The 115,343-nt window shown below is 62.6% G+C and carries 99 protein-coding genes, 1 pseudogene and 1 riboswitch (1 of these 101 running past the window's edge); of the genes and pseudogenes, 46 read left to right on the top strand and 54 right to left on the bottom strand.

Translation table 11 applies throughout. The features are described from left to right. Both AC5WEY_RS21500 and drmB read left to right on the top strand, forming a co-directional pair. Nucleotides 1–302 carry the 3' portion of a helicase-related protein gene (locus AC5WEY_RS21500; RefSeq protein WP_495647456.1) on the top strand. It extends 2,764 nt beyond the left edge of the window, so the window shows 302 of its 3,066 coding nt (coding positions 2,765–3,066); its start codon lies beyond the left edge, outside the window; its stop codon occupies nucleotides 300–302. Beyond that, the gene (gene drmB / locus AC5WEY_RS21495) at nucleotides 299–2,011 is read left to right on the top strand and encodes a DrmB family protein (RefSeq protein WP_495647455.1); all 1,713 of its coding nucleotides are present in this window, start codon (nucleotides 299–301) and stop codon (nucleotides 2,009–2,011) included. The genes AC5WEY_RS21500 and drmB overlap by 4 nt, the downstream gene beginning before the upstream one ends. A 7-nt stretch (nucleotides 2,012–2,018) precedes the next feature. Here the strand turns inward: drmB and AC5WEY_RS21490 are convergent, their stop codons facing one another. Both AC5WEY_RS21490 and AC5WEY_RS21485 read right to left on the bottom strand, forming a co-directional pair. Next, nucleotides 2,019–2,510, bottom strand: coding sequence for a hypothetical protein (locus AC5WEY_RS21490; protein ID WP_495647454.1), 492 nt, complete (start codon nucleotides 2,508–2,510; stop codon nucleotides 2,019–2,021). After that, nucleotides 2,507–3,409: a ParA family protein gene (locus AC5WEY_RS21485; protein ID WP_495647453.1), complete on the bottom strand. Its 903-nt coding sequence runs from the start codon at nucleotides 3,407–3,409 to the stop codon at nucleotides 2,507–2,509. The genes AC5WEY_RS21490 and AC5WEY_RS21485 overlap by 4 nt, the downstream gene beginning before the upstream one ends. Before the next feature lie 138 nt (nucleotides 3,410–3,547). On the opposite strand from AC5WEY_RS21485, the gene AC5WEY_RS21480 reads away from it, so the two are divergent. The 5 genes from AC5WEY_RS21480 (at nucleotide 3,548) to AC5WEY_RS21460 (ending at nucleotide 21,136) form a co-directional block, all read left to right on the top strand. Beyond that, nucleotides 3,548–4,690 carry a DNA cytosine methyltransferase gene (locus AC5WEY_RS21480; RefSeq protein WP_495647452.1) on the top strand — a complete coding sequence of 381 codons (1,143 nt, stop codon included), beginning with the start codon at nucleotides 3,548–3,550 and terminating at the stop codon, nucleotides 4,688–4,690. A gap of 124 nt (nucleotides 4,691–4,814) precedes the next feature. Beyond that, nucleotides 4,815–7,760 (top strand): helicase-related protein, encoded by a 2,946-nt coding sequence (locus AC5WEY_RS21475; RefSeq protein ID WP_495647451.1) that lies wholly within the window; start codon nucleotides 4,815–4,817, stop codon nucleotides 7,758–7,760. Further along, nucleotides 7,757–12,487 carry an Eco57I restriction-modification methylase domain-containing protein gene (locus AC5WEY_RS21470; RefSeq protein WP_495647450.1) on the top strand — a complete coding sequence of 1,577 codons (4,731 nt, stop codon included), beginning with the start codon at nucleotides 7,757–7,759 and terminating at the stop codon, nucleotides 12,485–12,487. The genes AC5WEY_RS21475 and AC5WEY_RS21470 overlap by 4 nt, the downstream gene beginning before the upstream one ends. Continuing rightward, nucleotides 12,487–18,870, top strand: coding sequence for a DEAD/DEAH box helicase (locus AC5WEY_RS21465; protein ID WP_495647449.1), 6,384 nt, complete (start codon nucleotides 12,487–12,489; stop codon nucleotides 18,868–18,870). The genes AC5WEY_RS21470 and AC5WEY_RS21465 overlap by 1 nt, the downstream gene beginning before the upstream one ends. 40 nt (nucleotides 18,871–18,910) lie before the next feature. Beyond that, on the top strand, nucleotides 18,911–21,136 hold the full coding sequence (locus AC5WEY_RS21460) for a 3'-5' exonuclease (RefSeq protein WP_495647448.1): 2,226 nt from the start codon (nucleotides 18,911–18,913) through the stop codon (nucleotides 21,134–21,136). 210 nt (nucleotides 21,137–21,346) lie between these two features. Here AC5WEY_RS21460 and AC5WEY_RS21455 read toward each other — a convergent pair whose 3' ends face one another. Further along, nucleotides 21,347–22,384, bottom strand: coding sequence for a hypothetical protein (locus tag AC5WEY_RS21455; protein ID WP_495647447.1), 1,038 nt, complete (start codon nucleotides 22,382–22,384; stop codon nucleotides 21,347–21,349). Between the two features lie 313 nt (nucleotides 22,385–22,697). Here AC5WEY_RS21455 and AC5WEY_RS21450 point away from each other — a divergent pair, with 313 nt between their 5' ends. Continuing rightward, nucleotides 22,698–23,078 (top strand): cupin domain-containing protein, encoded by a 381-nt coding sequence (locus tag AC5WEY_RS21450; RefSeq protein ID WP_495647446.1) that lies wholly within the window; start codon nucleotides 22,698–22,700, stop codon nucleotides 23,076–23,078. A gap of 33 nt (nucleotides 23,079–23,111) precedes the next feature. On the opposite strand, the gene AC5WEY_RS21445 is transcribed toward AC5WEY_RS21450, so the two are convergent. The 7 genes from AC5WEY_RS21445 to AC5WEY_RS21415 form a co-directional block, all read right to left on the bottom strand. Next, entirely contained in the window at nucleotides 23,112–23,933 is an 822-nt protein-coding gene (locus tag AC5WEY_RS21445; RefSeq protein WP_495647445.1) for an ABC transporter permease, read from the bottom strand. Beyond that, entirely contained in the window at nucleotides 23,933–24,757 is an 825-nt protein-coding gene (locus tag AC5WEY_RS21440) for an ABC transporter permease (protein WP_495647444.1), read from the bottom strand. Before AC5WEY_RS21440 ends, AC5WEY_RS21445 begins: the two co-directional genes overlap by 1 nt. Continuing rightward, nucleotides 24,754–25,518 (bottom strand): ABC transporter ATP-binding protein, encoded by a 765-nt coding sequence (locus AC5WEY_RS21435; protein ID WP_051365403.1) that lies wholly within the window; start codon nucleotides 25,516–25,518, stop codon nucleotides 24,754–24,756. The genes AC5WEY_RS21440 and AC5WEY_RS21435 overlap by 4 nt, the downstream gene beginning before the upstream one ends. A 76-nt stretch (nucleotides 25,519–25,594) precedes the next feature. After that, a complete protein-coding gene (locus AC5WEY_RS21430) occupies nucleotides 25,595–26,584 on the bottom strand; it encodes an ABC transporter substrate-binding protein (protein ID WP_495647443.1) in 990 nt (329 codons plus the stop codon). 202 nt (nucleotides 26,585–26,786) lie between these two features. Next, nucleotides 26,787–28,046, bottom strand: a complete 1,260-nt coding sequence (locus AC5WEY_RS21425) for an amidase (protein ID WP_495647442.1) — start codon at nucleotides 28,044–28,046, stop codon at nucleotides 26,787–26,789. Continuing rightward, complete coding sequence (locus tag AC5WEY_RS21420; protein WP_495647441.1) at nucleotides 27,992–29,809, bottom strand: hydantoinase B/oxoprolinase family protein; 1,818 nt, start codon at nucleotides 29,807–29,809, stop codon at nucleotides 27,992–27,994. The genes AC5WEY_RS21425 and AC5WEY_RS21420 overlap by 55 nt, the downstream gene beginning before the upstream one ends. Further along, nucleotides 29,806–31,887 carry a hydantoinase/oxoprolinase family protein gene (locus tag AC5WEY_RS21415; RefSeq protein WP_495647440.1) on the bottom strand — a complete coding sequence of 694 codons (2,082 nt, stop codon included), beginning with the start codon at nucleotides 31,885–31,887 and terminating at the stop codon, nucleotides 29,806–29,808. Before AC5WEY_RS21415 ends, AC5WEY_RS21420 begins: the two co-directional genes overlap by 4 nt. Nucleotides 31,888–32,192: 305 nt before the next feature. Here AC5WEY_RS21415 and AC5WEY_RS21410 point away from each other — a divergent pair, with 305 nt between their 5' ends. The 6 genes from AC5WEY_RS21410 to AC5WEY_RS21385 all read left to right on the top strand — a co-directional run bounded on the left by AC5WEY_RS21410 (nucleotide 32,193) and on the right by AC5WEY_RS21385 (nucleotide 38,239). Further along, nucleotides 32,193–32,927 carry a FadR/GntR family transcriptional regulator gene (locus AC5WEY_RS21410; protein WP_222059271.1) on the top strand — a complete coding sequence of 245 codons (735 nt, stop codon included), beginning with the start codon at nucleotides 32,193–32,195 and terminating at the stop codon, nucleotides 32,925–32,927. Between the two features lie 131 nt (nucleotides 32,928–33,058). Further along, a complete protein-coding gene (locus AC5WEY_RS21405) occupies nucleotides 33,059–33,607 on the top strand; it encodes a MaoC family dehydratase (protein ID WP_032368993.1) in 549 nt (182 codons plus the stop codon). Beyond that, nucleotides 33,604–34,821 (top strand): CaiB/BaiF CoA transferase family protein, encoded by a 1,218-nt coding sequence (locus AC5WEY_RS21400; RefSeq protein ID WP_283549586.1) that lies wholly within the window; start codon nucleotides 33,604–33,606, stop codon nucleotides 34,819–34,821. Before AC5WEY_RS21405 ends, AC5WEY_RS21400 begins: the two co-directional genes overlap by 4 nt. After that, a complete protein-coding gene (locus AC5WEY_RS21395; RefSeq protein WP_495647439.1) occupies nucleotides 34,818–36,188 on the top strand; it encodes an MmgE/PrpD family protein in 1,371 nt (456 codons plus the stop codon). Before AC5WEY_RS21400 ends, AC5WEY_RS21395 begins: the two co-directional genes overlap by 4 nt. Nucleotides 36,189–36,212: 24 nt before the next feature. Beyond that, the gene (locus tag AC5WEY_RS21390) at nucleotides 36,213–37,376 is read left to right on the top strand and encodes an acyl-CoA dehydrogenase family protein (protein WP_495647438.1); all 1,164 of its coding nucleotides are present in this window, start codon (nucleotides 36,213–36,215) and stop codon (nucleotides 37,374–37,376) included. Beyond that, a complete protein-coding gene (locus tag AC5WEY_RS21385; RefSeq protein ID WP_495647437.1) occupies nucleotides 37,373–38,239 on the top strand; it encodes an HpcH/HpaI aldolase/citrate lyase family protein in 867 nt (288 codons plus the stop codon). The genes AC5WEY_RS21390 and AC5WEY_RS21385 overlap by 4 nt, the downstream gene beginning before the upstream one ends. 227 nt (nucleotides 38,240–38,466) lie before the next feature. Here AC5WEY_RS21385 and AC5WEY_RS21380 read toward each other — a convergent pair whose 3' ends face one another. Continuing rightward, nucleotides 38,467–39,120: a hypothetical protein gene (locus tag AC5WEY_RS21380; protein WP_495647436.1), complete on the bottom strand. Its 654-nt coding sequence runs from the start codon at nucleotides 39,118–39,120 to the stop codon at nucleotides 38,467–38,469. A 102-nt stretch (nucleotides 39,121–39,222) separates the two neighbouring features. Continuing rightward, nucleotides 39,223–39,600: a DUF6941 family protein gene (locus tag AC5WEY_RS21375; protein ID WP_495647435.1), complete on the bottom strand. Its 378-nt coding sequence runs from the start codon at nucleotides 39,598–39,600 to the stop codon at nucleotides 39,223–39,225. Between the two features lie 326 nt (nucleotides 39,601–39,926). Between AC5WEY_RS21375 and AC5WEY_RS21370 the strand changes: the two genes are divergently transcribed. Beyond that, entirely contained in the window at nucleotides 39,927–40,256 is a 330-nt protein-coding gene (locus AC5WEY_RS21370; RefSeq protein WP_495647434.1) for an ArsR/SmtB family transcription factor, read from the top strand. Next, nucleotides 40,256–40,948, top strand: a complete 693-nt coding sequence (locus AC5WEY_RS21365; RefSeq protein WP_495647433.1) for a cation efflux transmembrane domain-containing protein — start codon at nucleotides 40,256–40,258, stop codon at nucleotides 40,946–40,948. The genes AC5WEY_RS21370 and AC5WEY_RS21365 overlap by 1 nt, the downstream gene beginning before the upstream one ends. On the opposite strand, the gene AC5WEY_RS21360 is transcribed toward AC5WEY_RS21365, so the two are convergent. Next, nucleotides 40,898–41,704 carry a carbonic anhydrase gene (locus tag AC5WEY_RS21360; RefSeq protein ID WP_495647432.1) on the bottom strand — a complete coding sequence of 269 codons (807 nt, stop codon included), beginning with the start codon at nucleotides 41,702–41,704 and terminating at the stop codon, nucleotides 40,898–40,900. The genes AC5WEY_RS21365 and AC5WEY_RS21360 overlap by 51 nt on opposite strands. A gap of 46 nt (nucleotides 41,705–41,750) precedes the next feature. After that, nucleotides 41,751–41,870, top strand: a riboswitch (SAM riboswitch). 28 nt (nucleotides 41,871–41,898) lie between these two features. Here AC5WEY_RS21360 and AC5WEY_RS21355 point away from each other — a divergent pair. The 6 genes and pseudogenes from AC5WEY_RS21355 to AC5WEY_RS21330 form a co-directional block, all read left to right on the top strand. Then, complete coding sequence (locus tag AC5WEY_RS21355; protein ID WP_495647431.1) at nucleotides 41,899–42,327, top strand: mandelate racemase/muconate lactonizing protein; 429 nt, start codon at nucleotides 41,899–41,901, stop codon at nucleotides 42,325–42,327. Between the two features lie 72 nt (nucleotides 42,328–42,399). Further along, entirely contained in the window at nucleotides 42,400–42,834 is a 435-nt protein-coding gene (locus AC5WEY_RS21350) for an SseB family protein (protein WP_495647430.1), read from the top strand. Continuing rightward, nucleotides 42,717–43,007 (top strand): hypothetical protein, encoded by a 291-nt coding sequence (locus AC5WEY_RS21345; protein ID WP_495647429.1) that lies wholly within the window; start codon nucleotides 42,717–42,719, stop codon nucleotides 43,005–43,007. Before AC5WEY_RS21350 ends, AC5WEY_RS21345 begins: the two co-directional genes overlap by 118 nt. After that, on the top strand, nucleotides 43,004–43,732 hold the full coding sequence (locus AC5WEY_RS21340) for a hypothetical protein (protein ID WP_495647428.1): 729 nt from the start codon (nucleotides 43,004–43,006) through the stop codon (nucleotides 43,730–43,732). The genes AC5WEY_RS21345 and AC5WEY_RS21340 overlap by 4 nt, the downstream gene beginning before the upstream one ends. After that, complete coding sequence (locus AC5WEY_RS21335) at nucleotides 43,719–44,498, top strand: hypothetical protein (protein ID WP_495647427.1); 780 nt, start codon at nucleotides 43,719–43,721, stop codon at nucleotides 44,496–44,498. Before AC5WEY_RS21340 ends, AC5WEY_RS21335 begins: the two co-directional genes overlap by 14 nt. A 195-nt stretch (nucleotides 44,499–44,693) precedes the next feature. Further along, nucleotides 44,694–44,805, top strand: a pseudogene (locus AC5WEY_RS21330) (TerD family protein); the annotation flags it as partial. A 17-nt stretch (nucleotides 44,806–44,822) separates the two neighbouring features. Here AC5WEY_RS21330 and AC5WEY_RS21325 read toward each other — a convergent pair. Genes AC5WEY_RS21325 through AC5WEY_RS21275 form a run of 11 tightly spaced genes read right to left on the bottom strand, consistent with a single transcriptional unit; the run spans nucleotide 44,823 to nucleotide 55,428 of the window. Then, on the bottom strand, nucleotides 44,823–45,926 hold the full coding sequence (locus AC5WEY_RS21325; protein ID WP_495647426.1) for an alcohol dehydrogenase catalytic domain-containing protein: 1,104 nt from the start codon (nucleotides 45,924–45,926) through the stop codon (nucleotides 44,823–44,825). Between the two features lie 10 nt (nucleotides 45,927–45,936). Then, nucleotides 45,937–46,896: an ROK family protein gene (locus tag AC5WEY_RS21320; protein ID WP_495647425.1), complete on the bottom strand. Its 960-nt coding sequence runs from the start codon at nucleotides 46,894–46,896 to the stop codon at nucleotides 45,937–45,939. After that, nucleotides 46,893–47,591: an HAD-IA family hydrolase gene (locus AC5WEY_RS21315; RefSeq protein ID WP_495647424.1), complete on the bottom strand. Its 699-nt coding sequence runs from the start codon at nucleotides 47,589–47,591 to the stop codon at nucleotides 46,893–46,895. The genes AC5WEY_RS21320 and AC5WEY_RS21315 overlap by 4 nt, the downstream gene beginning before the upstream one ends. Further along, nucleotides 47,588–48,475: a TIGR03619 family F420-dependent LLM class oxidoreductase gene (locus AC5WEY_RS21310; protein ID WP_495647423.1), complete on the bottom strand. Its 888-nt coding sequence runs from the start codon at nucleotides 48,473–48,475 to the stop codon at nucleotides 47,588–47,590. Before AC5WEY_RS21310 ends, AC5WEY_RS21315 begins: the two co-directional genes overlap by 4 nt. Further along, on the bottom strand, nucleotides 48,472–49,269 hold the full coding sequence (locus tag AC5WEY_RS21305) for a VOC family protein (protein WP_495647422.1): 798 nt from the start codon (nucleotides 49,267–49,269) through the stop codon (nucleotides 48,472–48,474). Before AC5WEY_RS21305 ends, AC5WEY_RS21310 begins: the two co-directional genes overlap by 4 nt. Continuing rightward, nucleotides 49,266–50,165, bottom strand: coding sequence for an NADP-dependent oxidoreductase (locus AC5WEY_RS21300; RefSeq protein WP_495647421.1), 900 nt, complete (start codon nucleotides 50,163–50,165; stop codon nucleotides 49,266–49,268). The genes AC5WEY_RS21305 and AC5WEY_RS21300 overlap by 4 nt, the downstream gene beginning before the upstream one ends. Then, nucleotides 50,162–50,980, bottom strand: coding sequence for an SDR family NAD(P)-dependent oxidoreductase (locus AC5WEY_RS21295; RefSeq protein WP_495647420.1), 819 nt, complete (start codon nucleotides 50,978–50,980; stop codon nucleotides 50,162–50,164). The genes AC5WEY_RS21300 and AC5WEY_RS21295 overlap by 4 nt, the downstream gene beginning before the upstream one ends. Then, nucleotides 50,973–51,956: a zinc-dependent alcohol dehydrogenase gene (locus tag AC5WEY_RS21290; RefSeq protein WP_495647419.1), complete on the bottom strand. Its 984-nt coding sequence runs from the start codon at nucleotides 51,954–51,956 to the stop codon at nucleotides 50,973–50,975. Before AC5WEY_RS21290 ends, AC5WEY_RS21295 begins: the two co-directional genes overlap by 8 nt. A gap of 8 nt (nucleotides 51,957–51,964) precedes the next feature. Then, nucleotides 51,965–53,155, bottom strand: coding sequence for an MFS transporter (locus AC5WEY_RS21285; protein ID WP_495647418.1), 1,191 nt, complete (start codon nucleotides 53,153–53,155; stop codon nucleotides 51,965–51,967). A gap of 3 nt (nucleotides 53,156–53,158) precedes the next feature. Beyond that, on the bottom strand, nucleotides 53,159–54,196 hold the full coding sequence (locus AC5WEY_RS21280) for a 3-oxoacyl-ACP synthase III family protein (protein WP_495647417.1): 1,038 nt from the start codon (nucleotides 54,194–54,196) through the stop codon (nucleotides 53,159–53,161). Then, nucleotides 54,193–55,428, bottom strand: coding sequence for a sedoheptulose 7-phosphate cyclase (locus AC5WEY_RS21275; RefSeq protein WP_495647416.1), 1,236 nt, complete (start codon nucleotides 55,426–55,428; stop codon nucleotides 54,193–54,195). The genes AC5WEY_RS21280 and AC5WEY_RS21275 overlap by 4 nt, the downstream gene beginning before the upstream one ends. Before the next feature lie 169 nt (nucleotides 55,429–55,597). Between AC5WEY_RS21275 and AC5WEY_RS21270 the strand changes: the two genes are divergently transcribed. After that, nucleotides 55,598–56,212 (top strand): TetR/AcrR family transcriptional regulator, encoded by a 615-nt coding sequence (locus AC5WEY_RS21270; RefSeq protein ID WP_495647415.1) that lies wholly within the window; start codon nucleotides 55,598–55,600, stop codon nucleotides 56,210–56,212. Nucleotides 56,213–56,260: 48 nt separating this feature from the next. Here the strand turns inward: AC5WEY_RS21270 and AC5WEY_RS21265 are convergent, their stop codons facing one another. The 5 genes from AC5WEY_RS21265 to AC5WEY_RS21245 form a co-directional block, all read right to left on the bottom strand. Further along, complete coding sequence (locus tag AC5WEY_RS21265; RefSeq protein ID WP_495647414.1) at nucleotides 56,261–57,886, bottom strand: long-chain fatty acid--CoA ligase; 1,626 nt, start codon at nucleotides 57,884–57,886, stop codon at nucleotides 56,261–56,263. 67 nt (nucleotides 57,887–57,953) lie between these two features. After that, a complete protein-coding gene (locus tag AC5WEY_RS21260; protein ID WP_495647413.1) occupies nucleotides 57,954–59,033 on the bottom strand; it encodes an alpha/beta hydrolase in 1,080 nt (359 codons plus the stop codon). A gap of 13 nt (nucleotides 59,034–59,046) precedes the next feature. Then, the gene (locus AC5WEY_RS21255) at nucleotides 59,047–59,871 is read right to left on the bottom strand and encodes an acyl-CoA thioesterase (protein WP_495647412.1); all 825 of its coding nucleotides are present in this window, start codon (nucleotides 59,869–59,871) and stop codon (nucleotides 59,047–59,049) included. Nucleotides 59,872–59,893: 22 nt separating this feature from the next. Then, on the bottom strand, nucleotides 59,894–61,183 hold the full coding sequence (locus AC5WEY_RS21250; RefSeq protein ID WP_495647411.1) for an MFS transporter: 1,290 nt from the start codon (nucleotides 61,181–61,183) through the stop codon (nucleotides 59,894–59,896). A gap of 81 nt (nucleotides 61,184–61,264) precedes the next feature. After that, a complete protein-coding gene (locus AC5WEY_RS21245; RefSeq protein WP_495647410.1) occupies nucleotides 61,265–62,311 on the bottom strand; it encodes an SDR family oxidoreductase in 1,047 nt (348 codons plus the stop codon). 167 nt (nucleotides 62,312–62,478) lie between these two features. Between AC5WEY_RS21245 and AC5WEY_RS21240 the strand changes: the two genes are divergently transcribed. Further along, on the top strand, nucleotides 62,479–62,721 hold the full coding sequence (locus AC5WEY_RS21240) for an ArsR/SmtB family transcription factor (protein WP_495647560.1): 243 nt from the start codon (nucleotides 62,479–62,481) through the stop codon (nucleotides 62,719–62,721). Here AC5WEY_RS21240 and AC5WEY_RS21235 read toward each other — a convergent pair. Continuing rightward, complete coding sequence (locus AC5WEY_RS21235) at nucleotides 62,705–64,186, bottom strand: SAM-dependent methyltransferase (protein ID WP_495647409.1); 1,482 nt, start codon at nucleotides 64,184–64,186, stop codon at nucleotides 62,705–62,707. The genes AC5WEY_RS21240 and AC5WEY_RS21235 overlap by 17 nt on opposite strands. Nucleotides 64,187–64,302: 116 nt before the next feature. Between AC5WEY_RS21235 and AC5WEY_RS21230 the strand changes: the two genes are divergently transcribed. The 3 genes from AC5WEY_RS21230 to AC5WEY_RS21220 are packed head-to-tail and all read left to right on the top strand — an operon-like array spanning nucleotide 64,303 to nucleotide 66,874. Beyond that, complete coding sequence (locus AC5WEY_RS21230) at nucleotides 64,303–64,806, top strand: hypothetical protein (RefSeq protein ID WP_495647408.1); 504 nt, start codon at nucleotides 64,303–64,305, stop codon at nucleotides 64,804–64,806. A gap of 17 nt (nucleotides 64,807–64,823) precedes the next feature. After that, nucleotides 64,824–65,603, top strand: a complete 780-nt coding sequence (locus tag AC5WEY_RS21225; RefSeq protein ID WP_495647407.1) for a hypothetical protein — start codon at nucleotides 64,824–64,826, stop codon at nucleotides 65,601–65,603. 59 nt (nucleotides 65,604–65,662) lie between these two features. Next, nucleotides 65,663–66,874: a Fic family protein gene (locus AC5WEY_RS21220; RefSeq protein ID WP_495647406.1), complete on the top strand. Its 1,212-nt coding sequence runs from the start codon at nucleotides 65,663–65,665 to the stop codon at nucleotides 66,872–66,874. Between the two features lie 18 nt (nucleotides 66,875–66,892). On the opposite strand, the gene AC5WEY_RS21215 is transcribed toward AC5WEY_RS21220, so the two are convergent. After that, on the bottom strand, nucleotides 66,893–68,140 hold the full coding sequence (locus tag AC5WEY_RS21215) for a TetR/AcrR family transcriptional regulator (RefSeq protein WP_495647405.1): 1,248 nt from the start codon (nucleotides 68,138–68,140) through the stop codon (nucleotides 66,893–66,895). Nucleotides 68,141–68,313: 173 nt separating this feature from the next. Here AC5WEY_RS21215 and AC5WEY_RS21210 point away from each other — a divergent pair, with 173 nt between their 5' ends. Continuing rightward, the gene (locus AC5WEY_RS21210; protein WP_495647404.1) at nucleotides 68,314–68,574 is read left to right on the top strand and encodes a LuxR C-terminal-related transcriptional regulator; all 261 of its coding nucleotides are present in this window, start codon (nucleotides 68,314–68,316) and stop codon (nucleotides 68,572–68,574) included. Nucleotides 68,575–68,578: 4 nt separating this feature from the next. Here AC5WEY_RS21210 and AC5WEY_RS21205 read toward each other — a convergent pair whose 3' ends face one another. After that, entirely contained in the window at nucleotides 68,579–69,232 is a 654-nt protein-coding gene (locus tag AC5WEY_RS21205) for a DedA family protein (RefSeq protein WP_495647403.1), read from the bottom strand. An 87-nt stretch (nucleotides 69,233–69,319) separates the two neighbouring features. Between AC5WEY_RS21205 and AC5WEY_RS21200 the strand changes: the two genes are divergently transcribed. Beyond that, on the top strand, nucleotides 69,320–70,348 hold the full coding sequence (locus AC5WEY_RS21200) for an SMP-30/gluconolactonase/LRE family protein (RefSeq protein WP_495647402.1): 1,029 nt from the start codon (nucleotides 69,320–69,322) through the stop codon (nucleotides 70,346–70,348). 114 nt (nucleotides 70,349–70,462) lie between these two features. Then, entirely contained in the window at nucleotides 70,463–71,020 is a 558-nt protein-coding gene (locus AC5WEY_RS21195; protein WP_495647401.1) for a hypothetical protein, read from the top strand. A 60-nt stretch (nucleotides 71,021–71,080) separates the two neighbouring features. Here the strand turns inward: AC5WEY_RS21195 and AC5WEY_RS21190 are convergent, their stop codons facing one another. After that, nucleotides 71,081–71,566: an SRPBCC family protein gene (locus tag AC5WEY_RS21190; protein ID WP_495647400.1), complete on the bottom strand. Its 486-nt coding sequence runs from the start codon at nucleotides 71,564–71,566 to the stop codon at nucleotides 71,081–71,083. A 4-nt stretch (nucleotides 71,567–71,570) separates the two neighbouring features. After that, on the bottom strand, nucleotides 71,571–71,912 hold the full coding sequence (locus tag AC5WEY_RS21185; protein ID WP_495647399.1) for an ArsR/SmtB family transcription factor: 342 nt from the start codon (nucleotides 71,910–71,912) through the stop codon (nucleotides 71,571–71,573). A gap of 108 nt (nucleotides 71,913–72,020) precedes the next feature. On the opposite strand from AC5WEY_RS21185, the gene AC5WEY_RS21180 reads away from it, so the two are divergent. From AC5WEY_RS21180 to AC5WEY_RS21170, 3 genes are all read left to right on the top strand, one after another. Then, nucleotides 72,021–72,710, top strand: coding sequence for a DUF998 domain-containing protein (locus tag AC5WEY_RS21180; protein ID WP_495647398.1), 690 nt, complete (start codon nucleotides 72,021–72,023; stop codon nucleotides 72,708–72,710). 64 nt (nucleotides 72,711–72,774) lie between these two features. Further along, nucleotides 72,775–73,347: a DUF3558 domain-containing protein gene (locus AC5WEY_RS21175; protein ID WP_495647397.1), complete on the top strand. Its 573-nt coding sequence runs from the start codon at nucleotides 72,775–72,777 to the stop codon at nucleotides 73,345–73,347. Between the two features lie 13 nt (nucleotides 73,348–73,360). Beyond that, nucleotides 73,361–73,756, top strand: coding sequence for a hypothetical protein (locus AC5WEY_RS21170; protein WP_495647396.1), 396 nt, complete (start codon nucleotides 73,361–73,363; stop codon nucleotides 73,754–73,756). Between the two features lie 60 nt (nucleotides 73,757–73,816). Here AC5WEY_RS21170 and AC5WEY_RS21165 read toward each other — a convergent pair whose 3' ends face one another. Then, the gene (locus AC5WEY_RS21165; protein ID WP_495647395.1) at nucleotides 73,817–75,190 is read right to left on the bottom strand and encodes a dicarboxylate/amino acid:cation symporter; all 1,374 of its coding nucleotides are present in this window, start codon (nucleotides 75,188–75,190) and stop codon (nucleotides 73,817–73,819) included. Nucleotides 75,191–75,508: 318 nt separating this feature from the next. Between AC5WEY_RS21165 and AC5WEY_RS21160 the strand changes: the two genes are divergently transcribed. Beyond that, nucleotides 75,509–76,177, top strand: coding sequence for a SanA/YdcF family protein (locus tag AC5WEY_RS21160; RefSeq protein ID WP_495647394.1), 669 nt, complete (start codon nucleotides 75,509–75,511; stop codon nucleotides 76,175–76,177). Nucleotides 76,178–76,294: 117 nt separating this feature from the next. Then, a complete protein-coding gene (locus AC5WEY_RS21155) occupies nucleotides 76,295–77,890 on the top strand; it encodes an ABC-F family ATP-binding cassette domain-containing protein (protein WP_495647393.1) in 1,596 nt (531 codons plus the stop codon). A 9-nt stretch (nucleotides 77,891–77,899) separates the two neighbouring features. Here the strand turns inward: AC5WEY_RS21155 and AC5WEY_RS21150 are convergent, their stop codons facing one another. From AC5WEY_RS21150 to AC5WEY_RS21115, 8 genes are all read right to left on the bottom strand, one after another. Beyond that, nucleotides 77,900–79,516: an AMP-binding protein gene (locus AC5WEY_RS21150; protein WP_495647392.1), complete on the bottom strand. Its 1,617-nt coding sequence runs from the start codon at nucleotides 79,514–79,516 to the stop codon at nucleotides 77,900–77,902. A 20-nt stretch (nucleotides 79,517–79,536) separates the two neighbouring features. Further along, the gene (locus tag AC5WEY_RS21145; protein ID WP_495647391.1) at nucleotides 79,537–80,838 is read right to left on the bottom strand and encodes a DUF2786 domain-containing protein; all 1,302 of its coding nucleotides are present in this window, start codon (nucleotides 80,836–80,838) and stop codon (nucleotides 79,537–79,539) included. Between the two features lie 90 nt (nucleotides 80,839–80,928). Further along, complete coding sequence (locus tag AC5WEY_RS21140) at nucleotides 80,929–81,513, bottom strand: serine hydrolase (RefSeq protein ID WP_495647390.1); 585 nt, start codon at nucleotides 81,511–81,513, stop codon at nucleotides 80,929–80,931. A gap of 409 nt (nucleotides 81,514–81,922) precedes the next feature. Further along, nucleotides 81,923–83,521, bottom strand: a complete 1,599-nt coding sequence (locus tag AC5WEY_RS21135) for an FAD-dependent oxidoreductase (protein WP_495647389.1) — start codon at nucleotides 83,519–83,521, stop codon at nucleotides 81,923–81,925. Between the two features lie 61 nt (nucleotides 83,522–83,582). Beyond that, entirely contained in the window at nucleotides 83,583–84,602 is a 1,020-nt protein-coding gene (locus AC5WEY_RS21130; RefSeq protein ID WP_495647388.1) for an AurF N-oxygenase family protein, read from the bottom strand. Nucleotides 84,603–84,694: 92 nt separating this feature from the next. Continuing rightward, entirely contained in the window at nucleotides 84,695–85,999 is a 1,305-nt protein-coding gene (locus AC5WEY_RS21125) for a T3SS (YopN, CesT) and YbjN peptide-binding chaperone 1 (RefSeq protein WP_495647387.1), read from the bottom strand. Nucleotides 86,000–86,090: 91 nt separating this feature from the next. Then, entirely contained in the window at nucleotides 86,091–87,260 is a 1,170-nt protein-coding gene (locus AC5WEY_RS21120) for a hypothetical protein (protein ID WP_495647386.1), read from the bottom strand. 47 nt (nucleotides 87,261–87,307) lie between these two features. Next, nucleotides 87,308–87,982 carry an NUDIX hydrolase gene (locus AC5WEY_RS21115; RefSeq protein WP_495647385.1) on the bottom strand — a complete coding sequence of 225 codons (675 nt, stop codon included), beginning with the start codon at nucleotides 87,980–87,982 and terminating at the stop codon, nucleotides 87,308–87,310. 61 nt (nucleotides 87,983–88,043) lie between these two features. On the opposite strand from AC5WEY_RS21115, the gene AC5WEY_RS21110 reads away from it, so the two are divergent. Further along, nucleotides 88,044–88,970 (top strand): ADP-ribosylglycohydrolase family protein, encoded by a 927-nt coding sequence (locus tag AC5WEY_RS21110; RefSeq protein ID WP_495647384.1) that lies wholly within the window; start codon nucleotides 88,044–88,046, stop codon nucleotides 88,968–88,970. Continuing rightward, the gene (locus AC5WEY_RS21105; protein ID WP_495647383.1) at nucleotides 88,967–89,476 is read left to right on the top strand and encodes an O-acetyl-ADP-ribose deacetylase; all 510 of its coding nucleotides are present in this window, start codon (nucleotides 88,967–88,969) and stop codon (nucleotides 89,474–89,476) included. Before AC5WEY_RS21110 ends, AC5WEY_RS21105 begins: the two co-directional genes overlap by 4 nt. Before the next feature lie 18 nt (nucleotides 89,477–89,494). On the opposite strand, the gene AC5WEY_RS21100 is transcribed toward AC5WEY_RS21105, so the two are convergent. After that, nucleotides 89,495–89,845 (bottom strand): VOC family protein, encoded by a 351-nt coding sequence (locus tag AC5WEY_RS21100; RefSeq protein WP_495647382.1) that lies wholly within the window; start codon nucleotides 89,843–89,845, stop codon nucleotides 89,495–89,497. A gap of 151 nt (nucleotides 89,846–89,996) precedes the next feature. On the opposite strand from AC5WEY_RS21100, the gene recC reads away from it, so the two are divergent. The 3 genes from recC to recD are packed head-to-tail and all read left to right on the top strand — an operon-like array spanning nucleotide 89,997 to nucleotide 98,484. Next, nucleotides 89,997–93,293, top strand: coding sequence for an exodeoxyribonuclease V subunit gamma (gene recC / locus AC5WEY_RS21095; protein ID WP_495647381.1), 3,297 nt, complete (start codon nucleotides 89,997–89,999; stop codon nucleotides 93,291–93,293). Further along, the gene (locus tag AC5WEY_RS21090) at nucleotides 93,290–96,625 is read left to right on the top strand and encodes a UvrD-helicase domain-containing protein (RefSeq protein ID WP_495647380.1); all 3,336 of its coding nucleotides are present in this window, start codon (nucleotides 93,290–93,292) and stop codon (nucleotides 96,623–96,625) included. The genes recC and AC5WEY_RS21090 overlap by 4 nt, the downstream gene beginning before the upstream one ends. After that, nucleotides 96,622–98,484: an exodeoxyribonuclease V subunit alpha gene (recD, locus tag AC5WEY_RS21085; protein WP_495647379.1), complete on the top strand. Its 1,863-nt coding sequence runs from the start codon at nucleotides 96,622–96,624 to the stop codon at nucleotides 98,482–98,484. The genes AC5WEY_RS21090 and recD overlap by 4 nt, the downstream gene beginning before the upstream one ends. A 6-nt stretch (nucleotides 98,485–98,490) precedes the next feature. On the opposite strand, the gene AC5WEY_RS21080 is transcribed toward recD, so the two are convergent. From AC5WEY_RS21080 to AC5WEY_RS21065, 4 genes are all read right to left on the bottom strand, one after another. Then, complete coding sequence (locus AC5WEY_RS21080) at nucleotides 98,491–99,312, bottom strand: TY-Chap domain-containing protein (protein WP_495647378.1); 822 nt, start codon at nucleotides 99,310–99,312, stop codon at nucleotides 98,491–98,493. A gap of 80 nt (nucleotides 99,313–99,392) precedes the next feature. Further along, nucleotides 99,393–100,598: a sulfite reductase subunit alpha gene (locus tag AC5WEY_RS21075; protein ID WP_495647377.1), complete on the bottom strand. Its 1,206-nt coding sequence runs from the start codon at nucleotides 100,596–100,598 to the stop codon at nucleotides 99,393–99,395. Between the two features lie 36 nt (nucleotides 100,599–100,634). Beyond that, nucleotides 100,635–102,095, bottom strand: coding sequence for a DUF2079 domain-containing protein (locus tag AC5WEY_RS21070; RefSeq protein ID WP_495647376.1), 1,461 nt, complete (start codon nucleotides 102,093–102,095; stop codon nucleotides 100,635–100,637). Nucleotides 102,096–102,145: 50 nt separating this feature from the next. Further along, the gene (locus tag AC5WEY_RS21065) at nucleotides 102,146–103,126 is read right to left on the bottom strand and encodes a GTP pyrophosphokinase (RefSeq protein ID WP_495647375.1); all 981 of its coding nucleotides are present in this window, start codon (nucleotides 103,124–103,126) and stop codon (nucleotides 102,146–102,148) included. A 91-nt stretch (nucleotides 103,127–103,217) separates the two neighbouring features. Here AC5WEY_RS21065 and AC5WEY_RS21060 point away from each other — a divergent pair, with 91 nt between their 5' ends. Next, nucleotides 103,218–104,192, top strand: coding sequence for a sigma-70 family RNA polymerase sigma factor (locus AC5WEY_RS21060; protein WP_495647374.1), 975 nt, complete (start codon nucleotides 103,218–103,220; stop codon nucleotides 104,190–104,192). A gap of 11 nt (nucleotides 104,193–104,203) precedes the next feature. Here the strand turns inward: AC5WEY_RS21060 and AC5WEY_RS21055 are convergent, their stop codons facing one another. Together AC5WEY_RS21055 and AC5WEY_RS21050 are read right to left on the bottom strand one after the other, a co-directional pair. Then, on the bottom strand, nucleotides 104,204–104,611 hold the full coding sequence (locus AC5WEY_RS21055) for a VOC family protein (RefSeq protein ID WP_495647373.1): 408 nt from the start codon (nucleotides 104,609–104,611) through the stop codon (nucleotides 104,204–104,206). 175 nt (nucleotides 104,612–104,786) lie between these two features. Then, nucleotides 104,787–105,056 (bottom strand): hypothetical protein, encoded by a 270-nt coding sequence (locus AC5WEY_RS21050; protein WP_495647372.1) that lies wholly within the window; start codon nucleotides 105,054–105,056, stop codon nucleotides 104,787–104,789. 269 nt (nucleotides 105,057–105,325) lie between these two features. Between AC5WEY_RS21050 and AC5WEY_RS21045 the strand changes: the two genes are divergently transcribed. Together AC5WEY_RS21045 and AC5WEY_RS21040 are read left to right on the top strand one after the other, a co-directional pair. Beyond that, the gene (locus AC5WEY_RS21045) at nucleotides 105,326–106,507 is read left to right on the top strand and encodes an NAD(P)/FAD-dependent oxidoreductase (RefSeq protein ID WP_495647371.1); all 1,182 of its coding nucleotides are present in this window, start codon (nucleotides 105,326–105,328) and stop codon (nucleotides 106,505–106,507) included. Nucleotides 106,508–106,568: 61 nt separating this feature from the next. After that, complete coding sequence (locus AC5WEY_RS21040) at nucleotides 106,569–107,678, top strand: hypothetical protein (protein ID WP_495647370.1); 1,110 nt, start codon at nucleotides 106,569–106,571, stop codon at nucleotides 107,676–107,678. Between the two features lie 34 nt (nucleotides 107,679–107,712). On the opposite strand, the gene AC5WEY_RS21035 is transcribed toward AC5WEY_RS21040, so the two are convergent. Genes AC5WEY_RS21035 through AC5WEY_RS21020 form a run of 4 tightly spaced genes read right to left on the bottom strand, consistent with a single transcriptional unit; the run spans nucleotide 107,713 to nucleotide 112,695 of the window. Next, on the bottom strand, nucleotides 107,713–109,152 hold the full coding sequence (locus tag AC5WEY_RS21035) for a GntP family permease (protein ID WP_495647369.1): 1,440 nt from the start codon (nucleotides 109,150–109,152) through the stop codon (nucleotides 107,713–107,715). Further along, nucleotides 109,149–109,787, bottom strand: coding sequence for a bifunctional 4-hydroxy-2-oxoglutarate aldolase/2-dehydro-3-deoxy-phosphogluconate aldolase (locus AC5WEY_RS21030; protein WP_495647368.1), 639 nt, complete (start codon nucleotides 109,785–109,787; stop codon nucleotides 109,149–109,151). Before AC5WEY_RS21030 ends, AC5WEY_RS21035 begins: the two co-directional genes overlap by 4 nt. Next, on the bottom strand, nucleotides 109,784–111,397 hold the full coding sequence (locus AC5WEY_RS21025; protein WP_495647367.1) for an N-acyl-D-amino-acid deacylase family protein: 1,614 nt from the start codon (nucleotides 111,395–111,397) through the stop codon (nucleotides 109,784–109,786). Before AC5WEY_RS21025 ends, AC5WEY_RS21030 begins: the two co-directional genes overlap by 4 nt. 14 nt (nucleotides 111,398–111,411) lie before the next feature. Continuing rightward, nucleotides 111,412–112,695 carry a type III PLP-dependent enzyme domain-containing protein gene (locus AC5WEY_RS21020; protein WP_495647366.1) on the bottom strand — a complete coding sequence of 428 codons (1,284 nt, stop codon included), beginning with the start codon at nucleotides 112,693–112,695 and terminating at the stop codon, nucleotides 111,412–111,414. Nucleotides 112,696–112,821: 126 nt separating this feature from the next. Between AC5WEY_RS21020 and AC5WEY_RS21015 the strand changes: the two genes are divergently transcribed. From AC5WEY_RS21015 to AC5WEY_RS21005, 3 genes are read left to right on the top strand one after another with little or no spacing between them, the layout of a single operon-like run. After that, nucleotides 112,822–113,844: a sugar kinase gene (locus AC5WEY_RS21015; protein ID WP_495647365.1), complete on the top strand. Its 1,023-nt coding sequence runs from the start codon at nucleotides 112,822–112,824 to the stop codon at nucleotides 113,842–113,844. Beyond that, nucleotides 113,841–114,638, top strand: coding sequence for an IclR family transcriptional regulator (locus AC5WEY_RS21010; RefSeq protein ID WP_495647364.1), 798 nt, complete (start codon nucleotides 113,841–113,843; stop codon nucleotides 114,636–114,638). The genes AC5WEY_RS21015 and AC5WEY_RS21010 overlap by 4 nt, the downstream gene beginning before the upstream one ends. Beyond that, nucleotides 114,635–115,036, top strand: a complete 402-nt coding sequence (locus AC5WEY_RS21005) for a RidA family protein (RefSeq protein WP_495647363.1) — start codon at nucleotides 114,635–114,637, stop codon at nucleotides 115,034–115,036. The genes AC5WEY_RS21010 and AC5WEY_RS21005 overlap by 4 nt, the downstream gene beginning before the upstream one ends. Nucleotides 115,037–115,343: the final 307 nt, after the last annotated feature.

Below are 115,343 nucleotides of genomic sequence, written 5' to 3'. Positions count from 1 at the left end.
TGATTACGCTTATCGAAAAGCGGGTGGAGTCGACGACGGACGGTGAGGAGACAGCGGACACGGTCGAGCAACTCGAAGAGATGTTGAAAGTCTGGATTGCAGAGGCCGGTTTGCGTGATTCGATGAGATATGAAAACCGCAAAGATTCGTCGGACACCCTCCTCGTCGAGCCTTCGTCCGCGCTGACGGACCAAGACATCGAGTACACACAGACCGAAACTCCCTGGCCCACGCTGATGAGTCTGCGAGATGTCGACGCAGAAAGTGCGCTCTACTCGATCAGAATGAGGAGTGAATCATGAGTGTTGCGAAAGCTCGGCGTACCCAGCTTCTCAGTACATACGGTGTCGGTAGCCTGTTCCCCTCTGACACAACGAGTTACATGATTGCCGGTATCCACGAGTGGAAGCCGCGCGATGCCGACACGATCACTGAACCAAGGCTTGCGCGGAGCCTGGGTGTCTCCGAACTGAAGGCACCTCCGGCAGGGTCGAAGCGCAAACGCGATATACCCGTCATCCGTTTTCCTATTACCCAGGTGTGTCCGTCCTGCCGCCGCATAGATTCCATCGGCAAGTTGTCGAATGACAAGGAAGTCAGTCGGTGCACTTGTGAGAAGCACACGGAGCTGAGTCCTTTTCGTCTGATCGTGGCATGTGCACGAGGACACATCGATGAATTCCCTTACTACCGTTGGTTGCACCAGGGGCAGGACGGCGGATCGAATCACACGATGCATCTGAGGGCGCAAGGGCGCACATCGTCTCTCGCTGACTTGGAATTGACGTGCACGTGCGGGGTGCAAGCTCGAAGTCTCGATGGTTCTGCAAGCCCGAAAGCGCTCGCGGGGTTCGGCAAGTGCGCCGGGCGGCGTCCCTGGCTGGGCCCGGACAGTACACAGAATTGCGACGAAACTCCACGAACCCTTCAGCGCGGCGCCTCGAATGTCTGGTTACCGGCCGTCAGGTCCGCCATCTCGATCCCACCATATTCTGCTGCGCTGGCCAAGTTCGTTGATCGTCACTGGGTCTCACTCGGCGATCCAGAAGCCGTGACGCCGGCACTTCTGCGGAATTTGGCTGAGCATTCCCGGAGATTCTCCGTCCAACAAATCGAAACAGAATTGGAACGACGCCGGGGCGAGGCACTGGATGATCACTTGACCGAAGAAGCTTTGCGGCGGCAGGAGTACGGGGCACTGATCGAGGGCAGAGAACAAGAGGGCCTCGACGACGATTTTGTCTGCCTTGAAAGGGACGTGCCGGTTGATCTCGAACATCTGGTCTCCGATGTACGAAAGGTGACCAGGCTCCGCGAGGTTCGAGCACTGTACGGCTTTACGCGTCTCGACGACGAAAACAGCGACGAGACCCTATGCGCTTTGTCACCTGAAAAGACCCACTGGCTGCCCGCGATCGAGGTTATCGGCGAAGGCGTTCTTCTGGCTTTTCATCGTGATGTCCTTGAAGAGTGGGCCCAAAAGAAATTTGCGGCCGAGAGATGGAGTTTGCTCAGGCGCGCCGCGGGTCCCGGCCTTACCCGCCCGGGGGAGCGGAACCTGACCGGGCTGATACGGGTAGCGCTCCACACGTTTGCTCACGTCTTGATCGACCAACTGTCGTTGTCTGCGGGGTATCCGGCGGCGTCACTTCGCGAGCGGTTGTACATCGATGACGGAGATATGGCGGGCGTGTTGATTTACACGGCGAGCTCCGATTCGGCGGGCAGCCTCGGCGGAGTTGCATCGCAGGCCGAAACTGGGCGGTTGGGCCCGGCGCTGGCTGAAGGATTGGCGAGATTGTCCTGGTGCTCGGCCGATCCCGTTTGCATCGAATCGCATGGCTCGGGAACGGACGCGCTCAACCTGGCTGCATGTCACGCGTGCGTACTACTCCCAGAAACCTCGTGTGAACTGGGCAACCGCTACCTGGACCGGGCATTGCTGTTCGGAACGCCGGACGTTGGCCATGAAGACAAAGGCCTGTTCAGCGACGCGCTCATGTCGATCTAGGCGGTGTTCAACGGAAGGCATTGTCTCGCGAGCTGGTCGAGAGCGCGCGTTCGACTATCCGTTCGCGAACCTTACTGATGGTCTTCCACTTCATCGCTCTCCTGTCCGGGTCCATTCCGTACTGGTGGATGATGTCGCGGAGCTGCTCGAGGTCGAGTCCGCCGAGTCGGGTTACGAGGCCGTCCTGCCCGTCGCTGCGCAGGATCTGGAACGGGTCGAGCACAGCCGGCGTGCGGGCGGTGCGGGTTCGGCGTGTTGGAGCCGTGGTCCCCGTCGGGGGTGTGGGGGTGTCGCTGGTGGCCTGCGCTTGAGGAGCTGTTCGAGAAGAGCTCAGGGCTGTTGCCGCAGAAGCGAACTCGGTGTTCCGAACCATCTCGTCAGCGGCGAGGCGAGCCAGCGTGAGAATGACTGTCGCGGCATTTTTGTCTCGAGCAGACAATGCGAGAAGGGATGTCTCGAAGGAGGAACGGGCGTCGGCAAGTGATTCTGGGTTGTTCATGTGTAGATCTCGACATTCGTCATCAGGTGGCTGGTCAATTCGTTCAGGGCCCCGACAGTAGCCCCGCCGCCGTATCGCTTGTTCAGGGTGCCCCAGTCGAAATAGTCAGCGGCGCTGGCGATTGCGATCGCATCGGGGATGTAGACGGGGATGACGTTCGGTGGTCGTTCCGTCAGTTCACGTTCATGAGCTGGTAGCGTGTCATAGTCGAGGACCGCATTCTGTAGGCGCTGGATGGTGTCGCGGTGCAGATTGGTGCCTTTGCGGTACTTCGTGATAATCAAGCCCAGCGCCTTGATTTTATGGCCTGTCTTGTCTGAGAACATGCGTACCCGCTTCTGAATTTGCGGAATACCGTACGTTGACAACACATCTGGGATGGTTGGGATGACATAGGCATCGGCCAGCATCAACCCATTTCGGGTGATAATCCCCATGTTCGGCGGACAATCGATCAAGATGTAGTCGTACTGATCACGAATTTTGTCCACGGCTCGCTTGAGTACGAGCACAGGCTCCAGCGAGTCCGGTTCGTCGTACTGCCACGCTGCGACCTCCTCAGATATCTCGATCATGTCCAGCGACGACGCGAGTAAGTCGATTCCTCCGAGGTTCGCCAACGGCGAGACATTCCGTTGAACCGCATCCTCGATGTCGAATGACGCCGCTTCCGAATCGAGTGCTTCCTCGAACAGCGCTTTCAGCGTGCGACCGGATTCGTTCAGCGCCTGCCACTGATCGGGACCGATCATCATTGTTGTCAAGTTTGTCTGCGGGTCAAGATCGATCAAGAGCACACGCTTACCGAAGTCGCCTGCCATGAACTCCGCCAGCGCGGCCGTCATCGTGGATTTACCGACGCCACCCTTGAGGTTGATGGTCGCAACTGCTTTGGCCATGGGGTGAGTGGGTCCTGTCGTCTGTTGTGTGTCCGGTATGGGTGATCCTGAGTCGAATGAGACTGTACGACGTTGCGGTGACGCGGATAGCTGCAGGCTCGAGGACATCGACTACCGCTTGTCGTAAGCTTCGCGTTCATGGACGACAGTCGCGACGTAGTTACCGATTTGTCATCGCACTCGGTCGTCGATCTGTTCGCGGGTCCCGGGGGCATCGATGTCGCCGCTACGTGGCTCGGTATGGAAACTCACGGTATCGAATGGGACGAGGATGCGTGCGCCACCCGTCGGCAGGCGGGTTTGGACACCACGCAGAATGACGTCCGTGAGCTCGGGCCCGCCAACTTCCCGGGTGCGACCGTCCTTGCAGGCGGCCCGCCCTGTCAGACCTTCACAGTGGCGGGATCAGGAACCGGCCGTGATTCGATCGGCGTTGTCATCGACCTGATCGAACGCGTGGTGCACGGCGAAGACATTCGAGGCGAGCTTGCGAATCTCGGTGATGACCGAACTGGTCTTGTGCTGGAGCCTCTTCGGTGGGTCAGAGATGCCTATGTCGCGGGGAACCCCTACGAGGCAGTCGTCCTGGAGCAAGTGCAGACCGTGTTGCCGGTGTGGGAGGCGATGAAGCCTGCGCTGGAGTTCTTCGGTTATCAAGTGGAGTGCAAAGTACTTCGAACCGAACAATTCGGTGTACCCCAGACTCGGCGCAGAGCGGTGTTGGTTGCAAACCGGACCGTCACGCCAATCCGCCCAAGAGAGAGCCACCAGTCGTATAGCGCAGGAATGAAACGAGGTAGCGGCACGCCGGACCTCGAGCCATGGGAGACGATGGGCAGCGCGCTGAGCAGATCAGGATGGTTCGAGGTCGTATCGAACTACGGATCGGGAGGCATCTCTACCGCACGTGGTCGGCGGACCTCGGACCAGCCTTCGGCTACCGTCACGGGCAAAGTGTCACGCAATCGCATCCTTGATCGACAAGGCGTCGAGCAAAGCCGGTTCACGCCACATGAGGCAGGTCGACTGCAAACTTTTCCAGCCGACTACCCGTGGGTCGACTCTGCGTGGGCGCAACAAGTGGGCAACGCAATGCCACCCAGGCTGGCCGTGCACGCGCTTGCCGCTGCCTTCGGGCTTGTGCCGTCGAGGTTGCAGCTCGATTCAAAGATCAGGAGCAAGTGGATGACACGTCGAGAAGACGCTTCGCCTGTCGAATTGGTGAGACCAGCTAGTTCGAACGACGTCCAGCTCGATCACGATGCTTTTGCCGCCGTGTGACCAAGCCTGGCCATTCGGAGAAGCAGTCACCGGAGTGACCTTCGAGGAACCTGCGTCGGCCTAACGAACTGACCGTTAGGGTTGTGTTCAAGTCGGCATCGAACAGGCGAGAGGACCACCGCGCGTGACATTGAGCGTTACCCCCGAGAGTTCAGGTGCAATGGACGATCGCCCGTTCAACGCCGCACCAGGGTCGATCGTCGAGGTTCGCGACGAGGAATGGTTGGTCTCCTCGGTCGAACCGACATCGGACGGCCACGTTGTCCACGTGTTGGGGCTCTCGGATCTGGTTCGCGACACCGAGGCGTCCTTCTCGACGGCGCTCGATACGGTGATTGTCGTCGATCCCACTGATGTCACGGTCGTCGCCGATACCTCCGATAAGTTTCGTAGATCGCGACTGTGGTTGGAATCCATGCTTCGCAAGACACCTGTAGCGATTGCGGATCCGAGTTTGGCCACTGCGCACCGGGCACTGGCCAGACCTCTCGAATACCAGTTCAAGGCAGTGCGTCAGGCTCTCGATCCCGACAACCTCCGACCCCGTATCCTGCTTGCTGACGCCGTCGGGTTGGGAAAAACTCTCGAGATCGGGATGATTCTCGCCGAGTTGGTGCGCCGAGGCCGTGGTGAACGAATCTTGGTCGTGACACCCAAGCACGTGCTCGAGCAGATGCAGATGGAGCTGTGGACTCGTTTCGCGCTGCCGTTCGTCCGTCTCGATTCGGCTGGCATTCAACGGATTCGGCAAATTCTACCTGCCACCCGGAACCCGTTCACCTATTACAAGCGGGTCATCATCTCGATCGACACTCTCAAAAGCGACCGCTACCTGAACCACCTCCGTAAGCAGCAGTGGGATGCGGTCGTCATCGACGAGTCGCACAACGTCACCAATGTTGCGGCGCAGAACAATCGACTCGCACGCCTGCTTGCCTCGCGAACCGATGCTTTGATTCTGGCGTCGGCGACACCGCACAACGGTCGCGCGGAATCGTTTGCCGAGCTCATTCGCATGCTCGATCCGAGCGCGGTATCCCCCTCGGGCGAGCTCGACACCGAACAAGTGAAGAAGCTGGTGATTCGGCGACATCGGCACCATCCCGATGTAGCCAGCGAGGTCGGCGACGCGTGGGCGGAACGTCAGCCGCCGCGAAACATCACGGTACCGGCGTCGGCGAGTGAGGATGCGGTGGCCCGTGAACTAGAAGATGTGTGGCTCTGGCCCGAGCAGGGCCGGTCGGCGTACTCGGGATCGACACGGTTGTTCCCATGGGTGCTCGCAAAGGCGTACCTCTCCTCGCCCGATGCGCTGACACAGTCGATAACCGAGCGCCGCAAGCGGTTGGATCCCGATGACCTCGACGCAGCGCGGGAGATCAGCGCCCTAGATCATCTCGATGAGTTGGTCCAAGCAACCCCGCTGCGCAAGTCGGCCAAGTACATTGCTCTGCTCGACTACCTGGCCGAGATCGGAGTGAAGCGCAACGGCAATACTCGCGTCGTCGTGTTCGCCGAGCGAGTTGCAACACTCAAGGCTCTCGCACAGGCGTTGTCGGCCGACTTGAAGATGACGCTCACCGATGGAAGTGATTTGGGGAACGTCACTGTGCTGCACGGCGGGCTCAGCGATACTGAGCAGCAGGACATTGTCGAATCGTTCAAGCTCGAATCCTCGCCGATCCGTATTTTGGTGACCGGTGATGTTGCGTCGGAAGGCGTCAACCTTCACTCTCAGTGTCACGACATGGTGCACTACGACATTCCGTGGAGCCTCATCCGCATCGAGCAGCGCAATGGTCGCATCGACCGCTACGGTCAGCGACACCGTCCTCGGATCGTGACGCTTCTCCTCACTCCATCGACCACTCACTTTGCCGGTGACCTCAGGGTGTTGACGCGATTGGTGGAGCGAGAACACGAGGCACACAAGGCCTTGGGCGAGTCCTCGTCGCTCATGGGCACTTACGACGTTGCCGCCGAGGAAGAGGCAATTCGCAAGGTGCTTGCCGGCGAAAAAAGCCTGGAGTCGGTGGTGAGATCTGTGGATCAAGTCGTGTCAGGTGGGGGACTCGACGGCCTGCTTGCACAACTCGGCCTTGGCGATGGATCGGTAGCGGCAGACGAGGAAGCCACGCCCGCGCCGACTCCAAGCTTCGTAGAATCCGCGGACGTGTACCCGTCCGAGTTCGCGTATCTCTCCGACGCTTTGGAAGAGTTCATCGAAACACCGAGGCAACCGGCACCGAACGGGGTGTCATGGAAAGTTCATGAGGCGCAGTCGATTGCGAGCCTCACGCCACCGCGCGACCTGAAGCAGCGACTCCAAGTGCTGCCGCAGTCCTATCTTCGTGCTCGGTCCGTCACCGATACGTACAAACTTGCGCTCACCCCGCTGCGAGGAGAGGAGGAGCTCCGGTCCGCACGTGCGGGGGAGTCCACCTCAACGTGGCCCGAGGCTCACTTTCTCGCTCCACTGCATCCCATTCTGGACTGGGCGGCGGATCGATCCCTCGCTGACCTCGGGCGCCGGCAGATCTTTGCGGTGCGTGGATCGGTGGCCGACACGACTGTGCTGGTGCAGGTTACGCAGACCAACTCTCGAGGTCAGGTGGTTGCCGCCTCGTATTACACAGTGTCGTTTCCGGATCTGAGTAACCCGAGTTTCAACTTCGCGCTCCCGCACAATGGATCCTCGGACGCTATAGCCGCCCTTGGCCTCGGAGATATCAATCGAGGTGACTTGGGCGACGTCGCCCCACTGCTCCTCGTAGTGGCCGCTGCGGTCCGCGCAGCGGATTCTGCAGCAGAGCAGCAGGCAGCCGCTATCCGCGACGAAACCGAGTCCCGCATTCGAACGTGGACCTTGCGCGCCGAGCGGTGGACTCACGAAGCCAACGCTCTGACTCAACGCGATGAATTACGACAGCGAACTGAACGCGTCATGCATGAGCGTGACGCTGCAGCGGCTATGAACCCGGACCGTCGTCTGATCCGTCCACTTCTGGTGGCGGTTCCAGTCGAACTCGACCTACAGGCCGCAAGCACGATGAGGGAGATCGATCAGTGAGCATCGCGTCCGACGCGCTGATAGTCGGTGAAGACTTCATCAGCGAGCACTACTTCACCACCGATGCCACATCCCAGTCGTTCAATGCCCGGGTACTCGAACGGCGCAAGCAGTGGGAGACCGACAAAGCCAATAATCAACCCACTGCGCGTTCGCTTTTTACGGCGCAACGTGGAGATCTGACACGGAAATTCCTGGACCTTGCCGAGGTGGCAGACCAGCAGGCGCTCGAGTCGCTGTATGCAAACCTTCGGACGATATTCGGATTCGGGGGTCTGCGTTGGGAGTTCGCTCGCCTAGGTGCAACTGACAGTGAGGGCGGTCCGGCACTCGCAGTACGCGCTCGCGGTCTCACGGGCCCGGCGCCACTGGTCATCGTGGAAGGTGCCGCGGAGCTCAGCGTCGAACAGCTGTTGTCGAAAGACGAAAAGACACTGCGAAGCACATTCCGGAGCGGAGAAGATGACGCGCCGGGGGAGTCGCTCCAGTCCGTCGCACAACTGCTGTCCCATTTCGCAACGCTGGAGGATGGGCCGCAGTTCATGCTGGTGCTTGCCGGCTCGACGGCACTCATCACTGAGCGAAGCCGATGGCTGGAGGGACGCTACCTCGCGGTCGATCTGCAACTCGTGTGCGAACGCAACGACGATAAGCGGGGTGGTGAAACCGATCGAGCACTGACCTGTGTGTCGGCAGAGTCGCTTGCCCCGGACGCCGAGGGCAACATCTGGTGGACCACTGTCATCGACGAGTCCGCCAAGCACACGGTGGGGGTGTCCAAGGACCTTCGCGAGGGTGTACGACTGTCGATCGAACTCATCGCTAACGACGTCGTTACCCGCCGACGCGATGGAAAACTAGACCCGCTGCCGGACTCCCAGGCGCAGACCCTTGCGGCGCAGTCATTGCGCTACCTCTATCGGATCCTCTTTTTGCTGTACGCAGAAGCTCGTCCCGAACTCGGCGTCTTACCCACGGGTGAACAAACCTATGAGCGCGGTTACAGCCTCGACCGTCTCCGCGAGCTACTCCTCGTTGAGTTGGTCACGCCGCGAGCCGAGGACGGCACGCACTTCTACGATTCGCTGCACGTGCTGTGCCAGTGGGTGGACAGCGGCCACAACGGCTCCTCTGATGATTCGACGCGAGCCCAGGGCTTGACGTTCCGGAACCTCAAAGCCGACCTCTTCCTCCCGGCCGCAACATCCTTGATCGACGAGGTCAAGCTCAGCAACTCGGCTGTGCAGAAGGTGCTGCGCCATCTGCTGCTCAGCAAGGAGTCTCGAGGACGCGACCGCGGGTTCATCTCCTACGCTGATCTCGGTATCAATCAGCTCGGTGCCGTGTACGAGGGGTTGATGAGCTACACGGGCTTCTTCGCAAAAGACACCCTGTACGAGGTGGCGAAGAACGGTGACTCGTCGAAGGGATCCTGGGTCGTCCCGGAGGGTCGAACCAAGGGAATCGCGGAAGCTGATTTCGTCGCGGTGAAAAATGATCTCACCGGCGAACCTGTCAAAGTGCGACACGAACTGGGCGCGTTCGTCTATCGGCTGGCCGGCCGTGAGCGTCAACAGTCGGCGTCCTACTACACACCCGAAGTGCTGACAAAATTTACTGTCGGGCAAGCTCTCGCGGAACTTCTCGATCAAGACGGGTCGACGACTACTGCAGACGAGATCCTCGGTCTTACGGTCTGCGAGCCTGCGCTGGGTTCGGGTGCGTTCGCGATCGAGGCTGTGCGTCAGCTTGCGGATCAGTATCTGACACGACGCCAACGTGAGCTGGGTGAGCGAGTTGAGCCCGAGGATTATCCAGTCGAGCTGCAACGGGTGAAGGCATATATTGCTTTGCATCAAGTGTACGGAGTGGACCTCAACGCCACGGCTGTCGAGTTTGCCGAGATCTCGCTGTGGCTCGACACTATGGCGAAAGATCTTGATGCTCCATGGTTTGGTCTCCACCTACGTCGAGGCAATTCGCTCATTGGCGCACGGCGCGCACTCATTCCGAGTGGGCAATTGACGTCCCGTAACTGGCTGGACGCCACCCCGGTCGATATCCGGTTTGCGGACAGTGCGCCCGGACAGCCGATCACCGGCGTTAAGAACGGAATTCACCACTTTCTGCTCCCCACCAGCGGTTGGGGCTCATCGGTAGACGCACGCGAAGCCCGAGAGCTCGCGCCGGAAGCCCTCGCTGATCTCAAGACGTGGCGCAGGGAACTCAAGACGAACCCGACCGCTGAGCAGCTGCGCAAGCTCAAAGAACTCGCAGGCAGAGTCGAGACTCTGTGGCTATTGGCATCCAAGAGGCTTGAGCTCGCCGAGCGCGAGATCCGCAGGACGATACCCGTGTGGGGTCGCGACCTGGAGGTTGTCGAGACCGCCGTGAGTCGCGACGAAATCGAGCAGTCACTCGCCAACCCCGACGGTGCGTACAGGCGGCTCCGTCGACTGATGGACGCTTGGTGTGCGCTCTGGTTTTGGCCCCTGGTGGACGACGACGTATCCGTGCACGGCGATCTCGTGGTACCGCCTACTCTCGATCAGTGGATCGACACCATGAGCAGGTTGCTGGGCTCGCCGGTTGCGAAATCTGCGCGTGAGAAGAAAGACGGACAGCTCAATTTGTTCGCCATTTCGACCTGGGATGAACTCGAAGTCACAGAGTCCAACGAGCTCGTCTTCGCGCAGGTTGCGAAAATTGATGCCCTGAAGACCGAGTGGCCTTGGTTGCTTGTTGCTGAGCGGGTTGCCAAGCGGCAGGGGTTTTTTCATTGGGAGCTTGAGTTTGCCCCTGTGTTCGCAGGGGGCGGCTTCGATTTGCAGGTCGGGAATCCGCCGTGGGTCAGGCCGGATTTCGACGAGACAGCGGCCTTGGGCGAATTTGATGCAACGTTCGCACTTGAGACCAAGATCTCGACCGCTCGGGCAGTGGAACTGAGGGCAGCCGTGTTGGGCTCGAATGACGCTGTCGCGTTCTATCTCGATCAGGTTACTGCCCTGGTAGCAGTGCGAGAGTATGTATCGGACTCTCGATTTTTCCCACACCTCAAGGGTTTGAGGCCAGATCTCTATCGTTGTTTTATGGAACAGACTTGGCGTAACAGTTCCAGCGCCGGAATTGTAACTCTGATTCATCCGGAATCGCACTTCACTGATGAAAAGGCCGGACTGCTCCGGCAAGCCGCCTATGGTCGACTGCGGCGTCATTGGCAATTCGTAAACGAACTGGCGCTGTACGAGATACATAACCTCGTTACATTTGGGGTGCATGTTTACGGCGCAATTCGTGAGCCTAGTTTCTTGTCGGCTACATCGCTTTATCATCCGGATACCGTCGATAGATCACTCGTCCATGAGGGAGCAGGAGCGGAACCTGGCCTGAAGGATCCCGATGGAAACTGGGATCTTCGTCCGCACCGCGATCGCATCATCGAAGTCGACGATGGTGTTCTGAGGTCGTGGAAGGATGTGCTGGAAGCGCCGGAGGTGCCTGTTCGGCAGTCCCGAATGGTTTATACCGTCAACCGTTCAGCTGCAGAGGCCTTGGCGAAGTTATCTCTCAACCCCCGTATCGGTGGCCTCAAGCCGGGCTATTCTCTCGGATGGGATGAAGGTGCCGATTTCACTAAAGGCCGTTTTGTGAAGAATTGGGGGCACCCCGAAGGATGGTCATCGGTTATCCTACAAGGCCCGCATATTCATGTCGGTAATCCATTCTTTAAATCGCCTAATGAGTCGATGGCTAGTAATCGTGATTGGTCGAGCGTGGATCTTGAAGCGCTCGCGCCGGACGCGATCCCAGCTACGTCATACAAACCTGTCGGGAGCCGGACGAGATACGACGCTGCGTACACGTCATGGGAGGTGACGGGTGAGGATGGGGTATTGAAAACGGTGCGTGCGCGGGACTGCTATCGGGTAGCTTGGCGAAGGATGGCGGCAAACACGGGTGAGCGAACGCTAATACCTGCAGTGATACCACCCGGTGCCGCTCACGTTGACGGAATTTCTGCCCTTGCGATGCCACTACACGCAAACTCCGAACTGGCGGCTGTCGTGGGTATTTTGTCGTCGCTAATTGGGGACTTTGCAATTCGATCTGCTCCGAAGAATGATATTCGTGGTGCATGGATCGGAAGGCTTCCCTATGTCCTAGATGCACGTTTGCGTGTAGCAATAGCGCTCCGGGCGCTGCGGCTCAACGTTCTAACAAATTCATATTCCCTGCTCTGGGAATCAAGCTTCGACTACGTGGCAATGTCTGATGGGTGGGCTGGAGGATTGGTGCATTCACGCCGCGAACCCTTGGATGGTTTGGATAGAATTTGGACGCCTCGGACCCCTCTTCGTGTCGCAGCTGACCGCCGTCAAGCGCTCGTCGAGATTGATGCCCTTGTTGCGCTGGGACTCGGGTTAACGGCGGACGAATTATGCACCATCTACCGCACGCAGTTTCCGGTGCTCTACGGATACGACCGCAAGACGTACCTTTACGACATCAACGGGCGACTTGTACCGAACGAGGTACTGAGCGTTTGGCGCCGCAAGGGAGACTCGATCAACGAGGAGGAGCGCACCGCCACCAACCCGTCGGGCAATACCTACAGCTATGAGCTGCCGTTTCTGTTCTTGGATCGAGAAGCAGACATGCGTGAAGCGTATGCAGAATTTGAGCGGCGGCTGGGCATTCAAGGCGGAACACCGATGGAGACACACTGATGGCGTCCGAGCTTCTGCCCCTCGCTCAAGCCGAGCGGATCACCGCCAGCTTGCTGGACTACCTCGGTACCACCTTTGCTCTCGCTGACCCGGACGCCCGTCGTGCCCTCGATACTTTTCTTGAGCATCCGACCACCGGAATGTTCCGAGGGCCTTACCTGCGTCTCCGGATGCCGTTCCGACCAGCTGAACCCGGCTGGCGGGAGTCGTTGGAGTGGGTCGGCGGTCTGACACCCTACGGCCACCAGGCCGCGGCATTCGAGCGACTCAGCAGCGCCAATCTCGGACCGGACAAGCTGCGGCCGCTACCGACGCTCGTCACTACGGGCACCGGATCGGGAAAAACTGAAGCATTCCTCTACCCGATTCTCGATCACGTTCTTCGTTCAAAGCGACAGGGCGTCACAGGTACCAAGGCAATCATCCTGTACCCGATGAATGCTCTCGCCAACGACCAGGCGCAACGCCTCGCCGCCCTGATCACGCAACACAAGGAGCTCGGTGGTATCACCGCTGCGCTCTACACCGGTGAAAAAGGTTCGAGCAGAACAATTGTGAGCAGTGACGGACTCATTACCGACCGCGACGTAATTCGTAGCGTTGCGCCGGATGTTCTACTCACCAACTACAAGATGCTCGACCAACTACTCCTACGGCATGCCGATGCCGACTTGTGGCGTCAGAGCGCAACCAGCCTGCAGTATCTGGTTCTGGACGAGTTTCATACATATGACGGTGCTCAGGGCACCGATGTGTCTATGCTCCTTCGCCGCTTGGGAATGACGCTGAAGAGCCATTGGTCTGAGGATGAGCCGGACGTATCGTCCGAGGAGTGGTCCCGCCCGCTGGGCCGAGTTACACCAGTTGCTACGTCGGCGACACTCGGTGATGGTAATGATCCGTCGACGATGCTCGAATTTGCGCGCACGGTGTTCGGCGATGAATTCAGTGATGACGCTGTGGTTACCGAATCCCGCGAGACTCTGTCTGAGTGGGCCGCGGGCGCGGAATCGAGGCTCGCCGGCCTCGAGATCCGCCCGGCCGCAATCGACGAGGATCGGGTTCTGCGGCTCGCGGCCGCCTCACCCGATGACGATAATGATCCCACCGAGGTTGCACGCGCGGTACTTAGTGCGTTGTTCACCCACCCTGAAAGTTTGACCGACAATCAGATCGATGTAGCGAGTCTGGATCTGGTCAAGGCACATCCGGTCTTCAGCCGTTTGATCCGACGTTGTGAAGCCGCTGTTGCCATTGGCGAGCTGGCAGACCCGGAACTGTTTGCCGGTAACGTCGTCGCTGCGTCAGCTGATCTTTCTCGCGTCGATCCGCACATTCTTGCCAACGCGCTTCGCTCGCTAGTGACCACCTTGAGCCACGTCCGTGCCGTGTCCGGTCGCACCGCGCCGTCCGTGGACGTACACCTGTGGATACGAGAACTCACCCGGCTCGATCGTGCTGCATCCGGTGCGCCCCACTTCGCTTGGGGTGATGACGGTCTGGTCGTAGACGATGCGGACGCAGATGGACCGACGGCACCTTTCCTGCCGGCGTTGTACTGTCGGCACTGCAACAGGTCGGGCTGGGGCGTCTTGCTGGCTCCCACCGGTTCGGACCTCGACGTGGACGACACCACTATCCGTCGCCGGAAGCTAGGAGACGACGACAGATTCCGGGCACTGATTCACGCCCCTTCTGAGGGAGACGAGGTCGCCGAATCGACCTCTTCGTCGACATCTTTGACCGCCAAAACTGTCACTGGTTCCGAGCTGAATTGGCTTGCGGTCGATGATCGCTGCCTCTCGTCGCAGCGTCCTGCCGAATCAGTAGTGGCGGAGGGGGGCGCGTTGCCGGTTTTGGTCAACGTCGGCGACACCGCCGGTGAAGACTCGGTGCGCGACGTCTGCCCGTCCTGCCGGCAGCGCGATGGGATTAGATTCCTGGGATCCGCGATAGCGACGATGCTGTCCGTCTCGCTGTCCACGTTGTTCGGAACACCGGGGCTGGACCCGAGGGAGAAGCGAGCGCTGGTGTTCACCGACAGCGTCCAAGACGCAGCTCACCGCGCGGGCTTTGTCCAGGCACGGTCGAGGGCGCTCACACTGCGCACGCTGATCCGGCAAGCGCTCGCCGACGGCGACATGAGCCTCGACGCACTTGCTCACAAAATGGTCACCATGGCCGGTAACGACCGCGCAAAACGTTACCGGCTACTCCCGCCTGAACTGGCAGATCGTGACGACTTTTCGAAGTTCTGGAGTACGGCACGCTTGGGGCGATCGTCGACGACATTGACCGGCTTCGTCACCCAGCGACTACAACTCGACATCGAGATGGAATTCGGCCTTCGCTCCGGCGTCGGTCGAACGTTGACGAGAACCGGCACAGCTCTCGCCGAGGTGAACATCTCGCGCGCCGTTCTCTTGTCGTGCGCCAAAGAAGTTCTCGATGGGCAGGACGTCCAGCTGACTACCGACACCATCGGCGATGCGCAGCTGATCAGGTGGGTTCGAGGGACTGTCGAGCGAATGCGGAACCGAGGCGCGATCGCCCACGAGTGGTTCGAGAAGTACCGAACCGACGACGGAAACCGGTGGTGGATCACTGGCGGTCGCAAGCGGAGTCAAGGAATGCCGGGCTTCGGTCGTGGGACATCGGCCCCGGGGTTCCCGATGCTGGGGACCACGAACCGTCGAGACAGCGATTTCGAGCCGATCGCGTCGGCTCGAGGTTGGTATGCGAGTTGGGCCGCCAAGACACTCGAGGTCACACCTGCCGAAGGCGCAGTGCTGAGTCGCCTACTGTTCGAGCGGTTGAGCCACCGCGACGTGATCGGCGAACTACCGGGTGGTGCTTTGACTCGGACGTTCCATCTATCGCCGGTATCGATAGTGGCCCGTGCAGTCGACAGCGAAGAAGCGGTTGCTTTGGTGTGCTCGCATTGCGGTGACTCCATCGTCAGCGGGCAGGAAACCATCGACCAGCTCAAGGGCGGCCCGTGCTTGACTGTCAACTGCACCGGCAAGCTGGAGCAGTCGCCAATAGCCGCGAACTTCTATCAACAGATGTACGCCGTCAACGACATCCGCCGAGTCGTTGCCCGCGAACACACCTCGCTGCTGCCGGATGAGAAAAGGTTGGAGTACGAGTCTCAGTTCAAGGAGACCAATCCGCCTCCCAACGCGCCGAATGTCCTTGTCGCCACTCCGACGCTCGAGATGGGCATCGATATCGGCGATCTGTCCGCCGTGATGCTGTCCTCACTCCCGCGGACGGTAGCGTCGTACCTCCAACGGGTGGGCCGCGCCGGCCGACTCACCGGAAATGCGTTGGCGCTGGCCTACGTCACCGCACGCGGAGATCAGTTGCCGCGGTTCGCCGATCCCCATGCCACCATCAACGGAGCGGTGCGTCCGCCCGCCACCTACCTCGACGCGGAGGAGATTCTTCGGCGCCAGTTCCTGGCATCGGTCGCCGACCGTCTTGCTCGTCAACAGAACGCACCTCATCCGAGGACGACACCGGACGCTCTGGCTGCCACTGGACCCACCACCTACCTGGGCACGCTGATCGCCGATGCCGAGAACCATTCGGCACGGTACGTCGACGAATTCGTCGCTGGTTTCTCCACCCTTGCCTCTGATGTAGCCGAGCGGTTGCGCGCTTTCACTGCGCCGCAGAGTGGTTCCGAGAGCAGTGAATTGGCATCTCGTTGCCATGCAGCGTCAGTGGAGTGGACGCACCGGGTTGAGACGTTGCAGCATCGTCTGAAGGCTGTCGAAGCTGCTATCCCAGAGTTGCTGACGGCCTTCAACAGTACGGTTGCGACCGAGGAAGACAAGGTGGCGTACCGGACCGCGCTCGCGGCGCAACGACTGGTGCGTAACCAACTCGCAGAACTCCGGTCCGAGTACTGGATCAGCGCACTCGAATCGTTCGGACTCTTCCCCAACTACACGCTGCTGGACGACTCTGTGACCCTGTCGGTATCGGTCAACTGGATTCACCCTGAGACCCAGGAGTTCGAACACACCGAGTTCGAGTTGAGCCGAGGTTCAGCTCAGGCACTGCGAGACTTCGCACCCGGATCAACCTTCTACGCAAGCGGATTCGCCATCGCTATCGATGCAGTGGACCTCGGTGCGGATGGAGACGCCGTTCGCGAGTGGGCATGCTGTCCCGAATGCGGTTTCGTCGCCGATCTCGGAGGAGGCGGGGTCGCGCCGTCGCAGTGCCCCCGGTGTGGAACTGTTGCGATCGGCGACATAGGCCAGCGGTTACCCGTTGTCGAGCTGTCGAGCGTCTCGGCTGTCATTCGTCGCGAAGAGGCATCCATCGACGACGGGCGAGAAGAGCGGCTACGTACCCCGTACACCATCATCACCGCAGCCGATATCGACCCGAAGTCGTTCACCCGGCGCTGGTTCGTGGACGGTCTCGGCTTTGGCGCAACTCACCGTCGTTCGATGACGATCCGATGGATCAATACCGGTGGGAGCCGGGGTGGTGGTTCGTCGCGGTTGCTGGCCGGCGGTGAAGTCGAATCCGCAATGTTCCGTGTGTGCTCCGAATGCGGGAAGCTCGACACTGATACTCGACGAAACTCGGCCGGCGAGCACCGACCTTGGTGCTCGTACAGAAAGGCGCTCGAAGAGTCGACTGTCTCGGTCGCACTGGCGCGCTCGTTGATCACGGAGGGCCTTGTCCTTCGGCTGCCGCCTTCGGTGACGTGGGGAGATTCTTTCGCTGTCCCCTCGCTATCTGCCGCGGTGCTACTCGGGTTGCGAGAACGGATCGGTGGAGATCCTGATCATCTGCAGATTGTTTCTGTCAGCGACCCATCTCTCAACGGGGACAACCGGCCCGGTCTCTTACTGCATGACGTAGTTCCCGGTGGAACGGGTTATCTGTCGGATCTCGCTGATCCACAAGCGATCTGGGACGTACTTCGGCTCGCACATGATGTCGTCGCTTCGTGTGAGTGCCAGTACGCCGGGAAGCTGGCCTGCGAAAAATGCTTGCTGCCCTTCGCATCGTTCCCCGATGTGAAGTTCACGTCGCGAAGTGCTGCCGTACGCCATCTACGAACTCTGTTGCTGGGTCGCGAACTGCCTAGCGACGACGAGTCACCGATCCCGGACACAATGCCATGGCCGATCACGGCCGACGAGCCTGCGTCAATCGACCACGAGTCCAATCTGGAACGTCGGTTCCGTGTGGTCTTCGCCGAAAGGCTGAAAGCTCTGGGCGCGACCATCGTGGAGAAACCAACCGATAGGGGAGTCGCTTGGGACGTCGCGCTCGGGTCGTCCAACAGGTGGAGTCTGCGGCCTCAGGAGAACATCCTGGGCAGTAAACCCGACTTCGTTCTGACATCGGCGACACCCGATGTCCCGCCAACGGCAATATTCACGGACGGTTGGCAATTCCATGCCAGCCCGGCGACGAACCGACTGGCGGACGACGCCGAGAAGCGACGCAATCTCCGCGACGGCGGATATCAGGTAGTCGCTGTCACTCACCAGGACTTGGAGGGGAACCCGTCGACGTCCACGGTTCTGAACGCGGATCACATTCCGAACCTCTTGAAGATGGCGGGCGATCAACTCGCGAAAGGCTCGATAGACCTGGTCTTTGCGACGAGCATCGACCTTCTCCTGGCGTGGATGCAGAGCCCGCAAGCCCACCCTCGTCGAAACCTTGCTCATTGGCTACCGGTCATGGCAATCATGGGGATGGGTACTTCTGCGACACGCACCGGCGGTGCGGCACCGGCAGAACTGGCACTGAGTCTCATCGACGGGAACGTCGTCGAGAAACCTGCGGGCGACACGCTCGTATGGCGTGACCAGGGCTTCGCAGTGTCGGTGCGAGTCCCAGAGGGCAAGTCACTCGGCGAGGCCGAAATTGCCATCGTCATCGACGACAATGACGCGGCACTGTCAGTGGAGACGCGCGATCAGTGGAGAGAGTGGCTTCGTTGGTCCAACCTGCTCGAACTGCGTCCACTCACCGCCGTTGTTACCACACGGCGGCACCTGAGCTCGGCGTCGATGAGCATCGCACCTGCCGATACGCCCGTTCAACCTGTTGCGGCCGATAGTGATTCATTGAGTGGACCATGGCGCGAGGTCTACGACGGGGTGATCGGCCCCGTACAGGCGTTGGTGACTGCCCTTGCAAAGTTGGGTGTTCCGGTGCCGGAGGTTGGGGAAGAAGTGTCGGGGCTGCCGGTGGAGATTTCGTGGCCAACGTTGCGCATAGCAGTCGATCCCACGCTCGACGGAACAGATCAGCAGGAATTGTCGGAGGCAGGGTGGACACTGTGTGCGGCTGATGCCGAGTCAGTAGCAGAAGCGATTCAAGCTGCGGCGTTGCGCTAGTGCTCATAGTTGACCGTTGGTTCAGGAGGAAGGCGACTCAGTGCCCCAGATTGTGATCGGTCGTGGGCTGGACAAGATCGATGGAAGTCTTCACAAAGCGACCTACGCATTCCTTGCGAAGTTGTCAGCGAACGACGACAACAAGAGTCTGCACATCGAGCCGATCAACAACTCAGCTGATTCCCGCGCGCGAACTGGCCGCGTGGACCTGTCCAACCGAGCAGTGTTGTTCAAACTTCAGGGGAGTGGACAGGAGGCGTCCTACGTCTTCATCGGAACGTTCCAGCACGACGAGGCAATCAAGATTGCTCAGACTCGCCGAATGACGATCAACCCGCGCAACGGTGTGGCTGAACTACTGCCGGTAGAGGATCTTCCGCCCGTTTTCGTCGCCCCAACGGTGACGGCTGCACGGTCGGAAGCGCTGGAGCTTCCTGACTCCCACGCCGAGAAAACGCTGCGGGAAAGGGAATTCACGGTAGAGCATCTGGCCGATCTAGGGATGGATCACGATTTTGCCGCGGGCGCATTGGATATCAACGACCCGGACGCGCTGCTCGAGTATGCCGAGTCGGCACCCGCGACCTGGCAAGGCACCGCCCTCGTGGATATCTTTACGGGTACGTCTCTGACCGACATCAAAGACAAGTACACCCTCGACACCGATACTTCGGACGAGGGCACCGATGACGACAAGCTGCTCAAGGCACTGCGGCATCCCGCCGCACAGATGGAGTTTGCCTTCATCGAGGACAACGACGAGCTTCGCGAAGCGATCGAGCGGCCGGATTTCGCGGCGTGGCGTATCTTCCTACACCCGGAACAGCGAACCTACGCGGGCCGTGACACCAACGGGCCATTCCGCCTGACGGGTGGAGCAGGAACTGGCAAGACTGTCGTCCTCCTGCATCGCGCACGTGAGCTCTATCGAAAGAACCCGGCAGCGCGAATTGTGCTCACCACCTACGGTTCAACGCTTGCCGAGAGCCTGCGATCACAATTTCGGCAACTGGATGCGTCGGTTCCTCTAACAACCGATCTGGGTCAGTCCGGCGTGTTCATCGCGGGAGTCGACTCCATCGCGACCCGCGTCCTCCACAAATACGAGCCCGCGCTCGGGGGCGAAGCCTCCGGGAACGGAGCAGTCGCACAGGTTCTCGGCCCCCGCACTGCGGAAGTCTTCAAGAGCCAGGCTCAGGATGCATGGAAGCAGGCGATCGCGACATACGGCGTCGACCTGCCAAGCGACCTCAAAGTGGACTCGTTCTTCGAAGCCGAGTACAGCCTCATCGTGCTGCCGAACCTTGTCACCACTCGCGAAGACTATCTACGTGTGAAGCGATCAGGACGAGGGGTGTCTCTGAACAGAGCGAAGCGAAACGCGGTGTGGGACGTCATCGCTGGTTACCGAGCATCCGCTGCCGCGTCGGGTTCGACTGATTACGAGGAGCGCGCCGCGATTGCCTCGACTGTGTTGCGCGACGACACGAATGATTTGGCGGACCACGTACTCGTCGACGAAGCGCAAGATCTGAGCCCAAGTAGGTTTCTGCTATTGAGAGCACTCGTACCCGAGGGCAAGAACGACCTCTTCTTTGCCGAGGACACTCACCAGCGAATCTACGGGCAGCGGGTAGTTCTCGGGCGTTACGGAATCAATATCGTGGGCCGCTCGCGGCGGCTGACGCTGAACTATCGCACTACTGAGCAGAACCTGCATTTTGCGCTGGGAATCCTCGCGGGAACTGAGTTCACGGACCTCGGGGACCAGATCGAGTCGTCGGGGGGGTACCGGTCGGCCCGTACCGGGCCGAAGCCGAACCGCCTGGAGGTATCCAACCTCACCGAGCAGTATCAGGTTGTTGCCGAGCTCGTCGAGGACTGGATCGAGGCCGGTACAGATCCGGAGTCGATCGGATTGCTCGTATCGACAAAGAAGGAAGGTCAGTCGCTTCCGCGTGCACTTGGTGAACGAAACGTGCGGGCTACCTTCGTCGATCGGGGTTCCGCCTCTGCGAAGGGAACTCCCCAGGTCATGACAATGCACCGCGCCAAGGGCATGGAGTTCGCGAAGGTAGTCCTGGTAGGAGTTGGAGAGAACTCGGTTCCTCGGTCATACATCATCGACTCCTTGCCTGAGGGGGAGCGAGAGGATGCCTTGCAGCGTGAGAGGTCACTGTTGTACGTGGCGGCTACTCGAGCGAGAGACGAGTTGGTCGTTGTGTGGACCGGCAAGGCGAGCTCGCTGTTGCCCGGCAACGACTGACACCAGATCATGCACCAGAAAACCAAAGAAGGGCAATGCAATCGTGGTTAACGCCAAACCCAACGCATGAGCACTATCCAGCGCTGCTGCAGCAGAACTGTCCGGCGTCGAATACACACTCGACGCCGGACGCAAGCTCAATCCCGGCGAACTCACCGCCCGGCAACTACCCGCGAGCGAGCGTCCGGCTCACCACTGCTAGCGACATGTTCAAGGCAGCAGCTGGGCTCGATTCCTCCATGCGGTTTCGAGCCCAGCACGTGTCGCGGGCGAGAGGTCTGCGCGCAGGAGTAGTTCGGACACTCCCTTCTCCGTAAAGGGGTAGCCCACGATCTTGCCGCCTAGCATGCGTTCTCCACGCATTCTTCCTTCATCGTTTTCAGTTTGGATATCCTCGAATATCTCATCATAGGTGTCTCCGTCTATGATCGAGGCCGTGACAACTTCCGGGCAAAGCGTCAGAGGGTCGGTGCCCATCCCGAGTACAAAAACACGGATCTTCTCAAGGCTATATGCAATATTGATTGAGGCATAGGGCTCGTCCTCGAAATAAGATAGCGCAACGCCGTCCTCGCCGCTAGCTTCCGGAGTCCCCAAAAATTCTTCGGCATATTCGCGGCAGAGTGTCAGCCAGAGCGAAAGGTCGCGCTCGATCGTGGATGGGTCTTGGGCCGTCGGTTGGAAGACCCCCGACGGCGTTAGATGTAAAGAACTTCCGGCCATCGCAACTTTAGCCGAGTCCCTCGCATGCAGTAGGAAAGTCGGATCCGCGCCCAGTTTGATAGTCAATGCAGAAACGGAGAAGATCGCGATCCGGCCTTTGGTGTCAAATGGGTCGGAGAATAGTTGCCGTAAGGGAAGGTCCTTTGCTTTTGATGAATTCAAAGTTTTGATGCCATACTTGAGGTAGGCGCGGGCTAGCTCATGTGCGATCGCTTCCGTTTCATTAATCCCATCGAAGAAATTCGTTAATCCTACTGAGATCGCAGGTGGATTCGAGGAAAATTCTGCGCGTTTAAGGCGGTAGCAGGCTAGGTTGTTGAAAAGATTAGGCCGTGCTAGTGACTCAAGTGCCTCGGAGTATGTCGCGAAAGGTTCACCAGATGTGTTTTTCGGCAGTAGAGTCTTCTTAGTCTGAGACGCAAACCGGTTGGATGGGTCTTCGCTGAAGCCCGAGGTATCGTAGCTGAGACGTAACAGTTCTAATCGAAATGGGATGGCCGGTACCCATTGCGAATTCGAAAGCATGCCAGGGAAATTCGCGCTTTGATGACTAGGATAGTACTGAATTGCTAGTTTTGTGAGCTCTGCCCGTCGCGTTCCAAGTAGACGTCGCTCGTTTACGAACGCGCTTCTAGACTCGTCGCCACGCTGTGCGTGGTAGGGCTTTCGTCCATACCAGGTGGCAAGAGCCCCGGCCCCACCGGCGACCAGTGCGAGGACAAGCGCTACTACTTCCATCTCTATCCCCCGTTGTCAGTCCGATGTCGCGAGCGTAGCGCATCAACTGTCGCTGAGCTAAGGTGTGCGAGTATCTTTCCCAAGCTTCGGAGGAGTTCTGATGAGTGGTTTCGTTGCCGGTTCGCTTAGTGATGATGCTGCGCAGCTGGCCAGGAATGGATGGACTGTGGGAAGCTTTTTCGAGAAAGGATCCGAAGAAAGTGACCGATATACAGAAAGTCTAGAAGTGAAATACTGGGAGTTTGCCAGTGGGGAGGGCCAGTCTCATTCAGCAAAGCTGAGCGCAACCACGGAATGGACTTACATTATATCGGGAGAGTTGCACTCTGAGGTCGGAGACAAGCGCGTGGTGCTAGGCGCGGGCGATTACATCCTCATTCATCCAGGTGTTCCAAATAATTTGGTCGCAGAGGTGGTGAGAGATACGAAAGCTATCACTGTCAAAGCGCCAAGTGATCCAGCGGCAAAAAAGATTATCTGATTTCGCGCATTTTTCCGGCATATGCCGTCGAGTTCATCGACCTCCATACTTCGAGGTGACACGACTTTCCAACCACTGCAGGGCGATGGTGGGAGGCAGTGCCATCACCAGGATCAACACAACCGTGCCCATGATGTTTTCCATCCGCACCAGGCTGACGTTGCGCAAGAGTTCGTAACCGATGCCGCTGGACGACGAGAACATCTCGGCCAGAAGCAGTCCCAGGAACGCCAAGCCGAAGGTCATGCGCATACCGGTTGCCAGTGCCGGGAGCACCGCGGGGATGACGATCTGACGGATCAGCCGGGGCCAGCTCACCTGAAGCGATGCCGCCATCTTCAGGTGGATTCTCTGGACAGATGCTGTGGCCTCGACGGCGACGAGGAACATCGGGATGAACGCGGCGTAGAACGAGAAGCCGAAGCGACTCAATGCGCCGATCCCGAGGAACGACATAAAGATCGGGTACAGCACGATCTTCGGAATGCTGTTGATCGAGTACACGATCGGGGCGATGGTTCGGGTCCAGAACGGACTCAGTCCCAGCGTCAGGCCAAGCAGTGAACCCACGACCGTACTGGCCAGAAACGCGAGCACGAGGATGCGGAGTGAGTCATAGACGTTGACTCGAAAGTCTGGGTTGCTTAGATCTTGCACCAGAGAACGCATGGCCTCGGCAGGCGTCGGGAAGATGAGACTGTCGACCAGAACGGCCGAGACCCACCAGATCAACACCGCGAGAACGGCAACGACGACGGGAGGCAGGAACCGTCGAGCGTTGGTGCGGCTAGCGGATGAGGCGGCTTTCGGGGGAGCGGTCGGGGTGGTGGCAACTCTGTCCAAGGTGCTGCTCATCAGCGGCGCCTCCAATCGAATCGGTTGAGCGCGAGCGAGATCAGCGAGGTCGAGAGCAAAGCAATCAGCGCCACGATGAGGATCCCGGCGTACATGTCGGCGATGTCGAATCCGTCGTAGGCGATCGAGATGAAGTGGCCCAGTCCTTGGGTCGAGAGGATGAACTCACTGGCCAGCACCGAAATGACGGCGTACGAGAGCCCGAGCTTGAGCCCGGTCACGATGCTCGGCAACGCATACGGAAGCAGAACCGATCTGAAGTACTGCCACCGTGTGAGCATCAGTGTGGTGCCGAGTTTGGTGACGATCGGCGATACCGAGTTGAAGCCGGTGCGTGCGTTCAACGCGACCACACCGAACGCGAAGATGGTGGACAGAATGGCGATCGGAGCCACACCGGCACCGAACAGCACCACCATGATGGGGTAGAGCGCGAACGTCGGGACGGCGTAGTAGACGTTGAGGTACGGCTGAAATGCTCTGTCCCACAGCTCGTACCGCCACAATACGTATGCGGCGGCGACACCGAGTACGGAGCTGAGCACGAACGCGAGGACGATGATGCCGAGCGTCCGGCCCAACTCGTCGACGAGGAAGTCCGGGTCGGTCAGCAGGCTCAGCGACGTCGAGATCATATCGGTCACCGGCACGATGTCGAGCGGTGATGCAAAGAACCGTGCCGAGATGTCGATGGCCACCAGTGCCGCGACGAGGATGAGTACGGTCCAGCCCCATGCGGGGAGACCGAGTTGGGTGGAGGGGGCCGGCCGGATGTATCCGGGAACTACGGAGGCGCGGTTGCTCTCGCGCGTCGGCGCACTCATGGTTCGATGCTCATCGTCTTCTTGGCCTCGTCGCGCAGACTCGACCAAATGCGTTCGTGCAGAGCAGTAGCCGCTGGGCTTGCGAGAACGTCCTCGGAGCGCGGACGGGGCAGGTCGATGTCCATCTCGTCGATGAATCGACCGGGCCGCGCACTCATCACCAGCACACGATCGGACAGCAATACCGCTTCCTGAATGCTGTGGGTGATGAACAGGACTCCACACGTGAGCTTCTCGACGATCTTGAGCAGCTCGTAGGACATCACCAGTCGCGTCTGTTCGTCGAGAGCACCGAACGGCTCGTCCGCCAGGATGAGGTCGGGTTCCATGGACAGGCAGCGCGCGATGGCCACACGCTGGCGCATACCGCCGGACAGCTGGGTGGGGTAATGGTCGCCGAACTTGCTCAGCCCCACTGTGTTCAGCAGCTCGTCGGCGCGGGCGCGCCTCTCTTTCTTGCCGACACCTCGGACTTCGAGAGCGAACGCGACGTTGTCGCGGACGGTCCGCCAGGGCAGCGTCGCCGATTCCTGGAAGATGACCGCAGTCTTGGATCGAGGGCCGGTGAGCGGTTGCCCGTCGACCTGCACGGTGCCGCCATCGTGATCCTGGAGTCCGGCGAACACCTCGAGCAGGGTGGACTTGCCGCAGCCACTGGGACCGACGACGGAGACGAATTCTCCTCGGCCGATGGACAAGTCGATCTCATGGAGGGCGGTCACATCACCGAAGTGCCGCGAGACCGACGAGGCGACGGCGATGGCGGAGGTGGTGTCGGGGCGGGGTCGAGTCGCTGCGTGAGTCACGTCGCTACCTTCTGGTGGTGGGAAATTGCGGTCAGGAGTCGCAGTCGCCGGGAACATCGTTCTCTACTCCCGCGGCGAGGAAGTCCGGGTCGAACAGGGTGCAGAAGTTGGGTACTCGATCGCTCCCGGACGCTTCCACGCCGTCCTGGGCGGATTCGACCGACGCGGCGTCGAAGCCGCCACCCCAGGTGTCGACCGAGGATGCGCGCTCGACCACCGCGGTCGCTGACTCCACATCGAATCCGGTGTAATCCGCATAAATCTGCGCTGCCGCAACAGGATCGGCCTTGATCGACGCCACCGCCTCGGTGTAACCGGCATTGATGGCGCGCACGACGCCGGGATTACTCGCGGCGTAATCCTTGGTCGTGGTGATCGTCGACTGCAGGAACCGCGACATGTAGTCGGGGCTGCTGACGATCAGTTTGAAGTCCTCGGGTCGCTGTTCGGCGACGATGGAGGGGACGAGGGCGATATCGACGTTGCCGGCTTCGAGTAGTGCGAAGCCCTCGCCGATACCGCCGGAGGCAACCCGCTCGATCCGGCTCGGGTCGACGCCCGCAACGGAGGGAAGCAGACGCGTCAGAGCATCGGACGCCGAGTTGGGCCGGGTGTAGGCCCACCGGCGGACGTCCTCGATGGAGTTGATGTCGGGGTTGGAGGCGAGCGCGTAGAAGTTCATCGGGTACGGCCCCTGCGTTCCGCCGCCGACGATGCGCAGTTCGGAACCGGCCGCGTCCGCCTGCACGATCGACGGGTAGCTGACCTCACCGATGGGGATGTTGCCGTCGAGCAGCGTGCGCATGGTCGCGCTGCCGCCTTTGCCCGGAACGATGTTCTCCACGATCACACCGTGCTTCTCGAACAGTCCCTGCTTCTGCGCGACAAGCCAAGGGATGCTGTAGATTTCGGCCGCTGCCGAGACGGTGACATCGATCGTGACCGGATTGGCGGGGTCCGCGTCGGGGCCGGGAGCCGATCCGCACGCCACCAGCGCGCCGGATAGCGCCACTGCTGTCATGATCGAGGTGATTCGGCGTAAATGCATCTGCGTCCTCGCTTGCTGATCGGCGTGACGGTGCCGAAGTGGGAGTGTCGGCTGTCGCAGGCCCACCCGTAGTGAGACGTACGTAACAGCTGCTAACCACTTAAACATAAGATGTTTTAGGCGTCAAGGTGAGGTAAATCCGGACAAAGCCCATCGATTGACCACACGGCACGAGTTAAAGATCAGATGTATTTGGTGGCGTGGCTCGATGCCAGTCCGTTACCGACTGATAGCGCTCGCCCACGCCGAACAGCGCGCCCTCACGGTGCGCAGCAGCGGTGAGCTGCGCACCCACCGGCATGCCCGAGGACGGGTGGAACCCGACCGGCAGAGCCAGCGTCGGGCCGTCGTGCAACGACCACGGGTACGTGAATTGTCCCATCCGGCGCGAGAGGGCAACAACGTCGTCGCCCCCGTCCCTCGGGGGAACATCGACGGGCATGGCCGGGGTCAGCACCGCATCGACACTCTCGAACGTGGCGGTCATGGCCTGACGGAACCGATCGCGGCCGGCGAGTGCACGGTCACGGTCGGACTCGGAGATGCTCAGGCCGAACGCTATTCGCTCGTACGTCGCGGGCTGGAAGCGAGAAGGCTCGGTGTCGAGCCGGTGCCGATGGCGGCGAGCGAGGTCGCTGTAGACGATCGTGTAGACGATGTCCTGGGCATCGGCGGCATGCCCCAGTTCGACGGGGACGATCTCGTACCCCAGCTCGGCGAACGTGCACACCGCAGCTGCGACGGTCTGCGCGACGCCCGGATCCACGTCCGCGGTGAGGAAGACGCTGGGGACACCGATGCGTGTCACGGCTGATGGTTCGGACGGAATGGGGGACAAGACATCGAACAGAGCCTTCACCTCGGCGACCGACCTTGCCATCGGGCCGACGGTGTCGAATTGCTCGCTCACGGGGAACACGCCGTCGTTGCTGATCGATCCCCAACTGGGGCGGAGACCGGTGATCCCGCACGCCGCGGCGGGGAGGCGCACCGACCCGCCGGTGTCGGTGCCCAGGGACGCGTCGACCAACCCGGCGGCGACGGCAATCCCCGAACCGCCGCTCGATCCGCCGGGGACCCGAGCGGTATTCCACGGGTTGTACGACGGTCCTGCAGCCGAGTTCTGCGAGGTCACGCCGACGGCTAACTCGGCCATGTTCAGTTTCGCGACCACCGACCCACCTGCGTCACGTAGGCGGGTGACGACCTCGGCATCAGCGTCGGCGACGTTGTGCTCGAAGAACTCCGACGCGCAGGTGGTTTCGACGCCGTCCACGTCGATGTTGTCCTTGACGCCGATGCGCAGGCCGGACAGGGGCCCCGGGGTGTCGTTCCGGTCGTCGATCCACCGGACGACACCGCCGAAGGTCCCGTGCTCGATCAGGCTGCGCTCCGGGCGCGCAGCTCGGCCGTCGCGTCCTCGTCGACCGTCCACGAATCGGTGTTCACGACCACACCGTAGTCGCGTCGAGCATCGTCCTCGGTGAGGTACTCGTCCCAGACGTCGCTGAGCACCTGGAACGGATCACGCTCGAACGGGTTTCCGAAGCCACCGCCCGAGGGCAGTTTGATCTCGAGCGTCTCACCGGAACGAATCGTCTCCTGAGTGACCTTGGAGTACAACACTTCCTCACGATCGGTCCCGGCGTTCCTGGTGAACGAGCCGGACACGCCGTTGTGTCCGCCGAGAGCTCCGGCCGGCGGATCCGATCGGTTGTCGGCCTCGGAACCGAGGAACGTATCGGTCTCCATCAACCACTTGCGCACACTGCCGATACCGCCGCGCCACTTGCCCGGTGCGGGAGCCTCGTCGCGCAGTTCGTACCGCAACGCACGCATGGCGTGGTTGAGCTCGAGCTCCTCGATGGGGTTGTTGCGGGTGTTGGCCATCAGGGCGTCGACGGCGTCCATGCCGTCCTTGCCGTTGCGGCCACCGTAGGAGCCCTCGTTGATTTCGATGTAGACCCAATAGGATTCGCCGTCCGGCGCGATGCCGGAATAGGCGATGGCACACAGGGCGGCGGACGATCCGGCGATGGCGTGGTCCGGAAGTACCGGGGCCAGAGCCAGGTTGATCGAGTCGAAGACCCGGTTCACCTGAGAGAACCGCGCGAAGCACGACGCGGGGAAGTCCGGGTTGAAGATCGTCCCCTCCGGGGCATAAGCCTTGACCGGACGGAAGCACCCGTCGTTCTGAGGAACGAATTCCTCGGTCAGATCCTCGTCGAGCAGAATCGTGCGAATGGCGGAGACGGCCACCGGTAGAACCGAACCCTCGAACGGGACGTTGAACGCGGTGGGCACCTGGCTGTTCGAGCCGGTGAGGTCGATGAGAATGTCCTCGCCCTCGACCTGCACCCGCACGGCCACCTTGAGTGGTTCGCCGCGGTTCTTGCCGTCGTCGTCGAGGTAGCCGATCGGTGCGGTGTAGCTGCCGTCGGGAATCTCGCGAATCTTTCTGCGCAGCATGGACTCGGAGTAGTCCATCCAGCGTTCGCCCGCACTCATGACGGTGTCGAGGCCGTACTTCTGGAGCAGCTCGGTGAATCGTTTCTCGCCGATCCGTGAGCACGCGATCAACGCTTCGAGGTCGCCGCGGTTCTGCTCCGGGGTGCGGACATTGTCGAGGATGTGCTGGATCAGGTAGTCGTTGCGGACCCCGGCCTCGTAGATCTTCATCGAGTCCATCAGCTTGCCCTCGGCCCAGACGTCGACGACGTCCATGCACAGGCCGGGGAAGTTGCCGCCGACGTCGGACACATGCCCGGTACACCCGGCGAAGCCGATGTGCTCGCCCTGCCAGAAGATCGGAATGATCACGCCGTAATCGGGAGAATGCGCCGCTCCGTGGTACGGATGATTGTGCAGCACCACGTCTCCGGGCTTGTACGTTCCGGCGAGGCGACGGTTGACGCCCTTGATGTAGGCGGGAATCGAACCACAGTGCATCGGAGTCGAATCCGATTCGCACAGCTCGCGTCCGTTGATGTCGAAGATGCCCGCGCCGAGGTCCTCGGACTCTCGGATGAGCGAGGAGTACGCCATGCGGTAGAGCACCTGGGCCATCTCTTTGGCCATCGACTGGAGGGCTCCGCCGATGACGCGCAGCGTGATGGGATCGACCTCGACGTCGTTCCAGGTTCGAGTGGATTCGCCCGCCAGTGACACTCCGGTGGTGGGCATCAGCGCCTTGCTCATGCGGGGTTCCTCTCGATGATGATGTGGCCGACGGCGTCGACGGTGGCGTGCTGATTCATGCCGATGATCGTGGTGGAATCGAACTGCTCGACGATCGCAGGACCCTCGATCTCGTTGTCCGCCAACAACAACGACCGTTCGTAGACCGGGGTGTCCACCCACTGCGGCGCGGACGTCTCGTCCTGCCAGAACAGCGCCTTGGTGGTCGTCTTGATTGCGGCCGAGGAGTCGGCGGTGCCCACGGCGATGTCGGCGATCTGCACGTGGGGGACCGCACCCACACCGGTGACACGGACGTTGATCAGCTGTACGGGCTTGTCGTCGAACCGCTGTGAGTAGGTGCGTCCGTGAACGTCGTGGAATGCCTCGGCGACGGTCTTGACCCACACGTCGTCGATCTCGCCGTCCGGCGCAGCGACGCGCAACTCGTAGCCCTGGCCGACGTAACGGCAGTCGACGCTGCGTTCGAGCGAAATGTTCTCGGCCGCAACACCGTCCTTCTCGAGCTGCGCGACGGCGAGCGCGGACAGGCGCTCGACCTGCTCCTGCAGCAGTTCGATGTTCGGGTCTGCAGACGACGTCCACACCGTCGTCGGCTCCTCGTAGCGGATGTCGGTGGTGAGCAGGCCGACGGCGGAGGTGATGCCGGGGTGACCGGGCACGATCACGCGCGGAATACCGAGCTGGTCGGCGATCTGCCACGCGAACAGCGGCCCCGCTCCACCTTCGGCGATGAGTGAGAAGTCGCGCGGGTCATAGCCTTTGCGGACCGAGTGCAGGCTGATCGCCTCGGTCATGGAATGGGCGAGGATCTTGAAGATGCCCATCGCGGCGTCGTCGAGAGGGGTGTCGAGCTTGTCGGCGATGTGAGTCTGAATCGCCTCGCGTGCCAGCTCGGGCTTGACCTCCATGGTTCCGGACAGGAAGCTCTTCTCGCGCAGCCACCCCATCATCACCATGGCGTCGGTGGAGGTCGGTTCGGTGCCGCCGTGTCCGTAGCAGGCGGGTCCGGGAACTGCACCCGCACTGCGTGGTCCGACGCGGAACATGCCCCCGTCGTCGACCACGGCGATGGATCCGCCTCCGGCACCGATGGTGTCGACCTCGGCCATCGGCACCATCGCGTGATAGTCACCGATCCGGGTATCGAGCAGATGCTTCATCCGCAGCGCGCCGTCCGGGGCCACGCCGACATCCGCGGAGGTGCCACCGACATCGAGGGTGATGACGCTGGGGTAACCGGACGCTTTACCGATGGCGCAGCCACCGAGCAGGCCGGCGACCACACCGCTGGTCAGGAGTGAGACCGGGATTTCGCTGGCGCTGCGAGAGGTGACGAGTCCGCCGGCCGAGGTCATGAGGTGCACGTCTTCGCCGACCTGCGCTGCCTTGGCCTTACCGGCGAGATTCTCGATGTACTTCGAGGTCTTCGGTCCGATGAAGGCGTTGAGCGCTGCGGTCGAAAAGCGTTCGTACTCGCGGTATTGCGGGGCCACTTCGCTGGAGAGGGAGATGAAGACGCCCGGGAACTCTTCTTCGATGATGGCTCGCACGCGCTGCTCGTGGGTGGGGTTGCGGTACGCGTGCAGGAATGCGACGGCGATGGCCTGCACGCCTCGCTCACGTAGCAGTCGAACCTGTTCGCGCACAGCATCTTCGTCGAGCGGGGTCAGAATATTTCCTGCGGCATCGATACGTTCCGGGACCACCCGACGGTTGCGTCGCGGCACGAGCTGCCACTTCTGCCACGGAAGATCCTGGTAATTCGAGTAATTGAGAGGACGCTTCTTGCGCGCGATGTGCAGCAGGTCGCGGAAGCCCTCGGTGGTGATCATGCCGACGTCGCAGCCGTTGTGCTCGAGCACGATGTTGGTGGCCACGGTGGTGCCGTGGAAGAACATGTCGATTTCGGACGGGTCGATCCCGGCACGTTCGGCGAGAACCTTGATGCCGTCCATCGTGCCGATCGAGGGGTCGTGATTGGTGGACGGGGTCTTGTGCACGACGACCGTGCCGTCGTCGTCCCACAGGACGAGGTCGGTGAACGTGCCGCCGACGTCGACTCCAATGCGTTTCATGCTGCGTCCGTTCTGTCGGTGCCCGAGGGTAGCGGGAAGGCGTGCTCCGCGTGTCCTACGAAGTCGTGGGGTCACTGCTGAGGTGACATGAGTCATAGTGCTGATGATCGACGGGAAAAGCAATACCTCTGATGTATTGCGTCGGCTTTGTCCAGATATTGGCCTGGATCCGGGCCGTTGTGCGTGTTTTCTTGGTAAAAAGCGGATGTATCGAGGGTTGCGATCTCCGCATCTCGGGGCATCGGTCACGCTAAGCTCGAGCCGACCGGTCAGTAGAAACAGTCGAGCGACATCAGGGGGAAGACGTGGCCCAATCGGCTCCGCTCAAGGCGACCGCCAAGAGCGTCCCCGCGTATGCGGTTCTCGCCGGCCATCTTCGGAGCCGCATCCTCTCCGGTGAGCTGCAGCCAGGAGAGCGGCTACCCGGCGAAGCCGAGCTCACCGCCGAATTCGGCGTCGGGCGTAGCACTATTCGTGAAGCCCTCCGGTCCCTGGCCAGCCAGAATCTGATCGAGACGACCAGGGGAGTGACCGGTGGAAGCTTCGTCGCCGTCCCCAGCGTCGGACATATCAGTGAGCATCTGGAAACCGGTGTGGCTCTGATGGCCGCCGCCGAGACCGTCACCGTTGACCAGCTCATGGAAGTGCGCAACCTGATGGAAGTGCCGGCCGCGGGCATCGCTGCGTTTCGCCGCACCGACGAGCATCTCGAGCAGCTCAACGCGACGATCTTCGACCCCAATCAAGTGCAGGGGCCCGAGACTTTCGCCAAGAACCAGGAATTCCACCTCGTCTTGCTGCGCGCAGCCCACAACCCCCTGCTCGAGCTCATTACTGCACCCGTCTTCCGTGTCCTGTCCGGCCGTTTCGGCCGCGACCACGCTCCCGAGGGCTTCTGGAAATGCGTCGACAGCGACCACCGGGGACTGCTCGACGTGGTGGAGGCCGGTGACTCGATGGCCGCCATGGATCTGATGCGTAAGCATCTCGACCACCTCGGTGACTCGTACCGACAGATGGACCGACTCCGTAACCCGTAAACATCTGCTCTTTACCGAGTCGATTCACGTGAAGATTGCTGATTACCGGTTTTCTCGAACCCTTGACGCCATAAACATCTGATGTTTATGGTCTAGGTAAGGCACTCGCCAAACCGACACGAGGAGACACGGTGGCAATCCATCCGGCCGTTCTGGGGCGCTTCTTCGACGACTACACCGTGGGGGACGTCTATCAACATCCCTTCGGGCGGACGATCACGGAGACCGACAACACGTGGATCACGCTGCTGTCGCTCAACACCAACCAGAACCACTTCAACGCGCATCTGGCGTCGCAGAACCCCATCACCGATGGAAAGGTCATCGTCAACTCCGGCTTCACAGTCTCTGTGGTGCTGGGACTTTCGGTGATCGACATGAGTCAGAACGCGATCTCGAACCTCGCCTTCACCGACATCAAGATGTCCCACCCGGTCTACGCCGGCGACACCCTGTACGCCGAAAGCATCTGCACCGGCCTGCGCAAGTCCGAGTCACGCCCTTACGCCGGCATCGTCTCGATGATCACCCGCGGCCTCAATCAGGATGGCGTCGAGGTCATTTCGTGGAAGCGCTCGGTCATGGTCGCCACCCGCGACAGTGGCATCGGGCAGAACTACTTCCCCGAAGCGCAGAACGGACCGCTCGAACTTCCCCAGACTAAGGATTCCGACGCATGAGGCCACTCGAAGACGTACGCATCATTTCCCTCGAGCAGTACGGCGCAGGTCCGTTCGGTAGCTTGCACCTCGCCGACCTCGGCGCGGATGTCATCAAGATCGAGGACCCCAGCGTCGGCGGCGACGTCGGCCGCTACGTCCCGCCCTACAACGAGGGTGAGGACTCGCTGTTCTTCGAGAGCTTCAACCGCAACAAACGCTCACTCTCCCTTGACCTCTCGACGCCCAGTGGGCGAGCGGTGTTCGAGGATCTCGTTCGTACCAGCGACGCCGTCTACTCCAACCTGCGTGGTGACGTGCCGGAGAAAATCGGCATCACCTACGACCAGCTCAAGCATCTCAATCCCGCGATCGTGTGCTGCAGCCTCACCGGCTTCGGCATGACCGGCCCCCGCTCGAAGGAGCCTGGCTACGACTACATTCTGCAGGGTCTCGCCGGCTGGATGAGCGTCACCGGCGACCCGGACGGCCCGCCCACGAAATCAGGTCTGTCGCTGGTCGATTACTCCGGTGGATTCGTCGCCGCGATCTCGCTGCTGTCGGGACTGCACGCTGCTCGACGCGACGGCATCGGTGGTGACTGCGACGTCTCGCTGTACGACACGGCGATGTCGCTACTGACGTATCCCGCGACGTGGCATCTCAACGCCGGCTTCGAGCCGATCCGTACGAAGAACTCTGCTCACCCATCCCTGGTTCCGTTCCAGGCGTTCGAGGCAACGGACGGCTGGCTCATCGTCGGCTGCGCGAAGGAGAAGTTCTGGGACCGGCTCGTCGTCGCCATCGACCGGCCGGATCTCGGTGCCGATCCGCGGTTCACCAACTTCTCGCTGCGTGGCAAGCACCAGGACGTACTGCTGCCGATCCTGGAAGAGGTGTTCGCTACCAATACTGTCGAGCACTGGCTCTCCAAGCTCGGCCCGGCCGGTGTACCTACCGGGCCGATCAACGACGTGGAGCACGCTCTGACCGAACCGCACACGCTCGCACGCAATCTCGTGGTCGAGACCGAGCATCCGGTGTACAACACCGTGCGCCAGGTCGCCTCACCGGTGAACTTCGGTGCCGAGGCCAAGCAGTATCGCCGAGCGCCGCAGCGCAACGAGCACTTCGACGACATCGTGCGCGACCAACTGGGTTACGACGACGAACGCATCGCGAAACTGAAGGCGGAGGGCGCTTTCGGTACGGCGAAGGACGAGGTGCGGGCGTGACCTCGACGATTCTGGCGGAGTGGGCATCGGGTGTCACCGTCGCCGATCTGTCCGAGAACGTCCGGCACGCGGCCGCGCGGCATCTGCTCGATGGCGTCGGTAATACCGTTGCGGCTCAGCGGCTCGGCTATGGCCGACCGGGCTGGACGGTAGCCGACGCTCTCGGCGGCCCACCGGAGGCGCGGCCTCTCACCGGCACCCGAGGCCTGTCCGCGCCGGCAGCCGCTTTCGCGACCGGGGTGATGCTGCACTCTTTGGACTTCGACGATACGCATGCGGGCGCTCTGGTGCACGCGACGGCAGTATCTCTTCCTGCGGCATTCGCCGTCGGGCAGCAGGTGTCGGCGTCGGGTGCAGATGTGCTGACTGCCGCTGCCCTCGGGCTCGAAACCGCCTGTCGTCTCGGTGAAGTCAGTCCGCACGGGTTTCACGCACGGGGCGTACACGCCACGGCAGCGGTGGGCCCGTTGACGGCCGCACTCGTCGCCGGGCACCTCTCGAAGTTCGACACCGAGACGTTGGTCAACGCTCTGGGGATCGCCGGTTCGTCGAGTTCGGGACTGCTCGAGTTTCTCGATACCGACGCCGACACCAAGGCGCTGCATCCCGGATCGGCCAGCATGAACGGTGTTCTCGCCGCCCGACTCGCCGCAGCCGGTGCGACCGGCCCGTCGTCGGTTCTCGAAGGTCGACGCGGAATCTATGCTGCGTTGACCGATCGGCCAACGAACTTTGCGGCACTGACCGAGGGACTCGGCACGCGGTGGGAAGCCACCCGGATCGGCATCAAGCCGTACCCCAGTTGCCAGCTGATGCACGTGACGCTCGATGCGGTGTCGGAAGCGCTCGGCGACAATGCAGTGCAGGCCAGTGATGTCGACGACATCGAGGTCTTCGTTCACCCCGATTCGAGCCCGTTCGTCTGTGGACCGAACACCGGGGTCGCCTCACCGCGCAGTACGTACGACGGCAAGTTCGACCTCCCGTGGAGCGTGGCGGCATTACTGCACGACGGAGCCATCACCGTCTCGACCTACACCGACGAATCCATCGCGCGTAAGGACGTTCTGGTCACCGCCCGCAAGGTGCGGGTGACGAACCTCCCGTCGGAGGTTCCCGCGGCGGCCGCGTCGGGCAGGGCGGTTCTCACGCTCACCGACGGACGGGTGCTCGACGCCTCCGTCGGCGGCAGTCAAGGTTCCGCCGGGTTCCCGCTGAGCGACGACCGCCTGCTGGAGAAGTTTCTCGGCAACTGCGCAAACGACTCTCGCGCCACCGAGCTGGCCGACCGCGTCTTCGGGTTGGTCGACGAAACCGATCTGACCGCCATCCTCGACCTCGCCGCAGCCCTCGCGCCGGCGCCCTGACACTTCAATCGACAGGACATCATCATGGACTTCACGTACGACGAGCAGCAGACGGCCTTCCGTAAAGCATTGCGCACCTTCGTCGACAAGGAAATCATCCCGGTCGCGAACGAGTGGGAGAAGACGGGGCGGTACCCCACCGAGATCGTCGAGCACATGAAGGCCATGGGTCTGTTCGGCATCACGACGCCGGAGGAGTACGGCGGCCTCGACCTCGACAAGGTCTCGTTCACCCTGGTGTACGAAGAGCTGGCCCGCGGCTGGATGGGAGTCGCCGGAATCCTCGGCAGCCACAACCTGTCGTGCTGGATGATCGGCAAGCACGGGACCGAGGAGCAGAAGAAGACCCTGCTACCCAAGCTCGCGACCGGTGAATGGCGTACGGGTGTCGGTCTGACCGAGCCCGGTGCCGGAACCGACCTGCAGGGCATCAAGACCACCGCCAAGCGCGACGGCGACCACTACATCGTCAACGGTGCCAAGACGTGGATCACCAACGCGCGGCACGCGAATGTGCTTCCGGTACTGGTGAAGACCGACACCACGACCACGCCGGCACACAAGGGCATGTCGCTGCTGCTGATCGACACCACGACCGACGGTTTCGAGGTGCAGCGCGACATGGGCAAGCTCGGCTACAAGGGCACCGAATCGTGTGAGATCACCTTCACCGATGTGCGGGTTCCCGTCGACGCAGTGCTCGGTGGGGTGGAAGGACGTGGTCTGCAGCAAGCGCTGTCCGGTCTCGAGATCGGCCGGCTGAACATTGCCGGCCGCAGCGTCGGAATCGCACAGGCTGCCTATGACGCTGCCCTCGAATATGCCAAGCAGCGCACCGCATTCGGTCAGCCCATCGCTGAGTTCCAGGCCATTCAGCTCAAGATCGCCGACATCGCGACCCAGCTCCAGGCTGCACGTCTGATGACGTACTGGGCTGCATCGCAGGCCGATTCGGGCAAGCGGGTGGACATGGAAGCCGGCATGGCAAAGTACTTTGCCTCCGAAGCCGCCATCACCGCCAGCCTCGAAGCCATGCGTATTCACGGTGGCTACGGATACTCCACCGAGTTCGTGGTCGAGCGCCTCTACCGTGACGCCCCACTGATGGCCATCGGTGAGGGCACCAACGACATCATGCGCACCGTCATCGCCAAGTCCCTTGTTGCGGGCACGGGAGTGATCGGATGAGATCGGCTCTGACGTACCTCTACGTACCCGGGGACGTGCCGGAGCGCTTCGACAAAGCATTGGCGTCGGGCACGGACGCGGTGGTGTTGGATCTCGAGGACGCCGTCACCGCGGCGAACAAGGATCACGCCCGTGCGACGGTTGCTGCGTGGGTTGCCGCCTGCGATCCGGGTGACGTGCAGATTTGGGTGCGGGTGAACCCGGGGTCGTTGCAAGAGGCAGATATTCGCGCCGTGCTGCACCCGAACCTGACGGGTGTCTGGCTGCCGAAGGTGTCGTCGGCTCGCGAGGTGGAGCAGGCCGACGCTCTACTGAGTGGCAGTGACGCGGTCGTCTCGCCTCTCATCGAGACTGCCGCGGGAGTGTTCGCGGCTCTCGAGATTGCCCGTGCCCCGCGGGTCAAGTTTCTTCAGATCGGGGAGGTGGACCTGGCCGCAGATCTCGGCGTCGACGGCTCCGCGGAGTCGATGTCGTTCGTGCGTGCTCAGGTGGTCGCGGCCAGCGTGGCGGCCGGAATCGATCCGCCGCCGGCCGCTGTGTCACGAAACTTCCGCGATGCCGATGCGTTCGAGACCGACACCCGAACGCTTGCTTGTCTCGGCTTTGTCGGTCGTGCGTGTATTCATCCGGCTCAACTCGAGCCTGTGCGAACGGTGTTCGTGCCGTCAGAGTTGGAGGTACGAGAAGCCGAGGAACTGTTGGCCGACTTGGAACGTGCGGAGTCCGGTGTGGCGGTGGACAGCAAGGGATTTCTGATCGACGAGGCCGTTGCCCGAACCGCTCGACGAGTGGTGGAGCGAGGAGCCGCGCGGGAGACGATCAACAATTTATGTCAGCCGAAGGCGATGCGAATCCTGACGTAGTGGCAACGACAGTCTTAATGTACTTCGATGCACTTAAGTGTAGTTAAGCCTAGCGTTGTTTACGCGGGAATCGGTATGCTACGGAGTCCGCATTCCGGTCGCCCTGTGTCAGCCGCATGCGATACGCAGCGCGACGCTCGCTGTGGCCCCACGGGTACTGAGGGTGTGTTCGCCATTCGCGTCGAGGGTGGTGGGATAGTTGTGCGCGTGACGGAATCTTCGAGTTCCTACGCTGTCGTGCGCAAGGCCCGTGCCCGCGCGAGCGCAAAGGTTGCCACGAGAACGCACAGCACCGCCACGATCACGGCGACGAAGGTGGATGCTGACGTCGAGAAGCCGAGAACCCAAGCAGTCCCTATTCCGACGAGGGTGGCGAGGACACCTCCAATCGGGAGAAAGGCAGCCACAATTTTGGTGGTTCGGGTCGACTGGCGATCGTGAATTAGTTTGAGCAGCAACTGAACCGAGATGGTTCCAAGAATATAAGCCAAGATTCCGGTGCCTGCGTAGATCGGCAGTAGGTATTCGGTCGACACGCTCGAACTCGGGCCTGAAAAGCTCGTTCCGACCAGAATCAGCACGGGCGTCATACCCAGCGTCACGCCGATCAGACCGGCAACGGCGACCAGCCCTACTCGGCGAGAGGGATCGACGGCGAATCGAAAGCCGCACAGGTACAGCACCAGGCCTGCGAGCAAGCCGACCACTGCGCCGACTACAGCGGCGACAACGGGCCGTACCCACGGCCCCAACGCGGTATCCGGACCGTAGAACGAGCCGCCGGAGACGTACGCCGAGTACCCCGAATTTCCGGTCACCGACTGACCCAGCACTGCAATCACCGCGCCGAGCACACCAAAACCGATTGCCTGTTTGATCACGCGTCAATGATGACGGATGTCCGGTCTGCGTAGAGAAATTCGGCCGGGGTGTTGCCTGCTCGTCAAACTCCGAGGCATCAGCGTGGTTGCGAGCACGAGACGTCAGCCGAAGGCGATGCGAAGCCCGACGCTCGCTGTGGCTCCACCGGCGCTGAGGATGAAGTTGTGCCGTCCTTCGTCGCGGAACACCATCTGCATCGGCAGGAACCAGAACCGATTTTCGCCGGTGAAGCCGGCACCCGGAATCTGGAGGCCTCGCTGATTGACGATGTGTTCGCCCTTCGCGTCGAGCACCTCGAGTGTGGTGGGAAAGTCCTTACCGATGTCGTCTGGTCCTGTTTGCAACAGTGCGACCAGTCGGCATTCGAGCATGCGGGTGTCGCGTGGAACTGTGCAGGTATCCCAGACTCCGCCGAGGATGTCGAGCATGTCGTTGGAGGCTCGCGCGTATTCGGCGAAGAACAACCCGGTGATGATCATAGGCTTCCTCTTTCGATCACGAATTCCCCTGAGGTCAAACGTCCCTGGCCAGCCGCGTCGATCGAGGCAGTCACCATCGCAACTGTAGGCGGCGCGGCTGTCGCCCGTCGTCTTGTCTTCATCCTCGCGCCTGCGGGGGGTGGGGTCGGCTGCTCCGGTATGACTGCTGCCGCCCCGGCACGGAACGCATATCCACTCGAGTGTTCCCGACGGCTACTTCCGCCGGGGCGAGGCTGCGATCGTGATGGCCGCACTACCGCTCCCGCTACCAAGAACCCTGGAGGTTCACGATTTTCTGAATACAGAAAATGATGTACCGTTTTGACATGGATCTCTTGACCAACGTGTCGGTGCTGTCACGGTTCGGCCACGCGCTGTCCGACGAAACCCGCACCAGAGTGCTGCTGGCGCTGAAAGACACACCGAGGTACCCGGCCGAACTCGCCGACGCGCTGGGTGTGACGCGACAGAAGTTGTCCAATCACCTCGCCTGCCTACGTGGCTGCGGCTTGGTCGTTGCCGTACCGGACGGACGCCGGACCCGGTACGAGTTAGCGGACAACAAAATCGGTCTGGCGCTGGAGGACTTGCTGAAAGTTGTTCTTGCGGTCGACCCGACCTGCTGCCCGGCCTCGACCACCGAGGGCTGCTGCTGATGCCCGCCGGGCTGGGCATGTCATCGCCGCCGAACTCGCCCTCGAACGAGCGGCGCGCCATTCTGTCCACGCGCATTCGCTGGTTCGTCGCGGCGACGATCCTCTACAACGTGATCGAAGCCGCCATCGCCATTGCCGAGGGTGCTCGTGTCTCGTCGACCGCACTGGTCGGGTTCGGCCTCGATTCGATCATCGAGGTGTCCTCGGCAGCGGCTGTGGCATGGCAGTTCTCGGCCAAGGATCCCGAGGCGAGAGAGAAGACCGCACTACGAGTCATCGCATTCTCGTTCTTCGGGCTGGCTGCGTACGTCACACTCGATGCCGTTCGCGCACTGTTCGGATTCGCAGCCGCCGAGCATTCGACAGTCGGAATCGTCCTTGCAGCAGTCAGTTTGGTGATCATGCCGACGCTCTCATGGGCTCAACGTCGGACCGGACGTGAGCTGGGTTCCGTCACCGCCGTCGCAGACTCGAAACAGACTTTGCTGTGCACCTACCTCTCCGCCGTTCTCCTGATCGGATTACTCCTCAACAGTCTCTTCGGTTGGTCGTGGGCCGACCCTGTAGCTGCCCTCGTCATTGCAGGTCTCGCCACAAAGGAGGGAATGAACGCGTGGAAAGGCGATACCTGCTGCGCGCCTCTACCCACCCGCACCGAATCGGACGAACACCGCTGCGGCTGCTGCGAGTGACGCCTGCCGGGTTGGCGCGGACGCTGACCAGTCAACTTCCTTCGGCGTCGAGTGGACCTTTCGGCTGCCTTGCTCCTGCAGTGGACGAGCGTTCTGTTCGATCACGGAGCGGAATTCGTCGAGTTGCTCCGCCGAGGCCTGCACCGGCGTGGTCATGACAATCCACTGCACGCCCTCTGTGCATGGGGGAGTAGTGAGGGACCCGGAGTAGCGCACGTTCGTCCGATCGGTAGGTACCAGGGCGCTGGGATCGAAATCAGTGAGCTCCGCGATCTCGCCGACGGGAGGCAGTTTCTCGACGTAGTTTCTCAATGCTGCGTTGGCTACCCCCTTGTCGATCAGGACGCTGACGACGGTGATGCTTCCGTCCTCTGCGGTGTGCACCAGATGTAGCTCAGCGTCGTGGCGGACGCCGTCGAGTTCGTGCTCGGCCGGTTCGTGGAGGTGGAACTGTGTCAGCGCGAAGTGCTTGTCCCCGAGGATCACCTCCGATCCTGGTGTCTCATCCGTCTGCACCGTATGTGTGGTGTTTTTAAGGGCGATAACGCCTGTGCTGTAGGCGCATTGGAGCGCAGGAAGATCGGCGGCTGTGGCGTCGTGAAGGTCGATCGGTGATTGAGCCGACGTGTCGGCGCAGGCACCCCAGTCGGGGCTGAGCGTCGGCCACGCATCGGGGCCGAGTTCGCCGTCGTACGCACCGCCCCGTGCATCGACGACTACTGAGCCTGAACTCGATCTGAGCTCGGGGCGATCCAATTGATCGGCCGATCCATGTCGTACCCCTCGGCTATTGTCGAGGAAGGTTCAAGAGCAATAGCCGTAGGTACCTGGCCGGCTGTTCGGCAACCCCGTCTCCATCGACAGGGGTGCCCCAGGGGAAGAACCGGCGTATCCCGCAACCGCGGGACCGCAAGTCGATGGAGGGTTGCACCTCCAGGATGAGGTGAACAATGTCCGGAAGAGACGAACTCGCAGCAGCGCAGGCCAAGTGGGAACCCATTCCGCCCGAGCGCCGTCGTGCCTGGTGCCAGACACTGCTGAGCTATCCACCGATATGGTTCGGGGCATTTCCGATGCTCGAAACCCGGAGGCTGGTGCTCGAGGGTGGATATGCGAACAGTGAGACCTGGATCGACCTGGCGAAACGTGCTGAAGCAGTGGGTTTTACACCGCGTACGTGGTTGATATTTCGGCAGAGTCTCGAGCCGGCTTATTTGAAAGATCGGTTCCCGTCTCATCCCGAGAACATGCCCAAGCGGCGTGGGAACGGCGGCGTCGAGACAGTGGTGGTCGATCCCGAGGACTTCTCCGAGTGGCCATGGCTGTTCGAGGCGGGATATCGCGCGGGCGAGGCGACCTGGCAGGCGTTGTCTCGCTGAAGCCGTCCACCAGGCCTCCGAAAGGGCCGGCCTGTCAGTGGAACCGGCGCGATCCCTACTGCGTCTGATCCTGTGGGGCGGCGATCTGGCCGCGTTGGGGGAGGGACAGAAATAACAGTTCCAACTGATTTTCCACCAGTGGTCTACGTGCCGTGCGTCGAATCGGTGACCACGCCGGACGAAGCGACAGTCAAACTGCGGACCACGCGCGATGGGCGATCCGCGTTGCTCGTCTTCTCGGCACTGGACCGGCTGCACACCTGTGTAGGTCCGGATGAACCATGGCTGGTGATGCCCACGGAGCGGCTCGCAACGGTTCGCGAAGGCGCGCCATTCGATCTTGTACTTCTCGACGTCGTCGATCCGCGGAGTGAATGGTCGTCGACGTCATGGCCCTGTTCGTGGACCCAGTTGCCGTGCAGTCCGAAGCGGCACGGATGTCCGAGGCGGCCGCCTACGTGGACACGCTGGCAACGTCGATCCCCGGCGATGTCGATGGGGGCGTAGGAACTGCAGCGATTCTCGGGATCATGTCGATTTCCGTCGAGTCTGCCGGCGATTTGAGCCTGGCGCTCGCGGGTTTCGGCGACGTCGTCTCGGAGAGTGTCGATCGCTACTCGGAACAAGACCTGGCCGCGGCCGACCAGGTCAATGTTGCCCTGTGGGAAGAGCAGCGATGACCGTCGATACCCACGTGAACGGCGATTCCGGTTCGGTCCGCTTGGCAGCCGGATGGCTACGCGACCAACTTGCGTCGAACATCGACGTCACCGGCGAAACGATGTATTCCATTCGGAACACCGTCGATTCGGCCTGGGACGGGCCGGCATCTCGACTCGCGTGCGAGAAATTGACTGACGGCGCGCAGCGAACTGTGGATATGGCGGCCGCGGCCCGCACCTATGCCTCCGCGATTGATGCCTTTGCCACCGAACTCCAGAACGCACACGTTCGGATGGCAGATGTTCGGACCGATGCGGCCGCGGCGGGCCTGACACTCAGCGGTCACCTCATTCTCGACCCCGGTGCGGAGTCCGACGCGCATCGCCTTGCGTACGAAGCGGCATCACACGGTGCCGATGCGGCGCGACAGATCGAGACCCTGGCCGGCGAAACACTGAAGAACGTATGGCTGGAGGTTACCGAGAGCTGGTTCATTATCGCTTCCGACCTACTCGGCGGAGCGGCCGAAGGCCTGGCCTCGAAGCACGTCTCCCTGCTGACGAAGCGCGCAGACGTTCTCGCCGAGGAAGCGGCGAAGTATCTACGGCTGGCCCAGTCTGCCCCGCTTACAGAAGGTTTGGGTAGCGCCGGCGACGCGATCGGTGACGGGGCTGCGGCAGTTGCCGACACGGGGTCGGCAATCGGAGAGTTGGCGACGGGGGCGTGGGATGCGATTTTCTGACGTGCGGCCCAGCGAACTGCGACGCTGGGTGGCGTCGCCGGGGTCGATGATCGCTCGCAGCGCGATCTTCGGGGTCGCGGCCCTGATTGCTCTGTACTTGTGCGTGGTGAGTGTCGTGGAGGGGATGGTCGCTTCCGCGCTGCCGACCTTCGGATTCGCTGTGTTCTGCTTCAGCACAGCCGCTTTCGCGTGGACCAACGTGCCGTCTGTCAAGACAGGCTCCGACGTCCGCCAGTGGGTACAGGGATCGACTGTGCGTTACAACCCGGTGGGCTTGAGGTTGCTCGTCGTGATAGTCAGCTCACTGTCGACCTGCATGATCGCGATGGGTTTCACCTCGGGTGGGGTGGGATGGGTCCTCGCGGCAATGGGATTGTCCATGGCCTCGTTCTTGATTCCAATCCTGTTGCGCAGTATTCGCAACGGCTTCCTCGAGCTCTCGGACGACGGTATTCGGCACCGCGGCTGGGCATTCGACATCCAGGTCCCGTGGGTGGACATCCGAGACAGCGCTGCGGTTGTGGAGTCGTACCCTTTGGTTCTGGTGAGGGTCGACGAGTTGGCGAAGATGAACCGGCGCTTCACAACATTGTTCTGGAGAATCGAAGTTTTGCCGAAAGGTCAGTACATCGAACTCGACTGCAGACGCTTCGATGTCCACCCGGCGGCGATGGAACAGTGGATTCGGTTCTACATCGACAACCCGGCGGCACGAGGCGAACTCGGAACCGATGCGGCCGCAGAACGCCTGGTGAGTTACCCGTAAATCTCGGGAGACTTTGTCAGTGCGGGCAATCGTGCTGCCGCCCAATGGCAGGCCATGTCAACCCGTTGCGTGGTCGTGGCGACGACAGACTCGTACACCGAACTAGCCCCGGTCTCGGTATCGCTCGATGGGCTCGAGTCGATGGTCGCCACAGCGGTGCTCGATGCGGCCACAACGGAACAATCGATGCTGTTGGCAGAGATCTACCGCCGGGGGGAGCGGTTGGCGCTTCCGACCCATCGGCCAGGGCTACGACGACGGGTTGGCTGAGCTGGCCGTCAGATACGGCGTCGAAGTCGACGAATAGTCCAAAGCGGGTTTCTGTCAGCCTTCGCTCGTGAGGTCCACCACCAACCGGATCACGAGTTCACCGTCGACGACTCTCGTTCGTTGCTCGCAGATGACGTTCATCAGGGCCGTCCCCTCGTCGATTCCGCGCCGATGGGTGAGGAGCCTGTCGATCGAGTCGTCGCCGGTGGTCAATGCCGTTGCTGCTGCGGTGAGTTGACGGTTGGTCACGCCCCGATTGCCCGTCATCGCCACCCGCTGCGAGCCGCGGGTGAACGTCGTAACCGCGGGCGGCGTCGGGCCGCCGGTGTTCGCCTGGCGAACACCGGCGATGTCCACACCCGGGAGCAGGTCGGACGTCGCCTTGGCCGGCACCCCGCCGATGGGATGCACCGCGACGACTCGATCTCCGAGGCGACACAGCGCCGCATCGATGGACGCCACCGTCCCGGCGCGATGGGTGGCCACCAGAACCGCGACCGATCCGGTCAGGTCCCGTTCCCACTCGTCATCGGTGGAGAAGTTCTTCACCGACGGCAGGTAGTCGGCCGTCCACTTCGTGCCCAGTTCGGTGCGGTGCACCATCGCGACCTCCACGGTAGGGAACAGGACGGACGGCGCGAGAGTGGCTGCGAGATTACCGATCAGACCATCCCCGAAAATCAAGAGCGTCTCAGGGGACTCTCGTGACAGGCACGAGAGGGCATACCGAACGACGGCGTACGGCTCGACGAGAGTTGCTCGGGCACTGGACAAGCCGGGCGGAAGCAGCGACACCAATCCGCCGCTGACGGCGGACGCGCCGATGACGACCCGCTGCTGAAACAATCCCTCGACGTTGTGACCGAGCAGGAACGACGAGTCGTGCGGGTGCGTGGGATTGACGACAACACGGTCACCGGCGGCGAATTCGGATACCCCGGAACCGACCTCGACCACGCGGGCGGCTCCCTCGTGACCCACGATCGGCGACGGATCGTCCCGATCGCCGCGCACAATCTGAATATCCGTGCCGCACAGCGATACCGACTCCGGAGCGATCAACAATTCACCCGGCCCGGGCGACGGCGTCGGACGCACTTCGACGGCCGAATGGCTGCCCTGCCGAACGATGGCGCGATGAGTCGCTTGTGTTGTCATCATTCCTCTTTCAGATCTTCGTGACGCGGAGAAAGCCGTCGGCGATGGCGTCGGCTCCGGCCAGGGTGTCGATGTCGCCGGGGCGACAGAGATGGATGATGTCGGCGACGCGCTCCGGAGTGAGGGAGTCGGCATACGAGCGCGTCTCTGCGAGCTGCCCGGTGAGCTCGCGTTCGTAGAATTCCCACAGTCCCTCGGCGACACCGCCGCCTATTCCGATGCGGTCCAAGCGCGGGTCGAGGGTAATCATGGTCCTGACCAGTTCGGCGATCGGTTCTACCACTGTCCGCAGCAGCCTGGACGAATCGGGGTCTCCGGCCGCCAGCGACGAGGCAAAGGTATCGACGTCGTAGCGAATCTCGAGAGCATCTGCCACTGCCTGAACTGCGGGACCGGACGAGATGGACGAGACGTGCCCGATTCCTCCGCATGCGCAGGGCAACGTCCGCACTGCCTCGGGGGCCGAAGTCGATGCTCGGAGATGACCGACCTCGCCCTGAAGGCCACGATGGTTCACCGGAATGGATCTCTCGGTCAAAATGGCAGTGCGCGCTGCGATTCCGCTGCTGATCGTGAAGTAGGCGATGTGCCGATCGGTGGGTCGGGCGAATCCGAGCGCGAACGACGCCAGCCCAGCGGTCACGTCGTTGACGAGTCTCCAGTGCACATCGGGACGACGGGACGACAACATGCTCAGCAGGGGAATCTCACCGGTGGGCGCTCCGCCCCACAGTGGCCCCGAACCCAGTGCAACGCCGTTCTGCTCGTCGAGCGCCGCGCCACACGAGATGTTCACCGCTGCACCATGCGGCGCATGACGATCGAGCGTATCCATCAGTTGCTGCAGCAGGTTGTCGGCCGCTACGCCGGGCTGTCTGAGCGCACTGGGCGAGGGCACTCGCTCGATGACGTCACCACTGCGGATACGCAGCCACGTGCCGCCCAGATCGACCGACACAGCTGCCGTCATCGCACCGGATCCGCGTCGATCACGAGGGCATCGTCGCGCACTGCGACCCGCAACGATTCGAAGTCGTCCACGCGGGAAACCTGCGGACCGGACTCGTTGCCGATCGCGATGCATCGCGCGCCGGCGGCGTGCGCTGCGGCAATGCCGGCGTCTGCGTCCTCGAAGACGATGCACGACTCGATCGACACACCCAGTCTTTCTGCAGCAGAAAGAAATCCCTCAGGATCGGGCTTGCCGACGGCCACGTCCTCGGCGCACACGGCAACCTTCGGTGTCGGTAGCCCGGCCGCGGTCAGACGTCGCACCATCATCGAACGTGACGCCGACGTCACCACCGCCCACCGGTCCGCTGGCACCGAGGCGAGAAACTGCCCCGCACCGGCGATGGGCCGAACCGGCACCAGACTCTGGTGTTCGCGCTCTCGAATCCACTCGAGTGCCTCGCGTAGGTCGGCAGTGGGCCCGAGTACCCGCAGAATGATGTCGGCGGCCAGTCGGCCCGGTAGCGCATTGGACATCACCGCCTTGTCGACACCGTGGCGCTCGGCGAAAGCGAACCACACCGCTTCGATGGACTCGTGCGAATCGACCAGGGTGCCATCCATGTCGAACAGGAATGCGGCAGCGGTGATCTGGTTCGTTCCGCGGGCTCCACTTCCGATGGATCGACGAGTCGGACTGGGCTGCACACTCATACCGTGGCCTCCTCTCGCATCCCCAGGACTTCGCCGGCGTATCGGACGAGTTCGAGATCGTGTGCGGTGGACCGCCGCAGACGTTGATCACCCGGATCGGTGTCGAGAACCACGGTGCTCGCGCCCACCTCGGTGAGGAACTCGATGTCGGTGTGGATCTGTTCGATGCTGCCGTATCCGAGTGGACGGTTCGGTGACTCGATCGGGGTGTCGGTGGGGAGGAAGTAGATCCTCGGAACGAACTCTGTGCCGTCGTGCAAAGCGCGCGATCCAGCGACGCACAGTTGCCGCGACGGGTGCAGCGGATGCCAACCGGTACCGAGGGTGTTTGCCCGGTCGAGCGCGGCGGGACCGTTGCCACCGATCCACAGCGGTGGATGTGGCGTCTGTACCGGCAGCGGTCCGCCGTGGACTCGGCGTGGCGTGCCGCTCGCTCCTGCAGTCTCGTACGTCTCCGACGACCATGCCGCGCGCAGAGTTTCGAGCGTGGCGTCGGTCATGCGACCCCGCCGGTGGAACGGGACGCCCAGTACATCGAATGCCTGCGCCGTCCAGCCGACGCCGACTCCGACGATGAGTCGTCCACCGCTGAGCCGGTCGATCGTGGCTGTCACGTGCGCCAGATGTGCCGGATGACGGTGGCTTCCGATCAGCACTCCGCTACCGAGGCGGATGGAGTCGGTCTGACCCGCGAGCCACGACAGCGTGGCCAGGCATTCGTAAAACGGTGCGGGGGAGCGTCGATGGGCGTCGTCGGTCAGTACCACGTGATCCGAGAGCAGAATGTTGTCGAAGCCGACGGATTCGGCAGTGCGCGCCCACGCGAGAATCCCATCCGGGTCGATTTGCGGACCGAAGTTCGGGAGATTGATTCCGTACTTCACAGCGCACCGGGGAACAGTCGAACTGCACCGGTGTTGCGATCGCCGGTGGGCAGGGTGAGGAAATTGCCGCCGTTGGCCGTCAGTGGTCGGGCACCGTGTTTGCGGCCGATGTTGTGCTCGAACAGTTCGACGTTCAGCTCGCCGACCGACACCATGGACATCCGGGAGGTGCCCTCCACATCCAGGTCGAATTGCGCACGCATGAAACCACGATCTGCTTCGATCTCGGTACGCAGTACTTCGACGGCGGAATGCGATTCCACCAGCCGAGCAATCGTGGCATCGAGATCTGCCACGCTGTAGCCGGAGTGGTCGAGTCCTCTACAGGTCGGCAGCAGCGCCGACGGATTATCCTCGCGTCGGTGATACAGCCGGGCGTCGGTATCGCCGAAATATCCCGGCGTCTCTGGCCACTGCTGCAGCTCGAACAATGTGCCCCACGGCGATCGGAAGTAGACCCACCTGTTGCCCGCAATCGGGCCCTCCGGCACGGTGATCACGTCGCCGAGCACCGAAACATCCTCGCGTGCGGCGAGATAACTCGCTGCAGCGTCGATGTCGCCGACCGTGAAGCACAGGTGATTGGTCCCTACGTCCACCAGCCGCGGCGGGACTTGGTCCGGAGCGGCCGAGGAGGTGAACTCGATGGACATGCCGTCCCCGACCGGCACCGATGCGTTGTCGCCGCAGTTCACGCCCAACAGTGACGCAACGAAGTCGGCCGCTTCGTGGCCGTCGGGAACGGTGATTCCGATTGTGGTGAGCGAGGTGTCGATGTTCGTGGTGACGGTCATGGGATCAGCAGTACCTTTCCTCGTGTTCCACCGGAAGCGAGCAGGGAATGAGCGCGCGCGGCCTCGTCGAAACCGAACTTGCGGGCGACCGAAACGGTGATCGTCCCCGCGGAGACGAGCGCGGCGAACTCCTCGAGACCTGGCCCGTCCTCGTTGACGTAGCTCTTACCCGGCGTGATGCCGCGCTGTGGTTCGGGCTGATCGCCGTCCTCGATGGAGACGTACGCACCGCCGTCGCGAACACTGTCGATCGTTTCCACCACGCCTGCGGTGTCGACGACGGCGTCGTAAGTCCCGAGGGGCAGATCTACGGGTTTGCCGAACACACTGCGGGCACCGAGTTCGAGCAGATCGTCGGTGTCGGACTCGCGCGCGAGAGCGTCGACGCGGTGGCCGCGGGTCAGCAGAATGGCCGACGCTATGCGGCCCACCGCGCCGGCAGCACCGGTCACCAAGACTGTGGATTGTGCTGGGAGAGTGATTTTTTCGAGCTGTTGAAGGGCAGTGAGGGCGGCGAGCGGTAGTGCGGCCGCGTGCTCGAGGGTGATGCCGGTGGGTGCGTGCGCGAACAACGATTCGTCGGCGACGACGCGTTCGGCGTAGGTGCCGAAGCGGTGTGCCGGCTGGGCAATCATGCCGATCACGTTGTCGCCCGGTGCAAATCGAGTGACCGACGGGCCCACGGCGACGACGGTTCCCGAGACATCCCAACCGAGGACTGCGGGGTACATCAATTCGATGTCCAGGAATCCTGAACGAGTCTTGAGGTCTACCGGGTTGACGGCGGCCGCAGCCACCGACACGACGATGTCGCCAGGCCCTGCCTCGGGCTCGTCGATCTCTGCGACGGTGAGTACGTCGGGTTCACCCTTGGCGGTGATGATCACGGCCTTCATGCAATGTCCTTTCGTCCGGTAGCGGGGACCAGTCGGCCCGCATATCGCGCGTTCTCTTCTGCGGCGGTCAGCACGAGGCCACCGTCGACGGTGATGGTGGTGCCGGTGAGGTAGCTCGATGCGGGTCCGGCGAGAAACACTGCGGCTGCGGCAACTTCGTCGACTCCCGCGGGCCGCCCCAGCGGAATGGCCGGCCGCACGATGTCCGCGTATCTCGACTCGTCGTCGACGCCGTTCATCGCGGTGGCTGTTTCCCCGGGTGCCACGGAATTGACACGGATTCCGTGCCGGGCGAACTCGAGCGCGAGAACCTTGCCCGACGCGGCCAACGCCGCCTTGCTGGCGCAATACACGGCTCCGCCGGTGATGGGGATCGAGTCGTGAACGGAGGTGATGTTGACGATCGAGCCGGCGATACCGTCGGCGATCATGCGGCGACCGACCGCCGATGCCAACGCGAGTGGTGTGACGGTATTGATGGCAAGGACGTCCTCGATTCGTTGGACATCGAGTGCGTCGGCCGAGGATCGGTCGTTGACGCCGGCGTTGTTGACCAGGCATCGGATGCTGCCGAGCTCGCCTACCGCGCTCTCGACTGCAGCGACCGTGGCACGCGCGTCACGCAGATCGAGGTGTAGCGCGAGTGCGTCTACGGGACAGGAGGCTCGAATATCGTCCACCAGTCGACTGATTCGATCGGTGCCGTGCCCGTATCCGAGAATCAGATCGTGCCCTTCGTTCGCGAGGGCCAGCGCGATGGCGCGGCCGATTCCGCTGCTCGCACCGGTGACAACCGTGTACCCGGGACTACTCAACTGCGATCACCACTTTCGGTCGTGTCCGGCGGCTTTCGAGACGATCGAACGCCGCTTTGGCGTCGGACAACGGCACCACGCTGTCGATGAGCGCGGCCAGTGCGGGACGAATCAGCGGAAAGAGCGCCGCCGCGCGGCGATAGTGATCGACACCGTGACGAATCCCGATGATCGAAATACCCGCCAGGGCAACCATTCCGGGGTCGATGGATTCGGAGTGCGCGGCGACGCCGACGAGGATGCATTTTCCGCCGGGACGGAGTGCGCCGATTGCCGTGCCCAGCGCACCGGCCCCACCCGATGCTTCGACGACGATGTCGTAGGTCCCGGTCAGAGCATCGGCTGTCGTGAACCTCTGCGCCACTGCGCCGGATCCGAGGTGCTCGATGCATCGTGGCTCGAGAACGTCGACGAAGACGGGGCACCGGGACAGCATGGCTACCGCGAGACTGCCGATGGTTCCCGCGCCGATGACGAGCACTCGATCGCCCGGGGACACCGACGCCGCCTCGAGCGCTTCGAGCACGGTGACCAGCGGTTCGATGAGCACGTGTTCGGGTTCGGCGGGTACGCGTCCCAGCGAGACCACGGCGCGCCGCGGCATGACGAGGAATTGTGCTGCAGCACCGCCGTGTTCGTACAGGCCGACTTCCTTGAGATCCGAACATTGATTGCGCTTGCCCGATCCGCAGGCTGTGCAGGACTGGCAGAAGAGCATGGTGCTGCCGGTGACGGCTTCACCATTGTCGAGGTCGTGGACGTGGCTGCCTGTCCGGTCGACCACGCCGACCCACTCGTGTCCGAAGTGGTGCGGAAACGCGGTCTTTCCCTCGGTCAGGTACGAGGACGTGCCGTGCAGCAGTTCCAGATCGGTACCGCACAATCCGACGTAGGAGACGGCGACGACGACGTCGTCCGGGCCGCAGACCGGGGCGTCGAGCTCGACGATCGACACCGAATGCGGTGCGTCGATCACGGCGGCTCTCATCCGGCCGCCAGGGATGTGCGACGACTGACGAAGAGCAGCAACACTGCACCGATGGCGAGCGCTGCGCCGATGGCAGGCAGGACCGAGACGCTGTTGCCTCCCGACAGCGCGATCGAACCGATCCATGCACCGGCGGCGTTCGCGAGTTGGAACCCGGCGATGTTGACCGTGGCGGCGAGGTGTGGTGCTTCACTGGCCGCACCGATCAGCTTCGAGGCGAGCGGCGGAATGATCGAGAATCCGGCCGCACCCACGACGAACATCCAGGCGAACGCGAACCACGGCGTGCTGCCGAAGAGGAACAGGACGAGCAGGGCGACGGCAAGCGCCGCCAATGCCGTGTACAGCGTCTTGTCGAGTGCCTTGTCTGCGAAGTACCCGCCGAGCTGATTGCCGACGACGGAGCCGACGCCGAAGACGAACAGCACGATGGTGACGGTGGACGCGGAGATTCCGGCGTGATCGGTGAGATACGGCGAGATGTAGGTGAACACCACGAACAGTGCGGCCTGACTCAGTGCAGTGAGCCCGATCGCCCACAGTACGGGGCCTCGGGTGAACACGCTCAGTTCCGAAGTGGCACTGCCGGTGTGGTGTGACGGTGCTGCGCGTCGGGTCGAGGCGATCAGGGCGGCTGTGACGAACAACTGGAAGAGTGCGACGATGGCGAACGACCACCGCCACCCGAGCTGTGAACCGATCAGTGTGCCCAGCGGAACTCCGAGGACGGTCGCGAGGTTGAGGCCGAGCGTCACGCGGGCGATCACTCGACCCTGAAACTCCGGCTCCACCAATGACGTTGCCAACACCAGGCACAAAGCGAAGAACGTGGCGTGGGGGAGTGCGGTGATGACGCGGAACACAACGAGGGTCGCGAAGTTCGGGGCCAGCGCGGTTCCGATGTTGCCGACGATGAACAAGGCCATCAACGCGGCGATGAGCGGGGTCCGGGGAACCCTGGTGGTCGCGATGGTGAGCAGCGGCCCGCCGATCACGACCGTGACGGCGTAGATCGTGACCAGCAGGCCCGCAGTCGAATTGCTGACACCGACATCGGAGGAGATATCCGGGAGAACTCCAGCAACGAGGTACTCGACGGTTCCCACCCCGAACACTGCGAGCAGCATCCAGATGATGGCGACATTGGCGTTGGTAGTGGGCGCTTCACGGCGTGTCTCGGTAACCATGGTCTATCCCTTCGTGGTGTTGTCGTGGCCGGTGTATTCGACGACTGCGCATCCCCAGGTGAACCCGACGCCGATGCCGGTGAGCATGATTCGGTCGCCCGGCTGCACTGCCTCGGTGCGGCGAAGCAGGTCGAGGCCGAGCAGCGGGTCGGCGGCACCGGTATGGCCGATCGTGCGACCGAGCTCGACGAGCGTCTGATCCGGTCTGATCTTGAGAGGCTCGAAGCACTGTTTGCGCAGCAGAACGTTGCCGAAGTTGGGGACGATCCACCTGCTGATCTCGCTGTGGTGGGTCTCCGAGTCGCCCAATGCGGTCTCGGCGCAACGGGACAGGGCTGCCGCGTTGCGAGACCAGAACTCGTCGATGCTGTGTGTCGCGGTGAAGCCGGCGACACGCGCTCGTAGGTCGATGGGACCCTCGGTGTCGTAGACCGGCATGTCGAGACTGTCGTTGCCGCGGTGCATCTGCTCGAGGTGTGCATCGCTCACCACGGATGTGGACAGAATGCGAAACGGGCCGGGGTCGGGGCCGACGACCGCGGCGGCGGCACCGTCTCCGTAGACGAGTCCACTGTCTGATGTCCACCGATCGAACAGCGGCATACGCCACGCGTCGGATGCTGTCACCAATCCCTTGCCGCGCCCGTCGAACCAGCGGCCGACCATCTCCATGCCCACGATTGCGCCGGCGCATGCGGTGCGGATTTCGATGGGTAGGCAGTCGTCGATGCCGAGTTCGTTCTGGATGTAGGCACCGCAGTTCCAGGCCTCGAGGCCGTTGTGCAGGACGACAGCGTGCACGAGGAGATCGATCTCCTCGGTGTTGATTCCGCTGTCCTGCAGAGCGGCTCGGCCCGCGAGGACGGCCATGTTCGGCGCGGACTCACCGAGTTCGGGGTTCGAGACCGCAGCCGATATCTGACCGGTCTTCTGGTGTTCGATCTCCTCGAATCGGCCCGCCGCGACCCTATCGGCTGCCTGGACTCGACTTTCGGGCAGATAGGAGCCGAAGCCCTCGATATACAGACTCTCCCACTTCACGATGCCACCTTCGTCACCGAAATTTCGCCCGTAGGAAGCCCGGCGTTCTTGCGTGCGAGGAGGGACAGCGCCGACGCGATCTCGTCGTTCGTCACGTCGTTGGCGAAATGGTGCCCACCGATACCGACGGGAAGTGGCAGTCGCTGACGCCCGTCGCGGTGCCGGACGGTATCTGCGAGTGCGGCGTCGAGCAGGCCTTCGCGAGACAACGCGTCGTTCCATACAGGCAGGCCAAGTTTCTCCATCACCGACAGGATTCGGTCGAGATCGGCACCGCTCAGGCTGCCGCGAAGGAATCCCAGTGCAGAGGTGAGTGCCATGTCGATGCTGACGGCCTCGCCGTGCAGTAGAGCGGGCAACGCCTCCATCTCCAGGGTCGGCGAGAACGTGTGTCCGTAGTCCACACACCGTTCGAGGCAGGACTCCCACAGGTTGGGTTGGAGTTCCTCGAGCATGAGGTGGATCGACTCGGCGATGACTTGCGTTGCAGCAATGTCCAGTTCGCTGCACGTACCCTGGAAGTTGTCACCGATGAGGCGTTGGCCGAAAGTTTCGAGCAGCTCGAACAGGTCGACCGACTTGATCAACGCCATCTTCAGAATCTCGGCGAGGCCGTTGGACAGGTGCCGGTCGTCCAGGGTGCGCAGAAAGGCGCGATCCACGTAGGTGGCAAGGGCAGGGGCATAGGTTCCGAGGCGATTCTTGCCCATGCCGTAGTTGACGCCCGTCTTGACGCCCACTCCGGCGTCGACGAGCCCGATGAGGGTGGTGGGAATTCGGATGTAGGGGGTGCCGCGCCGATAGACGCTCGCGGCGAATCCGACGACGTCGAGCAGTACCCCGCCGCCGATGGCGATGACCGGCTCGCGGCGTCGGTCGATCCCGAATGCGTTCATGGCGTCGACAACTCGGATGACCGAGCTCCACTCCTTGACGGTTTCGTCGGCGCGCATCGGCACGAACGATGCGGCCACTCCGTGGTGCTCGAAGTAGCTCCTGATGCGGTCGCCGTGGATGCGGTCGACATTGGAGTCGATGACGATGAGCCGCCTGTCTCCCCGGGTCAACGGTGCTGCGCTGCAGCCGTCCAGTAGCTGGGAGTTCTCCGGGGCGAACAGATTGCGTGCGGCGATGACGTGGTATTCGACCTGCTTGACTGCCTCGACCTTCCATGTCGAGTCGGTGTCCGCACTGTGGCTGAGTCCGAGTTTGAATGAAGCGGCACTACGCATTTCGATCCCCCTGGACGGTGATGTGCACTCTCGGGCCGTGGTCACGCACTTCCGTTCTGCGTCGAACCGAAGTTCTTACTGCAGCGTAGGGTATTCGTTTATCGATCGCTACAGGAGTAGACTAGATCACAGCCGCACAGAACGGTTGCGATGTGACACAGGAGGGTCTATGGCCGGCGTACGAGGACAGGGCCGAAAGTTCGATGTCGACTCAGCGCTGGATCAGGCGATGTTCGCCTTCTGGGAACACGGATACGAGGGCACCTCGGTCTCGATGCTCACCAGTGCGATGGGCATCAACCCGCCGAGTCTCTACAGTGCGTTCGGTGGCAAGGAGGGGTTGTTCTTCGCGGCGGTAGACCGCTACCTTGCAACGCGTGGTGACTTCATGGACCGGGCGTTCGCAGCGGAGGCCCGGGCAGCCGAGCTGATCTCGAGACTGCTGTACGACGCGGCGTTGCACTACACCGACGACTCGTGTCCGGGCGGCTGTCTGATCATCAGCTCGGCCGTCGGCGTCACCGACGCCAATCGAAGCATCGCAGATCGGTTGCGGGACATGCGCAATGCCAACGTATCACTGCTGTCGAAGCGGATCTCCGACAACGTTGCCGACGGTGTATTGCCCGCGTCGTGGGATCCCGTCGATGTAGCCGAATTCATCGGCGTGATCATTCAGGGCATGTCGCAACGCGCGCGAGACGGCGCATCTCGAGCTCAGTTGGAACGCGTTGCCGACATGACTCTCGCCTCGTTGGGGTCGGCGCACTCGCTCGCGCGCTGACGGTGATGGGTGTCGAGGTGGTCGGCACCCATCACGCATCGGGCCGCGTCACACCAGCTCGATGACCTCCAACGCACCGTCGGCATGAGAACTCCGCAGTCGCTTCTTGTCGTATTTGCCCACACTCGTTTTCGGAACCTCGTCGATGAAGGTCCAGCGCTCGGGCAGCTGCCAATGCGCGACGCGGCTGTCAAGGAATTGTTTCAGTTCCTCGGCCGTCACCGACGCACCCTCGCGAACGACAACAGCAACCAAGGGCCGTTCGTCCCACTTGGTGTCCGGCACACCGATGACAGCTGCCTCACGAACAGCCGGATGTCCCATCACCTGGTTCTCGAGTTCCACCGACGAGATCCACTCGCCACCGGACTTGATGATGTCCTTGGAGCGATCGGTGAGGCGCAGGTAGCCGCTCTCGGAGATGGTGCCGACGTCACCGGTCCGCAGCCAGCCGTCGTCGAACTTGTCGTCCGCATCGGCGCGGTAGTAGCTGCCGGTGATCCACGGGCCACGTACCTCGAGTTCACCGACGGTCTTGCCGTCCCACGGCAGCACGTCACCGGCATCGCCGACAAGTCGTGCTCGCACTCCGGCAACGAATCGTCCCTGCGTGCAACGCAAGTCGAACTCGTCCTCGGCGGACAGGCCGGCATCGGGTCTACCGGAGGTGCCCAGTGGTGAGGTCTCGGTCATGCCCCACGCCTGCGAGATGTGCACGCCGTACTTGTCGTGGAATGCCTTCATCAAACTTGGCGGGCACGCGGCGCCGCCGACCACCACGTCACGCAGACTCGACAGGTCTGCCGGGTGCTCGTCGAGGTGAGCGAGCAATGCCTGCCAGATCGTCGGGACCGCTGCAGCGGCGGTCGGCCGCAGCGTCGACATCATCTCGGCCAATGGGGCGGGCTGGAGGAACCTGTCGGGCATGATCAGAGACGCACCGACCATCAGCGCTGCGTAGGGCAAACCCCACGACATGGCGTGGAACATCGGCACGATGGCCAACACCTTGTCGGACTGCGCGATTGCCATCGCGTCGGTCATGCAGGCCTGCATCGAGTGCAGGTAGATCGATCGATGCGAATACACCACGCCCTTGGGGTCGCCGGTGGTGCCCGAGGTGTAACACATTGCGGCAGCGGATCGTTCGTCGAGCTCGGGCCAGTCGAACTCCTTCGACCGACCAGCCAGCAGGTCCTCGTAGCCCAGTACTTCGATGCCGTCGGGTGCGGTCACCTGCGCCGGGTCGGCACCGACGACGATGAGATGTCGCACGGTCTGGAATGTCGGCAGCAGCGGCGTCAGCAGGGGGAGCAGGCTCGCGTCGGCGATGATCACCTGATCCTCGGCGTGATTGACGATGTAGGTGAGCTGCTCGGGGAAGAGTCGAATGTTCAGCGTGTGCAGTACCGCGCCCATCGCAGGAATTGCCATGTACGCCTCCATGTGCGGGGCGTTGTTCCACATGAACGTGCCGACGCGCTGGTCGTCGTCGATGCCGATCGACCGCAGTCCGTGCGCGAGTTGCGCTGCCCGCCTGCCCAACTCCCCGAAGGTCACCGTGGTGGGGCCGCTGTCGGTCCAGGTGGTGATCTCGGCCGAGGAGTGAATGGACGTCCCGAATCGAACCAGCTGGCCGATGGACAGTGGGGTGTCCTGCATGGTGCTCTTCATCGATCTCGCTCCTGAAGTCTCGGCATCACATCGGTGTGCTGCGCGTCACACCATGCACGATACGGACTTACTCGGACGCGTGGTCGCGGGTACCTCGGATTCGGGCATCGACCTCGCGAACGGTGTCCCGATAGATGTCCGACGCGGGATCGACGACGGCGAAATGGCCACCCGGTCCCTCGATGTAGTCGACCGAATCCGAGCCTGAAGCGGCGGCCGCGTAGTACGCCCGACTGATCTCGAGCAGGTTGGGGTCGTCGGACACCGTACTCACCACCAGTTGCGGAATGCCGAGCGGAAGCCTCGAGATCGGAGACGCCGCCTCGTAGGTCTCCTGCGCACCGGCGAATCGCGCACCGATCGCATTCGACACCGCGCCCTCGCCGAGCCAGCGCTCATCGGCGACCCGCAGATCGAGAACACCGGCCAGGCTGACGGCAAGGGCCGGTGTGACCGGCTGTCCGACGGCATCTGCCGCGACGCGCAGTGCGAGTTGACCGCCCGCCGAATGTCCGAACAGGACTATGCGAGACAGATCCAGATCACCGGGTGCCGTCTCCAGCGCTGCGAGCGCGGCCGCGACATCTCCGGTTGTCGCATCCCACTCGTGTTCGTCGGGGCGACGGTATTCGACGTTCCACGTCGCGTAACCGCGCTCCGTCAGATCGACGGCCATCGCGTCCATCAAGTCGAACTCCCAGCGCGAACGCCAGTACCCACCGTGAATGAGCACGGCAACGGGAAAGGGGCCATCACCGACCGGCACGCGCAGTTCGGCGCGCTGCTCCGGGTGATCCCCGTAGTCCACGATCGTGCCGGAATGGACGCGGTGGAAATACACGCTGTCGATCGCGAATCGCAGTCCGTCGAGCCCACGGCCGCGAATGTGAGCGCGGATGCCCGGGGATCTGTCCGGTGCGCACTGCCCCAGATCGACTCGAACGACACTGCTGTACGACGACGTGTCGGCGGGGATTCTGTCGCCGGGAACAACGATGACCTCATCGGATCCGGTTGCGGCGTCAACGATTCCGCCGGACAGTCCGCGTGCGGCGAGGGCCCGAGCTACCAGTTCCCGTGCAGTGGCGAGATCGGCGAACACTCCAGGCGCGGCGATGATGTCGATGTGATTCGAGGGGCGAGTCATAACGTCACGCTACTCAGACCTTGTAGTAGACCACCTGATGGCTGGTGGCCATCAGGCTCCCGCCCTCGGTCCACAATTCCGCTGTTTGGTCGAAGTAGCCCTGGTGGAAGCGGCGTGCTCGTGCGGTGCCGAGGATGTAGCCGTCGGCGTGCTGCTCGAGGTCCTCCGGCGTCGCGAAGTAGTGGGTCGTCAACGAGATGGTGCCCGCCGGAACGTACGTGCCCAACCGCTGAAAGATTCGTGGATAGAACACATCGCTCAGCGAGGTCAAGGCCGCAAAGTCCAGCGGCCGGGGCGGCGTGTCGCGGATCCAGAGAGTTTCGGTCGAGTCTGCGGACGCCTGGTCGCTCAGTGCGCCTGCCACGAAACGCATCTCGTAGTTCTTGGCCCAGGCGATGGCGTCGGGGAGACCGCCTTGCTTCGTATCGGCGGGGGAGGGAACGTCAGGGACACTCGCCTCGATGGTGTCCCAAGTGTCACGCCGTGTCCCGAACACCGCGGTTGCGGTTGTGGCCACCGCACCGTTCTGCGTCAGTTCCAGATACCAGTGCTGGTTGCTTCGGTTGGTTCGCACCGGGCGGGCGGAGATCGCGAAATCGCCCTCGGCAACCGGTCCAGCGAAGTTCACCGTCAGCGAGACCGGCGTTCCCAGGCGTTCCGGATGCAGCTCGATGGCCCGAACGAATGTCGCCGCGGTCATGCCACCGAACGGGCCGACCATGTTGTTGTACGGCGCTGACGTCTTTCCGCTGTAGGTGCCGTCGCCGGCTACCTCGAGCGCGACTGCCTCGTCGAACGGGTGCATGGTTCTCCTACTGCCTCGGACGGTGTGTGCCATCCGATCGTAGTGTCGTGGGCATTCAGTCCAGGTCCTGGCCGCGCTTTTCCGGCATCCACACCATCGTCAGGAACGAGATCACTGCGGCGGCAGCGAGGTAGTAGAAGAACCAATCTGCGTGACCCGCATCGGACAAGGCGTTGACCAGTAGGGGAGCGGTGCCGCCGAAGAGAGCAACCGTGAGGTTGTACCAAGCCCCGATGCCGACACCTCGAAGCTCTGCCGGGAAGGCTTCGGCCAAGACCGCAGGAATGATGGCCGAGCACATCGCGAACAGCAGCAGGCCGACGCAGAAGACGATCAGCAGTTTGACGAACGACGGCCCGATCAGCTTCGAGAGCGGGATGATCAGAATCGCGAACAGTGCCGCGTAAGTGAGCAATTGGGGTTTGCGACCGATACGGTCCGCGAGAGCGCCCATGGGGTACTGCAACGCGACGAACATCGCAGTGGCGATCGACAACGCCACGAACACGTCGTTGGCGTCCGCTCCGCGCTGCTTTACGGCGTAGGGCGTCATCGCGGAGAAGAACGTGTAGTAGGCGAGAGTGGCGAGGAGAACGAAACCCACGACCTGCAGAACGGCACGAGGATGATGCTTCATGGTCATCCACAACGGGTTTCGTACAGCCTTCGCCTTGACGGCGTTGCGCTCCTGATTGTCGGCCTCGGCCATGCCGCGTCGCATCCAGAGCCCCACCACTCCGAGCAGCCCGCCGATGAGGAACGGTACGCGCCAGCCCCACGAGTTCAGCTGCGCGTCGTCGAGTGCGAAGGTGAGATACGCGCCGAGCAATGACGCGATGAGAATGGCTGTGCCGGTAGAGATGTAGTAGAAGGACGAGTAGCGGCCCCGTCTGTCATTCGGGGCGATCTCGGCGAGGTAGGCCGACGCATTGGAGACCTCGCCGCCCATCGACATGCCCTGCACGATCCGGGCGAGCAGCAGCAGAATCGGAGCGAGCCAGCCTGCGACGGCGAAGGTGGGCAGAATGGCAATCGCGAACGACCCACCGGACATCATCGCGATCGTCAGGATCATCGCCTGGCGTCGGCCCTTGAGATCGGAGAAGCGTCCGATCAACAATCCGCCGAGTGGCCGGAAGAAGAACGCCACCGAGTACGTGGCCAACGTGCTCAGCAGCGCCAGAGCCGGGTTGTCGCCGGAGAAGATCTGAGTGGCGAAGTAGATGGAGAACGTAGCGTAGACAGTCCAGTCGTACCATTCCACCGCGTTGCCGATACTGACTGCGAGCAGTTGCTTCTTGGGCATCACGTGCCGAGTGGACGTCGATTCGGACTTCACTGACATGGCGATCTCCTCATCCTGTACCGACACTGGCAGCCTATGCGGCCGGTGCCGTCCGGGTGCGGAATCAGGACGGGCGTGTATTCACGGGATGATGCGTTGTCTCCTCAGATCGGCGACGATGTCGGCGAACATTGCCTCGGTGTCCACGAAACGATGAAAGCCCAGGCGGCGCGCCTTGGAACCGTCGGAGATGACGTCGTAATCCCAGGAGAACACGAAATCGCCGAATCCCCAGGAAGATACATCACGGTAGGGAGTGGGCTTCAGATCGTGCTCGGCAACGATCGAATTCCACAGCGGCTCCTTGTCGGCCATAACGTCGGCCAACGACATCGGAAGTGGGGTTGCGGTATCCAACCCGAAGAGGCCCGCGATGCGAGGCCACATGTCGTTCCAGCGGAACAGGTCTCCGTTGGTGATGTTGAACGCCTGGTTCGCGCACTCGGGAGTGGTTGCAGCCCATACCGTCGCTTCGGCGAGCAACGACGCATCGGTCATCTCCAGCAGTGATCCGAAGGCACCGGGCTTGCCCGGAAAACGCATCGGCACGCCCAGCTTCGTGCACATGGTTGCGTAGACAGCGATGACCGTGGCCAAATTCATCGGATTTCCGAGCGCCACACCGCACACCACTGATGGCCGGATAGCCGACCAGGTCCACGTCTTGCCTACCTGACGGGTTTCGAGGAAGTGCTGTTGGTCGACGTTGAACTCGGGCGGCATGTGCGGTGGATCGGATTCGCGGGCAGGAGTTTTGAACGGGCCCAGATGCGCGCCGTACACCTTGTATCCCTGCATCAGGCTGACGTGTTCCAGATTTGGGGAACCGTCCTCGATCACTGTGACCACGTTGACGAGCATCTCCAGATTGGGAGGCACCAGCTCGGCCCACGTTGGGCGTTCCTGATACGCGGCGTAGAAGACGTGAGTGACCTCAGTCAGGTGCGAGAGTGTGCGTCGAGTTTCCTCGCGGTCGAGGAGATCCACCGCGATGTGCCGGACGCGTTCGTTGTCTTCTCCGCCGCGGCGTGAAAGCCCGATGATGTCCCAATCCCCACTGTGCTGCAGGTGGGCGAGAAGATTTCCGGCGATCACTCCGTTGGCCCCTACGACGACTGCTCGCTGCATCAGCTGCTCCTTATCTAAATATCGCGATATTGCGATGTCCGGATAAGTAGACCACAGATCGGGATATTGCGATATTGGAGTACGCTTCGACGGTGGCTGACGAACTGGACCCCGCGGAGCTAGCGGCAGTGTTCGGTGCCCTCAGTAACCCGGCACGATTGGCGATCATGCAATGGCTCAAGGACCCGAGCGATTTCCCGCCGCAGCTCGAACCGGCCGAACAGGTAGGGGTGTGCCTGAAGCACATTCAATCCAGAGCGGGCGTGTCCCAATCGACTGCCTCGCAATACATGGCGGTGCTACAGCGCACCCACCTGGTGACGAGCACCAAAATTGGGCCCTGGGTGCACTACAAACGCAACGCCGCCTATCTCGAGCGACTGGCCGAGACGATCAAGACCGACCTGTGAAGCTTTCGATGGCCTGATGTACTGCGCTGCGGTTCGCATGTACAGCCAGAGCCCGATTTCGTAGTGTCTCGTGGTCGGCTTCCCGCGCAATAGCTGCGAGATCGATGCGTTGCAGGAGCTTCTTGGTCACCGGTCTCTTGCTGTCCCAGAATGCCAGAGCCGCAATGAGATCAGTGGCTTCCGGTCCGGTCAACAGCGCGTGGGCGACTGCGCATGATGCGGGATCCTCGAAAGGGAGCAGGTAGGTGGCGTCGTCGAACACCGCTGGTCTGCCGTCGTAGGGGCCGATCATTCTGAACTGCGGGATCTTGTGGAACCCGGAGATCGCAATCTTGTACGGCGCGAAGGTGTACGGGCCGACGCCGAAGATGCAGAAGCGGGCCCTCTTTCGGTAGATCGTCGACTTCCGCCCGTCGAGCGCAGAGGCGTTCTCATTGAGGTATGTCCACAACTTCGGTGCGGTGTGCGCCAACTGATCGGTGTCGTCACCGGTATGCGACTGCGGCACGATCATCCACCTGGACACTGAGTCCAGCTTGTCGCGGTAGACGTCGGTGCACTTGAACAGTGGGAACAGATAGTCGGGTTCGATATCCACGCTGCTTCCCATTTTGGTTCGTGGACCATCGTTTTCGATCAACTCCATCACCGCGGTGGCATCGTGCTTGATTCCCTGCCGCCAGGTAAGTGGGCTGACACCGTCGAAGTGCTTGCTCCGCTCGTACGCGGCGACGTTCGCGACGAGCTGGCCGTCGACGACGCCGATTCTGTTGTCCGGTTGTGACGCGTCGATGCTGGGCAATGTCGGTGCGGTGTAGTCGGTCTTGCCCGGCCCGAGTTCGACGGTGAACCAGCACGCATCGACCCCTGCGTCGAACCACTTCTTCGCATCGATCATCCGCAGGCTCGAACCGGTCACCGGGAGCTGTTGCTCCGCGCTGTGAAGCAGAACATTGCGCGCGACCTGGGTCTTGCAGATCATCGCGATGGTCACCGGTCTATCTCCGAACTCGGTGATGAGCTTGATCCAAATGTATTCTGCGATATCGAAATTCGAGCTACCAGTGATGGCGTCGATTCCGCGGGCGTTCTTGGTGTTCGTGCGGGACGGGCGATTGACGGAATCGAGTACCGACAGTTGCGAGTTGGTCACCCACGGTGGGTTACCGATGACGAGGGTCGGGCCGGGTCCCGATGTCCAGTCGACATCTCGGGCCAGGTCGAAGTCGAAAATCGACGCAGTGATGACTCTGCCGAATTGTGCTGCAGTCGAAACATACTCGGGCTGTATTTCGATCCCGACACGTTCGGCGTCTGAGTGACTCTGCGCCATCACCGACAGGAAGTTCCCGACTCCGCACGTCGGTTCGAGGACCCGGGTCCACTCTCGACGCGGCAGGGTGTTGACCAACGCGCGCGCCAACTCGATCGGGGTCTGGAAGTCCCCGAACTCGTTGTTGGGCATTGCGTGCCTCCGGCAGTGGTGCGGATATGTGCCTTCTGTGGCACAGGAGCATAGCCTGCGGACCGACCCAGAGCCTCAGCATCACACCACTGCCGGAGGCATTAAAGTGAACTGGGATGAAGCTTTCGCGCGCCGCCCTCCTGCTGTCCAGTCTCGTATTCACCGGTGCCCTTGCGTGGGTCGCCCTGACTGCAGGTGACGAGGTTCCGGCGCATTTCGACGGATCCGGTCAAGTGGATCGGATGGACTCGAAACTTTCGTTCCTCCTCACGATGGGCGGTACCGGGTTCGTCATGATCGGGTTGTTCGTCAGCGTCGGTCGGTGGCTGCCGAAGCTTCCGGCACAGATGGTGAATCTGCCGAGTCGACGATTGCACGAGTACTGGACTTCCCCCGAGAATCGACCCGAACTGAATCGCAAGATGTCCGAGGACCTCGAGTGGATCGGTTCCGTCACCGCACTGCTGTTCGCCTGGATATGCGTCGTCGCGGGCACGACCACTGATGCGTCGGTGAGCGTCTGGGTATTCGCGGTGCCGACGGTGCTTTATGTGGTGTCGATTCTGGGATACGCGGCCTTCGTGTTCAAGGGCAGTCGTTACCGCATTCCGAAGGACTGACCGATTGGGGAGTGGCTATGGGTTGGAATCCGTTCGATCGTAGGTCGAAGGATCAGCGCGCGATCGACGACGCAGTGGCCGATCTCGGCAAGCCAGCGTGGCGTGGTGGGCACGGCCACTTCGTCCGAGCGGCACTCACCTCCTGGCGGCTCGCCGCTGCGTCCACTCTGCATGATCCCCCGACTGCAACCAGACTCGACAGAGTCCGCAAGGTCGTAGATCGGGAGCCCGCAAGTCGAGGACAGGCCGATGTTGCCGAGCTCGAGAGTCTCCGAAAGACGGTCACCGGCAGTGTCGTCTACGCCGTCGCTGCTCTGGCCACTGCTATCGAAGGTCTGGCGGCATGGACGGCGGATGACGTAGCGCATCGGATCGTGCGCATCGACCTGTCTGCGGAAGTGGCCTCGGTCGCGCGTAGTGCAGGGCTGCTCCAAGCTGCCTTCGATCGTCTCGGTGGACCACCGTCGGGTCATCTCGCCAAAGATGCCGAGGTGCAAGCAATGTACGCCCGGCGCACCGAAGCGCTCGCCGATCGACAACGCACCCTGATACTGAGACTGGCTGCACTGCGTTCGTATCTGGACGGACTGATGGACATCGAGAAGGAGCTCGAGAAGATGCGGTGGATCGAGCATCACGGGTCTCCGGACTTCGCCGAACTCGAGGAGCGCGAAAGTGATGAGCTGGCGTCCTTGAATCTCAGCGCGGCGCGAGATCTGTTCGACGAGGCGACCGATCGGATCGGAGTGCAGTTGCGCGAGGCGGCGCAGAAGCTAGGGGAGTCCGGGCAGCGCTGACGTGGGTATCGGCTAGACATACCAAACCCTACGGCAATAAGGTTTGGTATATTCCATCGGTGGCAGATGATCAGGACGCCGGCCGATGGCCCGTGGTCGAATTCGAGCGTCGACCATGGCAGGCGTCCGATACCTACGCCTCGCGCGCCCAACGTCGGCTGCATCAGGGTGACTATCGCGCGTGCGTGCCGGCGCGAATCGCGGATGCGGATGTGACGTTGCCGGCGCAGCTGCTTGCGGAGGCGGAGGATGCTCTCCGTGAAATCGTCCGCTTCGACCAGTACGCCTCGGTGCAACTCGGTTCATCGGTCGAGCTCGCACCGATGAGTTCGATTCTGCTGCGAACGGAAAGCTCGGCGTCCTCGCAGATCGAGAATCTGACCGTGGGAGCCAGGGCGCTCGCACTCGCCGAATTGGGTTCGCCCACAACACGAAATGCCTCGATCGTGTCGGCGAACGTCCGCGCGATGGAAGCTGCCCTCGAGGTAGGTTCCTCGATCGACGCATCGAGTGTCCTGGCAATGCACTATTCGCTGATGGAGCCCCGCGGCGACCCGCAGCCAGGGCGGTGGCGCACCGAGCAAGTATGGATCGGGGGATCGGACTTCGGCCCGCACCGCGCGGCATTCGTACCGCCGCACCACGATCGGTTGCCGGACGCGCTGGACGATCTGTTCGATTTCGCCGCTCGCTCGGACCTCCCGGTCATCCCGCACGTAGCAGTCACGCACGCGCAATTCGAGACGCTCCACCCGTTCACGGACGGAAACGGTCGCACCGGCCGCGCGATCATTCACGGAATGCTCCGTAGGGCACAGGTGACCGAACGAGTGACGGTTCCGCTGTCGGCCGGATTGCTGACCGATACTGCCGGCTATTTCGAGAGCCTCGATGCCTATCGGAGGGGAGATGTGCAGGCGATCGTTCGTAGTCTCACCGCGGCGACGTTTCATGCCGTTGCCGGTGGTCGACGGTTGGTCGACGACTTGGCAGCCGCTCGAGCCGGATATGTCGAACGCATCGTTGCTCGCAGCGACTCGGTTGTCTGGAAGCTCGTCGACGCGCTGGTGGCGCAGCCGGTTGTCGACAATGCCTATGTGCGAGGCACATTCGGAGTCAGCGAGATCGCGGCTCAGCGAGCGATCGACAAACTGGCCGAGGCGGACATCCTTCACCAGACATCGAAGGGGCGACGAAACAGGATATGGCAGGCGGACGAGATACTTGCTGCGCTGGACCGCTTCGCCGACAGAATCCGGAGGGTCCGATGACACGCACTCGGTCGATGCTCAGTGCGCACCGAGGCCGTCGAGGAGAAGGTCAGCAACGAAGTTCGTGTTGTCCTGCGGGCTGTTCTGTCGTCGTGTGAAACACCGCATCAACAGAGTGTTGGTGATGCCTGCGGCGAGATCGACTGGGCTCGAGCCCTTTCGGAAGATTCCGCTGTCCTGCCCCCGTGCGATGACCGGGGCAATGATCGCCGGCAGGTTGAGCTTCTCCTTGATCGAGATCAATCCCTCCGGCTCACCATAGGTGTCGTGTGCGACGGCGACGAGGAGCGCATCCATGAATTCGATTTCATCCGAAGCGAGTTGCGCGCACCGCAGCATGTGATTGCGCAGAATCGTGAGCTCGTCGAGGCCCAGCAACTGGTCGTCGGCTACCGACTCGCGAAGACGATCGACTCGATTCTGCAGCGCTGCCACGATGACGGACGGCTTGGTCGGGAAGAGCGTCTTGCATGCCGCCCTCGGCACTCCTGCGATATCGGCGACGTCATCCATGCGCGTCATGAAGTAGCCACGTTTTCCGAACTCGTCGCGCGCAGCGGTGACGATCGCAGCACGCGGATCGCGAGGAAGTGGGCGGTCCTCGACCGGGACACCGACTTCCCCTGCGCCGTCGTCGAGGTGCTGATGATGTCCCGACGTGTCGACGACGGCCCCGAGGAAGGCAAGAACCGCGTCGGACATCACATCGGGCGATACGGATGTTGCGTCCACCTGACTGCGGAGGCGAAAGCCGTCGATGATGGCGTTGATCGTCACGGCGAACGATCGGGCTGTGAAGGGACGGCGGAAGGCCCCACCGTCGGGATCGAACAGTGCTTCGAATGCGTCCAGTACGGCTTCGTCTCGGACGCGGTAAGCGCCGGCGAGTGCGGGAGAAGAGGGACCGCTGAAAACGTGGTCGAGAAGTGACTCGGTGATGCCGTTCCGGTCGACGAGTGCCGGAAAGTGACGCGCAACGAGCGCCGACACCGTTGCGCGAATCGATGCACCGTTGGCCGTCGCCTGGGTCCGGACAGTCTCGTGAACGTCGGTGGGCAGTGGCGTACGGGACAGATGCTCGACCACCTTGTCGAGAAAGTCGGCCTTGGTGCTGAACTTGCGAAAGAACGTCGCTGTCGACGAGTCGGCTGCGTGGACGACGTCCTCGACGCGCACACCGCGTTCGAGAATCCTTCGAGGATCTGCGACCAACAACGTGACAGCCGCCTCGACGAAATGGGCGGCAGTCGCATCGAGCTGGTTCATGGGGACGGACTTTACCGAGGTGAGGCTCACCGCGGTGGTGCCGGTGACAGTCTTCACTCTCGGGTGAGAGCAATCTCGGTCATTCGCCGGAGTGACCCAACGGAGCGAGTGCGGTGTCATTGGCCGTGATCGCACCGCCGGGACAGCTGTGGTGCACGAAATCAAGGATCCTCATGACAGTTCTCGACATCCGCATCGGCGACGCTCCCGATCCACGGCTCAGTGCTCGTGAAATCGAAGTACTCACCGCCTGGCTCATCTCGGACTCGAAAGCGGAGGTATCGCGCTCGCTCTACCTGGCGATGGGGACCGTGAACACTCACCTGACGCGCATTCGAGCGAAGTATTCCGCGGTCGGGCGCAGCGCACCCACCAAAGCGACGTTGCTGGCGAGGGCTCTGCAGGACGGCTTCATCGACATCGACGAACTGTGAGGGCCTACTGAGCCTCGACGCGCCTGGACTTCATTTTCTTCACCACGAACCACGCGATCAACGCCACAACGATGCCGATGACGATGTACTGGAACACCGAGGCGTAGTTCTCCACGTAATGCCAGTTCTCGCCGAGGAAGTAGCCTGCGAGGACGAAAATCGAGTTCCAGATCAGGCTGCCCAGCGTCGTGTAGAGCAAGAATTGCAGGATCGGCATCCTGGACACTCCGGCCGGAATCGAAATTCCCGAGCGCACCACTGGGATCATGCGGCCGAAGAACACCGCCGATCGACCGTGACGGGTGAACCAATCCTCGGCCTTGGTCAGATCCTCGGTACCCACGAACGGCATCTTCTCGACGATGGCGTACATCCGGTCGCGGCCGAGCTTGATGCCGAGCCAGTACAGAACCAACGCACCGAGAACCGAGCCGGCCGTCGTCCAGAAGAGCGCACCGAAGAGAGTCATCCCGCCCTGCGATGCGGTGAACCCGGCAAGGGGCAGGATGATCTCGCTGGGTAGCGGCGGGAAAAAGTTCTCGGCGGCCACCGCGATTCCGGCGCCGGGGCCACCGATGGCCTCCATCAAGCTGACCGCCCAACCGGCGATTCCGCCGAGTTCGGTACTGGTCGCGGCAAGGGTGGAGGGGTCACTCATGACAACGACTGTACGAAATGTATCGACCGAAAATCTGCTCACCAGGACAAATGCCCGGAAATTGAGACATATGGAACACTCGAACGTGTGAACCGAGTCTCTCGAGTAGTCCCTGTTGTCGCCGTCGCCACACTAGTGCTGAGTGCCTGCGGGTCCTCGGATACGGCGGAACCCGCACCGAGCACCACGACCGATTCCACCTCGTCGTCGTCGTCGGCGTCGGCGTCGCAAAGTTCGAGCAGCGCGACGACCTACAACCTGCCGGGCACAGGAGTGTTCCCCGAAGGCATCACCGCAGCGGACGACATGTTCTACGTGACGTCCACGTCCGACGGCGCAGTGTTCCGCGGAACCGTCGGCTCCCCGGATGTGTCGGTGTTTCTGCCCGGCGGCGCGGATGGACGCACGGGTGCGGCCGGACTCGACGTGCTCGATGACGACGATCGCCCCGACTACTTGGTGATCGCCGGTGGAGCGACAGGCAAGGTGTGGGTGTACGACGCCAACTCCGGTGATCTGGTGGCCACGTTCACCAACGGTCTCGGCACCGACGCGACGTTCCTCAACGACGTTGCGATTGCCGACAACGGTGATGCCTTCGTGACGGATTCACGCAGCCCGGCGCTGTACCGCATTCCCTTCGACCAAATCGTGGCCGGGACGCAGGACGCTCCATTGGAAACGTTCGTGAACTTCGACGGCAGCCCGTTCGTCTACGGGGAGGGCTTCAATGCCAACGGCATCGTCGAGAACGACGACGAATCGGCACTGATCGTCGTGCAGTCCAGCACAGGAAATCTGTACCGGATCGACAAGACCTCGAAAGAGGTCAGCCAGGTCGACCTCGGTGGGGCGACGCTCATGAACGGCGATGGGATGGAAACGGACGACGACACGCTGTATGTCGTTCGTAATCGCGACGGTCTGATCGCAAAGGTCGATCTCGACGATGACGGCCGACGTGGAACGGTCACCGGCGAGGTCACCGATGCGTCGTTCGCTTACCCCACAACTGTTGCCGCAGTGGATGATCGGCTGCTCGTGGTGAACAGTCAGTTCGACAAGCGTGGGGGAGAACCCGTCGAGCCGTTCACCGTCAGCTCTGTTCCGGAGTAGAGCGGCTTCGCCGCACGTGCACGGAAATTCGTAGCAGCGACCGAAGTTCCGTGCACCACGATCGATCGGCGAGAACCGCTGTACTCGTGGTGGAACTGTGCGACGGTAGGCCACATGAGATCCGGCGCACGCATGGCTCCCGAAAAGATCGGCTCGATCATCGGAGCCGTTTTCGGACTGGTCTTCGTCTTCGTCAATTCGGATACGTTTCCGTCGATCTTGACCGTCGGGCTGCGCGTCGTTGCAGTGGTGGCGTTGGTCGCTGTGCTTCTCGCAGTGTGGCGAGTCCCGCCGGCCCCCGCTCCGGAAGGCGGAGGTCGCGGCGGCTTCGGCCGCGGTTACTGGGTTGTGGTCGCTGTCGAGGTGGTTGCAATCTTCGGCGGTCTCGCAATCATCAACGGTCCACTCGATGCACCGCAGGCTGCGGTCGCATGGATTTCGACTGTGGTGGGCCTGCACTTCGTCGCCCTCGCGCTGGTGTGGAAGTTACGGTTCTTCACCGGCCTCGGTGTGGCGTTGACCGCGCTCGGGGTACTCGCTCTGATTCTCGCCGCTGCGGGTGCCGCCGACAGTTCTATCGACGCGATCGGTGCAGTCCTGCCCGGCTTCCTGCTGCTCGGCTTTGCCCTGTGGGGGAGCAGCCGAGCGCTGGTCGGCACCAACCACCGATGAGCGGCTTCGCCGCATGTGCACGGAAATTCGGTGCAGAGACCGAAGTTCCGTGCACCACGATCAGTCGGCGACGATCACGTCGATCTGGTCCAGGGCCAAGGCCATCCCCTCGTCCATGCCCATCTCGACGAGTTGTTCGAGTTGCTCGAGGGAGTCGAATCGCGACCTGATGGTCATACGCGTTCTGCCGTCGACATCCTCGAGCGTGGCGACCGCGTGAGTGACCGGCAATGTCGACGACGGATTTCCGGTGTCGTCGGCGAACCCGTCGTCGAACGAGAGCGTCGTCGGCGCGGAGATCTCGGTGAAAAGCCACCAGCCGGCGGCCTTCTCGCCGTCCGGTCCGGTCATGAAGTACGACGCCTTGCCACCGGGAACGAAGTCATGGCTCTCGAACGTCGCGGGCCACGTCGGTGGTCCCCACCATCGTTCGAGTTGGCGCGGGTCCTCCCAGATTTGCCAGACGCGTTCGACTTTCGCGTCGAACTCGGCGACCACGGTCATGGTCAAATTCTCAGCGTCCTTGTGTGAGCTGATGAACGGCATGGTGTTACCCCTTCTTGTCCTCACCGAGAATGTCGTCGATCCGGTCGACACGGTGTCGCCAGATCTCCTCGTAGGCTCCGAGCAGCGAGCGTGCGTGTGCGATGGTGTCCAATCGAACTCGCACGATCTGCTCCCTGCCACGCTTGTGCTTCGTGATCACGGCGGCGCGTTCGAGAACCGCGACGTGTTTCTGTACGGCGGCAAAGCTCATGGCGTAGTGAGATGCCAACTCCGACACGGACTGTTCGCCGACGGTGACCTTTGTGACGATGTCACGACGAGTCGTATCCGCGAACGCCTGGAACAGGCGATCCACCTCTTCGTCCCTCAACTCATCTACAACCATGTGGTTGTACGTTATTCCTGGCTCGGTCCTGCGTCAAGAGGGCAGATCGATCTGTCGGGCAACATGGAGTGTGGACGGCGACCCTCGTCGTCCGAGAGGAGTGCCAACGTGCAGATTCGACCGGCAAAGATCGGCGCTCTGTCGATCGTGTTGGGGGCGCTGGTGGTGCTGGTTCTCGATCTCTACACCGCGTGGCAGACGCCCTCGCATCTGCGGCGCACGATCAGCGAATACGGACTCGGCGCACAGCAGTGGGTGTTCTCGATCGGGGTTGTCCTGCTCGCGTTCGGCTCGGCACTCACTCTTGCGTCCGCGCTTCGGCATCGCCTCACTCGGCCCGCATCGGCCGCCTCTATCTGCTTGACGCTCTGGACAGTGGGTCTCGTGGCTGTCGTCGCAGTGCCGAAGCAGGATTGGTCGAACAACGCCTCGCTCAGTCTCGGCGGGTCGATCCACCGACTCGGTGCCGCCGTAGCATTCGTCAGCATCCCGATCGCAGTCTTCGCGTTCTCCCGGCCCTGGATTCGCGACGGCCGGTGGGCAGCCCGCGCGCGAATCACTCTGGGCCTGAGCATGCTGTCGGTCGTGACGCTGCTGCCCATCGTGTACGCACTCGCGGTCGGTGCCACCGGCTCGCGACCCTGGTATCGGGTGGTCACCCTCGGATACGTGGAACGAGTGCTCGTCGTCGCCGAAGTGATCGCGTTGATCTCGCTGGCCGTGTGGGTGTGGGCAGCCGAACGCAGGAGTCTTGATTCTGTCGAGTCAGAGGAGATCAAGGCCTCGCAACCCGTCTAGGGAACCGATCGGGCTCGTGTTGCGTCCAACCATCGAGTGACGTCGGTGGCGAGAGGGCGAACGTATGCGGTCAACGGGTAGGCATCTGCTTGCGGCAGCCTGCGCTTCGGTTCTGGTGCTGACGGGATGCGCTGCCTCGACGCAGGGGACTCCTGTCGCCAGTGAAGATTCTTCGACGGAGCAGACGACGGTCGCGACGGTCCCCGGGGAACCGTTCGATCCATGCACGATCCCGAAGTCGGCAGTGACGGCCAGTGGGTTGGACGTGAGTACGGAGCGGGCGGATTTCGCGGGAATCACGACGTACCCCGGTTGGAAGAACTGTGCGTGGGATGGGCCGACCGAGACGCCGTGGTACTTCTTCATCGTCCAATCCTCGATCAATTCGCTTGATCAATTTTTAGGCAGTCCGCAGAATGAAAATCAGGTTCCTATCCGCATAGGCCCTCGCGCGGCAGTTCAGTTCAACCTCGCAGAGGACGGCGAACCGCCAGAGGGATGCAGTATTGCGCTCGAGGCGAGCGGGAACCTCATAATCTTGATCCTTCATAAAATAGGCTCGAAAGACTTATTGGGTGATCCCTGCGCCGAAGTCAACAAGCATGCCGAGGACCTTCAGTCCTACTTGCCAAGATGAAAGGCACACCCCAGTGACCGACAGGACTCTAGGTCTGGCCGACAACCTCGCCTACTGGCGATCGTTGCGCGATCAGGCTGATGACGGCGAACTCCACGTCGAGGCTGATATTGCATTGGCCTGCGATAGGGCGTGTTCTGACTACCTCGAAAAACTGGACAAAATGTTCGAGATGACTGTCGGCCTGTCGTCGCCCGAGGCCTTCGGCGACCTGCCGTCAGCCCAGATGCTAGGTGCCAAATTCCATCGGCTTGCAGTCGGCGAACAAGGCTCCGCCCGCTTCGCGATCAAGCAACAGATCGAGATCATCAAAACGATGCGCGAATTCTTTCAACATTATTTCGCGAGTGTCGAGGCCGCAGACAGTGCCACCGCAGCATCGGTCGAAGCGCTGTCGCCACCTCGATAGACGACGATTCCCGACGACCCACGTGCTCGGTCGTCGGGAATCGCGTATCCAGATGCTCTGTCAGCGAGCGAGTTCCACTTCCGCTTCCTCGTCGACGAAGGGATCGCCGTTTCGCGGAGCGTTGTAGCGCTCGAGGTCGAGGATTCCCTCGCGCTTGGCCACGATGGTCGGCACGAGAGCCTGACCGGTCACGTTGACTGCGGTGCGACCCATGTCGACGATCGGCTCCACCGCGAGCAATAGGCCTACACCGGCGAGAGGCAATCCGAGCGTCGACAGTGTGAGAGTGAGCATCACCGTCGCGCCTGTTGTTCCTGCTGTGGCCGCAGAACCGATCACAGACACAACGATGATCAGCAGGTAATCGGTGATGGTGAGATCGATGCCGTAGAACTGAGCCACGAAGAGGGCCGCGATCGCGGGATAGATTGCCGCGCAACCATCCATCTTCGTCGTCGCTCCGAGCGGCACGGCGAACGATGCGTACTCACGCGGCACGCCGAGGTTGCGTTCGGTCACACGCTCGGTGAGCGGCAGAGTTCCGATCGACGAGCGAGACACGAAGCCGAGCTGCGTGGCCGGCCACACACCCGAATAGAAGTTGCGCACCGAAAGGCCATGGGCGCGAACGATCAACGGGTACACCACGAAGAACACGACTGCCAGGCCGATATAGATCGACACGGTGAACACGCCAAGCGAACCGATCGCATCCCAGCCGTAGGTGGCCACGGCGTTACCGATCAGAGCAGCAGTGCCGATCGGTGCCAGGCGGATGATCCACCACAACACCTTCTGGACGATGGCCAGCAGCGAGGCGTTGAACGCGAGGAATGGCTCGGCCTTCTTGCCGACCTTGAGCGCAGCAATTCCGATCGCTGCGGCGATGACCAGCAGCTGCAAAATGTTGAAGCTCAACGACGTGGTCGCGGCACCGCTCTCGGCCACCGTGGTCTTCGCGCCGAGCGCGAGGAAGTTGTTCGGCACCAGACCGGTGAGGAACGACCACCAGGACCCGACGCTGGACGGATCTCCGGCCGACTCCGCTCCCGCACTGGTTCGGGAGCCGGGCTGCGCGACCAGCCCGATGACGATGCCGATGATGACGGCGATGAACGCCGTGATGGCGAACCACCACAGCGTCTGAATGGCGAGGCGGGCGGCATTCGTGACTTCACGAAGGTTGGCGATCGAGCTGACGATTGCCGTGAAGACCAGCGGAATCACCGCAACGGTGAGCAGCTTGACGTAGCTCGAACCGATGGTCGACAGAGTGCCGACCAACCAGTTTTCGTTGCCGTCGGCAGCATCGGGCATCGATCGGGCGATCAGCCCGAATACGACGCCAAGGATGAGGCCGGCAACGATCTGTGGGCCGAACGCGGTTGCCCAGGTAGGGACACGGCGCGTGCGGGTAGCGCTGGGCGCAGACATGGTTATGCCTTTCGAAAACGAAGAAGTGCCGACATCAGGTGTGCGGCAGAATGCTCGTCGGGCCGACATGCCCGACGGAGAGGTTGAGGTCTAGAGGACCGTCAACAGGTAGCGCTGGCTTGCAGACGCAAGTCGACGTAGCGTCGAGAGGTCAGCAGCGGATTCACTGGTAAGACGGTACTCGTCGGACATTCGGGGCAGCGGGGCAGGGGTTCTTCTGAGGGTTCATTGTGGAATCGATGTGGGTGTACCGCGGTACCGATGATGCGCCGCGTCGATCGGATACGTTGAGTTCTCTGCCGCCGATGAAACGAGATCATGACTACGAAAGCAACACCCCGAGGACTGGTCCGGCGACTTCTACAAGCAGTGTCCGCCCTCGTTGCAGCGTTGGTAGCGGTCGTCCTGGCATCGGCCGGTTGGGTTGCGTATACGACTGCGGGCAAGGTCTACGACGTCGACGACGCACCGGACGCGCCCGTTGCGATCGTGCTCGGTGCCCAGGTGCGCGACGGTAAGCCGATGCGGTTTCTCGCTGGACGCCTCGACGCCGCGATCACGTTGATGCACACCGGAAAGATCAAAGCGATTTTGGTCTCCGGCGACGCAGACGGCAACTCGGGCAACGAAATTCAGGCCATGACCGACTATCTGATCGAGCACGGCATCGACCCCGCCATGATCATCGGCGACGATCACGGCATCGACACGTGCGCTCGGGCGAAAGAGACGTTCGGCGTCGAACGTGGCCTCATCATCAGTCAACCCCTCCATGTCTCGCGTGCCGTCGCCTTGTGCGAGGACATGGATCTGGAGGTCGACGGCGTGACTGCCGACTGCATCGATTGCAACACGCTGGCTGTGGTGCGTAACTACGCACGAGAGTTGTTGGCGCGTCCCAAAGCGGTGCTGGATCTGTGGTCGGGTCGCGATCCCGTGGTGGTGTCCCCACCGGTCGATTCGCTCGCGACCATCACCGGCAAGTGAATGTTCCGAGCGTGCGATCAGAACGCTCGACGTGAAAGGCGCAGGGCGAAGCGCGGCTAGAGTGAGCGAGCCCGGTTCGACGACTCAGCGGACCCGTGTTTCAGGAGAAGTGAACGCTTGAGCTGGATCCGCTTGAACGACGTCGCCAAAGGATACGACCAGAAGGTGATGCTGCGCGAGGTGTTCTTTCGTCTCGCGGACGGCGATCGCGTCGGTCTGATCGGTCGGAACGGAACGGGCAAGACCACGCTCCTGCAGCTTCTTCTGGGGCGTGAGACACCCGATTCCGGAACGGTCGACGTCACCGAGGGCGCTCGAATCGGGTATTTCTCGCAATTCTCCGAACTCGATGGCGACAGCAGCATTCAGGCCGAGCTGGAATCGCTGTTCGGTGCCGTTCACGACATCGAGACCGAATTGGCCGAGGTCGAGGCCGCCTTGGGCGGTGACCTGGACGAAAAGCAGATGTACAAGCTCGTCGATCGCCAGGCCGAACTGCTCGACGCCATGGAGAACAGCGGTGGTTGGACCTACCATCAGCAGATCGACACTGTGCTGTCGATGCTCGGATTCAATGCCGAACGACGTGAGCTTCCCGTCGATCGACTGTCCGGTGGGTGGCGCAACCGCGCGGCGTTGGCCAAGATCCTCATCGAGGCCCCGGACGTCCTACTGCTCGACGAGCCGACGAACTTCCTCGATGTTGCCGGGATCGCGTGGCTCGAACGGTGGCTACGAGATTTCCGCGGTGCGCTACTGGTCGTCTCGCACGACCGCGCGTTCCTCGAGCAGGTCGTCACCAGCATCGTCGAGATCGAGAATCATCACCTGCAGACGTACGACGGTAGCTACTCGGAATACGTGCAGCAGAAGCAGTTTCGACTCAAGAACCTCGAACGTGAATTCAGCAACGAACAACAGTTGCTGGCCTACGAGCAAGAGGCGATCAGCGATCGCAAGGAAGCAGTGAAGAACCCCAGCGGCGTGCTCAAGCGAAGACTGGCGAACATCAAGAAGAGCAAGAGCCCCCGCCCGGTCGACACGGTTGTCACCGCCATCTACGGCGGACTGCACGTACACGACAACCTCGCGGAGATCACGGGAATCTCGAAAAGCTATGGCGAGCAACGACTGTTCGAGAACATCTCGTTCACCGTCCATCGTGGTGATCGGATTGCGATCACCGGGCCGAACGGCTGCGGAAAAACAACGCTCGTCGACATCCTCGTCGGTGCCGAGCAACCCGACAGCGGCAAGATCAAGTGGAAGACCAAAGCGCCGTCGTTCATCTACTACAACCAGGTGCTCGCGGATCTCGACCTGGACGACACCGTCTCGCATTCGGTCAACGCGATGCCGGGCAGCCTCGCGCTCACCGCAACCAAGAAGGAAGTACACCGCTTCCTCACGTTGCTGCAGTTCTCCGAGCTCGACCTCAAGACCAAGATCGGCGTCCTGTCGGGTGGACAGAAGGCTCGTGTGGCGCTGGCACAGTGTCTGTTGTTCGGGGCCGGAGTGATCGTGCTCGACGAGCCCACCAACCACCTCGACCTGCAGAGCACTCAGGTTCTCGAACGCGCACTGATGGCGTTTCCCGGCGCGGTGATTCTGGTGAGCCACGACAGGTTTTTCGTCGAAAAAGTCGCGTTCAGACAGCTGTCGTTCGACGGCAAGGGCGGCGTTACCGAAATTGCCGGTGTGCAGATGGCGTGACCTCGTGGGCTACCCGTTGATCTTGGACGCGGACGTGCCCCACTCGGCGTCGCGCAGCTCCTTCTTCCTGATCTTGCCGGTCGATGTCTTCGGCAGCTCGACGATGAATTCCACGGTGCGCGGGGCTTTGTACGACGCGATGGCAGATTTCACGTGCGCCACGAGCTCGGCTTCCGAGGCGTCCGCACCGGGTGTCAGCACCACGAATGCTTTCGGCCGCTCGCCCCACTTGTCGTCGGGTACTCCGATGACCGCAACATCGGCGACGGCAGGATGGCTGGCCAATGCCTGCTCCACCTCGATGGTCGAGATGTTCTCGCCGCCGGAAATGACAACGTCCTTGGCGCGATCGAGTAGTTGCACGTATCCGTCGGGATGCATCACGCCGAGGTCACCGGAATGGAACCAGCCACCCGCGAAAGCTTGTGTCGTTCCGGCGGTGTCGTTGTAGTAACCCTTCATGACGTTGTTGCCGCGCATGACGATCTCGCCCATTTCGGCACCGTCGGGTTCGACATCGATCAACACTCCACCGGGACCAGGCTTGTCGCGGACCACGCGCAGACGGTCTGCGGTGAGCATGCCGACTCCCTGCCGAGCCAATCGACGAGCCTGTTCGTCGGCGTCCAGTTCGAGCCATTCCTGCTTCGCCTCGCACACCGAATAGGGGCCGTAGGTTTCGGTGAGTCCGTAGACGTGTACGAGCGTCGCTCCCAGTGCGCGAATCTTGGCGATTATCGTCGGGCTCGGAGGAGCTCCCGCTGTGACGATGGTCAGCGGTCGATCGAGTGAATGTGCCTCTGCAGCAGTGGCGAGAGTGGTCAGCACGGTCGGCGCACCGGCAAGGTGATCCACACCGTTGTCGATGGCCGACCAGATGGCATCGCCTCGTACTCCGCGAAGGCACACGTGCGTGCCGGACGCGGCCGTGACCGCCCACGTGGTGCACCATCCGTTGCAGTGGAACATCGGCAGAGTCCATAGATAACGGGTGTCGACGCCGAATCCCTGGTGGTGCAGTTCTCCCAGGGAATTGAGGTACGCCCCGCGGTGGGTGTACATCACGCCCTTGGGTCGGCCGGTGGTGCCCGAGGTGTAATTGATCGTGATGGTCGACGTCTCGTCGTCGACCTCCCACTCCATCCGGTCGTCCGTGCCCCGTTCCAGGAATGCGTCGTACCGCGTGGTGTGTGGCAGCTTGTCGTACGTGCCGTCCACCGAGGGAGTCTCGACGATCTCGGTGACCGAATCTGCGATGGGATCTGTTCCGAGCCCGGCCAGCAGTGCCGAATCACCCACGAGCAGTACCGAACCGGAGTGATCGCAGATGTAGCGAACTTCGTCCGGTGAGAGCCTGGTGTTGATCGCGACCAGAACGGCACCGGCCAGTGGCACCGCGTAATGCGCGAACAGCAGCTCCGCCGAGTTCGACGCAATGTAGGCCACTCGATCGCCGTGCCCGACCCCCGACGCGCGCAGTGCATGCGCGAGACGGGTGACGGCAGCGGCGAACTGTTCGTAGGTGAAAGTGCGCGGACCATCCTCCACGGCGGTCTTGTGGGGATGAACCTCCGCAGCGCGTTCGAGGAAGCGAAGTGGCGTCAGCGGAGTATCCAGGCCGGTCATGTCAGCCAATGTAGCGCGCACTACGAGGCCAGATCGGATTTGTCGATACGTTCGCGCCCACCGGTCAGGTCGGCGCGTTCGGCGGCGGCGCGGCCGGCAAGCCACCCCTGAGTATTTCCGCTGCCGAACGTGATCGTTTTCGTCGACGGGTACCGGGCAGCGTAGGCACGGTCCACGGCATCGGATCGCTCAGCCATGATCGGCACCAGGGCCGATCCGTGTTGTTGCGTTGCGGCTGCAGTAGCTCGCGTGCGCGCGTCGTGCAATCGTTCGCCGACTCGGTGGGCGTATGCGATCAAGAATGCGTGACGGAAGCTGCGAGTCCGCGAGGTCGGCGATTCGCCGACCTCGTCGAGTGCGCGGGCCGATTGGACCAGTAACGAGGTGTACAGCAGCTCGCACAGGTCGAGATCGACGGGAAGACCGATCATGGTGGCCAACAAGTACTTCTTTTTCCACACTGTTCTGGCACCGTTGGCCGTGCATACGCTGTGCAGCAGAAGCAACTTGGCCTTCGAGTATGGATTGCTCACCATGATGCGACGACTGATGACATCGTCGATCAAGCTGCGGGGGTTCTCCGCATCGAGAAGCGCGCTGTCGATCGCGTAGCGCGTCATCAGGTCCTGGGCCTTGGCCGATAATGCTTCGGCTTCAGCGGGGAATTGCGTCGACTCGGCCTTGGCCAGTAATCCCCGTATTTTGCCGAGCATCTTCGAGTACGCCGCCTGCCGCGGACCGGCAGGCGTGGTGCGTGATGTCCATTCAGCCGGAGGGGGCAGGAGGCTTTCGATGGGCAACAGCCATGTCGCACAGCCGAGTACGAGCAACAGGGTGTACCACGACTGCGGTGACGATCGTCGGTTGTACGAACGCCATCGCCGAAGACGGTCAGCGGTGGTGCCGCCTGCAGATTCGACGTTCAGCTCGGACAACTGATCTCGCCAGGAATCCGGAGCAAGGCTGTCGGCAGAACTTCGCGCCGCGTGAGCGCCTATGGCCTCGATCATGACCACCGCGCCGTCGCCTCCGGCGCTCTGACGCGTTACGTGTACCAGTTCGGCAGGCTGCCAGCCCTTCTCGAAGGCCACGTCGAGAGCGTCGTCGAGTATTTTCGCCGCGCGATTGTGCACCGAACTTGCTCGGTCCGTATCGTCCGCAGCAGACAGGCGTTCCGCGATCAGCTGGGTCATGTCCTTCGCCGACGACCCCAACTGGGCGAAACCGATTCCGCTGTCCAGCAATTCGTTCGGATCAGCACCGTCCCGCACATTGGTTGCGCGCGAACACTTGAAAAAGCTGTCCAGATCGATACGACTCATCGTCGTCCCCTCCACGTCCCCCGGTGTGGTCCCCGAACTTTTCGGTGAATCGCAGAGTAGGGGAGGGGTACGACAGACTATTCGAACGTGTCAGCGAGGGGCGAGCATCTGGAGCAGTTCTTCGACGGTCGGCAGGCCTGGAATCACGGGAAGGTTCGGAACAGGAGCGGGGGCGGGCGGTGCCGTCAACTCGACATCGCCGAGCGTGGCCAAGACATCGTCGGTATTGGAGCGGGTCGCTCCGTATGTATTGGATGCAACGACGAAATCAGCGCCGATCGACGCCGACGCGACCACGCTCGATCGGTCGTCGGCCCATCCCCACTTGCTTCCGATCACGCCCGGCAACAGCGAGGTACCCCAGTTCTGGGCAAACCCGTCCCGTGCCACGGGAGCGGCCGTGGTCATCCAGGCCAGAACGGGGCTGGCGGGATCGGTGCGTTTCTTGGCTGCCAGGAATCGCACGGTGTCGGCTGTGCTGGTGTAAGAACTGCCCCAGAAGCCGCCCCGCGAGGTGGAGGTGAGCCCGAACTCCGCCGCCGTTTCATCGATGGCCTGTGGGTACTTGTTGTCGAGTACGGAGGCGGCGCTGTCGTCGCTCACCTGGACCATGCGAGCGGCCAGGTCGCGATCGCGCGGAGAACCGTCTCCGAAGCGAACGACGTAGTCTGCCATGTACAGCTTGACCGTCGATAGTCCGGGACGCGCGGAATTGTCCTCCGGACTGCCTACGTAAGTACCTGTGGGCACATGTTCGTACGAAATCGAGGTCCGGGATGGCACGTCGGCGAGGTCAGCGGGTGTTGGCAGAGCTTGCGCGGGTGCAGCGCAGGTCAGAGCCATGGCAATACCGACAATTGGGACAGCGGCTCTGCCGATAGTGCGACGTAGGCCCGGCATCTCGGTCTCCTCGAGGTGTAGGCCCGCCGCTGTTCGGTGGCCGATGGGTGAAGTTACCCCGATGGTAGACGGTTCAACCTCGAGCCGCTTTCCGCGGCCTCGAGGCCCTCGTCACCTGAATGAATGTGGCTTTGTTGCAGTTGGAGTGACTGGTGGGCGCATTGATCCCAACGGGGGTGAGCAGTCAGGACCGGCGCAACGTCGACAGCATCTCTCGCGAGCGTCGCAGTGGCCCTCTGTTCGACTCGCCGGGCCAAGAGCTGGGCGATTGGATCGGGTCAGTCAGGCGACCCGCGTTGAAGTCGTCGACCAGATGTCCGACGGTTTCCTGGGCGCAAGATTTGTTGGTGCCGATGAATCCCGAGGGGCCGCGCTTGATCCAACCGGTGACGTAGCTGCCGACCGACGTCTGCCCACCGGATTCCTGCAATACCCGGCCGCCGGTGTTCGGAATGATTCCGGCGCGATCGTCGAAGGGAACCCCGGGCAGCGCAACTCCGCGATAGCCGATGGAGGTGAGCACGAGTCCGGCGTCGAGGGTCTCGATTTCACCGGTCGCAATGCTGCGCACCACGTCGTCACCGTCGGCGGTCAGACCCATCCGCTCGAACTCGATGCCCGTCACACGATCGGTGCCCAGTATGCGGGTGGGGGAGAGCAGGTATCGCAGCGTGATGCGCTTACGGCCGGCGCTGTAGTCGGGGGATTCGTCGACGTGTCGCAGCAGTTGCAACTTTTGCGCTACGGCGTGAGGCAGGTCGTTGGTTCCAGCGAGGCGCACCGTCACCGGATCGAGTGCGAGTTCGCTACGGTCGATGGCCAGATCGATATCGGGGACGGTGAGCAGTCCGGCGAACTCGGGAACGGTGAATGCGGACTGGGCTACGCCTCGCCGGCCGACGACGACGACCTCGCGAACAGCGCTGTGGCGCAGTGCGTCCAGGGCGTGGGGTGCGATGTCGGTCTGGGCGAGCGCTTCGGGATCCATCGTCAGGATGCGGGCGACGTCCAGTGCCACGTTGCCGTTGCCGATGACGACGGCGCGTTCGTGCGAGAGATCGAATGTGCGGTGCGCATGATCGGGGTGGCCGTTGTACCAGGCGACGAAATCGGTTGCCGAACTGCGGCCCGGCAATTCGGCACCGGGAATGCGGAGTTCCCGATCCGACGATGCCCCGACTGCATAGATGACGGCGTGGTGGGTGTCCATCAACTCGTCGTGGGTGATGTCCTTGCCGACCTCGATACCGAGGTGGAAGGTGAATCCCTCCTGCGCGGAGATGGTCTCGAACAGGCGCGATACCTGACGGGTCTTCTGGTGGTCGGGTGCGACACCGAGACGAGCGAGGCCGTGTGGTTGCGGGAGTCTGTCGTAGACATCGACTTTCACGCCCGGCTGGGTGAGTAGCTCGTCGGCCGCGTACATCGCCGACGGTCCGGATCCGACAATCGCGACTCGGAGGGGCTGACGATCACGCGAGACCGATGCAGCCGGTGTGACCGGTGCCAGGATCGGCCGAGGCGGGCGTTCCTGCTTGTAGAAGTCTGCGTTGATCGTCAGGAACGGCAGTTGCGCCTCGGTCAGTTTCGCCTGCGGCACAATGGCGTCGACCGGGCAGGCCGAGACGCATGCGCCGCAGTCGACACACGATTGCGGGTCGATGTGCAGCATCTCCGCCGTCAGGAAGTCCGGCTCGTCGGGGGTGGGATGAATGCAGTTGACGGGACACGCGAAGACGCACGACGCGTCGCTGCAACATGATTGGGTGACGACGTGGGGCATGAGGGGTTCCTGACGGCGGGCGCTGCTGTACGGATAACTGGCGCGTGGGGTGTCGAGAGGGCTATGCGGCGAACTGGCTCGAGCTGCGATCGGGCTCGCTACGGAAACGTGAGGCCTTGCCGTCGATTCCGCACATCTTCCACATCAGACGAGCCGCACGATTCATCATGCCGGTGTCGGTGGCCAGCATGCGGACATCACCGAAGTAGTCCTGCAGCGCGTGCTGCGATTCCGGAGTACCCCAGAACAGGTCCTTCTTCACCTGCTTCGGGATGTCGAACTTCGTCCAGAACTTCTTCGGTGGAATGACGATGACGTCGCACAGGATGCGCATCGTGATCGGGAATGCCAGTGAGAGCAAGAACCGCCCCACCTTGGACATCTTGGGGACTCGACGACGTAGCAGTTGGTGCGCGAACGAGATGTGTCGCGCTTCCTCGGCCACGTGAATGGCCATGACGCTCTGCATGATCGGGTGGATGTCGTCACCGGACCGCAGAACCGATTTCTGAATGTGGTCGATCGGTTCTTCGCCTGCGAGAACGCCGACGAAGAACAGTTCCGGCAGCAGCGTGGCGAACAGTGGAACGAACGGAGACAGCATCTTCATCGGCCTGCTCATGCCGGGTGCATCGGAACCGACGCGGTTGACCATCTCCTGGAACATCAGGGTGTGGTTGCACTCCTCGATCGATTCGTGGGTGCAGTAGCGCGCCTCAGCCGAGCCGTTGGGCAGCGAAAATACGTACTGCATCATGCCGCGGATCAGAATGTTCTCGAACTGCAGACCGACCTTGGCGACATTGGCCTGACGCCACATGCCGATCTCGATCTGCCTGTCGAGTGGAAGCGCCTGGTACCAGGCGTGGCCGCCGATCGGATCGGTTTTGGCCGGCAGTACCCATCGTGGATCGTTCGCAGGTACTGCGAACTTCTCGGACTCCCAGTCGATGTCCACGTAGGGGTCGAAATGCTTGTGCACCGAACCCTCGGACAGCAACGTGAGTGTCTCGACGTACTGCTGCTCGTCCGCAGTGTCGGCATCGACCGAAACGGACGCAGTGCTTGTCGTCAGTGTCATGGCTTCTCCAAACGAAGTGCGAACATGGGGTTAATGTAACCCTAGTTAACACAAAAGGGAAGCGTGTCGAGGAGACTCCGATCAGCGGTGGTCTATTGGTCGTCCGAACGCTCTTCGGACACCTCGGCCACTTCGTCGGTCTCGAACAGCTGGAGCTGAATCGCCGACGGATCGACCACCGGCGTGACCTGCTCGGGAGTGCTGCGGAGCACGTCGCGGAGGGCGGCGACGGCCCGGGCCCAGTTGGCTGCTTCCCGATCTGCCTCGTCGACGTCGCAGTGCTCGTCGCCCAGATCCGCGGCCACCGCCATCCCACGCCATGACGCTTCTCGTTCTGCGCTGATTCGGAGGTACGACACGACGACATCGCGATCGGACGAGCAACACTCGAGAACTGCATGGAGGTCGAGCGCTTCGTCCTCGGAGCAGGCGAGTAGGCCGACGAGTTCGAGTAGACCGCCGGGGAAGTCCTCCGCTTCGACCGGGGGCGGCGTCGGCTCCCCGAGTACGCCTCCGAAATCCTCGGCGAACTTGTCGTCGACCTGCTCCCACACGTGGCTGAGCATGCGCACTGCCCACAGCAGGTGGTCGGCAACGAAGGGTGACCCGCTGACGCGTACCTGAGCGACGATGCAGTCCTGAACCAGGTGCAGCATCACATCCGGGAGTTGCAGGTTCAGGTCGACCAACAGTTCCGCCGCGCGCGTGCGACCGGTCACGGCATGGACGAGCGTCGAGTTGATCTCGACCACCGGCTCGGTGGGTTTGACCGATACGTACGCGGTGCCGCCCACGAATCGCAGCGGAATGTCGCCGTCGGGGTCATGGTCCGGCGGGAAGCCGAACCAAGGCTCGAGTGCGCGGTCGACGAGCTGCTGTAGGTGTTCTTTGCCTTTGGGCTGCACGCACAGCGGAACGACGGTGGTATCCGGCTCGGAGGTCGAAGGGTCGAATTTGGGCACGTCGTATCGCCCTGTGGCGCGTGAGCTCAGGAACGACGGGTGCGGCAGGCCCCAGATGTCACGAAACACCGCAACGGTCTTCTTGGCCAGATCGTCGGACCACGATCGGTTGCGATCCACATGCGGGGCAGTCGGACCGGAATCGAAGGAGGTACGAAAACCCAATGCATTCAACGCTTTTCGCTGCTCGCCGGTGATGGCCCGGCTGCTGTGCAGGTGTTCGTTCGCTGGGATCTCGCAGCGAACCCGATCGAGATCCCAGGCATAGAACTGCACACAGGCGGCGGTGTCCGGGATGCCGTCGGTGGTGTCGTATCGCGATTCGATCACCAATGCATCGCCGTCGCGCATGGCGCTGACGTAGTCGCCGAGCGTGCGCTGGAACTGCATCCAGGCGGCATCGACGTCGAAGTCGAACTCGAGTGAATCGCTCATGTCGGCTCCTTACCCAGATCGCGCTGACGTAACGCGGACACGATCACGCTAGCGGCGACCACCGACACGATCTCGGCGCTCGCGGGGGCGATCACGACGATGCCGAATCCTCGGGCGATCGCTCCAGTGGGTCGTCGAGAGAATCGTCGTCGATCGCACCGAAAGGCTGCGCCTCGGCCACGCCGTCCAACACCGCCGGACGTAGAGCGTGCGGAACGGCCAGCACTTCCTCGATCCTGACGAGAATGCCCTGGTCGATCAGCGATCGAACACGGTGATCGATCAACTGGGCCGTACGTAGATCCTCGCCTTCCAGATCGGCGTAGTCCTCGCCCTCGTTGTTGACCGGGAGCTCGTCGGTCATGGCGGCGAGCAACGTCTGCACAGCAAAGGTGTTGGCCAGGGACCGCGACACGTCGGGGTCGTCGGCATCTCCCGACAGCTGCACCCGCACATGTTCGGCTACCAGTTCGTGCACGGTCTCCGCGCCCCGACCGGCCAGTGAATGCGCATTGTCGCCCGGCCTCGCGGTGTCACCGTCGACGCGAATCAACTCTGTCGCGATGGCCGTCGACCAGTAGTCGACCGTGGCGACGCCCGAGCCCACTTCGGTGGGATCGAACGGAGCCGAACCGGCTGCGCGCTGCAGATCGGCATCGTCCGAGACCGACAGCCCATCGGCGACCCGAGCGACTATGTCGTCCAGTGCCGGCAGCAGTGGCAGCGCCGAGATGGCCGCCAGTTCCTGTTCGAGCGACACGTCGGGAAGGTCGATGTCGTCGGCGTCGAGCATGTCGGGCTCGTCGCCCTCCAGGAAGTCCGAGAGATCTTCCATGCAGTGCGCGTAGTCCTCGGGCGTTCCGTCCCAAAGGTCGGTCTCGTCGAGGAAAGTCAGGTACTGCAGGGAGGTGAGTACGAGATTGACCGCGGTGTCCTCGGCCGTCTCGGACTCCTCCTGCAGGATGCGTTCCGCGGCGTCCACCAGCAGGTGTGCGTCGGCGGGCAGCCAGGCGCTGGGGGAGAATCCGTTCCGTGCTCCGGAGAGTTGGGTGAGCGTCGACGAGACGAGCCGTGAGATCGCCTCCGACTGTTCCGACATCTCGCTGTCGTCGAGCCACTCCACGAACCCGTCGATCAGGTCGGCGATCCGTTCGCCGGCGGCCCCGGACGGAGCCGGCCGAGATTGCTGATGACGCCGTTGCCGGGCCTTGGTCTTTTCTGCACGCTTCTGTCCGCGGTTGGCAGGCCGCTTCGATCCCATGACTGGCAGCCTATCTGCTGGGATGTCCAGTTTCGTCGGTCCATGCGTCAGTCGAGCAGGAACGCGCCGGCCGACGGGGGAAGAGTCGGTCTCGGAAGACGGCGATACAGTTCCGCCGGCCGCCCGCCGCCCGCGGCCGACGTGGTGCCCGTCCCCTCGAGGGAGCCCAATACATGGCGTCGAAACGTGTCTTTCGGGAGCGATCGATCGAACACGATCTCGTAGAGCTCGCGTAGTTCGAGAAGTGTGAATTCCTCGTCGATCAGCAGCGCGGGATCCACCTCGCGTGCGTAGCGTTCACGCAGTTCGAGAACGGCTTCGGTCACCATCTCGCTGTGGTCGAAGGCGAGCGGTGACGCCGGTTCTCCGTTGGCGATCAGAACGAATTCATGTGTCGCAGAGAGTGATCGGGTCGAGACCGCGGCGCTGTGTGCCATCGACAGAACCCATCCACGGTCGTCCCGATGTGGGGCGTCGAACATTCTCAGTTGGTGAAATGTGAGATCGACGATGCCGGCCTTGGTGTGCAGCGCTCGGTCTGCTGCGTCGGCGAGATTCTCCTCGGGTCGCAGGAACGTGCCCGGTAGAGCGTGACCCCGTTCGGTCGGAACCACGACCACGTGCAATCGATTGTCGCGGACGGTCAGTACGGCCACGTCGACGGCCACGGAGGGGCGGGGGTAGTCGGTCAGCGCATTGCCGTCTCGGTCTCGCCAGGTCATGTGTTGCATCTTAGCGTAAATATGATCTAAGCTTAGATCAACATCGAGCTAAGGGGTAGGCATGCAGTTGAGCGACATTCAGCACGATCGAGCGAGAGGCGTTCTGCTCGGAACCGCAGTAGGAGACGCATTGGGCGCGGGTTACGAGTTCGGATATCCCTCTCCGGAGACCGAGATCGACATGATCGGGGGCGGGCGGTTCGATTGGGCTCCAGGGGAATGGACCGACGACACCTCGATGGCGGTGTGCGTCGCGCGAGCACAGGAAACCGGCGGAAAAGTCGACGACATTGCCGAGAACTTTCGCGCATGGTTCGCGCAGGACCCTCCCGACGTAGGAAATCAAACACGGTCCGTGCTCTCGCAGACCACACGCACCGGCGCCGAGATGACGGCGGTGGCAGCGTCGTTGCCGGGGAGAACCGGTGGCAACGGATCGCTGATGCGTACCGCGCCCGTCGCGCTGGCCTACCTCGACGACGCGGCGGGCTGTCTGGCGGCGGCCTCGCGAATCAGTGCCCTGACCCATGCCGACCCACGGGCCGGTGAGGCGTGTCAATTGTGGAGTCACGCAATCCGATACGCAGTTCTGCACGGTACGTACGACGGCATTGCCGAGTTCCTCGACGAGGCTGCCGCCGAGGTGCGGGACTACTGGCGGCCGCTGGTTCTCGAGGCACAGGTGGGGGAACCCGCCGACTTTTCCAACAACGGCTGGGTGGTGCACGCACTGCAGACTGCGTGGTGGGCAATTCATCGCAGCGTCGACGCCGAACGGCCATTGTCTGCCGCTCTGGAATTGTGCGTTCGTGCAGGCGGCGACACCGACACCACAGCAGCCATAGCCGGAGGACTCCTCGGAGCGCGTTGGGGAGCCTCGGCCGTACCGAGCGAATGGCGCAACATCGTCCACGGTTACCCCGGGTTTCGCGCGGACGATCTGGATCGAATTACCTCCAACATTATTGCAGTGAAGGGACTTTCATGACCATCATCGACGTCGTTCAGGGTGACATCACGGATGTGGCGGCCAACGCGATCGTGAACGCCGCCAACGCACGTCTGCTCGGCGGCGGCGGGGTCGACGGTGCTATCCACCGGGCCGGCGGGCCGACGATCCTCGCGGAATGCAAGGCACTGCGGGCCACCACCCTGCCGCACGGCCTCGACGTCGGCGCGGCCGTCGCGACGACCGCCGGCAGATTGCGAGCCGACTGTGTCATCCACACCGTCGGTCCGCGTTACTCCCCGCACGAGGACAGATCTGAGTTGCTGCGCTCGTGCTACGCCCGAAGTCTTGCCCTCGCTGCGTCGATGAATCTGAAGTCCATCGCATTTCCGTTGATATCCGGTGGATCCTTCGGATGGCCGATGCACGACGCAGTCACTCAGCAAGTGGTGGCTGTGAAGGCGGCGCGGCCATCGGTCGAACTGATCATGCTGGTCGCGTACTCCCGCTCGAGCGCTGACCTGACGCGACGGTTGGTGGGTTGACGACGGTAACCGCATCGATCAATAGCGTTCGCGAAAGCCGCCGATCGCGGTGATCGAATTGCCGTCGGGATCGACAACGGTGCTCAGTCGAACGCCTTTGTTCGCGTCGACGATGTCGCCGAAATCGACCCCACGTGAGCGCGCCGACGCGACGAACGATTCTAGATCGTCGACGGCGACGTTGAACTGCGACGCGCCTGCTCGTTCGGGATCGACGGTGACTTGCACCCATGCAGCGGGTGCGGCCTGCCACTCCACCAGACTTGGCATCGGGTTGTTGTCAGCGGGCCGATCGAACAGCCGCTCGTACCAGTCGGCGGCCGAACCGATATCGCGTACCGCGATCACTGCAAATACATGCTCGAACATGTCGTTCTCCTTCGCTTGGGCAAGGGGTTCACGGATACTGACCGGGATCGGCGGCCGGACTCATCGCGCAGAACCTGTCGCCAGGCTCGAGTAGGGTCGTCACGAGTCCGAAATCGGGCTTTCCGCTACGAACAGGCAGGGGATCGCAACGGTGTTGACGCTCCACCGCGCAGAGCGTGCAGGAACCCTTGCCGACGCGCTGGCCGATGTTCTGTCCCTGCCGTTGGACGACTCCTTCACACCCGAGATCGTCTCGGTTCCGGCGAAGGGTGTCGAGCGGTGGCTCACCCAACGACTCTCGAGCACCTTGGGCAGTCCGCACGGTGACGGCATCGCCGCGAACATCGATTTTCCGAGCCCGGCCAGGTTGGTCGCACGTGCGGTCGGTGCGGTCGACGACATCGACCCCGATGACGATCCCTGGGCCCTGGGCCGAGTGCTCTGGACTGCTCTGAGTGTTATCGACGAGTGCCGCACCGAACCGTGGGCGGCGGTGCTGTTCGAGCATCTGGGTGCGGGGTCCGAGGACCACCGTGTGGGGCGTCGCTGGTCGACGGCGTCTCACGTAGCAGAGCTGTTCCGTGCGTACGGTTCTCAACGACCTGCAATGATTCGTGATTGGTTCGCCGGCCGATTCACCGACGGCCTCGGCGGCCACCTCGACGACGACCTGCTGTGGCAGCCGCGCGTGTGGAAACTGGTGCGGGAGCGGATCGGCAGTCCCAGCCCCGCAGAGCGGCTGCCCGAGACGTGCGCTCGGCTGAGGGATGCACCGGACTCGGTGGACCTGCCGAGTCGGTTGTCGGTGTTCGGGCCCACCCGACTGACGACCGACCAACTCGACATACTCGGTGCGCTCTCGGAGCATCGCGAGGTGCACATCTGGGTTCCGCATCCCAGCCCGTCCATGTGGAAGGCGCTCGAGAACGTTCCCGCGGTGACGCGGCGACGAGACGACGCGACGGCCCTTGCCGTCGAGCATCCGCTGTTGGCCAGTCTGTCTCGAGACGTTCGCGAGCTGCAGGCCACCACCGGATCTCTCGCGGCGCACTCCGTCCACCACGAGGGCCCCGAGATCGCGAACACCCTGCTGGGCCGGATTCAATCGGATATCGCTGCCGACGTATTGCCCACTACTGCAACGGAATCCGGCGACCACGTGGCGGCTCCGGATGACACGGCTTCGGATGACACGGTGCAGATCCATGCCTGTCACGGACCCGCCCGGCAGGTCGAGGTTCTACGAGAGTCGCTGCTGCATCTTTTCGCAGGTGATCCGACGCTCGAACCGCGGGACGTGCTGGTGATGTGCCCGGACGTCGAGACCTACGCGCCGTTGATTCGCGCCAACTTCGGGCAGGCAGCGCTGGTGCATCCAGGACACCGCCTGCGTGTGCGACTCGCCGATCGGGGGCTACGCCGCACCAACCCCGTGCTCGACGTCATCGCGACTCTTCTCGACTTCTCCGAAGGCCGTGTCACGGCGAGCGAGCTGCTCGACTTCGCCGCCAGCGGTCCAGTCCGCGAGAAGTTCACGCTGAGCGACGACGACCTCGAGCGACTCCGCGAATGGGTGACGACTTCCGGTGCGCGCTGGGGTCTGACGGTGAGGCAACGAGAAGCATTCGGTCTGAACGGCTTTCGGCAGAACACGTTCAAATCTGCCCTGGACCGCATCCTCCTGGGCGTCGCCGCCGACGAGACCCACAACGAATACCTCGACCTAGCCCTACCCCTGGACGATGTCGACAGCAACGACATCGCCCTCGCCGGCCGTTTTGCCGAGCTGGTCGATCGGCTCGCCTCGGTACTGCGATCTCTTACCGGACCGGCGTCGGTGACCGAGTGGACGCGGCAACTGGGCCGCGCACTCGACCTGCTCGCCGACGTGCCCACTGCCGACGAATGGCAACTGGCACAAGCACATCGCGAGATCGCCGACGCCACCGAACACGGCGGGTCGGTGGAGCTGCGACTGGCGGACGTGCGCGCCATGCTGGCGAGGAGACTGGCCGGACGACCCACGAGAGCGAACTTCCGTACCGGCGAGCTGACCGTGTGCACCATGGTTCCGATGCGATCGGTACCGCACCGAGTGGTGGTGCTCCTCGGGCTCGACGACGAGGTGTTCCCGCGAGTGGGAAGTATCGACGGAGATGACATCCTCGCCCGCGACCCGGCCCTCGGCGAACGAGACATTCGCAGCGAGGATCGGCAACTGCTGCTCGACGCGGTGATGTCGGCCGAGGAAAAGCTCCTCCTGTTCTACACCGGTGCAGACCCCGTCGACGGTTCGGCCAAGCCTCCCGCGATCCCGCTGCGCGAACTCATGGACGTGCTCGAGGTGACCGCGGGCCGAAGCGTCGAACATCGGCATCCGTTGCAGCCGTTCGACCCTCACAATTTCGAGGCCGAACGTCCGTTCAGTTTCGACACCGTTGCACTGGCCGGAGCGGTCTCGCAGCAGCGTGCGCCCCTGCCCGTGCCGCCGTTCCTGCCCGCAGCGCTCCCGCCGGCAGACCGAGGCGATGTGGAACTCGCCGATGTGATCGCCTTCGTCGAGAACCCTGCGCAGGCGTTTCTCCGCCAACGGCTCGGCTTTCGCGTTCCCGAGCTCGAGGACGACCTGGCAGACAGCCTCGACATCGAGTTGGACCCGTTGTCTCGGTGGAACATCGGCGATCGGATGCTTGCCGCGGTGCTCGCGGGCGGAGACATCGGAGAATTCGCCGACGCCGAATGGCGCCGCGGGACTCTTCCGCCCTTTCATCAGGGCCGACGCGAGATGTCCGACATCAGGCAGATCGTCGGAATCATCGCCGACGCGGCCGCGCCTTTCCACGAAGGCCCGGTCGACACCACCGATGTTGCGGTCGATCTCGGTGATGGACGACGCCTGACCGGAACCGTCACCGGAATTCACGGCCGTGTTCTGGCGCGTTCGTCCTACTCTCGCCTCGCCGCCAAGCACCGACTGGCCGCATGGGTGCGGTTGCTCGCGGTGGCCGCATCCGAGCCGGGGGACTGGAGCGCCGTCACCATCGGACGGGCCAGTGGCACTCGGCCTCCTCGTCGATCGCGACTGACGGCACCACACGACCCTGTTGCCACCCTGCGTGTGCTGGTGAATCTGCGAGATCGAGGATTGACGTCGCCGCTGCCGATATCGACCGACACTGCGTCGGCCTACGCGGAGAAGCGGTTCGGCGGCGGATCCATCGAGGACGGTTACGACTCGGCAGGCTGGTCATGGCGAGGGGACTTCGGCGACGGTAACGATCGCTCGCTGCGGTACATACACGGTCCGACCCTGTCGTTCCAGACACTCCTGGCCGCAACACCGCTCTCCGACGAAACCGAGCCGTCCAACGAAACGAGCCGCTTCGGTGTTCTCGCTCGCACGCTGTGGGACCCATTGCTGACAGCCGAGAACATGGGGAACGCATGACCGCCACCCACGGGTTCGACCTCCTCGGACCGATGCCGACCGGAACCACCGTGCTCGAGGCCAGCGCCGGTACCGGCAAGACCTACGCGATCGTCGGACTGGCCGCGCGCTACATCGCCGAGGGCATCGCGGAGATTTCCGACCTGCTTCTGGTGACGTTCAGCCGGGCGGCCACGCAGGAACTCCGTGATCGCACTCGCAGCAGATTCGCCTCGATCGCACAGCATCTTGCAGACCCGGAAGCTGCTCGCGCAGAACGGGATCCACTGGTGGTGTTCCTGGCTTCGGCCGACGACGCCGAGGTGGATCGACGTCGCAGGAGACTACGAAAGGCGCTGTCGGACTTCGATGCCGGGACCATCGTCACCACGCACAGCTTCTGTCAACGCATGCTCGACGGGCTCGGGATCGCAGGGGAACGAGAACCGGAATCGACATTCGTCGAATCCGTGTCGGATCTGCTCGAGCAGGTCGTGGACGACCTTTACCTGCAGATGTTCAGCGGCGACGACGAAGCGCCTGCATTCAGCAGGCGGGATGCGCACCAGCTGGCATCGTCCGCCGTCGGCGACCAGCAGTCGATTCTGTACCCCGACATAGAGAACCTCGACGGTGACGACGGCAACCGCGAGCCTGCGCTGCGCGTACGGTTCGCGCGCGAGGCACGGCGGGAATTGGAACGTCGCAAACGGCTGCTCGGGGTGCGTGACTACAACGATCTGCTCGGACTCCTGCATTCGGTGTTGTCCGATCCCGTGCACGGTGAGGCGGCCTGTGCGCGAGTGCGAGACCGGTTCCGAGTGGTACTGATCGACGAGTTTCAGGACACGGATCCGATGCAGTGGGACATTCTGCGACGGGCGTTTCACGGATCGACGACGCTCATTCTCGTCGGCGACCCGAAGCAGGCGATCTACGCCTTCCGTGGGGCAGAGGTGCTCAGTTACCTCGATGCGGTGCAATCGGCGGACAATCTGTACGAGCTCACTGCCAACTGGCGCAGTGATTCCGGGCTACTCGATGCGCTGCACCATCTCTACGGCGGCGCAGCCCTGGGACACGACGACATCGTTGTTCATCGTGTCGAAGCTCGAAATCCACCATCGCGAATGGTCGGACATACTCCGTTGCGGCTGCGCTATCTTCCGCGAACCGGAGCAGGACCGCTGAAACAGGGATTTCCGGCGGTCGATCGACTGCGTTCCAAGGTCGCGGCCGATGTCGCGGCAGACATCGTCGAGCTACTGTCCAGCGGTGCCACGATCGACCGACCGGACGGCCCCCGGGCGATCGAACCGCGAGACGTCGCGGTGCTGACCCGAACTACCAAGCAGGTGGCGCTGATTCGAGATGCGCTGGATTCGGTCGGCGTCCCGTCGGTCGTCTCGAGCAGTACCAGCGTGTTCGGCACCGAGAGTGCCCGACACTGGTTGTGGCTGCTGCAGGCGATCGAGCAACCGCATCGCACCGACCGCGTTCGTCTTGCCGCTCTGACCCCGCTGCTCGGGTGGACTGCCGCCCAGCTCGACTCCGGAGCCGAGGACGCCCTGTCCCAGGTGAGCAGCCGACTGCGCGAGTATTCGATCCTCTTCGACGACGCCGGGTTCGCCGCAGTATTCGAGCGGGTGTCGGCCCAGTCCGGACTCGACGCCCGGCTGCTCGCGGTCGACGCGGGCGAACGGACCATGACCGATCTGCGGCATATCGCCCAATTGCTCAATCGCGCAGCAGTATCCGAGTCGTTGGGAATCACCGCACTCACTCGCTGGCTGACCGACCGCATCAAGGAACCGGCAGCCGGTGGATCCAGCGACCGCAGCCGACGACTCGACAGCGATTCCGCCGCAGTGCAGATCATGACGACACACGGCAGCAAGGGGCTCGAATTCCCCGTCGTCTACCTGCCGTACGCCTGGGACACGTTGTTCTTCAGCAAGCCGTCGACGCTCCTGCTGCACGAGAACGGCGACCGGATTCGAGACGTCGGTGGGCCCTCGGGAGCGGGCTACGCGGCCAGGAAGATGATCAACGACCAGGAGGAAGCAGGAGAGGAACTGCGACTGTTGTATGTCGGCCTGACTCGTGCCGAAAGTCAGATCGTGCTGTGGTGGGCACCAGGGCGGAACACTGCGACGTCCTCGCTGCACCGGATGCTGTTCGGCCGCATACCTGGAATTCCGCAACCGGAGCCCACATACAAGGTTCTCGACGATGCGACTACCGCGAACCGGCTCCAATCCTGGGTCGGCTCGGCAGCCGACCTCATCTCCATCGAACCGGTGGGGCCCGGTGCAGCGTCCACGCAGCATTGGGCGCGGCCCGAGGAACCACTGCTCGATGTTGCCGCCGCGAGATTCGATCGAAAGCTGGACCTGTTGTGGCGTCGAACGTCATACTCCGCGTTGACAGCTCACGCTCACGACGCCGCACACGTTCAGCCGGAGGTGGGGGTGACGAGCGAGGCCGAGCATCCCGAGAAGACCGATGAGCCGGCCGAACCCCAATCCGACAGTGACTACCCCGAGGATCCCAGGCTGGAGGGAATCGAGTCACCGATGAACGGCATGCCTGCCGGTGCCGCATTCGGAACGCTTGTGCACGAGGCGCTCGAGCACGTGGACACCTCCGCTCCCGACTTGCGTGTCGAACTCGAGCGTCGCTGCAGTGCAGCAGTCGCGTCGCGGATGGCCGAGGTCGATCCGGTGACGTTGGCCGCAGCCCTGCTCCCGGTGATGCACACGCCGTTGGGCTTCGGAACACTTGCCGACATTGCGCCCTCCGACCATCTGGCCGAATTGGACTTCGAGCTTCCGTTGGCCGGCGGGGACGATCCGGTGGCCGCGACCGTCACTCTGAAATCCGTCGCGCGGCTCATGCGTCGGCACCTCGATGCGGCTGATCCGCTCGCGTCCTACCCCGATCTGCTCGACGGTATCGACGAGACACCGCTGCGCGGCTTCCTCACCGGAAGTATCGACTCGGTTCTCCGAGTGCCGGGACCGCGTTACGTCGTGGTGGACTACAAGACCAACCGGCTCGCCCGAGGTGACCTGACGACAGGCAACTTCACTCGGGAGAAGATGGCGCAGGAAATGATGCGCTCGCACTATCCACTGCAGGCAATTCTGTATGCCGTTGCGCTGCATCGATATCTGCGGTGGCGCCAACCGGGTTACGACCCGCAGGAACACCTCGGCGGAGTCAAGTACCTGTTCGTGCGGGGCATGGTGGGACCGCAGACTCCCACCGGGTGCGGGGTGTTCGACTGGAATCCGTCCGCGGCGCTGGTGGTCGAGCTCTCGGATCTGCTTGCCGGAAAGGCGAATCGATGACGAGCGTGACGACCGCACTGCGCGGCAGCGGCCTTCTGCGCACGTTCAACGACGCAGGTGTACTCACGGCTGCCGACGTGCACGTGGCATTGCGTCTGGGTGCGCTTGCCGGAGAGGCGTCGGAGCATGTGCTGTTGGCCGCCGCGTTGACGGTGCGCGCTGTGCGATCGGGATCGGTGTGCCTCGATCTGCGACGACTGCGAGATGTGACGGTGGACGAGGATTCCGACATCGATCCGGCCGCGCTACCGTGGCCCGATCTCGCGGACGTCCTCGGCGCATTGAGAGTCAGTCCTCTGGTTCTCGGCAGTGCGAACGGACCGCTGACACCGCTGAAACTGATCGACACCGCTGAGGGTGAACTTCTGTATCTCGACCGATACCACCTGCAGGAGAGCATCGTTCGTGATGTTCTCGACCGGCGGTCGCAGTCTCACCCGCCGTCCGATGCCGCCGAGATCGGCCGTGCGCTGACCGAGCTGTTCATCGACGAATCGGGTGTCCCCACTGTGGCTCCCGACCGTCAGCGGATAGCTGCAGCCCTGGCGGCGACTCAATGGACGACAGTCATCGCAGGCGGGCCGGGAACCGGTAAGACCCACACGGTGGCTCGGATTCTGGCGCTGCTCGTCCGGGAACACGGAAGCGACCTGCGGATCGGGCTGGCGGCACCCACCGGTAAGGCCGCCGCCCGATTACAGGAGTCGGTGTCCGAACAGGCGGAGCTCCTCGGACTGCCGGTGGACCTGAAGGCGATGACACTGCACCGGCTGCTGGGCTGGAAGCCAGGCAGCAAGACGAGGTTTCGGCACGACGGGGAGAATCGGCTGCCCTACGACGTCATCGTCGTGGACGAAACCTCGATGGTGTCGCTGACGATGATGTGCCGACTGCTCGAAGCCGTCCGCCCCGAATCACGATTGATCCTGGTCGGCGACCCGGACCAATTGACGTCGGTCGACGCAGGGGCGGTGCTGGCAGACCTCGTGGCCCGGCCGGTCACCGGTACCGAGAACCCGGTGCTGGCACAGCTCGTCGACGAGGATTTCGCCGCCGCCGAGGATCCGGCCGAGGCCGCCCTGAGCCCGTTCGAGCGAGACCGACTGCGCGGGGGCGTCGTTCGGCTCAGTCGAGGCAGACGGTTCGGCGGGGCGATCGCTCAGTTGGCCGTGGCCGTGCGAGACGGTCGGGGCGACGACGTGATGGCGCTGCTCGAGTCCGGCGCTCGAGAAATCTCCTTCCACGGTCCCGACGACGTGGATGCGCTGCGGTCCGACGTGATCGACACTGCAGCCGAAGTCACCGCCGCCGCAGTAGCCGGAGATGCGCCGGCGGCGCTTCTGGGTCTGGAGAAGCATCGCTTGCTGTGCGCGCACCGCGAGGGCCGATGGGGTGTTGCACGCTGGGATCGGCAGGCAATGGAGTGGGTGGGTGAGCACAGCGGAACGTTTCTCGATCCGTCACTGTGGTACCCCGGTCAGCCACTGTTGGTGACGGCAAACGATCACGAAGCGCGGATATACAACGGCGACACCGGAGTTGTGGTGTTGGGAGACAACGGAACCGCGATGGCCGCGTTCGCGCGCGGGCGCGGCCATGTGCTGATCCACCCGAACGTGCTCTCGTCGGTTCACACGGTGTACGCAATGACGATCCACCGCAGCCAGGGCAGTCAGTACGACACCGTGTCGGTTCTCCTGCCCGCCGAGGCATCGACACTACTGACCCGAGAGTTGCTCTACACCGCCATCACTCGCGCGCGACAGCACGTGCGGGTGATCGGTACCGAGGATGCCATTCGCGCGGGCGTCGAGCGTCAGGTGTTGCGGGCAAGCGGTCTGCGACGAACGATCCTGTAGCTTCGGTCAGCGGCAGGCGTGCCGGGCCACAGTCATCGCGGCGTCGATGCTTCGGGCGACCGAAAGCCAGGTGCGGGCCAGATTGGACAACGCGGCCACCGAGTCGTCTCGCCCCGCGGCGGCCGATCGGCGGGCCTGCCCGGCCGCCGAGCGATGGAGGGCAACGGCACGAGCTTTCAGTTCGTCGAGGTCACCGTCGGTGCAGACGGATCGAACGGTATGAGGGTCGACCCGTCGACCGATCAACTGGCACAACGCTTGCAGCGAGCCCAGCTCGGCAGGAACCTCGGTAGGTGTCTTGGAACGGTCGAGCGGCATGGCGGTCTCGGGCGCAGGGGCAACGAGCCCGCGCTGCAGGTCCCGCGGACCGGATGACACGCCGTCGGCTGCGACACCCCAGACACTGAGGAACGAGGGGTGCGGAACGTTCCAGATCTCGCGGAACGCACGAGTGATCATCTCGGCCACGAGCGCGGCATCGGCCCTTGAGTCGGTTCGCGTGAGATCGATGACCGATCCGTCGGCGATCGGCTTACCGCGGTTCAACCATCCGAATTCCACCAACTGGACGTCCATGCTCGACGTCTCCGGGGCATCCGGGTAGAGCAGCGACGGAATTGCCGCCACGGTGATCAGTGCTCCGGTGTCCGTTGCTGCCACGTCGATGTACGGCCGCACACCACGTTCGCCGGGGCTGGCCTGAGCGGCAGTGACCGTGATGTAGTCACCTCTCGGCAGCGACCGAAGGCACGCGTGAAGATTCTCGGTGAACGTGGCCCACGCGAGCGCAGTAGTGGAGTCGAAATGGCCGTTCTGCAGTGCGTTCACGGTGCAAACCCTCTTCTCGGACGAGAACTGATGCCTGTGGGTTCAGACGGTAGCGAGGGGGTCCGACAAGAACGGGAATGTCAGTAGACGTCGCGCAGGTAGCGCTTGGTTTGCTTGAGTTCGTTGACGTAGTCCTCGGCGGCGTCGGGGGAGCGGCCGCCGTGCTCGGCGACGATCTCGTGCAGAGCTTCGTCGACGCCCTTCGACATACGAGCCGCGTCGCCGCAGACGTAGAAGTGCGCGCCCGCCTCGAGCCAGCCGTACAGCTGCTTGCCGGCCTCGAGCATGCGGTGCTGCACGTAGATCTTCTCGTGCTGATCGCGCGAGAACGCGACATCGAGTCGGCTCAGCAGACCGTCGCGCTCGAACTCGACGAGTTCGTCCTCGTAGAGGAAATCGCTCGCCCGATGCTGATCTCCGAAGAACAGCCAGTTGTCTCCGGTGGCACCTCGCGCGCGCCGCTCGTGCAGAAATGCTCGAAACGGTGCCACTCCGGTTCCGGGCCCGATCATGATGATCGGGGTGTCGTCGGCGGGTAGGCGGAACGACTTGTTGGCCGACAGGAACACACCTGCCTCGTTGCCGTCGCCGACTCGATCGGCGAGGTACGTCGAACAGACGCCACCGCGGTCGCGCTCGGCCGACCGGTATCGGACGGTGGACACCGTCAGATGCACGGTGCCTTCGTGGGCGATCGGTGACGACGAAATCGAATAGACACGATGTTGCAGAGGACGCAGCAAGCCGAGGAATTCGGCGGGATCGAAGGTGGGCGACCGATCGAGATCCAGAACGTCCACAACGTCACGTCCCCACGTCCACGCGTCGAACGATGCTCGATCGCCGTTCTGCAGTATGTGATCGAGTTCGGCGTCGCCGGCATGTTCGGCCACGGCCTCGATCAGATCCATGGACGGGATGCCGATTTCGTACTCGGTCGTCAGCGCCTGCTCGAGCGTGATTTCACCGGACTTGGTGTGCACGGCGGTGTCGGCGGGCACTCCGAGGCGATCGACGACGGCCGCGACCAGTGCTGCGTCGTTGACTGGTTTGACGGCGAAACCATCGCCGGCTTGGTAGGCGATACCGCTGTCGCCCAGCGCGATCGCGAAGTGCCGAACTTCCTTCGCCGATGTGGGACCGGACAGGCGTCGATTGCCGATGATGTGTGCGCGATAGGGATTCTTCCGATTCCACGGTGACCGTTTGGATGCGGCCTTGGTGGTGCCGAGATCGCCGGTTGCAGCGTCGATGTCCTGTACCTGCCTTGCACTTGCCGTCGTCACTGTCTGTGACGGGTGGAGGGTCGAACCTATCGAACCCTAACGGGGACCGCTCGAGCTGCGGTGCAGGACCTCGATACCGTCGAGCGAGTAGGCGACGTCGTACCCGGTGGACAGTGCCCGGTCGATCGCCTGACGGTCGCCGGCCTCGTCCGTCGGCCAGCCCGCCGGCCGCGCCCGGTTGACGACGATCCAATCCGGGACGGTCGAGTCGGTTGCACGTTGAGGAAAGACCGAGACGTCGTGATCGGCGACGAGTTGGGCCACCAGATTGTTCGACGCCGAAACTCGATCATCGGCGGGAATCCACGCCGAGATGTCGCGGGCGGTAGCGGCCTGCGGATCGATCGTCCATTCCTGTGCGTGCACCATGCGTGCCATGGGGAGGAACGGCAACGCCACGACTGCGAAAGCGGCCACGAACGCGACGATGTAGTGACGGCCGCGTTCGGTGAGCTGACCGTGGCGGTGACTGCGTGCGAACGCGTCGAGCAGGGCAACGAACACGATCACCATCAGGATCGCGTTGTAGTGATAGATCGGCTTCCAGAAGTTGGTGTTGTCACTGAGAAAGCGCCACGCGACCGTCGGGACGGCGATCAGCAGGAGCGGGGAGCGCAGCGCAAAGAATCCGGTGACGGCGAGCAGCAGAAAGGCGGTGGCCGCGCGCGAATCGCCGGCAACCAAGCCGTGCGCGGTGTCGGCGATGCCTTCACCCAGCGGAGGCAGCTTGGAGCCCTGGTCGTACGAGTTGTCGGAGCTGAGCATCGGGATGATCACCTTGACGGCCAGGATCACCCAGGTCAGGCCCCATGCAGCTGTCAGTGCCCCGAGAATTCGAGTTCGGCCGCTCGTCCACAGCGCTACGAGTGCGCCGATCACGACGACCGTCAGACCCATGTCTTCTTTGACGAACACCAGCGGCAGGGCCCAGGCCAGGGCAGGCAGCCAGCGCTGACGAACAAGGGCAACCATCGACATCGCCAGTAGAGGCATCGCGAATGCCACCTCGTGGAAGTCGAAATTCAACGCGGCTTGAACGCCCCAGGACAGTCCGAACGCTGCTGAGATCGCGACACCGGTGGCGGCACCGAACTTCTGTGTTGCCAGCCTGCCGATGGGGATCACGGCCGACGCGAACAACACGGCTTGGGCGATCAGCAACGTCTCGGCGTATGGAAACACCCGATAAACGGGTCCCAGCAGCGCGGTGATGGGCGAGAAGTGATCGCCGAGCGTGTTGTAGCCGGTACCCAGTAGATCGGAGGTCGGCGCACGAAATTGCGAATACGACGCGACCTGCTGGACGAAAATCCCCAGATCGAATCCGGACGTGCGGAGTTGACGGTGACCGAGCACGGACATCGTCGCGTACAGAGGTGCCAACACGACGAACGCGAGCGCCGGCACCACTGTCTCCGCAGTACGGATCTTCCTACGCCAGTCGGCCACAGGGTCGACGCCGCAGGTGACGACCGTGGATTTCTCGGTAGTGGTCACGAGAACGGATGTCTACAGCACGGATGTGAGATGTTCCTGAGAACCGCAGGTCAGCGCTTACGCTTCTTCGCGGGTTTGCGACGCGGCGGTTGAGAGGTGAGGTGGTAGTACAGCGCATCCTCGGAATCCTCGACCACCACATCGATGTAGTCGCCGACCTCCAGATAATCGTCGACGGCGATGCGGTCGGTCGAGCCGATGACGGCTTTCACCGACCGGGCCGGTACCAGCCCTCGGCGTCCATCCGGGCCGACGGCCAGCGCGTACCGGGGCCCGGTGCGGGTGACCCGGGCACGAATGAAATCCGGATCCTTCGGGATCGGATCGGCCGAGAGCACACCGCCGTCCTTCGAGGCGGCGGTCAACGAGTCGAGCTGCGCCGCGAGATCGTCCGCCATCGCATCCACCTGGTCGAGCAGGTGGGCCATGTGCGCGGCGTAATCGGTGTGCTTCTTGGTGGGCTTGAGCGCCTCGCCGGGCTTGTACATGTCCTCGTGGGTCAGCTCGCCCCACGCGTCCTGCAGGCGCGTTTTGACCTGCACTTCCACCTTCACATCGAGGTCGCCCTGATGCGTTGCCACTCGAACGACCAGCACGGCGTGATAGGCGCGGTAACCGCTGGGTTTGGGGAAGGCGACGTAGTCGGTGGGTGGTTGCGCGAACCGCACCGAACATTCCGGGTCGTTGCACGCACGCTCCAGCGCTGCGACGAACGTCAGTTGATCGCGCGGGGTCTTGCACAACACCTTGACGCCGACCAGATCGGGAAGGGCTTCGGCAACGGCGTCCGCGTCGGTCGGCTCGGTGATCCGGCCCTCGGAGACATAGCGGCGCAACTTGTCGGCGGATCGGCCAGGATCTTTGATGCGTGCCGTCTGCGCATTCAGTCGATCACGATCGACGTCTTCGAGTATCTCGTCGGCGATGGTCTCGAGGAAGTTCTGCGCGGTGACGAGAGCGGCTTCCCACGCCCGACGCCGGTGCAGGTACAGCTCCTCGACCAAGTCGTCGATGCTCGTTGCCGATGTCACGAAGCCGAGGTTAACGCAGATATGTGGGCAAACCTTTGTGTGGCGCGCATTCGAGCTGTGGCGCGTCTGCCTCCGGTCTAAGCTGTGCGGCATGACCGTGGCCTCCGTGCAGCAGGACGACTTCGTGGCGCAGTTCGATCCGTTCCGTCGAGAGCTACTCGCGCACTGCTACCGCATGACCGGATCGATTCACGACGCCGAGGATCTGTTGCAGGAGACGTACATTCGCGCGTGGCGGGGGTACGCGAAATACGAGGGGCGCTCGTCCCTGCGTACCTGGCTGTATCGAATCGCCACCAACACGTGTCTCACTGCCCTGGACGGTCGGTCCAAGCGTCCGCTCCCGACCGGCTTGGGGGCACCGAGTTCCGGCCCTACCGACGAACTCGTACAGAACAACGAGGTTCCGTGGCTCGAACCGATCGCCGATTCGGATCTGGCCGATTCGAGCGATCCCGCCTCGATCGTGGTTGCGCGGGAATCGGTGCGCCTCGCGTTGGTCGCATCACTGCAACACCTGTCTCCCCGGCAGCGGGCTGTCTTGTTGATGCGCGAGGTACTGCAGTGGAAGGCGTCGGAGGTTGCCGAGGTTCTCGCCACGACGACGACCGCGGTCAACAGCTTGCTGCAGCGAGCCAGGGAGCGACTCGACGAGATTGCGCCCGAACTCGACGATGTCGAGCCCATCGGATCCGACGAGCTGCAGGAACTGCTGACGCAGTATGTGGAGTGTTTCGAGAACTACGACATCGACCGCTTGGTGACTCTGTTCACCTCGGATGCGGTGTGGGAGATGCCGCCGTTCGTCGGGTGGTACCAGGGTGCCGAGACGATCGGATCACTCATCCGAAACAATTGCCCTGCCAACGGCGCGGGCGACATGCGGATGAGGCCTACCCGTGCCAACGGCCAACCCGCGTACGGGCTGTACATGCTGGGCGAGGACGGCGTGCATCGGCCGTTCCAGCTACACGTTCTCGACGTCGACGCCAGAGGGGTGGGGCACGTGGCCTGCTTCTTCGATCTGACTCTGTTCGATCGATTCGGCCTGCCCGACCGCCTCTGAACGCCTGCTGCTCAGCTCTCCGGAACGGCTGACGGGTCCATCCACATCACTTCCCAGACGTGGTTGTCGAGATCCCGGAACGCTCGGCCGTACATGAACCCATGATCCTGGGGCTCCATCCACGTGGACCCGCCCGCAGCGATGGCTGCGTCGGTGAGTGAATCCACTTCGTCGCGGCTGTCGGCGGAGATGCACATCAGTACCTCGCGAGCCGAGTTCGTGTCGCAGATCGAATCGGAGATGAAGTCCTCGAAACGCGAGGTGGCCAGAAACATCACCGTGGCCTGATCGCTGACGATCATGGAGGCGGTGTTTTCGTCGCTGAAGATGTCGTTGAATGCGAACCCGAGCCCCTCGAAGAACGAACGGGTGGCGACGACGTCGCGAACGGGCATGTTGGCGAACAGCATACGGGACATGGGTACACCTTCTCTGTGGAAACAGCTGCGTGGGACCGTCGAACAACGGTCTTGCTTCTACTGACAGTTGCCGGTGCCGAAAGTCACCGGTCACCCTTCCCCGGACATGACGCGACCCCGCCGAGCACATGCTCGACGGGGTCGCGGACAGCGAAGCTGAAGGGGGTGTGAAGCGTTACCGAGCGATCTGAGCGAGGCGCGACAGCATCCGGGAGAACACGTGTCCGTCGTTGCCGAGATCGAGGAAAGTATCGGCAGCGGAATCCGACGCGGTGGCATCGGAAGTCGCCGCGGCGAGGGTGTGCGCCATGCGCGTACGACGCTCGATGGCGTCGAGGATGGTGGCGTCGAGCGTTGCTACCTCGTCGAATAGCTGGTCGACGTCGGTTGTTGCAATGTCGGCTGTATCGGTGCCAATTGCCAGCGAATCGATCTGAACAGTCACATCGTCTCCTTTTGTTCGCGTCCTGAGGTGTGAGTCGTTCTGCCGAACGGAACCGTTACAGCCCGACTCGAGTTAAAACGATGTTTCGTCGCCCAGTCCAAGATGCCCACTCGACCGGCCTGGGCCAACCTCTCGAGGGTGTGATGCTCGATACAGTCCGGTCGGTCCCCCGGTTTGCAGGCAATTCCCCAGGGACTGCCGGCGGGATTGTGACTGCGTGGTTCCGGGTAACCCACGCGTCGAGTCACGTCGACAACGAGGAGCGAACGATGCAGTACGACTACCTGATCATCGGCGGAGGAATGGTGGCCGACAGTGCCGCCCGCGGAATACGCGAGCACGACACCGCCGGGTCCATCGGAATTCTCGGGGCGGATTCCGACGAGCCGTACACCCGGCCTGCGCTGTCGAAGAAGCTGTGGACGGACTCGGACTTCGGTCGCGATCAGGTTCCGCTGGACACCGCCTCCGACACCGACGCCAAGGTGTTCACCGGGACTCGGGTCACGTCGATCGACCGGGCGGGTTCCTCGGTGACGACGGACAACGGAGAGCGCTACGATTACGGGACCTTGCTCTTGGCAACGGGAGCCGAACCGACGCGAATCGAACTCTCGCCCAGTCCGCGGGTGGTGTACTTCCGCACATTCGCCGACTACCGGGCGCTGCGCGAACTGACGAAGACCGCCGATCACATCGTCGTGGTCGGCGGCGGGTACATCGGCACCGAGATCGCCTCCGCCCTGTCTCTCCAAGGCGTCAAGGTCACTCTCGTGACGTCCGACGCCGTAGTCGGTGGCCACATGTTTCCGCCGAGCCTGGCTGCCGTCTTCGACAAGGGATTCGCCGATCACGGTGTGACCGTGCGCCGAGGAGCGAAAGTGACCTCCGGTGCGGAGGCCTCGGCTCGCGTACAGCTGCAACTCGACGACGGCACCGCAATCGAAGCGGACGGCGTCGTATTCGGTCTGGGGGTGCGGCCGAGCACCGAACTGGCCGACGCTGCCGGACTGACAGTGGACGACGGCATCGTCGTCGACGAGTTCTTGAGGACCGAGGACGACCACGTCTACGCCGCCGGTGACGTGGCGAGCTATCCCGACGCCATTCTCGGACGCAGGCGGGTCGAGCACGTGGACAACGCCACGGAGATGGGCAAGGCTGCCGGACGCAACATGGCCGGTGCCGCCGAGCCCTACTCGTACACCCCGTACTTCTACTCCGACATCTACGACGACGGATACCAGGCCATCGGCACGCTCTCCACTTCGTTGAGCACCGTCGAGGATTGGAAGTCGGTCGGTAAGGAAGGCGTCGTCTACTACCTCGACGACGAGTCCGTCGTGCGCGGTGTGCTGATGTGGAACGTCTGGGAAGGTCTGGACACCGCGCGCACGCTTCTCGCGGAGAAGAAGCCACACACCGAGCAATCGCTCCGCGGGCTGATCTGAACTTCTGGAACACTCGAAAGCGGACGGACCAGCGACCGTTGGGCGTGACCTAGGAGAAACGATGTCCGAGTTCGATGGCAGTGGGTCGGCCGAGCAGCGCGCCCGACTCGACGCCGAGGTGCACAGTCGCTGTGCCGACTGCCGGTTGCTCGGGCACTCCGAGCCGCTGTCCGACGCGGCCGCCATCGCTGTCGCGGCCGGGCGAGTGGACGAGCCCACCCGTGCGGTGCTGATCAATCGATGGCATTCAGGCCGCACGCTGCCGTCGATCGGGGGCTTCGGCACACTCCGAAATCTGGTCGACGAGCGCGATCGATGGCTTGCCAAGGACACGACGAGCAAGCCAGGGTCGGCGCTCGTGTATCGCCTACGGGTTGCCGAGTTGACCAAGCGCATCAACCATCAGCGCACCACCGTGGTCATGTCGAATCGGCACTACGCCACCGGGGTGCGAGCAGCACGCAAGGAGCGTCGAGAAGGTCTGCATCTCGATCTCGACCAGCGCGATGCGGTCTTCGACGCGTTGATGAGGACGCCTGCACCGCGCAGGTTCGGTCCAGTTGCGGAGCGCGGCTTGTCGTTGGTGGATGCGGCCGCGGACCGCGTGAGCACGCTTGCGCGCCGAACTCCTGTGGGTGACCGCGTCGAGTGGGCGACCGGCGTGGTCGATCAGTTCGTCGATCGCAAGGACGATCGGTTTGTCGATCGATACGACACTCTGCTGTTTCTTGCGGGCACATCGTTCGACCGTGTGCGTCGTTCGCCGGCATGGCAGTCCACGTATTTCGAGATTCAGCGCAATCAGCTCGACCTGTTCGTCGAGCTCACCGAGATCTCGGTCGACGCCACGTCGCTGCGTGCGGTGGCGACCGAGCTGAACCGGATCGGCGAGACGATGGTCGACGAGGAGACTGCCGCTCAGGTCGAATCACGGCGTGGCGCACTGGAAGTGGTGTGGTCGCAGTTGACCGGTCGGGTAGCTGCTCTGGTTCGTCTGGCGAATCTGGTCGAGTCGTCCGAAGGCGAGGCTCGAACGTCCGACGCAATGACCCGTGCCCACAGTCTGGACGATCGGATCGACGATCTGGTGGGCCGATCGGGTAGCCGGGAAATGTCCGCCGAGAACACCCATTTCGTCGGTGATCAGGTGCGGACGCAGTGGCGCGATTAGGTGCCGCCCGGGGCACATGACCGCGCCACTGGCTCTAGGCGATGATCGCGAAGAGGATTCCCGCGACGGCGAAGCTGACCACGGACAGGATCGTCTCGAGGACCGTCCATGTCTGCAGTGTCTGCTTCACGGTGAGATTGAAGAATTTCGAGATGATCCAGAATCCGCCGTCGTTGACGTGGCTGGCGATGATCGAGCCCGCTGCGATGGACATGGCGATCAACGCAACGGCAGGGGCGGAGTAGTCCTGAGCTGCCACCAGCGGTCCGACGATGCCGCCGGTGGTCACGATGGCCACGGTCGCAGACCCCTGGGCGACTCGGAGCGCACAACTGATGATGTACGCCAACACGATGATGGGGAGACCTGCGGCCGCCATGGTGTCGGCCAGGGCCGTGCCGATACCGGTGGCGGAGATGACCTTTCCGAAGAACGCGCCTGCCCCGACGACGAGCAGCAACATGCCCACCGGACGTAGAGATTCTCCGGTCAGTTTGCTCAATTCCTGGACCGTCGATCCGCGGCGGATTCCCAACACGTAGAACGCGATCAGCACTGCGATGAGTAGTGCGACGGCGGGTGTGCCGAAGAACGTCAGTACTTCGAGTAGGTTGCCCGGATCCAGCAGGATGCTGCCGAAGGTGGCACCGAGGATCAGGACCAGCGGAACGGCAATGATTGCTCCGATGGTTCCCACCGACGGCGGTGTCGTGATCACCGGACGCTTCGTTGCCACCGTGCCTGCACCGCCGCCCTCGGCGGTCGTATCGTCTCCGTCGTTGATGAAGTCCTCGGGAACGTCGACGATGATGCGCTTACCGATCCAGCTACCCCACACCAGGCCTGCCGCGATGAATCCTGGAATGCCGCAGATGAATCCGAACAGGATGAGCCATCCCAAGTTCACTTCGAGCAAGCCACCGAGGGCAACAGGACCGGGATGCGGAGGAAGGAAGGCGTGTGTCATGGACAGACCTGCCAGCATCGGCAGCGCGTAGAGGACCAGCGACTTTCCGCCCTGCCGTGCCGCCACGTAGACCAGCGGTGCAAGCACGAAGATACCGATGTCGAAGAACACCGGAATACCGAAGATCAAGCCCAGCAGGCCCATTGCTATGGGTGCACCGCGTTCTCCGAACACGCCCAGGAGCTTTGCGGTCAATGCCTGTGCTCCACCCGACTTTTCGAGGATCGCGCCCAGGACAGTACCCAGCCCGATGATCACCGCGATGTGCCCGAGAATTCCCCCGAACCCGGTTTCGAGTAACGACTCGTTGCTCTTGATCGCCGTGCCGACTATCTCGTTGACCGGCAGACCCGCGGCAAGAGCGAGCCCGAGACCGACGATGAGCAGCGCGATGAACGGTTCGAGCTTGACCTTGATGATCACCACCAGTAGCACGGCAATTGCGATGCCGCACAGTACGAGTAGACCGGGGGTGGAGGTTCTGAGCCAGTCGACCACAGAATTCATTTCGAGCCTTTCTTGATGTCTGCGCTGATAGCTGCCACGAACGCCTTTGCTCGTGCAGTGATGTCGTCCCACTGGGCTTCGGTGACCGACGCCGGTGGAACCACATCGGTGCCTGCGGTCACGGCCACGGCACCGGCCGCGAGAAATTGGGCGGCGTTTCCCGCGTTCACGCCGCCGGACGGAACGAGTCGGGCGTCCGGGAAGGGCCCGAGCAGATCCTTGAAATACGCGGGCCCAACGGTGCGTGCAGGAAATATCTTGACTGCGTCCGCCCCGAGATCGAGGGCGGTTATCACCTCCGACGGGCTCAGCGCTCCCATCATCAGCGGAATCCCTGCGTCCGTGACCACTGCGGCGACCTCGGGTCGCAGCCCCGGCGTCACGACGAAGCGCGCACCCGCGTCGACCGCGGCCCGTGCCTGATCGGCCGTCAGAACCGTACCGGCTCCTACGACGGCACCGGCATCCGACGCGTCGCGGATCAGATCGAGGACTCCCGGAGTGGTGAAGGTCAGTTCGAGTGCGTGAATTCCCCCGCGCGCGAGCGCATCTGCCAATGCTGCGGGATCGGAGATGTGCGGGGCTCGGACCACCGCCAAGGCGCGGTCCTGGAGAATTGTCGACAGGGCGTTCATGACGTCTGCTTTCCGGTGGAATCCATGCGCAGGGCGTGGCCTGCCAGTGCGTGAGTGGAACGGCGATCGTCGATGGCGAAGACGCCGTTCACCATGACGTGGCTGATTCCCTCGGCCTGTTGCTTCGGGTTCTCGAAGGTGGCCGTATCGCGGACGGTCGTCGGGTCGAACAGGACGAGATCGGCCGCATGGCCTTCGGCAATCGTGCCGCGCCCGCGCAGCCGTAGCCGAGCAGCCGGGCGTCCGGTCAGGTGGTTGATGCAGTCCTCCAACGAAAGAAGCTGCTCCTCGCGGACGTAGTGTCCGAGGTAGCGGGGGAAGGTTCCCCATGCGCGTGGGTGCGGTTTCTCGCCGACCAGTATCGCGTCGCTGCCACCCATGTGGTGTGGATGCGCCATGATCTCGCGCACGTTCTCCTCGTGCCCGACGTGCTGCAAAATGGTCGTGGCCAGCGCATCCCGGCGAAGAAGGTCGAAGAACACGGTCGCCGGTGAGCGTCCCTCGTCGGCCGCTATGTCGGACATCGTGCGGCCGACGTAGCGATCGAGTGCGGGGTTCGCTACACCGCTGAGCTGAATCGTGTCCCACTCGACCGTGACTCCATGGCAACCGTCGGACCCGTTCACGTCGACATCCTGCTCGATGCGTTGTCGCACGTCCGGATCCTCGAGCCGTTCCAGGGCTCGGTCCGGGCCACCGGACATCGCCCAACTCGGCAGAAGCGCAGACAGTGTGGTGGCCCCGGGCAAGTACGGGTAGGTGTCGAGGGTGACGTCGCATCCGTCTGCGATCGCCGAGTCGACGCGGTCGAGGAACTCACGTGCCCGTCCACGATTGACGCCGAAGTTCATCGTGGCGTGCGTCAGATGCAACGCGCATCCCGTCTCCCGGGACAGATCGAGCACTTCCTGGTATGCGTCGAGCGCACCGGCACCGTACGACCGAGTGTGCGGCGCGTAGAACCCACCGAACTCGGCGACAACCTCGCACAGCGCGCGTAATTCGCTTGTGCTGGCGTACATTCCGGGCGTGTAGGTCAATCCGCTCGACATTCCGACGGCACCTTCTTGCAGGCCTTGCGCCAACAATTCCTGCATGTGGACGATCTCGGACGGCGTCGCCGGTCGCTGGTCCGCACCGACCGCGAGGTACCGCAATGTTCCCTGAGGGACGAGATACGCAGCGTTCGGGGTGATGCCCTGGTCCAGCCGAGCGAGGTACTCCGAGACCGACCGCCACGAGAAGTCGAGGTCGACGGGATTGCCGTTCCAGCCGGCGATTTGACGTCGCACCACGTCGAGTGTGGCGTCGTCGATCGGCGCGTAGGCGATGCCGTCCTGCCCGATGACCTCGGTGGTGACGCCTTGACTGATCTTCGGGAAATGATCGGGGTCGGTCAGCAATCGAAGGTCGGAATGGGCGTGCATATCGATGAACCCGGGGGAGAGGACGTGACCGGGCGAGGCGTCGACAATTCTGTCGGCCCCGGGCACAGTTCCGGGCTCGGTGATCGACGCGATCACGCCGTCGCGTACGAGGACGTCGCGCCGCAGTCGCGGAGATCCGGTGCCGTCGATGACGTCGGCACCTCGAAAGAGAGTACTGGGCATAGGAGTTCGGCTCTCTAGAAGAATGTGTGAACGAGATCGACCACTCGTGGATCGTCGCTGTCCGCGTCGTCGATCACGGGAACGAGACGCCATTTATCGAATGCGGTGCAGGGATGTGACAGACCCAGCCGAACGACCGATCCCACGGGCAGTGCCGCCGCGTCCTCGGCCGGTAGTCGTAGGAACGCATGTTGGTCGTTCAGAGCGGTCACCTCGGCTCCAGGGTCGAGCAGCTCGTTGCCTCTGATGTGTTGCGGCACGGGCATTCCCTCATCGAACGGGAAGTCCCTCTTGCCTGCGTCCAGCAATGCGAGGCCCGGCTCGGGGCGGGAGACTGCGCGCGCCCATCCGTGCATGGCCGACGTCAGTGGGTCGTCGGTGCGGGCGGGGGTGAGCGGAGAGATCTGCGAGTAGAAGCCGTCGTCGTGCACCACGTAGGCACCCGAGCGAAGCACCACGTCGGTACGGACGCCATCTTCCTCGGTGAGCGAATGCAGACGCTCCACAACGAGATCTTGGTAGGCGCTGCCGCCCGCGGTCACCACGGCATGCTCGCCGTACAGCGATTCGGCGTCGAGCGCACGATGGAGATCTGCGACCTGGTCGAGATAGTGTCGGACGGCCTCGAGGCCGTCCTCGGAGCGGTCGTGGCTCAGTGCTCCCTCGTAGCCGCCGACGCCGGCAAGGGTCAGTCGCGACGACGCCGCGATCGCACGAGCAATCGACATTGCTTCCTCGATCGTGCGTGCGCCGGTTCGGCCGTGTGGACCACCGAGCTCGACGATCACCGGAATGGGACGCTGCCCCTGTGTCGCCAGAATGCGGTCCATCTCGTGCACCGTCGCAACACTGTCTGCCCAGCAGTAAAACTCGAATGTTGGATGCGAATCCATTTCGGCAGCAACCCATGTCAGCGCGACGGGGTCGATCTCGGCGTTTGCAAGGAGGATGCGATCGACCCCGAATGCGCGTGCCAGCTGAACTTGCCATCCGGTCGCGAGGGTGATCGCCCAGCTTCCGGCATCGAGTTGCTGTTTCCACAGTTGAGGCGCCATCGAGGTCTTGCCGTGGGGCGCGAGCAGCACCCCTGCGCGGACCGTCCAATCGGCCATGACCGAGATGTTCGAGGCCATCCGCGCCCGATCGAGGGTGAGTACCGGAGTCGTGAACTCGGACAGCCGAGGAGACGTGGCGAGAAAGCTCTCGACGGTATGGCCCCACGAACGTGGGGGAAGCGACTTGTGTTCCGGCCCGAGGGTTCGTCGATTCAGTCCCTCGACGGCATCCGTGTCGATCACGTTCGGTCCTCCTGGTGAAAGATCTCGTGTGCGTTGCACATTATGCAACGGTGGTTGCGCAATATGTTTATGCTTTGTAGTCTGCAACGACATGCAGCGTTCCCGCAAGACTTCGAGGAGATCGACGTGACAACACCCAAAGCGGTGTGTGTAGGTGAAGGCCTCGTCGTTCTGGTTGCCGAAACGGGTCCACTGGAGAACTCGGAAACGTTTCACCGCAACTCCGGCGGTGCCGAAGCGAATGTCGCCAGGGTGTTCGCTCAGTTGGGTGTCGACGCCGCCTGGGTCTCTCGGGTGGGCAACGACGGCTTCGGCCGGTACCTGGTGAAGCAATTGGCGGAAGCAGGCGTCGACACGTCGGGCGTGACGATCGACGACGAGCGCCCCACCGGTATGTACATCAAAGAGCGCGGTTCGGGTTCCGGCGACCGATACGACCTCGCGTCCGGCGAGAGCGCGATGACCTACTTCCGCGCTGGTTCCGCTGCGAGCGCACTGTCGCCCACCGAAATCGGCGAGTCGGCTACGGAATTGGTGTGTCGAGCCGACCTGATTCATTTCTCCGGAATCACAGTGGCCATCTCGGACAGTGCGGCCCAATTGACCAGTGCATTGATGGACCGATCCGCCATCGTCAGCTTCGATCTGAACTATCGGCCGGCGCTCTGGAAGTCCCGATCGGGCACAGCCGCGGACGTCCTCGGCCAGCATGTCCGCAGAAGCGATGTGGTCTCGATGGGGTCCGACGAAGCTGCGCTGGTGTTCGGGACGTCGGATCCTGCCGAATTGCGGCGGATGTTCCCGCAACCGGAGCATCTGGTGATCAAGAACGACGCGCACACGGTGACGGCATTCGAGGGCACAGCTCGAGTCGATGTACCGGCACTCCGGCTCGATGTTGTCGAAAAAATCGGTGCGGGAGATGCTTTCGCGGGTGGCTTCCTGACGGGGCTGCTGCTCGGTAGGAGTGCCGTCGAGCGTGTGCGGTTCGGACATCTGTGTGCGGCGGGTGCGCTCACCGGGCACGGCGATATCGCGTCTGTACTGCCCCTCGACGTGTTGATCAGACTGGCCCAACTGGACGACGCCGAATGGGCGACGCTGGACTACGCGGCCACCGTCGCCCGCTTTTCGGAGGTGTCGCGGTGAGTCAAAGTCTCTCGCGGGCGCTGACGATCCTCGGCTTGCTCGGTGACGGAACCAGATCGTTGGACGAGCTGGCGACGGTTCTCGACGTGCACAAGACCACCGTGTTGCGGTTGCTCCGCACCATGGAAAGCGACCGATTCGTTCAGCACGATGCCGATCACCGGTATCAACTCGGATCGAGATTGTTCGAGTTGGCGAACCACGCACTGGAACAGCGCGACATTCGGAGCATTGCCCGGCCGCACCTGGCCGAACTGAACACGATCACCGGCCAGACCATCCACTTGGCGACATACGAAGCGGGGGAGGTGATCTACATCGACAAATTCGACGCCAAACAGAGCGTGCGGATGTACTCGCGTGTCGGAAAGCCTGCGCCGTTGCACTGCACGGCCGTCGGGAAGATCTTGATCGCTGCACGCCCGCAGGTGGAGCGCGAGCAGATCGCGCAGCGCATCACCTACACGCCGTTCACCGAACGAACCATCACTACGCCGGAGCAATACCTGCGTGAGCTGGACCTAGTCCTCGCTCAAGGATTCGCCGAGGACCGCGAGGAGCACGAGTCGTTCGTCAACTGCGTCGCCTCCGCGGTGCGCAACGGAACCGGCGACGTCGTGGCAGCCGTATCGATGTCGGTCCCCGACATGCTCCTCGACCATGAACAAGTGCTGGAGACGCTGCCCGCGGTGCAAAAAACTGCGGCCGTAATTTCCGAGGGACTGGGCTGGCAGCCGCAGGAACTCGAGGACCGTACGACAACCGACGAGAGCCCGATGGAAGGAAAGAAATGAGCGAGAAGATCGAAATTCGCACCACAGGAGCCCCGGCTCCCGCCCACACGTTGTCTCAGGGAGTGCGGAAGGGCCCGTTCGTGCAGGTATCCGGACAGGGCCCGGTGGATCCAGCTACCAGCGAATACCTGTATCCAGGCGATGTCGCTGCGCAGACCACTCGCACTCTCGAGAACGTCAAAGCCATCGTCGAGGCCGGCGGTGCGACGTTCGACGATGTCGTGATGCTGCGCGTGTACCTGACCAAGCGTGAGGACTTCTCGATCATGAACGACGCCTACGGCGCGTTCGTGTCCGCGAATACTTCCGGCGAAGTACTGCCGAGTCGAACTACAGTGTTCACCGGACTGCCGAGAGAAGAGATGTTGGTCGAGATCGACGCCGTTGCGATCGTCTGACGGAGCCCGCGCAAGGTCGGCTGGTCAGATGTTCACATAGAAATTACATCTGACCAGGCGATTTGCGTAAGCGTTGGTCTTCGCGTAACTTTTGTCGAGTCAGAGCGACACGGACACCGACCCGGTCTTCACGGACTGGGACAACGAGGTTGTACGGAGTATGCACTGAACAACCCGGGCAAGGCTTGAAAGTAATGAGCCATGTCTGGGGTTCGAGCGTGTAAGCCCCGGCGTTACCGTCCAAACGGTGGCAATGGTGTGTGCGTGTTCTTTGAGAACTCAACAGTGTGTCGATGAATGTCAGTGC

Source organism: Rhodococcoides sp. S146-33, from assembly GCF_059489205.1.
Note: the sequence above shows the minus strand (reverse complement) of the source record. Positions and strands in the feature narration are given on the sequence as shown.

Excerpts from the sequence above, each read along its gene's own strand:
- drmB (WP_495647455.1), top strand. The coding sequence starts at position 299 with ATGAGTGTTGCGAAAGCTCGGCGTACCCAGCTTCTCAGTACATACGGT.
- AC5WEY_RS21490 (WP_495647454.1), bottom strand. The coding sequence starts at position 2,510 with ATGAACAACCCAGAATCACTTGCCGACGCCCGTTCCTCCTTCGAGACA.
- AC5WEY_RS21485 (WP_495647453.1), bottom strand. The coding sequence starts at position 3,409 with ATGGCCAAAGCAGTTGCGACCATCAACCTCAAGGGTGGCGTCGGTAAA.
- AC5WEY_RS21480 (WP_495647452.1), top strand. The coding sequence starts at position 3,548 with ATGGACGACAGTCGCGACGTAGTTACCGATTTGTCATCGCACTCGGTC.
- AC5WEY_RS21465 (WP_495647449.1), top strand. The coding sequence starts at position 12,487 with ATGGCGTCCGAGCTTCTGCCCCTCGCTCAAGCCGAGCGGATCACCGCC.
- AC5WEY_RS21455 (WP_495647447.1), bottom strand. The coding sequence starts at position 22,384 with ATGCTTTCGAATTCGCAATGGGTACCGGCCATCCCATTTCGATTAGAA.
- AC5WEY_RS21450 (WP_495647446.1), top strand. The coding sequence starts at position 22,698 with ATGAGTGGTTTCGTTGCCGGTTCGCTTAGTGATGATGCTGCGCAGCTG.
- AC5WEY_RS21445 (WP_495647445.1), bottom strand. The coding sequence starts at position 23,933 with ATGAGCAGCACCTTGGACAGAGTTGCCACCACCCCGACCGCTCCCCCG.
- AC5WEY_RS21440 (WP_495647444.1), bottom strand. The coding sequence starts at position 24,757 with ATGAGTGCGCCGACGCGCGAGAGCAACCGCGCCTCCGTAGTTCCCGGA.
- AC5WEY_RS21430 (WP_495647443.1), bottom strand. The coding sequence starts at position 26,584 with ATGACAGCAGTGGCGCTATCCGGCGCGCTGGTGGCGTGCGGATCGGCT.
- AC5WEY_RS21420 (WP_495647441.1), bottom strand. The coding sequence starts at position 29,809 with ATGAGCAAGGCGCTGATGCCCACCACCGGAGTGTCACTGGCGGGCGAA.
- AC5WEY_RS21415 (WP_495647440.1), bottom strand. The coding sequence starts at position 31,887 with ATGAAACGCATTGGAGTCGACGTCGGCGGCACGTTCACCGACCTCGTC.
- AC5WEY_RS21400 (WP_283549586.1), top strand. The coding sequence starts at position 33,604 with ATGAGGCCACTCGAAGACGTACGCATCATTTCCCTCGAGCAGTACGGC.
- AC5WEY_RS21390 (WP_495647438.1), top strand. The coding sequence starts at position 36,213 with ATGGACTTCACGTACGACGAGCAGCAGACGGCCTTCCGTAAAGCATTG.
- AC5WEY_RS21385 (WP_495647437.1), top strand. The coding sequence starts at position 37,373 with ATGAGATCGGCTCTGACGTACCTCTACGTACCCGGGGACGTGCCGGAG.
- AC5WEY_RS21375 (WP_495647435.1), bottom strand. The coding sequence starts at position 39,600 with ATGATCATCACCGGGTTGTTCTTCGCCGAATACGCGCGAGCCTCCAAC.
- AC5WEY_RS21370 (WP_495647434.1), top strand. The coding sequence starts at position 39,927 with ATGGATCTCTTGACCAACGTGTCGGTGCTGTCACGGTTCGGCCACGCG.
- AC5WEY_RS21365 (WP_495647433.1), top strand. The coding sequence starts at position 40,256 with ATGCCCGCCGGGCTGGGCATGTCATCGCCGCCGAACTCGCCCTCGAAC.
- AC5WEY_RS21355 (WP_495647431.1), top strand. The coding sequence starts at position 41,899 with ATGTCCGGAAGAGACGAACTCGCAGCAGCGCAGGCCAAGTGGGAACCC.
- AC5WEY_RS21345 (WP_495647429.1), top strand. The coding sequence starts at position 42,717 with ATGGCCCTGTTCGTGGACCCAGTTGCCGTGCAGTCCGAAGCGGCACGG.
- AC5WEY_RS21340 (WP_495647428.1), top strand. The coding sequence starts at position 43,004 with ATGACCGTCGATACCCACGTGAACGGCGATTCCGGTTCGGTCCGCTTG.
- AC5WEY_RS21335 (WP_495647427.1), top strand. The coding sequence starts at position 43,719 with ATGCGATTTTCTGACGTGCGGCCCAGCGAACTGCGACGCTGGGTGGCG.
- AC5WEY_RS21325 (WP_495647426.1), bottom strand. The coding sequence starts at position 45,926 with ATGACAACACAAGCGACTCATCGCGCCATCGTTCGGCAGGGCAGCCAT.
- AC5WEY_RS21320 (WP_495647425.1), bottom strand. The coding sequence starts at position 46,896 with ATGACGGCAGCTGTGTCGGTCGATCTGGGCGGCACGTGGCTGCGTATC.
- AC5WEY_RS21315 (WP_495647424.1), bottom strand. The coding sequence starts at position 47,591 with ATGAGTGTGCAGCCCAGTCCGACTCGTCGATCCATCGGAAGTGGAGCC.
- AC5WEY_RS21305 (WP_495647422.1), bottom strand. The coding sequence starts at position 49,269 with ATGACCGTCACCACGAACATCGACACCTCGCTCACCACAATCGGAATC.
- AC5WEY_RS21300 (WP_495647421.1), bottom strand. The coding sequence starts at position 50,165 with ATGAAGGCCGTGATCATCACCGCCAAGGGTGAACCCGACGTACTCACC.
- AC5WEY_RS21285 (WP_495647418.1), bottom strand. The coding sequence starts at position 53,155 with ATGGTTACCGAGACACGCCGTGAAGCGCCCACTACCAACGCCAATGTC.
- AC5WEY_RS21275 (WP_495647416.1), bottom strand. The coding sequence starts at position 55,428 with ATGCGTAGTGCCGCTTCATTCAAACTCGGACTCAGCCACAGTGCGGAC.
- AC5WEY_RS21270 (WP_495647415.1), top strand. The coding sequence starts at position 55,598 with ATGGCCGGCGTACGAGGACAGGGCCGAAAGTTCGATGTCGACTCAGCG.
- AC5WEY_RS21265 (WP_495647414.1), bottom strand. The coding sequence starts at position 57,886 with ATGAAGAGCACCATGCAGGACACCCCACTGTCCATCGGCCAGCTGGTT.
- AC5WEY_RS21260 (WP_495647413.1), bottom strand. The coding sequence starts at position 59,033 with ATGACTCGCCCCTCGAATCACATCGACATCATCGCCGCGCCTGGAGTG.
- AC5WEY_RS21255 (WP_495647412.1), bottom strand. The coding sequence starts at position 59,871 with ATGGCACACACCGTCCGAGGCAGTAGGAGAACCATGCACCCGTTCGAC.
- AC5WEY_RS21250 (WP_495647411.1), bottom strand. The coding sequence starts at position 61,183 with ATGTCAGTGAAGTCCGAATCGACGTCCACTCGGCACGTGATGCCCAAG.
- AC5WEY_RS21245 (WP_495647410.1), bottom strand. The coding sequence starts at position 62,311 with ATGCAGCGAGCAGTCGTCGTAGGGGCCAACGGAGTGATCGCCGGAAAT.
- AC5WEY_RS21240 (WP_495647560.1), top strand. The coding sequence starts at position 62,479 with ATGCAATGGCTCAAGGACCCGAGCGATTTCCCGCCGCAGCTCGAACCG.
- AC5WEY_RS21235 (WP_495647409.1), bottom strand. The coding sequence starts at position 64,186 with ATGCCCAACAACGAGTTCGGGGACTTCCAGACCCCGATCGAGTTGGCG.
- AC5WEY_RS21230 (WP_495647408.1), top strand. The coding sequence starts at position 64,303 with ATGAAGCTTTCGCGCGCCGCCCTCCTGCTGTCCAGTCTCGTATTCACC.
- AC5WEY_RS21225 (WP_495647407.1), top strand. The coding sequence starts at position 64,824 with ATGGGTTGGAATCCGTTCGATCGTAGGTCGAAGGATCAGCGCGCGATC.
- AC5WEY_RS21215 (WP_495647405.1), bottom strand. The coding sequence starts at position 68,140 with ATGAACCAGCTCGATGCGACTGCCGCCCATTTCGTCGAGGCGGCTGTC.
- AC5WEY_RS21210 (WP_495647404.1), top strand. The coding sequence starts at position 68,314 with ATGACAGTTCTCGACATCCGCATCGGCGACGCTCCCGATCCACGGCTC.
- AC5WEY_RS21205 (WP_495647403.1), bottom strand. The coding sequence starts at position 69,232 with ATGAGTGACCCCTCCACCCTTGCCGCGACCAGTACCGAACTCGGCGGA.
- AC5WEY_RS21195 (WP_495647401.1), top strand. The coding sequence starts at position 70,463 with ATGAGATCCGGCGCACGCATGGCTCCCGAAAAGATCGGCTCGATCATC.
- AC5WEY_RS21190 (WP_495647400.1), bottom strand. The coding sequence starts at position 71,566 with ATGCCGTTCATCAGCTCACACAAGGACGCTGAGAATTTGACCATGACC.
- AC5WEY_RS21185 (WP_495647399.1), bottom strand. The coding sequence starts at position 71,912 with ATGGTTGTAGATGAGTTGAGGGACGAAGAGGTGGATCGCCTGTTCCAG.
- AC5WEY_RS21175 (WP_495647397.1), top strand. The coding sequence starts at position 72,775 with ATGCGGTCAACGGGTAGGCATCTGCTTGCGGCAGCCTGCGCTTCGGTT.
- AC5WEY_RS21165 (WP_495647395.1), bottom strand. The coding sequence starts at position 75,190 with ATGTCTGCGCCCAGCGCTACCCGCACGCGCCGTGTCCCTACCTGGGCA.
- AC5WEY_RS21160 (WP_495647394.1), top strand. The coding sequence starts at position 75,509 with ATGACTACGAAAGCAACACCCCGAGGACTGGTCCGGCGACTTCTACAA.
- AC5WEY_RS21150 (WP_495647392.1), bottom strand. The coding sequence starts at position 79,516 with ATGACCGGCCTGGATACTCCGCTGACGCCACTTCGCTTCCTCGAACGC.
- AC5WEY_RS21145 (WP_495647391.1), bottom strand. The coding sequence starts at position 80,838 with ATGAGTCGTATCGATCTGGACAGCTTTTTCAAGTGTTCGCGCGCAACC.
- AC5WEY_RS21140 (WP_495647390.1), bottom strand. The coding sequence starts at position 81,513 with ATGGCAGACTACGTCGTTCGCTTCGGAGACGGTTCTCCGCGCGATCGC.
- AC5WEY_RS21135 (WP_495647389.1), bottom strand. The coding sequence starts at position 83,521 with ATGCCCCACGTCGTCACCCAATCATGTTGCAGCGACGCGTCGTGCGTC.
- AC5WEY_RS21130 (WP_495647388.1), bottom strand. The coding sequence starts at position 84,602 with ATGACACTGACGACAAGCACTGCGTCCGTTTCGGTCGATGCCGACACT.
- AC5WEY_RS21125 (WP_495647387.1), bottom strand. The coding sequence starts at position 85,999 with ATGAGCGATTCACTCGAGTTCGACTTCGACGTCGATGCCGCCTGGATG.
- AC5WEY_RS21120 (WP_495647386.1), bottom strand. The coding sequence starts at position 87,260 with ATGGGATCGAAGCGGCCTGCCAACCGCGGACAGAAGCGTGCAGAAAAG.
- AC5WEY_RS21115 (WP_495647385.1), bottom strand. The coding sequence starts at position 87,982 with ATGACCTGGCGAGACCGAGACGGCAATGCGCTGACCGACTACCCCCGC.
- AC5WEY_RS21110 (WP_495647384.1), top strand. The coding sequence starts at position 88,044 with ATGCAGTTGAGCGACATTCAGCACGATCGAGCGAGAGGCGTTCTGCTC.
- AC5WEY_RS21105 (WP_495647383.1), top strand. The coding sequence starts at position 88,967 with ATGACCATCATCGACGTCGTTCAGGGTGACATCACGGATGTGGCGGCC.
- AC5WEY_RS21100 (WP_495647382.1), bottom strand. The coding sequence starts at position 89,845 with ATGTTCGAGCATGTATTTGCAGTGATCGCGGTACGCGATATCGGTTCG.
- AC5WEY_RS21090 (WP_495647380.1), top strand. The coding sequence starts at position 93,290 with ATGACCGCCACCCACGGGTTCGACCTCCTCGGACCGATGCCGACCGGA.
- recD (WP_495647379.1), top strand. The coding sequence starts at position 96,622 with ATGACGAGCGTGACGACCGCACTGCGCGGCAGCGGCCTTCTGCGCACG.
- AC5WEY_RS21060 (WP_495647374.1), top strand. The coding sequence starts at position 103,218 with ATGACCGTGGCCTCCGTGCAGCAGGACGACTTCGTGGCGCAGTTCGAT.
- AC5WEY_RS21055 (WP_495647373.1), bottom strand. The coding sequence starts at position 104,611 with ATGTCCCGTATGCTGTTCGCCAACATGCCCGTTCGCGACGTCGTCGCC.
- AC5WEY_RS21045 (WP_495647371.1), top strand. The coding sequence starts at position 105,326 with ATGCAGTACGACTACCTGATCATCGGCGGAGGAATGGTGGCCGACAGT.
- AC5WEY_RS21040 (WP_495647370.1), top strand. The coding sequence starts at position 106,569 with ATGTCCGAGTTCGATGGCAGTGGGTCGGCCGAGCAGCGCGCCCGACTC.
- AC5WEY_RS21035 (WP_495647369.1), bottom strand. The coding sequence starts at position 109,152 with ATGAATTCTGTGGTCGACTGGCTCAGAACCTCCACCCCCGGTCTACTC.
- AC5WEY_RS21030 (WP_495647368.1), bottom strand. The coding sequence starts at position 109,787 with ATGAACGCCCTGTCGACAATTCTCCAGGACCGCGCCTTGGCGGTGGTC.
- AC5WEY_RS21025 (WP_495647367.1), bottom strand. The coding sequence starts at position 111,397 with ATGCCCAGTACTCTCTTTCGAGGTGCCGACGTCATCGACGGCACCGGA.
- AC5WEY_RS21005 (WP_495647363.1), top strand. The coding sequence starts at position 114,635 with ATGAGCGAGAAGATCGAAATTCGCACCACAGGAGCCCCGGCTCCCGCC.